Raw genomic sequence first — 115,343 nt, forward strand, 5'->3', positions numbered from 1 at the left:
CAACATGTTTGTGATTATTTTTATGCCGCAAAGTTATTCCGCCGCCTGCCCCCAACAGGTACGACAAACGGATAAACATATACGAAAAACGGATTTACGACATGACCCCAAAAACAACTACGCATGCGATGCAGGCCATCGCCAACCACGCATTTTTTGCAGACAATGCCAGCTTTTACGATGCTGCGTACCAGGAGGAAACCGACTGCTGGGACCCGCTGCAGGCGCTGATGCACTTCCAGGTACAGGCCGTACCGGCACAACACATTCCCGCCGCTGACCTGCAACGGCTGCAACAGGTGAAGGATTACCTGCGGGAATCTTTCCTGAGCCCGGAGCTCAGCCTGTACGGGCTTTGCAGGAAATTTGGGCTGAACGAGTTCAAGCTGAAAAAAGGCTTCAAGCAACTGTTTGGCAACACGGTATTTGGTTACGTGCAGGAAATGAAAATGAAAACGGCCCGGCAGTTTTTAGCCGAGAGGAAAATGAATGTGAATGAGGTGGCAGATTACCTGGGCTACAGCACGCCTAATCATTTTTCTGCCGCTTTCAAAAAAATGTACGGTCACAAGCCTTCTCAGCTCATGGAGTTTGGGGGAGGTACCCAAAACTAAAACCGCCCCGAATGAGGCGGCTTTACTTTGGAGTAGAAATTTTCTCGATCTTTCTGTTTTGTGTTTAAGGTTGATAAATTGGTAAGGAAAGTAATTAACCCAAATTTAACTTTCTGTTTACAATTTTCCATCACACTTATGTGTATTTATAAAAAAAAATTGAGAAAATGAAACGCTGGCCTGCTAAGTTTTAGCAGGCCAGCGCATTTACAATTGGTTAAAAAATATACTTTGTTGAAAGAAAGTTGGAAGTCTGCTCGCTGACAATCTGGTTAATGAGCGCTTTGTTCTCGTCCGTTTGTTTGGTAGCCACGAGTGAGCGGATGGAGAAGGCCCGCAGCGCGTCAAAAACGGAAAGGGTGGCTTCTGCGGAATCTTTTCTGCCGGTAAAGGGGAAGATATCCGGGCCGCGTTGGCATTGGCAGTTGATGTTCACCCGGCTTACCTGGTTCACCAGCGGGTCTATGAGAGAAGCCAGCTCCGCCGCATCGTTGGTGAAAAGGCTTACCTGCTGGCCGTGGTCAGACGCGATCAGGTAGTCAATGGGCGTTTCCACGCTGTCATACGGCAACACGGGTATTACCGGCCCAAATTGTTCCTCCCGGTACAATTTCATCTTTTCATTTACAGGATACACCAGTGCAGGATACACAAAAGACGCATTTGCAGCCCCGCCATTCGCGTTAATCACCTTTGCCCCATGAGCAACCGCGTCCGCCACGCAGCTCTGCAAATAGCCCGGTTTCTGAGGCTCCGGCAGCGGGGTGAGGAATACGTCTTTTTCCCAGGGCATTCCGAATTTCAGGCGGCCCACCGCTTCTGCGAACTTGCTGAGGAAAGCGTCCGCAACGCTGCGGTGCACAAAAATTATCTTGATGGCCGTGCATCGCTGCCCGTTGAAAGAAAGCGAGCCCAGCACACATTCTTTTACCGCCAGGTCTATATCCGCCTTGTCTGTCACAATGGCCGCGTTCTTGGCATCCAGGCCCAGTATGGCGCGGAGGCGGTTTACTTTCGGATGCATTTTTTTCAGCTGGTTGGCCACCTTGCTGGAGCCTATCAGGGTGAGCACATTGATCTTGCCTGACTCCATCAGCGGCCCGATGATGACGTTGCCGCGGCCGTAAATGGTGTTGACCACGCCCGGAGGGAAACATTCCCTGAATGCTTCCAGCAGCGGGTAATGCAACAACGTGCCGTGCTTGGGCGGTTTGAACAGCAGGGTATTACCCATGATCAGTGCCGGTATGAGCGTGGTGAACGTTTCATTGAGGGGATAGTTGAAAGGCCCCATACACAGCACCACGCCCAGCGGCGAGCGGCGTATCTGGCCTATGATGCCCTGCTCAATGGCAAAGCCGGAAGACTTGCGGTCAAGGTCTTTCAGCGCGTCAATAGTGGCGTGAATATATTCTACCGTGCGGTCAAATTCCTTCACGGAATCAGCCCATGATTTGCCAATTTCCCACATGATCAGTTGCACCACCTCCTGCTTTTTCGCGATCATTTTGCCCGTAAACTTTTCTACGCAGGCAATGCGCTCCGCTACAGACATGGTGGGCCATTCCCCGCGCCCGTTGCGGTAAGCGCGGATGGCGGCATCCAGGGAGGCCATGGCCTCTTCTTCACCGCACAGGGGGTAGGAGCCTATTACCTTTCGCTCCAGGCCGTTTTCAGTTTTAATACAGATGGGAGACAATACGGTGTGTACATCTCCGCTCCAGCTTTTCATAACACCGTCGGAAAGGTATTCCCGCTGATGAACTTCGGCCGGCAGGGCATACTCCGCGGGGATGGCGGAGGCTGCCGGGAAAAGATTGCTTAATTGTTCTTCGAAAGTGGTCATATGTAGTGGAAGTGTTAAGCGTATTGCTGATGATTAATAAGTAAGGAATTGATTGAAATCCAGGCTGCCACCTAAAATTGCAATCGTTTGCAAAAATACACCGGATTATTCAAGCAGCAGATACTATTTTAACCTGTCATGCACCCGGTTTTCCTTCGCTTCTCCTTCGCTTCACCTTCGCTTCTCGTTCGCTTGAGGTTCGCCCAAAGCCTTATGTGAAAATAGTATCACCAGAGCATACAAAGGGCCGGCATAAAAGTAAAGTCTACTTTTTAGCCGGCCCTGTTTTATTGACCACATTTTATTTCTTCAGCGCTTCACGCGCAATCACTATTTTCTGAATTTCGGAAGTGCCTTCGCCTATTGTACAAAGTTTGGCGTCACGATAGTATTTTTCCACGGGGAAGTCTTTCGTATATCCATAACCTCCGAAAATCTGCACCGCGTCATCCGCTGTTCTGACCGCTACCTCTGATGCGTAATATTTGGCCATAGCGGCTTGCTGCGTCATGGGCAAATGTTTGTTCTTCATGTCTGCGGCCTGCATGGTAAGCAGCTCCGCCGCGGTAATGTTGGTGTGCATATCCGCCAGCTTGAAGGAAACGCCCTGGAAACTGGCAATGGGCTTGTCAAACTGATGGCGTTCCTGCGAGTATTTCAATGCCGCATCGTAAGCGCCTTTGGCAATGCCCAGGGAGAGCGCGGCAATGGAAATACGCCCGCCGTCCAGCACTTTCATAGACTGGATGAAACCTTCCCCTTCTTCCCCGATGAGGTTTTCTGCGGGTATGCGGCAGTTGTCAAAGATCATTTCCGCGGTTTCCGAGGCCCGCATGCCCAGTTTATTCTCTTTTTTGCCCCCGCTGAAACCGGGCGTGCCCCTTTCTACAATAAACGCGCTCATGCCACGGCTGTCCCGCAGCTCCCCGGTGCGGGCAATTACCACGGCCACGTCTCCGCTTTTGCCGTGGGTGATCCAGCATTTGGTACCGTTGATCACCCATTCATTGCCTTCCTTTCGGGCGGTGCATTTCATGTTCATGGCGTCGGAGCCGGTATTGGGCTCCGTAAGGCCCCAGGCCCCTATCCATTCTGCAGTGGCCAGTTTGGGCAAATATTTCTGTTTTTGTGCTTCATTACCGAATTGGAGAATGTGCCCCGTGCAGAGGGAGTTATGGGCGGCCAGGCTAAGGCCGATGGCGCCGCAAAAGCGCGCTACCTCGCTGATCACCGTCACGTATTCCAGGTAACCCAGGCCTGAGCCCCCGTAGTTTTCCGGCACCAGTACGCCCATTAGCCCCAGCTCTCCCATTTTTTTGAATAGTTCCAAAGGAAAGGTCTGCGTTTCATCCCACTCCAGCACGTGGGGCTGGATGTGCGTTTTGCCAAAATCCCTGATAACCTGCGCTATTTGCAATTGCATATCCGTTGGCTGAAAGTTCATAACCGGAAATTTTGATTTAATTGGCCACTAAGTATTTTTCAAGTTTACGATAAATGGAGTCATTCACCAAAGCAATGCCTTTCAGCTCTTCAGGGTGCCTGAAAGGCCCGTGGTTACTGCGATACCGTACTATTAACCGGGCCAGTTTCGTGTTGATGTATGGATGTTGGGCCAAAGATTTTTCATCTGTCTGGTTCAGGTCGGTCTTTCTTAGAGAAACCGCACCCATCACCAGCATCCCTTGAATTTTTTTAAATACGCTGTCTGCCAGCCCCCATGTTTCACCCACCTGCGCCATCTCATAAAAGCCGCCCAGCCGCTCCCTGAACCGCATGATGCGCCCTGCCAGCACCGGCCCAATACCAGGCAGGCTTTCCCAGGCGGCGCTGTCTGCCTGGTTGATGTCAATCACGCGGCCGGGCATATTTCTTTTGTAAGCGGTATAACCCTTGTCTCTACTGAATGGTGATGCCCGGTAATTACCGCCGGTGGGCTGCCTGCTCCAATCTGCGCCTGTCCGGCGCTGCCCGTTAAACACATAGGCGCGGCCTGCGCTATCGCCTCCATAAGCCACCCTTCGTCCGCTGCCGCCATCGCGCCCCAACCTTCCATTCCTCCCCTCCAACCAGTTCGCGCCGGGCCTTCCACCGCGCTCAAGGCCCTGCTGCCGGCCATACACAAAAGTCTTCCGCGCAGCACTGTCTGCCATCAACGCCTCCACGGCCAGTACCGCCGCCCGGAAACCGGCCGTATCACTCATCATCTTGTTTGTTTGAAAAAAAGCCCAGCCGGCGGGGAAACATTCCGCCATCACTATCAGGGCCAACAGGAAAGCAATACCCATGCGCTCCTTTCGGGAAAAATCAAAGTAGTCCTTTACGATCTTATGCGGCACAAACAATGGTTTTGGTCTACGCCAAATTTCGTCAAAGTTCCGCTATGCCTGTAAAAAAGAGGTGACTAAATAGAGTACTGCGGGTGCTATATTTTTTCAGGGTGTTTATGCGCCTATACTTCCACCACCAGCCCGTCATACGCCAGCGCCGTGCCTGACGGCAAACCGGGCTCCACCTCCGCATGCAAGCCCAGCTGGTGACTGATATGCGTAAAGTACACCTGTGGCACTTCCAGCTCCTGGCCCAGTTCCAGCGCTTCATCCAGCGTGAAGTGGGAAATGTGCTTCTCCCGGCGCAGGGCGTTCAGCACCAGTACCTTTGAGCCCCTGATCTTTTCTTTCTCTTCGGGGGCAATATAGTTAGCGTCTGTGATGTAGGTGAAGTCGTTAAAACGGAAACCCAGCACCGGCATTTTGTGATGCAAAACGTTGATGGGCGTAAATTTCAGGCCATTGATCAAAAACGGGTCATCCATAATAGTGCGCAGGTTCAGCTCCGGAATGCCGGGGTATTTGAAATCCGCAAAAGCATAGGAAAACTCGCGCATGATCACGTTCTGGGAATAGTCTGACGCGTAAATATCAATGGGGCGCTGCTGAAAATAATTAAAGGCCCTGATATCGTCCATACCGGCTATATGGTCTTTATGGGAATGCGTGATCACCACGGCTTCCAGCGTTTTTACACCGGCCCGCAGCATCTGGTACCGGAAGTCAGGCGTAGTGTCTACCACAATGTTGCCGGCGTCTGAACTGATGAGAATGCTGCTCCGCAGCCGCTTGTCACGCGGGTCTGCAGAGGCGCATACTTTGCAGGGGCAAGCTATAACGGGTACGCCCTGTGAAGTGCCTGTTCCAAGGAATGTTACTTTCAAAGCGTGTGGTTAAGCAGGTGTTTCTGTTGACGGATTTTCTTCTTCGCCCCCCGGGGTCTTTTCAGCGGTATCCCGGCTGTCTATCACCTGGCGGTAAAGCTTCTGGGATTCCGGTGTCAGGAAACCCTCTTCCAGCGCAATAGACGGCAGTATGTCCATCAGGGTATTGATCCGCCCCTCCACGTTCAGGAACTTGTTGATCACCACTACTTTCTTGTGCTCCAGCACACAGTAGCCGGAGTTGAAGGTGCCTTTTTCGTACCGCAGAATATACTTCGCCTCTTCAAAGATCTTTTCCAGCTTCGCCAGGTTGGCGGGGGTACTTTTCAGGTTCATGATGTCTTCTTTTAAAATCCGCTATTTGCTCACCATCCGGGCCACCGGAACAATCATTTCCTCCATGGAAATGCCGCCGTGCTGGAAGGTATTGCGGTAATAGTTCACGAAATAATTATAATTGTTGGGATAGCAAAGATACCCGTCTTCGCGGGCAAAGATATAAGAAGAATTGACATTTGGCTTGGGCAGCCCTGCTTCCCGGGGATCCCGGAAGGCCAGCACCTCTTTGGGGTCATAGTTGAGATTGCGCCCGTGCTTGTACCGCAGGTTGGTGGTGGTCTGCTTGTCACCTATCACTTTCACAGGTGTTTTTACCCGTACGCTCCCATGGTCCGTGGCCACTATCAGGTTGATCTTTTTGTCTGCCACCTTCCGCAGGGCCTGGTGCAGGTGGGAGTGCTCAAACCAGCTGGCCGTAATGGAGCGGTAGGAAATTTCATCGCCCGCCAGCTCTTTCAGCACCTCCATTTCCGTGCGGGCATGGCTCAGCATGTCCACAAAATTATAAACGATCACGTTCAGCGGGTAATCCAGCATATTATGCATGTTGTTCACCAGGTGCTGCCCGTCTGCATGGTTGATCACTTTTGTATAGGAAAAGCGCGTATCCATTTTCAGCCGCTGCAGCTGGGCCGCAAAAAAATGCTCCTCGTAGAGGTTTTTGCCGCCCTGCTCATCGTCATTCTTCCACTCTTCCGGGAACTTTGCCTCGATCTCCGCGGGCAGCATGCCTGCGAAGATAGCGTTGCGGCTGTATTGCGTAGAGGTAGGCAGAATGCTGTAAAAGGTATCTTCCTCCACCATCCGGAAAGATTCCCCGAATATGGGCTGTATGGTCTTCCACTGATCGTACCGGAGGTTATCTATCAGGATGAAGAAATTGGGCAGAGAGGGGTCCATCAGCGGCACCACCTTGTCCCGGAAGAGCGTGTGGCTCATGATGGGTGCGTCATCGTTCCGCGGCTGCATCCAGCTGCCGTAGTGGCGGCTGATGAACTTGGCAAACTCCGTATTGGCCTCTGCCTTCTGGGAATGCAGCACCTCCAGCATCTCCGGGCTGTCGCTCTTGCTCATTTCCATTTCCCAGTACACGAGCTTTTTATAGATATCCGCCCATTCCGCATGGTTGGGGTTGTCATTCAGCGCCATGAAGAGGGAGCGGAACTGCTGCTGGTAGGCCGTGGTGGTCTTTTCCGCCACCAGCCGCTTGTTGTCTATGATCTTTTTGAGGGAAAGCAGCACCTGGTTGGGGTTTACCGGCTTGATCAGGTAATCCGTGATCTGCGAGCCGATGGCTTCGTCCATCACGTTTTCCGCCTCGTTTTTGGTGATCATCACCACCGGCACCTGCTGGTTGGTTTCCCGGATGCGGGTCAGCGTTTCCAGGCCGGTTATGCCAGGCATGGACTCGTCCAGCAGCACTACGTCTACAATATTATCTTTCAGAAATTCCAGCGCATCATACCCGTTGGTGAGCGCTGATACTTTATAGCCTTTATTTTCAAGAAAAATGATCTGCGATTTAAGGGAGTCGATCTCGTCATCTACCCAAAGTATGTTGATTTGCGTCATGAATTTTTTTTGGACTGCTTTAAAATTACCTAAATCCGGCAAAAATCGTTCCTCCAAAATATATGAAACTCTAATAATTCGTTAAATTATGGGGGTTTGCCGCTCACGGCGCGTCATTACACCGGCTTACCGGGTAAAAGTTAGGGGCAAAGCCGTAGATTTGTAGAGACAGATATTAAAAAATCCGAATGACTGACCGCAAACGAAAGATTGTAAATGACCCCGTTCACGGGTTTATTACTATCGATCATCCATTGATTTTCAATCTCATATCACATCCGTACTACCAGCGGCTGCGCCGTATTCACCAGATGGCGCTGGCGCACACGGTGTACCCCGGGGCCATGCACACCCGTTTCCACCACAGCATGGGCGCTTACCATTTGATGAGCTGCGCCCTGCAGGAGCTGCGGGGCAAAGGGGTGGTGATCACGGAGGAGGAGGATGTGGCGGCAAGAATGGCCATATTATTGCATGACATAGGGCACGGGCCTTACTCCCACGCGCTGGAGCATAGCCTGGTGGAGGGGGTTTCCCACGAAGAGATCTCGCAGCTGCTGATGCAGACCCTTAACCGGGAAATGAACGGCATGCTGGACCTGACGCTGGAAATTTTCAACGGCCGGTACCATAAACAGTTCCTTCACCAGCTGGTTTCCAGCCAGCTGGACGTAGACAGGATGGATTACCTCAGCCGTGACAGCTTTTACACCGGGGTGTCTGAAGGTGTGATCAGCTATGACCGCATCATCAAAATGCTCACGGTACACGAAGGAGAGCTGATGGTGGAGGAAAAAGGGATCTATTCCATTGAGAAGTTCATTGTAGCCCGCAGGCTGATGTACTGGCAGGTTTACCTGCATAAAACGGTGCTGGCCGCGGAAAACATGCTGGTAAAAGTGCTGCACCGGGCCAAACACCTGGCTTTGGGAGGTGCGGAGCTGTTTGCCTCGCCCGCCCTGCAGTATTTTTTATATAACCGCATCGGAAGGGGGGAATTTGAGGAAGACGAAGAATGCCTTTTCCAATTTTGCCAACTGGACGATTATGACGTAATGGGGGCCATCAAGGTATGGACGCAGCACCCTGACAAGGTGCTGAGCCTGCTTTGCCAATGGCTCGTAAACCGCCGGCTTTTCAAGGTCACCCTCGGCAATGAGCCGTCTGACCCGGAGCTGGTGGCCAACCTGAAAGAAAAAGTGAAAAAAAGATGGGAGCTGACAGACGGGGAGGCGGATTATTTCGTATTTACGGATACCGCCAGCCTCAGGGCATATGACGCCAGCGACGAAAAGATCAATATTTTATTCAAGGATGGCACCGTGAGGGATATTTCTTCTATCGACAATGCCCTTGTATCGCATACTTTGGCAAGACCGATAAAAAAATTCTACATTTGTCATCCAAAAATCTAGGCTAACAACGTTTTATACGGGCGCAACATGTTAGAGAATACATTCATATTATCCGGAGTGGGCCTGGAGGGTAACATTTCAATTATTAATTATGCAATTTAGCGCATTACAGCTGGCTACCATATTGAACGGGAAGCTGGAGGGGGACCCGGAAGTGAAAGTGCACAATATCGCCAAGATTGAGGAAGCGGGAGACGGCATGTTGAGCTTCATAGCCAATCCCAAATACGAAGAGTTCCTGTATTCCACGCAGGCCTCCATCCTGATCGTGAATGATTCGCTGGTGATAGAGCGGCCCATCAAGCCTACCCTCATCCGTGTAAAAGACGCCTATAGCGCTTTTGCCCAGTTATTGGAGCAATACCAGAAAATGGTGGGCGCAGGGGCCAAAACAGGCATCCAGCAGCCCTCCCACGTGCCCGCCTCCGTTAAAATGGGCAAAGGCGCGTTTATTGGCGCATTTGCGTACCTGGGAGAGAACGTGGTGCTGGGAGATAATGTAAAGATATACCCCGGCGTATACCTGGGAGATAATGTGAAAATAGGCGATGGTACCGTGCTTTACCCCGGCGTGAAGCTGTATGATAACAGCGTGGTGGGCAAACGCGTCATACTCCATGCCGGTTGTGTAATTGGCGGAGACGGCTTCGGCTTTGCCCCCCAGGCAGACGGCACGTATAAAAAGGTACCGCAGGTGGGCAACGTAGTGATACATGATGATGTGGAAATTGGCGCCAACACCACTATAGACAGGGCTACTATGGGCTCTACCGTGATCCATGCCGGCGTGAAGCTGGATAACCTGATACAGATCGCCCATAACGTGGAAATAGGCAACAACACCGTCATTGCCGCCCAGTCAGGCGTTTCCGGCAGCACCAAGATCGGGAAAAACTGCGTGATAGGCGGGCAGGTAGGCATTGTAGGCCACATCCAGATTGCCGACGGCACCAAGATCAACGCCCAGAGCGGCTTGTCCAAATCTATCACCACGCCCAATACCGCTTTAACCGGTTCTCCCGCCTATGATTATAAAAGTTCCTTAAAAAGTCAGGCAATTTTTAGAAATTTGCCGGACTTGGAAAAAAGGGTGAAAGAACTGGAAGAGATGGTGAAACAGCTGTTGGCCGAAAAAGCCCTTCTCCGCTGAGGTATAACTGGAGGAAAGATCAAGAAGGATTTTAAACGCAATTGAATACGAAGCTATAATGATGGAAAATCAGCAGTCGAACCAGCAGACCTTACAGGGTCCCGTGACCATTTCAGGAGTTGGTTTACACACAGGAGCACAGGTGAATATGACTCTCAAGCCGGCCATGCCCGGCTTTGGTATTAAATTCCAGCGCATAGACCTGCCGGATCAGCCAATTGTTAAAGCAGACGTGGATTATGTGGTAGATACCGCCCGCGGCACCACCCTGGAGCACAACGGCGCCCGCGTGAGCACCGTAGAGCACATCCTGGCCGCACTGGTGGGCATGGGCGTAGATAATGTGCTGATTGAGCTGAACGGCCCGGAAATTCCCATCATGGACGGCAGCTCCATTCCTTTCATAGAAATTATTGAAGAAGCCGGTATACAGGTGCAGGATGCCAAAAAGGTATATTATACCATAGATACCAACATTAATTACTACGATGAGGTGAAAAAGGTGGAAATGGTGGCTTTGCCCGCTGTAGACTACCGCATTACCGCCCTCATCGACTTCAACTCCCAGGTACTGGGCACCCAGCATGCCAACCTGAAGAGCATGAGCGATTTCAAGAAAGAAATTGCCCCCTGCCGCACCTTTGTGTTCCTGCATGAGCTGGAATACCTGCTGGCCAACAATCTTATCAAAGGCGGAGACATCAACAACGCCATTGTGGTGGTAGACCGCCCGGTAACAGACGAAGAGTTGAGCCGCCTGGCCAAGGCTTTTGACCGCGAAGAAATGAGCGTGCAGCAGCGGGAAGGCATCCTCAACAATGCCCAGCTCCATTTCCCCAACGAACCGGCCCGCCACAAGCTGCTGGACGTAGTGGGAGACCTGGCCCTCATTGGCGTGCCCATCAAGGCGCACATTATTGCCAACCGGCCCGGCCACGCCTCCAACGTGGAGTTTGCCCGCAAGATCAAACAGTACATCAAGAAGAACAAACATAACAGGGACGTACCCATTTACGATCCCACCCAACCGCCGGTATACGATATCAATCACATTGTACGCACCATGCCGCACCGTTACCCGATGCTGCTGGTAGACAAGATCATTGAGCTGAGCGATACCAGGGTGGTGGGCGTGAAGAACGTAACTTTCAATGAACAGATCTTCCAGGGCCACTTTCCCGGTAACCCGGTAATGCCCGGCGTGCTGATCTGTGAGGCGCTGGCCCAGGTGGGCGGCATTCTTGCGCTGAACCCTATGCCGGACCCTGAAAACTATGACACCTACTTCCTGAAGATCGATAATTGTAAATTCAAACAGAAAGTAATGCCCGGTGATACCATGATCTTGAAGATGGAGCTGTTGAGCCCCATCCGCCGGGGCCTGGTGGAGATGAGAGGTACAGCTTTCGTTGGCAACAAGGTGTGCGCTGAGGCCGACATGGTTGCCCAAATTGTAAAACGCGAAGGAAAATAACAGCATGATTCATCCGCTCACATACATCCACCCGGACGCTAAAGTTGCGCCCAATGTAAAAATCGATCCGTTCACCGTTATCCATAAAAATGTTGAGATCGGGGAAGGCACCTGGATTGGTTCTAACGTAACCATCATGGAAGGCGCCCGCATCGGCAAAAACTGCCGCATCTTTCCCGGCGCCGTTATTTCCGCTATTCCGCAAGACCTCAAGTTTGAAGGCGAGGATACCATTGTGGAAATCGGCAACAACACCACCGTTCGCGAATACGTGACCATCAACCGCGGTACCAAAGACCGGCTGAAGACCTCCATCGGCAACAACTGCCTGATCATGGCCTACAGCCACATTGCGCATGACTGTATTGTGGGCAACAACTGCGTGTTTTCCAACAACACCACCCTGGCGGGGCATATTACCGTGGGAGATCACGTTGTGCTGGCCGGCATGGTGGCCGTGCAGCAGTTCTGCAAAATAGGCAACCACGCCTTTGTGACCGGCGGCTCGCTGGTGCGGAAAGACGTGCCTCCCTATGTGAAAGCGGCGCGCGAACCCCTCTCCTACGTGGGCGTAAACTCCGTGGGCCTCAAACGCCGCGGCTTCACCCTGGAAAAGATCAACCACATCCTGGACATTTACCGCATCATTTTCGTTAAAGGCAACAATATTTCCAAAGCCATCCGTATCATAGAAGCCGAATTCCCGGCCACGGACGAAAGAGACGAGATCCTCTCCTTCATCCGCGATTCCGGCCGCGGCATCATGAGAGGATACAGCACCAGGGCGAATGACGATCTCGCTTAACCAGGTAGGCAAGCGGTTCAACTACGACTGGATATTCCGTCGTTTTTCCTATACGTTCAGCGGTACAGGCCACTACGCCATACTGGGGCCCAATGGTTCCGGCAAGTCCACCCTGCTGCAGATCATCAGTGGCCATCACCACCACAGTGAAGGCGACGTACAGTACCTTTTCAACGAACAGACACTCCCGGCAGACCATTTCTTCCAGCATTGCGCCATTGTAGCCCCTTACCTGGAGCTGGTGGAAGAATTCAGCCTGCAGGAGTGTTTCGAATTTCACCTCCATTTCAAATCTTTCCTCCCCGGCTACCAGCCACGCGAAATAGCCGCCCTGGTGGGCCTTGAAAAGGCCTGGAAAAAACAGGTGCGCAACTTCTCCTCCGGAATGAAACAGCGGGCAAGACTGGCGCTCGCCATTTTTTCAGACGTGCCCGTGCTGCTGCTGGACGAGCCCTGCACCAATCTTGACGCGGCAGGCATTGCCCTTTACCAGCAGCTGGTAAAAGAGCACTGCAATAACCGCCTGGTGATTGTCAGCTCTAACGATGAGGCTGAATACGGCTTTTGCCGGGAGCATATCCGCATCAGTGATTATAAACAGTAATTATTGTTACTTTTAGTGATTCATGTGAATATCAAAAATTCCCTATGAGCATACCAAACAGGAAAGTTGTCAATGGCTGGGCCATGTATGACTGGGCCAACTCCGTTTACAACCTTGTTATCACCACCACGTTTTTCCCCATCTATTACCTGGGCGTTACCAAAGCCCGCACCGGTACGGATGAGGTGGCCTTTATGGGAAAAACGCTGCTCGCCTCCGTGCTGTATGACTATACGCTTTCGTTTGCATACCTGCTGATAGCCCTCAGCCTGCCCATCCTGTCTTCTATTGCAGACACCCGCGGCAATAAAAAGAACTTCCTGCGTTTTTTCTGTTACCTGGGTTCACTGGCCTGTGCTTCCCTCTTCACCTTTACCAGTACCAGCAGCCTTGAGCTGGGCATGCTTTCCGTGATGCTGGCGGCCATCGGCTTCTGGGGCGGGCTGGTGTTCTATAACTCCTACCTGCCTGAAATAGCGGCGCCGGAGTACCAGGACAGGGTGAGCGCCCGCGGTTTTTCTTTCGGCTACATTGGCAGCGTGCTCATGCAGCTGGTGGGTTTTGCGCTCGTAACCATCAAACCTTTCGGCATAACTGACGCCATGGCCGTACGCATCACCTTCTTGCTGGTAGGCGTATGGTGGTTCGGTTTTGCGCAGATCACCTTCAAACGCCTGCCTGCCTCCAAGCCGGCCATCAGCAACGGTTCCGGCAAGGTGTTTCAAGACGGGTTCATTGAGCTGAAAAAAGTATACGCCCAGGTAAGGGTGATGCCGGTGCTGAAACGCTTCCTGCGCGCGTTCTTCTTTTACAGCATGGGCGTGCAGACGGTGATGATGGTCGCGGTTATTTTTGCCTCCAAGGAACTGAAGCTGGAAGCCACCAAACTGATCATTTGCGTGGTGCTCATACAGCTGGTGGCCATCCTGGGCGCCTGGGGCATGGCGCGGCTCTCCGGCCGCTTCGGCAACTTTAAAGTGCTGATAGCCACGGTGCTGCTGTGGATAGGGGTTTGTCTCTGCGCCTATTTCACTACCACCGAAATGCAGTTTTACCTGCTGGCGCTGGCCGTAGGCCTGGTAATGGGCGGCATCCAGTCCCTCAGCCGCTCCACCTATGCCAAGCTCATTCCGGAAACACGGGATACCGCGTCTTTCTTCAGCTACTACGACGTAACGGAAAAGCTGGCCATTGCCATCGGCGTGTTCAGCTTCGGTTACATAGAACATATCACCAACAATATGCGCACGTCTGTGCTGGTGCTCATGGGCTTTTTCTGCATCGGGCTCATCTGGCTGTTTTCTGCCTTGCAGAAACAACGTAGATTAGCAGACAGGAAAAAACAGGCGGAGGTGGTGGAAGCCGGCGCCTGAAGGATGTGAACAATCCATCCGTTTTTCCTCCATAACCGGACAAACTTTTACGGATGAAGCTACATACGATCAATACAGGACTTTTCAAGCTGGACGGCGGCGCCATGTTTGGCGTAGTACCCAAAACCATCTGGCAGAAACTGAACCCGCCAGACGCCAACAATATGTGTACCTGGGCCATGCGCTGCCTGCTGGTGGAAGAAGGCAACCGCCTCATCCTGATAGACAACGGCATCGGCAACAAACAGGATGAGAAATTCTTCAGCCACTATTACCTGCATGGAGACGATACGCTCGATACATCACTGGCCGCCCTGGGCTATCACCGCAATGATATCACAGACGTATTCCTCACCCATCTTCATTTTGACCACTGCGGCGGCAGCATAGAGCGGGACGGCAGCAGGCTGGTGCCGGCCTTCCGCAATGCTACCTACTGGAGCAATGAGGCGCACTGGAAGTGGGCTACCGAACCTAACGACCGGGAAAAGGCCTCCTTCCTCAAAGAGAACATACTGCCCATTCAGCAAAGCGGGCAGCTGAAATTCATAGAGCAGCGCGATGGCGTAACTTTTACAGACCACATCCGTGTAAGGTTCGCCTTTGGGCATACAGACGCCATGATGCTGCCGGAGATCCGCTACAACGGCCATACCATTGCGTATATGGCAGACCTGCTGCCCTCCGCGGGGCACATCCCCATTCCTTACGTAATGGCATATGACATGTTCCCCCTCACCACGCTGGAAGAGAAAAAACGTTTCCTGGCGGAAGCCAACGAGCGGCAGTATGTACTGTATTTTGAGCATGACCCTGTTAACGAATGCGGTTTGCTGCACAGTACGGAAAAAGGCATCCGGCTGAAAAGCGCATTCCCCCTCACCGATCTTTGATAAAAACAAAAGCTATGTATAAACACATTTTCCGCATGCTGCCCCTGGCAGCCATTTTAGCCCTCGCAGCGTGCCAGGGCGGCGCTCCCGCCGGCAACAGCGCGGCCGTGGCAGACTCCCTGCAGGTAGACTCATTAGCCCGGCAGGTAATGGACGTGCATGATGAGGGCATGGCCAAAATGATGGTGATACGCCGGCTCAAGACCCGCGTTACGGAAATGGCAGACAGTATTGGCGCCAGCAAAGAAGCCGCCGCCCCCTACACGCAGGCCGGCGCCTTGCTGGACAGCGCCAACAATGCCATGAACACCTGGATGCATGCCTATGATATGCAGATGGAAGGCAAAACCACAGAAGAGAAAAAAGCGTACCTGCAGGATGAAATGAAAAAGATCAGCGACGTAAGGGACCTGATGCTCAAAAGCATTGCAGATACCAAACAATTGCTGAAAGAAGAATAACCCTATCAAACACATACTATGGCAAATCAGGAAGCATTTCTCGAATACATCAAAAACGGCTATACGTTCAAAGGAGAGCATTTCAAACTGGGTTGCGCCATGCTCAATGGCGAAGTGGTAACCGGCGCAGACGTGATGCTGCCGCTCAAAACCCTCAACCGCCACGGCCTCATTGCAGGCGCTACCGGTACCGGTAAAACCAAAACCCTGCAGGTAATTGCCGAAGGCCTCAGTGATGCCAGCGTGCCGGTATTGCTGATGGACATCAAGGGAGACCTCAGCGGTATAGCCGCCGCAGGCACCTCCAACGCCAAAATAGAAGAACGTTACGCCAAAATAGGCGGCACCTGGGCGCCGGCGGCCTACCCGGTAGAACTGCTCAGCCTCAGCCATGAAAAAGGCGCCCGCCTGCGCGCCACGGTCAGCGAGTTTGGCCCCGTGCTGCTCTCCAAGATACTGGAGCTGAATGATACCCAGGCCGGCCTGGTAGCCATGATCTTCAAGTATTGTGACGATCAGCAGCTGCCCCTGCTTGACCTGAAAGATTTCAAAAAGGTGCTGCAGTACGTAAGTGATGAAGGCAAAAAAGAACTGGAAAAAGATTACGGCAAGATATCCACTACCAGCACCGGCACCATTCTGCGCAAAGTGATAGAGCTGGAACAGCAGGGCGCCACGGTGTTCTTTGGAGAAAAGTCTTTTGAAGTAGAAGACCTCATGCACATCGGGGACGACGGGCGCGGCAAAATATCCATTGTGCGTGTGGCGGATATACAAGACCGGCCCAAGCTCTTTTCCACCTTCATGCTCAGCCTGCTGGCGGAGCTGTATGCCACCCTGCCCGAAGAAGGAGACATGGACAAACCCAAGCTGGTGATGTTCATAGACGAAGCGCACCTCATTTTCCAGGAGGCCAGTGACGCGCTGCTGCAGCAGATAGAAACCATCATCAAACTCATCCGCTCTAAAGGCGTGGGCATTTTCTTCTGCACACAGAACCCTATGGACGTGCCGGCCTCCGTGCTGGGGCAGCTGGGCCTGAAGGTGCAGCACGCCCTGCGCGCCTTCACTGCAAATGACCGCAAAGCCATCAAACAAACGGCAGAAAACTACCCGCTGTCTGACTTTTATAAAACAGACGAGCTGCTGACGCAGATAGGCATTGGTGAGGCGCTCGTAACCTGCCTGAGCGAAAAAGGCACCCCCACCCCGCTGGCCGCAACCATGCTGGTATCTCCCCATTCCCGCATGGACGTGCTAACAGACACGGAAATAGACCAATTGGTGGCCGGCAGCAAGCTCGTAAAAAAATACAACCAGGAAATAGACAGTGAGAGCGCCTACGAAATGCTGACGGCGAAGCTCGAAGAAGCGGCTGAAAAAAGCAAGGAAGAAGCACCGGCAAAAAAAGGCAGGCAGAAGGAAGAAAAAGGTTTGCTGGAAAGTATTGTAACCAGCTCCGCCGCGCGCCAGGCAGGCAGAACGGCCGCCAGCATCATTACCCGCAGCCTGTTGGGCGCGTTGGGTTTGGGCGGGCGCAGCAAGAAGAAGGGGACCAGCTGGTTTTAAAAAACAAGGCTTATGGCAATTGCATTTCTCTATGGTTTATGGCTCATTATCACCGGCCTGAGACGCTGGCGATGGAAAAAACCCTTATGGGAAAACCGGGAAACCTCCTATCAGGGATACCGCTCCGCAAGAGCCATGAAAAGCAAGGCAGCATGGGATGCCGCACAGGTCTGCTCCGGTAAATGGTCTTTCCGGGGCGGCCTCTTCCTTTGTGTGATTGTTGCGCCGTTGCTGGCACTCACCGAAGAACCATTGCTGGACGGCAACATCGTCTTGGCCATCATTGTTCCGGTGGCGCTGATAGTAACAGGCTTTCTGCCCGCTTTGCTCATTACTGAAACCATGCTGAAACGGGATTTTGATGAAACCGGCAACCCCGTGAAATAATTTCGCCAATATCTTTTAAACCGCTGGCCATGATAAACTTCTCGTTACTGGCCGCCCTTTCGGCCATCTTTGGCGGAGTAGGCTGGTGGAGCTGGAAAAGGCCCCGCCGCCACATCAACCCGCTGGTGGGCTACAGGACCCGGCGCTCCATGAAAAGTCAGGCTGCTTGGAACTTTGCCCAGGTCTACTCCGGCAAAATAATGGTATACGCCGCCGCCGGCATGCTGGTATTGGCGTTGCTGCTCCTGCCTTTGGACAGGTGGGTAGCGCACATTCCGGCCCTCTCCATCGGGCTATTGATGGGGCCCGTGGTTGCAGCTTCAGTTTTGCCGCTGTATCTTACAGAAAGAAAGCTGAAACAGCTTTTTGATGAAGACGGTAATCCGATAAAATAGTTTTTCAATATGTCAACACCCATTAAAACAGGCCTTTGCTCTTACGGCCACAGCGGCTACGCCTTTCATGCGCCTTTTATTCATGTGCATCCGGGCTTTGAGCTGACGGCCGTGGTAGAACGCAGCAAGCATCTCACGCAACAGCGTTACCCTTACGTGAAGATCTACAACAGCATTGACGCCCTCATGGCCGATGCTTCTCTTGAACTGATAGTGGTGAACACGCCCAACTATACCCACTACGAATACACGAAAGCCGCTCTCAACGCCGGCAAGCATGTAATTGTAGAAAAGCCCTTCACGGTAACCGTGGCGCAGGGCGAAGAGCTGCTGAAGCTGGCAGCCTCCAAAAAATTGCTGCTGAGCGTGTATCAGAACCGCCGCTACGACAGTGATTACAAAATTGTGCGCAAGGTGGTGGAAGACGGCCTGCTCGGAGACGTGCTGGAAGTGGAATTTCATTATGACCGCTTCAAGGAAGAGCTGAGCTATAAAAAGCATAAGGAAGTGGCGGAGCCCGGCACCGGTGTGCTGTACGACCTCGGCTCCCACCTCATAGACCAGGCGCTGACCATCTTTGGCATGCCCAAAGCGGCGTGGGCGGATGTGCGCATCATTCGCAAAGATTCTGTAGTAGACGATTATTTTGAATTGCTGCTGTATTACGACCAGCTGCGTGTACGCCTCAAATCCAGCTACCTGGTGCGCGAAGCGCTGCCGGCCTACATTCTGCATGGCCGGAAAGGCTCTTTTATCAAATCCAAATCAGATATACAGGAAGCCCTGCTGATGAAGGGTGTATTGCCAGACACGCCAGACTGGGGCGCGGAAGCGCCGCATGAATGGGGGCTGCTGCACACGGAAATAAACGGTAAGGTGGTGAAGGAGTTTTTGCCCGGCGGCAACGGCAACTACCTGGACTATTACCAGGGCATTTACAGCGCCATCCGCGAAGGCAAGCCCAACCCGGTAACGGCAGAAGAAGGGCTGGCCGTGGTGAAGATCATTGAGGCGGCTTTCCAGAGCAGTAAGGAAGGTAGGCTGGTTACGCTGTAAGAAGGCGTTTCCCTGCATTCATGAAGTAAAATCGCGGACTGTATGCAACCAGGAGGTCAATGAGCGTCTACGCTGTAGCAGACAGCATCCCGTCTTCATCCCGCAACACAAAACCTTCCGCAACCAGGAACTGCAGGGTTTCCAATACCCTGCTTTCCTCTGCGTCAACTTTTTCCATGAGGGCCTGCAGGCTGGTTTTCCCGTTCAGCGCCGCTATAATAGCGGTGGTGAGCCGGCCGAACTCCTTAGACTGCAGGTCCCCTTTTTCTTTCTTCACGCATACATCACAAACGCCGCAGGGCCGGGCGTCTTTTTCACCGAAATAGGCCACCAGCTGCTGCGTACGGCATTGATTGTTATTGCGGGCATACGCGGTGATGGCCGCTATGCGCTCCTCCATGGCTTTCCGCCGCTGCTCCAGCAGGGCCATGTTGACCCGCAGGTGCTGTGCCGGCAGCCGCTCCTCCAGGAAGCAGAGCTGCGGCTGGTCTTTTTTAGGATAATACCTGATGAGGGCTTGCTTGTGCAACAGGTGAAGGTCATGCACCACGTCTGCTTCATCTACGCGCATGATGCGCGCTACCTGTTTTTCAAACACGGGTACCGGGTTGTCAAATATGCCCTGGTAAGTACGCAGCAAGGTCTGTATCAGCGGCGAAAGGGCAGGTTGCCTGTCTTCATACTCAAACAGCATATCCCTGCTGGTCACAAACTCCACTTTAGACGGTATGTACACGCTCTCGCTCAGCTGCCAAACGCCCTCCTGCTCAAGGATACGGAGCGCGCTGAAGGCTACGGTGATGTTAACGCCGAAACGTTTTACAAAATCGTTGATGTCAAAATCATAATACACCCCTTCCGCTCCTACCGGTACCTGCAGGTAGTTCACAACCGCCTGGTATACCGCCCTTATTTCTTCCATGGTGGGGAACTGCAGCGGAATGCGGGCTTTCAGCTCTTCGAGGTTACGGTCATTATATAACATGACGGCGTAGGCCTTCTCCTCATCACGGCCCGCGCGGCCGGCCTCCTGGTAATAAGCCTCCAGGCTGTCAGGCACGTCCGCATGGATCACCATTCTCACATCAGGCTTGTCTATGCCCATACCAAAGGCGTTGGTACATACCATTACACGTGTTTCATTATTGATCCAGGCCTCTTGCCGGGCCGTACGTTCTGCGGAGCTGAGACCGGCATGATAGTAGCTGGCGGAAATGCCCTGAGCACTGAGCAGGGCCGCAATTTCTTTGGTTTGCCGCCGGTTGCGGCAGTAGATCACGGCGCTGCCCGGCACCCTGTCCAGTATCTGCTTCATGCGGCCGGGCTTGCCTTCTTCCTCTACCACGCTGTAAGAGAGATTGGCGCGGGCAAAACTTTTGACGAATATGGCCGGGTTGCGCAATTGCAATTGCCCGCAAATATCTTCGCGCACCTTTGGTGTAGCCGTTGCCGTTAGCGCCAGTATAGGCGCGTTGGGAAAATGCTCTCGGATGCTGGCAATCTGCAGGTAAGCGGGCCTGAAATCATATCCCCACTGTGAGATACAATGCGCTTCATCTACGGCAATGAGGCGCACGGGCAACACTTCGCAATACCATTGAAAGCGCTTGCTCTGCAGGCGTTCCGGAGATACATATAGGAATTTGATCTCTCCCTCCCGCGCCAATGCCAGCACCTTTTCCACATCACGGGTTTGCATGCCCGCGTAAATAGCGAAGGCCGGAATACCGCGCCTGTTCAGGTTCTCTACCTGATCTTTCATCAGCGCAATAAGCGGCGTTACCACCAGGCAGAGCCCTTCCTGCATCATGGCGGGCACCTGGAAGCAGACAGACTTGCCGCCGCCGGTTGGCAGCAGCGCCAGCGTATCACGCCCGGCTGCAATGGAAGCAATAATTTCTTCCTGCAGCGGCCTGAATTGCTGATAGCCCCAGAATTTGTGCAGTATGGAATGTGCGGTCACCAAGCAGGCAAATTTAGCGCTAATCTTTGGGTCATGTCACTTTTTTAAACCGCAGCCGCACGGAGTTGATGGCCAGCACCACATCTGAAAGACCCATTACCAGCGCCGCTATGATAGGGTTGAGAAAACCCAGGGCGGCTACGGGAATAGCTACAATGTTGTAGATAAAAGCCCAGAAAAGGTTCTGTTTGATGGTGAGGTAAGTATGTTTGCCCAGGCCCATGGCCAGCGGCAGGGCTCCCAGGTGGTTGTTGAGCAATATCACATTGGCGCTTTGCATGGCCACCTGCGTTGAATCGCTGAGGGAAATGCCAATGCTGGCCTTTGCGAGCGCAGGCGCATCGTTGATGCCGTCTCCTACCATAGCGGTGGGGGCGCTTTGCATCAGCACGTCTATTTTCTCCAGCTTCTGTGCGGGAGACTGTTCGGCAAATACTTCGTCTATGCCCAGTTGCTGTGCCAACTGGGCACATTTCCGCTGCATGTCGCCGCTCAGCAATATGGTGCGGATGCCGCTTTGTTTCAGCTCCGCTATCACGCGGGGCGCTTCAGGGCGCAACTCGTCCACAAAGTCCATCCAGCCCACCAGCTCACCGTTTTTGAGCAGGTAAATGTTGTGCGTATCATCTTTTGTGGCATGGCGCGCCATCAGGTAAGAGCCCAGCTGCCATTCGTTGCCGGCCTTGTCTTTGGCCTGCATGCCCATGCCTTTTTGCTCGCGCACCTGCTGCAGCGCCGTTTCCGGAACGCCTTTCCACAGCGCTGTAATAGAACGCGCAATAGGATGGGACGAATATTTTTCCAGGCTGAACACAATGGAACGGAAGGCCTCCGCTTCCAGCGTGGTTTCCCACTGGCCAATCTGCAGGCGCCCGGTAGTAAGGGTGCCGGTTTTATCAAACACCATCTGGCGGATGTTGCGGAATGCCTCCAGCGTATGGGCGCCCTTGATGAGAATGCCGTTGCGCGCGGCGCGGCCCAGCCCCACCATCACGGCGGCCGGGGTAGCCAGTCCCATAGCGCAGGGGCAGGCAATCACCAGCACCGCTACGCTCCGCATCATGGCTACCGCCAGCGTGGTTTGGCCTATGAAATACCAGCCCAGGAAGGTTACCAGCGCAATGCCCAGCACCACCGGTACAAATATGGCGCTGATCTTGTCTGCCAGCTTCTGCATGGGCGGCTTATTGCTCTGTGCCTGCTTTACGAGGTTGATGATGTAGGAAAGCACCGTGTCCTTACCGGTTGCGGTAATGAACATTTTGATATTGCCTTCTTCCAGTATGGTGCCGCCAATCACTTTATCTTTCTCCTGCCGGCTTACGGGCTCGCTTTCCCCGGTGATCATGGACTCGTTCACGTGCCCGCCGCCCCAGTAAATGGTACCGTCCATCGGTATTTTGTCACCCGCGTTCACCAGCACCCGGTCTCCCGTACGCAATTCGCTGTTGTCTATCTCTTCCACCTCACCGGCCTCATTCAGCCGTTTGGCATGCGTATGCTGCATGCGCGCCAGCTCTGCTATGGCGGTGGTGGTAGACTTGACAGACCTTTCTTCCAGCAGGTTGCCCAAAAAAACCAGGGTGAGGATGGCGGCGGTGGTTTCGTAGAAAAGATAATCAGGGCCCAGCTGCTGCAGGGTGCCGGCCAGGCTGTATACGAAGGCCGCCGTAGCGCCAAGGGTAATAAGCACGTCCATATTGGCAATGCCGTTGCGCAGGGAGCGGAAAGCGCTACGGCCGAAGTGCAGCATGCCCACCACATATACCGGCGTGGTGAGCGCCAGCTGCACCCAGGGGTTGTGCAGCCAGTGCCAGTTCACCCACATATGCAGCAGCAGGGGCGCTGTAAACACCATGCAAAACACAAACTTGAAGCTGAGCGTATTGTAAAAAACGCTGCCTTTATTACCCTGGTTGGGCAGCACCACCTCATAACCCAGGTTATTGATGCCGTCAATCACTTCTCCGGCATCGGCGCCCTCCGGCAGGTTAAAACGCAGCTCTTCCGTGGCTACGCTGATAGCCACCTCTTCCATGCCTTTTTTTTCGAGGTACTTAGAGATGGTCAGCGCGCAACTGGAGCAATTCATCCCTTTTACCTTGCAACTGATCGTTTCCATAGCTTAAATCCTGTATCATAAAATTACCACAAACACACTTTCGGAAGGGGAATATTAATGCAACGGGGGTGCTATTTTACCCCTCCAATGCCTTTAAATGGCCCGGAATTGCTAATTTTAAGCCTTGTTAAGGCTTAAAGCGTATGAGATTGACATTTGCACACGCAGACCTTCCCGAGGTGGCCCGCCAGGTCTGGGAAGCCTACCCCCGGCAACGGCTATTTGCCTTGAGCGGAGAAATGGGGGCTGGAAAAACCACACTGATAAAGGAACTATGCGCAGCCAAGGGTGTGGAAGACGCCACGGCCAGCCCCACCTTTTCCATCATTAACGAATACCGGTATGCAGACGGGAACGGGGGTGAAAAGATCATTTACCACCTGGACCTTTACCGGCTCAAAAGCCTGGAAGAAGCCGTGGAAGCGGGCGTGGAGGATTGCCTCTACCACCCCAGCGCCATCTGCTTTGTAGAATGGCCTGAACTGGTGGCCCCCCTGCTGCCGGAAGAAACGCTGCATATCTTCCTCAGCGTTACGCCAGACCATAAGCGGAAGCTGCTGGCGGGCCATGTGGACCCCGGGCATTTTAGGGCCCCTTCCCTGCAATAATAAGTGTATCTTTGAACAGAGACCTAACATACAATTGTCTACGATTATGGAGCAAAGGCAAAAACCTGTTGTGAGCGCCGGATTTACGTATTCTCCTCTGGAAGAAACGCTGGATATTCCACAAAAAAATTCCCGTTTGTTCATAGGCATCCCCAAGGAAACCTCCTTCCAGGAAAGCCGCATCGCGCTAACCCCGGATGCCGTGAGCATTCTCAGCAACAACGGCCACCACATAGTGGTAGAGCACAAGGCAGGAGACGGCTCTCATTTCTATGATACTGACTATTCAGAGGCCGGCGCCGAAATTGTATATGAAAAGAAAGAAGTGTTCAAGGCAGACATCATCGTAAAATCCGCCCCGCTCAACGATGAGGAAATTGAATTGCTGCACCCCCACCAGATAGTTATCTCCCCCATTCACCTGTCTGTACTGAAAGCAGAGCAGCTGCAGAAGATGATGGACAAACGTATTACCCTGCTTTCTTTCGAGAACCTGAAAGACGATGCGGGCACCTACCCCATTGTACGCGCCATGAGCGAAATTGCAGGCGGGGCCGTAATGCTCATTGCCGGCCAGTACCTGAGCAACAGCAACCGCGGCAAAGGCATTCTGCTGGGCGGCGTTACCGGTATTCCGCCTACCAAGGTGGTGATCATAGGCGCCGGCATTGTAGGTGAATTTGCGGCCCGCACGGCGCTGGCCCTGGGCTCTTCGGTAAAGGTGTTCGACAACAATATTTACAAGCTGAAAAGGCTGCAGAACAACATCGGCGTGCGTGTGTTCACCTCCGTTATCCAGCCCCGCGTGCTGGCGGAGCAACTGCGCAATGCAGACGTGGCCGTAGGCGCCCTCTCTTCCCAGAGCGGCCGTACGCCCATTGTGGTAACAGAATCCATGGTCAGCCATATGAAAGCCGGCTCCGTGATAGTAGATGTAAGCATAGACCGCGGCGGCTGCTTTGAAACTTCGGAGATCACCTCACATGAAAACCCCGTGTTCAAAAAATACGACGTGATCCACTACTGCGTGCCCAACATTCCCTCCGGGTTTGCCGGCACCGCCTCACAGGCCATCAGCAACGTACTGATGCCGCTACTGCTGGAAGCCGCTGATGACGGCGGTTTTGAAAACCTGGTATGGATCAAGCGGGGCGTGCGCAACGGCATCTACCTTTACAAAGGCGCCCTCACCAATTATCACCTCAGTGAAAAGTTCAAGCTGAAATACACAGACCTGGAGCTGCTGCTGGCGGTAAAAGGTTGATGCGGCTTACTGCGCCTCCAGCATTACGGCCACCGGCTTTTTCTTCCTGGCCGGTTTTTTCCGCAGCTTGTTGATCCAGATCAGCGTACCCGTTACCGGCAGGCTGGTAGCAAAGAGGCAGGCAATAAAATACAATATCTTCGAAAAGGTACCGTACACGTTCCCTACGTGCAGGGCTTTGAAAGAGGCTGCAATACGCTCGTTCAGCGGCTTGTCCCTGAAAATTTCCTTTTGCAGCACCGCTCCGCTGTATTGGTCCAGCTGCAGGCGGTCTCCGGCGGCCGGTGCAAAAAAGCCTGTCCGCGCTTTGGAGAGCTGCACAGTAGCCGTTGATTTGGCAGGGAGCATTATGCGGTATTCCCCCGTGTAAGGAAGCTGCTGATCTGCTACGGCCAGCAGTGCTGCAATGGGCAGTGGTACGGCCGCACTGTCTTTAGGCGGGGCTGATAGCAATGGCCGTTCTTTGGCCGCGCCTTCCGGTTTATGCACGCCAAGCATTTTATTCAAACCCGTGCGGTACCAGGTGAAAGACCAGGTGAGGCCTGTTAGCGCCATGATCAGCAGAAGAATGGATGAGTAGAACCCAAGGGTGTTATGCAGATCATGATTGATACGCTTCCAGTTGCCGCTGAAACGGATACGCAGGCCCTGTTTCCAGGCTTTGAGGTGCTGCGGGAACCAGATCACAAGACCGGTGATGACCAGCAGCGCAAAAACCACGGTAGCCCATCCCACAATGGGGCGGCCTATCTCCGTGTCCAGCAGCAACCACCGGTGAAGCCTGAACATCACCATAAAAAAGTCGGAACCGGCGCCTTTAGGCGTTCCTTTGATCTCTGCCGTGTAGGGGTCTACCAGGTAAGTGGTGCCACGGTCTCCGCGGCCCTGGGCTTGCTGGCCCTCCGTTTTCTCCGCCTTCTTTACGTTCACCTGGTACACCCTGCCGGCTTCCGCGGGAATGGTAATGCTGTTCACCGTTACCTTGCCCAGGCTGTCCTGCACGCGGGCTATCAATGTTTCCGCAGGGAGGCGCTCCGCGCCCGCCGGTACATGTACCTTATATTTGGCAGGCTCCAGCATTTCCTGTATCTCCGTACTGAAGGTGTAGATGGTGCCGCTCAGGCAAACCACAAAGAGGATGAGGCCGCTGGCAATGCCCATCCAGAGATGAATATCATTGAATATCTGTCTTACTTTCCGCCATGCCGGATTTTTTTGTATGGATGCCATCCTTACCAGTTTGATATGAAACAAACGAAGGAAACAGGTTGGCCTGTTGCCCCGTATTAATGTTATGATATAGCCGTTACTTGTCCCACCATACGGGCGCTGTTGTAATGTTATCGCTTCCCTGTTTGGCGGCCTCTTCCCCGTTACTCTGCCTTTCCGTTTCGGGGTACATGAGGCGCAGCGGCCTTGCATCGGGCGCAGGCGCATCCAGCGAATTGGGTATGGCGGGTACGCCCAGGCGGCGGTACTCGGCCCAAGCCTCAATGCCGCTGATGCTGTTCAGCGCCAGCCATTTCTGCTCCGCAATACGGGCAATCTTGTTAGCCGCCTGCGCAAAATCTACCGCAGGCTGGCTGTTATAGGCAGAGAAAAGAGATCCGTTCACGCCCATGTATTTGAAAGATTCACGGATGGCCTCTTCGTACAACAGTTGTGCGCTGGCGCCTTGCAGCCACCCGCGCTGCGCCGCCTCCGCCTGCAGGAAAAGGCTTTCGAAAGAACCCATCAGCATGGCGGCCTGCACCTGTGATTTGAACACGGCGCCAGGCTGGTTGCCATTTTCCACCGGCCCTTTGAACGCTGATGTATTGGCGCGGTTATATTGCTCTTCCGCGTTCGGGTTGCCGAACAACACCCCTTTATAGCCTCCGCCCAAGGCCACATACAATTGCGGCAGGCGCGGGTCGTTACGGCTGGCGTACTGATCTACCGCATACTGCGTAGGCCGCAGGTCAAGCAGGTTGCCGGTAGCGGCGCCCTGTACATTGCGGTAATAGGTCTCCCAAAAGGGGTTCATTTTACCGGCAGACACCAGGTATCCGGGGTTTACGTCAGCATGCTCACCTGCTCCCAGGAAGCCGCTGCCTTCCGCGGCAATTTTAGCCATTTCAGCCGTAATATAGGCCGCATCTCCTGCTTCGCTCTGCCTGACCAGTGCCCGCAGCTTGATGGTATTCCCAAACCTGGCCCAGCTGACCCGGCTGCCGTTAAAAAGAACATCGTCCGTTTTTGCCTCCGTTCCGGGCAATGCGTTTTTGACGTCGTTAATACCGGCCGTGATCAGGTCTACAGACTTGGCATACACCGCTTTCCCGTCTTCATACCGCGGCCTGGGGTGTACGGTGCCCTGCAGCGCATCATCAAAAGGCAGGTTGTTGTATACGTCTACCAGGCGCAGAAAGTGCCAGCCCTGCATGATTTTGGCAACTCCGGCGTAAAATAACGCATTTTCCTTTACTGCCTGCTCCCTGATCAGCTGATAGTACAGCAGCGTGGCGTAAGCGTTCTCCCAAACCGGTATCCCGTCACGTTGGTGGCGTATGGCCGGGCCGTCGTAATTCTTTTCTTTGAAAAAGAGGTTCACCCCTTCGCTGGTGGTGCCCCAGTAACCGGCCCAGAAAGCGCCTAGCTGGTTGAGCTGGCCCGCTTCCTGGTTTACGGAACTGACCAGCGCAGCAGGCAGCTTTGCGCTCAGGGGCAGGTTCTCGTTCACAGGAGCATTCGGGTTCTTGTTCACGTCCAGGAACTTGCTGCAGGATGAAATGGTCATAACTGCACAAAGCCCGGTCAATATTTTAAACACACTATTCATGGCGTGATCTGTTTAGAAAGTTACGTTGATGTTAAAGCCGTATGTTCTGTAAGGCGGCACCTGGCGGAAGCTCAGGTACCCGTCTGTATTGTTGTACAGGTACTCAGGGTCTCCGTAAATATTATCCTTGTGGCGGATAATAAAGAGATTGGTGCCCACCACGCCAATGTTCACATCTTTTACCAGTTGCTGCCTGCGGAGCAGGGAAACGGGCAGGCTGTAATTGACGGCCAGCTCGCGCAGCTTGAAGAAGTCAGATTTTGCGGCGGTGTTGTATTGCACGCTGCCCTGCTGCTGCCAGAAAGACTTGCCGCCGCCGGAGGTGAGCTTGCTGGTATTGGGCTCATATTTTCCTTCGCTCACTTCTATCACGGAGTTGGGGAACACAAAAGGCTTGCGGTCATAGTCGTCCGTCCACGGGTGGGTGCCGGCGGTAAACATCCTGGGCGCTATTTCTGAGTATAACCAGCCACCCAGGCGACTGTCAAACTGCGCGCGGAGGCTGATGCCTTTATAGCTGAACATCGTATGCAAGCCCATCTGGTAGGGCGGCACCATGGTGCCCAGGTGGCTTTGCGCAGTGGCCTGGATGGGGTCTCCCGTGGTGGCGTTCACTACTACGCGGCCCTGCGGGTCACGTTTGTAATCACTTACCAGCAGGGCCGGGTAGGCGCTGCCTTTTACGGCGTAAGATTGCCTGAATATGGGAAATTGCTCCAGCCCCTCATACAGCTCACGCACACGGTTATTGATATGCGTAAAGGTACCGCCAATGTTCCAGCGTATATCACGCCCGCGATCCCTGATCACATCTGCGTTCAGGCTCAGTTCTATCACGTTGTTGGTGAGGCGGCCGGCGTTCACCACGGCTGTGTTGTAGCCAATGGCACGGGAAGTATTGGCCTTGAATATCTGGCCCTTGGAGTCGGAGTAAGCGTAGCTGCCTTCGAAGTGCAGGCGGTTGTCCAGGAAGCTCAGTTGCACCCCCGCTTCATAAGATGTTACAAACTCCGGCTCAATATTGGGATTGGGGTATTCCGAGCTGGGCGTAAAGCCCACCATATTGCCAAAGGGGAAACCGTTTATCTGGCTGTAGGCATTGTTGAGGTTATAGGGGTCAAGCGTAACGTTGCCTGTTTTGTTCCATGAAGCGAACACCTTTCCGAAGGAGAGCGCCCTGCTGTGCTTCAAAGCCGGAATCACGTTGTGGAACACAAACGAAGCGCTTACGCCGGGGTAAAAGTAAGAGCGGTTTTCCGGGCTGAGCACAGACACTACATCGTTACGGCCGGTAAGCGTGAGAAAGAGGAAATTGTTGTACCCGGCCGTTAACTCGCCATAACCCGCTACGGAACGGTATTCCGTAATGCCGGAATTGCCGTTCAGCTCTCCTACGCGGCTACCTGGGTTAAAGAGGCCGGGCAGCGTAAGGTTGCCGGCTCCTACTGCGTTCACCTTCGTGTAATCTGCACGGAAGTTCTGCCCCAGCAAGAGACGCGTGCTGAACTTGCCAAAATCTTTATTAAAGCTCAGTATCAGGTCGCCGTTCACACGGCGGAAGTTACGGCTGCCATCGTCTACAGACCCTACCACATTCCTTCTGCCTGGCGCCTCAAACTTGCCAGCCGTGCTCCTTGTTTCTTCAGAAATGCTATAGAGGCCCAGGCGGTAAATAGCCTTGAACCAATCTGTTACCTGGTAGTCCAGCTCCACCTTGCCGTTCAGCGTTTGCTGCGCCAGCCGGTCTCGGGTGTTACCTATCTGGAAGTAGGGGTTCTTCATCTGGTCTGTAAAGAAATACAGGGGGTTGGCGGCCGAATTGGCGGTTTGCCAGTCTTTCATGCCCGTGTAGTCAAAGTTGGCAGGCAACTGGTAAGCGGTGATCCAGGGCCCGTCTGGCGTTGTATTCCGGTTAAAGTAGATGTAATTGATGTTGTAGGAAGTATTGAGCTTGCCAAACCGGCGGGAGCCATTGAAACGGGCGCCCGTTCTGCGGCTTGCGTCTTCCGGTATGATGCCTTTGATAGCGGCATGCTGCAGGGAGAGGAAGTAGGTGCTTTTATCATCACCGCCTGAAAAAGAAAGATCGTTTTGCTGGGTGATGCCCGTCTGGAACAGGTCCAGCCGGTTGTCTTTCGAAGGCGCCGCATATGTTTGGGTGGGCTGCGTACCATCAGGCAATACGCCACCCAGGTCACGGGTGCTGCCATCAAACAGCGGGCCCCAGGATTCGTACATGGTGGGTGAATACACCCCTTCCGTACCCTGGCCGTACCGGGTTTGCGCCGGCGGCAGCAGGTATACCTGCGAAAAGGTAGTGGTGTTACTGAACTTTACAACGGCGCGGCCTTTCTGCCCGCTGCGCGTGGTGATCATCAGTGCCCCGTTCACTCCTTCAGAGCCATACAATGCCGCAGCGTTAGCGCCTTTCAATACCGTAATGCTTTCAATGTCGTTTGGGTTCAGGCGGCTGATATCAGGCACGGGCACACCGTCTACCACATAAATGGGGTCATTTTTCCCGCGGTTGAGCGAGCGGCTGCCCCGCATTACGATTTTTACCTGCGGGTCTACCTTGCTGTCGTACATGTTGATACGAAGCCCCGCCACCTTGCTGGCAAGGCCGAAAACAGGGTTTACCACCTTTCCCTGGTTCAGCTCTTCATTGCTCACCAGCTGTGCAGCCGCACCCAGTTCCCGGGCGGAACGCTTGATGCCCAGCGCGCCCGTTACCACCACTTCGTTCAGGTTGCGTATGGAAGACAGCGTGTCTGTATTATTTGAAGGGCCTTGCTGCGCCTGCGCTGCCTCTACTATCAAAAGCAGCAGGCATATACTGTGTAGCCTTTTTATCATTCGCAATATTTTTGGCAAAGTTCCCCCAAAGCAGCGGTGAATAAGGGAGAAACCAGAACGCGAAAAGGAAAAATAATTGCGCTTTTTCCCGATTTGATCAATCTTTTTCCCGATCCGACGTTCACCTCTACTGCCAATCCTATATAATTGTTTGTATGAGCAACACCTTACCTGTTTCTATCCCTGACTATTTCTACTATTATCCCAAAAGCAACGAGCTGGGCACCGTTGTAGAGAACAGGAGCAGCGCGGTCCATGAAGGCAAACAGGAAGTGGTGCATGAGCTGCATTCTTCAGACGGCATTTACATGTGGTACAGCCGTGTGCACCTCCGGTCTGCCAAAAAGATGGTAGTGGAATACCCTGCGCCTTTTGTGCATATCAGCTACGTGCTGCAGGGGAGCAGTGTTTACCGCAATGGAGATGAAAAAACGCCTTTTACCGCCTTTCATTCCCTACAATACAATGTGCTGCTGCTCCCGGCCGGCAAGGTCCATGTAGAATGGATGCCGGGGAAGGAAGTGGAGAATTTCGAGATCAATATCAGCAGGGAGTTTTTTGAGAAACACCTGCCTGCGGGCCATCCTTTTCTGGCACAGGCGCGGCAAACAGGCACCCATGCGCTGGCCAGCGCCCTTCACCTGCCGGTTACCCCCCAGATCCGTTCCATTATTTACGACATCGTGAATTGCAATATGGACCCCGCGCACAAAAGGTTGTATATGAAAGCCAAAACGCTGGAGCTGATGGCCCTTCAGATGCAGCAGCAAAAGAACTTACCGGAGGAAACCTTCCTGCAGCCCGGCGATATAAAAATGTCTGACGCCCAGAAAATGCATGCGGCCAGGGAAATCATCCTGCAGCGGCTGGATAACCCATATACCATTCCCGCTTTGGCGCATTTGGTAGGCACCAACGAAAATTATCTCAAGAAGAATTTCAAGAAAGTGTTCGGCACCACGGTATTCGGCTTCATCCAGCAATTGCGGATGGAACGGGCCAGGGACATCCTGATCAACGAAAAAAAGAAAATAGGCGAAGTAGCCCGGCTAACCGGCTACAGCCACATCAGTCATTTCAGCAAAGCTTTCAAGAAACAGTTCGGTTTCTCTCCGAAAAACATCAGGGTAGGTGTATGCCTGTGGCTTGCAGACCTGCAGGCGGCGTTCTTCTCCGAGCTGTCTTTGCTGCCTGCGGTGTAAAGCGGTTTGCGGCAGCGGTTTTTATTACGCTTCAAGTTTATACCCCATGAAAAAGGCGGCAAGAATAATGATGCCCACAATGATCCTGTAATAGCCCCACATTTTAAAACCGTATTTCTGCAGCGCGCCAATAAAGAACTTGATGGCCAGCATGGCCACTATAAAGGCCACTACATTCCCTATCAGCAGCAACTTGATGTTTTCCGCGGAGCTGGTAAGCAGCTCGTGGTGCTTCAGCAGCTTGTACCCCGTAGCGGCGGCCATGGTGGGCACGGCCAGGAAGAAGGAGAATTCGGCGGCCGCATGGCGCGTCAGCTTTTGCTGCATACCGCCAATAATGGTGGCTGCGCTGCGGCTTACGCCCGGTATGAGGGCCAGGCACTGGAAAAAGCCGATGCGGATGGCCCTGAAATAGTCCATCTTCTCATCCGTATCTATAGCGGGATTTTTAAACCATTTGTCTACGAACAACAGCACAATACCGCCCAGGAACAGGGTAAGGCCCACCACTTCCGGCTTTTCGAGAAGCGCGTCTATATAGTCCCCCAAAAGATAACCCAGTATCAGGGCCGGCAGCACGCCCAGCAGCAGCTTGAAGTAAAAGGCCGGCTGGCTGAAATTGAAGAACTTTTTCCAGTAAAGCACCACCACGGCCAATATGGCGCCCAGTTGTATACATACCTCAAAGAGTTTGGTGAATTCATCTTTGTTGATCCCCATCAGGCTGCTGGCAATGATCATGTGGCCGGTGGAGGATACGGGTATAAATTCTGTCAGCCCTTCTACAATAGCAATGATGATAGCTTCAATAATGCTCATGAGTCATTCAAATAAGAAAAGCGATGATGTGTGGTCATCGCCGTGGTTAATATCTCTTGTTCGGTGTTGTTATTGTTTGGGCTTGCGCATAATGGCATATGCTTCTACCGCCAGCCCTATCAGTATTACGATGGGGGCCAGGGTAATACGGCGGAAGCTGTAGACCTCTTCAGGCGCAAAACGGGCAGCATCGGTGCCGCCACCGCCCATCATGAGCAAAAATCCGATCACGATCAGCACTACGCCTGCCAGCATCAACTGGTAGTTGCCTTTGCCGAAAAGGCTGCGGCTTTCTGTTTCTTTAATTTCTTTAGACATATTGTTCATGAACTTTTAATCAATACAAATCATCCAGCTTCAGCTTCAGGTATTTCATCACGGAGCGGTGGGTGCTCACCAGGGAAATACCGATGCCTATTACGATCAGCCCCAGGAACAGCAGGCCGGTCATCACATAGTCCCGCATGCTTTTTATTTCCGGCATGGCAGACTCTGCAAAGTAGATCAGCACAATGAGGCCTGCAATGGCCAGCAGGGCGCTGATGCCCCCGTTGATGATGCTGCGCACGTCAAACGGCTTGGCAATGAACCCGCGGGTGGCGCCTACCATCTGCATGGTTTTGATCAGGAAGCGGTTGCTGAACATGGCCAGGCGAATGGTGTTGTCTATCAGGAAGAGCACCACAATGGCCATGATAGCGCTGATGACCAGTATCACCATGCCTATCTGCTTCGCCTTGTCAAGCACCTCGCTCACCAGGGTACGCTGGTAATACAGCTCCCGCACGGTGCTGCGGCCGGCAATGTTCTGCTCAATGGCCTTCAGGCTGTCAGGGTGCACATACCGGGCATAAAGGCTGATGTCTATGCTGGCGTACAGGGGGTTGAAGCCCAGTACGGCAAAATTTTCTTCCGGGTTCTCCTTTTTGAACCGCTCCGCCGCCATATCTTTAGACACATACTGGATCTTCCGCACAAAAGGCATAACGGCCAGCGAGTCTTTCAGTAATAAAGCCTGTTGTTCCTTCACATTGTCCCGCAAGATCACCTGTAATTCTATACTCTCCTTGTAATAGTCACTCAGTTTTTTGGCATTGATCATGAAGAGGCCGAGCACTCCGAGCAACAGGAGCACGAGAGTGATCCCTATGATCGAATAAATATAAGAAGGCTTTGATTTCTTTGCTGACGATTTCCCTGATAGAGCCATTCATCTATAGTTTAGAGGCGAAAATAATAAAAATTGGCAGTTATGTTTACTTTTGCCATCCCAAACGGTATTTTAACAATTTTTATTATATGCAACGGAAACCGGTTGGAAATTGATGCATAAATAATTAATTTACTATAAACGCCCCCTGCAAGGGGCCATTCTGGTATGGAGTACAATTTCAGGCAAATTGAGCGAAAATGGCAGCAGCACTGGGTTAACACCGGCGCCTACAAGATAAGCAACAACAGTACGAAGCCCAAGTGCTATGTGCTGGACATGTTCCCCTACCCCTCCGGGGCGGGCCTGCATGTTGGCCACCCGCTGGGTTACATAGCGTCAGACATCTACGCCCGTTTCAAACGCCTTCAGGGCTTTAACGTGCTGCACCCCATGGGGTACGATGCCTTCGGGCTGCCGGCGGAGCAGTATGCGCTGGAAACAGGGCAGCACCCCGCCGTTACCACGGAACAGAACATCAAAGCTTTCAGGAGCCAGCTGGACAATATCGGGTTTTCTTACGACTGGAGCCGGGAGATCCGCACCAGCGACCCTTCGTATTACAAATGGACGCAGCACATCTTCCTGCAGCTTTTCGGCAGCTGGTACAACCGCCAGGCCGGCAAAGCCGAAAGCATAGAAACCCTGGTGCGCATTTTTGAGCAGGAAGGCAACCTTCACCACGAGTGCCCCGGCAACCGCGGCATCCGTTTCAGCGCAGACAGCTGGAATGATTACAGCTATGAAGAGCAGCAGGAAATACTGATGGAATACCGCCTGGGCTACCTGGCCTACGCGGAAGTGAACTGGTGCCCCGCGCTGGGTACTGTATTGGCCAATGATGAGGTGGTGAACGGCGTTAGTGAGCGCGGCGGCCACCCCGTGATCAAGAAAAAAATGCGGCAGTGGTTCCTGCGTATTACGGAATATGCGGACAGGCTGCTGGAAGGGCTGGAAAAGGTACAGTTCAGCGAGGCCATGAAAGACATGCAGCGCAACTGGATAGGCAAAAGCCAGGGCGCGGAGATCAAGTTCAACATAGCCGGCAGCATGGAAAGTCTGGTGGTGTACACCACCCGCCCCGACACTATTTTCGGGGTAGATTTTATGGTGGTGGCGCCGGAGCACGAGCTGGTAGATGCCATCACCACAGATGCGCAAATGCAGGCCGTGAACGAGTATAAAGATTACGTGCAGAGCCGTTCCGAGCGTGAGCGCATGGCAGATGTGAAGCTCATCACCGGCTGCTTCACCGGCGCCTACGCCATCAACCCGTTTGACGGCCGCCAGATACCCATCTGGATCTCCGAATACGTACTGGCGGGCTACGGCACGGGCGCCATTATGGCCGTTCCCTGCGGGGACCAGCGTGACTTCAACTTTGCCCAACACTTCAACATCCCCATCACCAACATACTGGGAGACGCCTTTAACGGCCAGGAAGCCAACCCCACCAAAGAAGGCAAACTCTTCAACAGCAACTTCATTACCGGTATGGAAATGAAGCCGGCCATGGAAGCGGTGATAGAAAAAATAGAAACGCTGGGCATCGGCAAAAGGCAGATCAACTACAAAATGCGCGATGCCGGCTTCAGCCGTCAGCGTTACTGGGGAGAGCCATTCCCCATTGTGTACCGCAACGGCATACCGGAGGCTATGGCCCCCGCAGACCTGCCGCTGGAGTTGCCTCACGTAGACCACTATACGCCGGGAGAAGACGGGGAAGGCCCGCTGGCCAACATCACCCAATGGGTGAACCTGCCCGCTGAGCCCGGTACGGCCCTGCGCAGGGAAACCAGCACCATGCCCGGTTACGCCGGCAGCAGCTGGTACTTTCTCCGGTATATGGACCCGCATAACAGTGAAACCTTCTGTGACCGGAAGGTATCTGACTACTGGGGCCAGGTAGACCTCTACATTGGCGGTACCGAACACGCAGTGGGCCACCTGCTGTACTCCCGCCTGTGGACGAAGGTGCTCTTTGACCTGGGCCACATCGGTTTTGACGAACCATACAAAAAGCTGGTGAACCAGGGCATGATCACCGGCAGCTCAAGGCTGGTGTACCGCGTAAGAGGCAGCAACCAGTTTGTATCAGCCGGCCTGAGAAGCCAGTATGAAACAGACGAGCTGCATGTAGACGTGAACATGGTAGACGGCCTGGAGCTGGACCTGGACGCTTTCAGGAACTGGCGGCCGGACTATGCCACCGCACAATTTATACTGGAAGACGGCAAATACATCTGCGGCACCCTCTCCGAAAAAATGAGCAAAAGCAAGTTCAACACCGTGAACCCGGACTTGCTGGTAGAAAAATTCGGGGCAGACACCTTCCGCATGTACGAAATGTTCCTGGGCCCGGTAGAGCAGAGCAAACCCTGGGAAACCAAGGGCATAGAGGGCGTACACCGTTTCCTCAAGAAATTCTGGCGCCTGTATATGGACGAGCAGAAGGGCCTCATCGTAAAAGACGTTGCCCCCACAGCAGACGAACTGAAAGTGCTCCATAAAACCATCCGCAGAATTGAGGAAGATACGGAGCGCCTTTCTTTCAACACGGCCGTGAGCGGCTTTATGATGTGCATCAACGACCTCACAGACCTGAAATGCCACAAAAAGGCCATCCTGGAGCCTTTAGTGATACTGCTCACGCCTTACGCCCCGCATATCTGCGAAGAGTTGTGGGAAGCGCTGGGCAACAGCGGCTCCGTGCTGGACGCGGCTTTCCCCGCCTTCAATGCAGCATATGTTGCTGAAAGCGTCAAGGAATACCCGGTGTCTGTAAACGGCAAGCTGCGCACCACCATCAACATTTCCCTGGACGCCACCGAAGCGGAAGCCACCGCTATAGCGCTGGCCAATGATGTGGTATTGAAATGGACGGAAGGGAAAGACCCGAAGAAAGTAATATTTGTGAAAGGGAGGATGATCAATGTAGTGATATAAAAAGACCACGAAAAATAAGCGGCGGGGCGTATCAGGTTGATGCGCCCCGTTTTATTTGCGCCATACCCCTCCCGGCCGCGGCTGGTACTCCGCCCAATATCGTCGCCATCCCGCTGCCCGCCCGTTTCACCCCGCCAGGCAATAAATTCGTGACAAACGGTTTCCTTATCCCCCTTTTCCTTCTTAATTTCCGTCTGAAAAACAAAATCATCCCCCTTATGAGACCATTCATGCTGGGCTTGCTGTGCGCATTGCTGTCCCTGCCCGCCGCGGCCCAAACCACAGAAGCCTATTTCACCACCTACCCCACCCTGAGCCCCGACGGTAAAACCGTGGTTTTCAGCTTTGAGGGAGACCTCTGGAAAGCAGATGTGCAAAACCCGCACGCTGTGCGCCTTACCGCCATGCAGGGCAATGAAATACTGCCAAAGATATCGCCAGACGGCAAGTGGCTGGCATTTACCGCCTACCAGTTCGGCAATGCGGATATTTTCCTGATGCCCCTGCAGGGTGGCGAAGTGAAGCAGCTTACCATGCATGAGGCCAGTGACCAGCTGGATTCCTGGAGCTGGGATTCCAAAAGCATCTATTTCACCTCTTCCCGCGGCGGCAACGGCACCAGCTATAAGCTGGACATTGAAGGCGGCACGCCGGTGAGAGTGTTCAATCACTATTTCAATCTCACCCATAACCTGGTAGAGCACCCCACCAGCGGCGAGCTGTTTTTCAACGATACCTGGGAGAGCAGCTTCCAGGCTAACCGCAAGCGCTATAAGGGAGATTTCAACCCTGACATACAATCTTACATTCCCGCCACCAAAGCCTACAAGCGCTATACAGACTACCGCGGTAAAGACTTCTGGACTACCATAGACCGCCGGGGCAACATCTATTTTGCCTCCGATGAGGCCAACGGGGAATACAACCTCTATACCTTCAGCAACGGCCAGAAGAAGGCGCTCACCAGCTTCCCCACCTCCATCAAACGCCCCTTTGCCAATGCAGACGGCGGCAAGGTGGTGTTTGAAAAAGACTACCAGGTATGGCTGTACGATGTGGCTTCCGGCAAGCCTGAAAAGCTGGCCATTAAAATATTCCGCAATCCTGTATTGCCCAAGGAGCAAGGGTTTGATGTGAAAGATAAAATTTCCGCATTTGATGTTTCGCCAGACGGCAAAAAGCTGGCCTTTATTTCCCGCGGGGAAATTTTTGTGTCTGACATAGAAGGCAAATTCGTACGCCAGATACCCCGTCCCGCAGAGCGCGCACTGGAAGTATTGTGGATGCCAGACAACCGCACCCTGCTCTTTAACCAGACGCTCAACGGCTACCAGAACCTCTACACCGTGGCCGCGGACGGAAAAGGCACTCCCCGCCAGCTCACCAAAGACAAAAGGAGCAACCGGGATATCAGCTTCAATAAGACCCGTACCATGGGCGTTTACCTCAGCGGCCGTGATGAGGTGCGCGTAATAGACCTGAAAACGCTGGAATCCCGCACCGTTGCCAAAGATGAGCTGTGGGCGTTCGGGAACGCCAAACCGCGTTTCTCGCCGGATGGGGATTATGTGGCATTTACCGCCATCCGCAACTTTGAGCAGGACATTATGGTGCACAACCTGAAAAAGAACACCACCATCAACCTCACCAACACGGGTGTTACAGAAACAAACCCGTACTGGTCGCCAGACGGGAAGTACATCTACTTCAATTCATCCCGCACCAAACCCTCCTACCCCACCGGCATGAGCAACGCCAAGCTGTACCGCGTAGCGTTAGACAAGTTTGACGATCCCTTCCGGGCAGATAAATTTGACGAGCTGTTCAAACAGGAGGGAAAGAAAGATGACAAGAAGAAAGACACCGGCAAAACCACACCGGCGCCCGCACCTGTAAACATTAACACCGCCGGCCTCATGAAGAGGATAGAACAGGTAGGCCCCGATTTTGGTGCGCAATACGGCCCCGCCTACATTTCCAAAAAGGGGGAAAAGACCACTGTATTCTATTACTCCAACCATGCAGACGGCAAAACGGCCGTCTGGAAAACGGTAACGGAGCCCTTTGAGGAAGCCAAAACAGACAAGATAGCCGGCACGGAAAGGGGCGGCTCCGGCATTGTGGAAGTGGATGGCAAGTTCTATATCAACACCGGCGGCAACATCCAGAAACTGAACCCCGACGCCAACAAGATAGATGCCATCAACATCAGCCTGCCTTTTTACCGCAACCTGCGCCAGGAGTTTGAGCAGATATTTTACGAAACATGGGCCAACGTGGAAGAGAACTTCTACAACACGGAGTTCCATGGTACTAACTGGAACAAGGTTCGGGACGATTACGCCCGTTACCTGCCCTACATTAACAACCGCGGGGACCTGCGCGTACTGCTAAATGACATGCTGGGCGAGCTGAACTCTTCCCACCTTGGTTTCAATACCTCCGGGGAAGATGAAAAGATCAGCCTCAGCTACAATACCATGGAAACGGGTATTCTCTTTGAGCAGCAGAAGCCTTACACCGTTGAACGCATCGTAACCGGCAGTAATGCAGACAAACAGGGTGTAGACGTACGCCCCGGTGATGTGCTGACCAAAGTGAACGGCGTAGCGGTAGACCCTTCCGCCTGCCGCGACCAGTATTTCACACGCCCCAAGGCAGAAAAGGAAATCACGCTGACGTTTGAGCGCGGCGGCAAACCATTTGACGTCCGCCTGCACCCGCAAAACGTGTACGAGCTGGGAGACCAGTTGTACAACGAGTGGATCAGCAATAACGAGCAGAAGGTAGACAAGCTGGGCAACAACCGCATTGCCTACACCTGCATGAAAAACATGGGCAGCGGCGAGCTGGAGAAATTCCTGATAGACATGGCCGCCAAAATAGGCAGTAAAGACGGGCTTATACTTGACCTCCGTTACAACACCGGCGGCAATGTGCATGACGAGGTGCTGCGTTTCCTCTCCCAGCGCCCCTACCTGCAATGGCAATACCGCGGCGGCAAACTGTCTCCCCAGCCCAACTTTGCCCCTGCCGGCAAACCCATTGTGCTGCTCATCAATGAACAGTCTCTCAGCGATGCCGAAATGACCACCGCCGGCTTCAAGGCCCTGAAACTGGGCAAGGTCATAGGTACGGAAACCTACCGCTGGATCATTTTCACCTCCGGCAAGGGGCTGGTAGACGGCTCTTTCTACCGCCTGCCCTCCTGGGGCTGCTACACGCTTGACGGCAAAAACCTCGAAAAAGAAGGCGTGGCGCCGGATATTTACGTGAAAACCACGTTCACAGACCGGCTGGAAGATAAAGACCCCCAGCTGGAAAGAGCTGTGCAGGAGATCATGAAATCCTTGTAACAAAAAGATAACATGAACGGGGCTGCGCTGTCAGCCCCGTTCATGCGTTCAGGCCATCTATATTACCGCACCGCCGCTATGAGCAAACAGGAAAATATTCTAACTTGCCCGTTATGAAAAACATCACATTTGCACTACTGCTCTTCTTTCTTGGCTCCGTTACCGCCCTTGCGCAAGACAACAGCCTGAAGGTGATGACCTTCAATATCCGCTACAACACCCCGCGAGACAGCGCCAATGCCTGGCCTCACCGCATAGAGAAAGTAGCGTCCCAGATACTGTTTTACCACCCGCAGGTAGTGGGTGTACAGGAGGCGCTTTCCGGCCAGATGGACGACCTGGCGCAGCGCCTGGCCGGGTATAAATTCATTGGCGCAGGCCGGGACGACGGCGCTAAAAAAGGTGAATTCTCCGCCATTTTCTACGATGCCGAACGGCTTACACTGCTTGACCAGCGTACCTTCTGGCTGAGTGAAACGCCGGAAACGGTAGGCAGCAAAGGTTGGGATGCCAACCTGCCCCGTATTGTGACTTATGGCCGCTTCCGGGACAAAAAAACGAAGAAGGAATTTTATCACTTCAATACGCATTTTGACCACATCGGAAAAGTGGCCCGCCGCGAAAGCGCAAAGCTGCTGCTGAAAAAGGTGAGTGAAATAGCCGGCAAAGTTCCCGCTGTGATCACCGGAGATTTTAACGCTACGCCCGGAGACGAGCCCATACAGGTGATCGTTAACCCGCAAGATGCGCAACGCCTCACAGATGCCAAAAGCATCAGCAAAACACCGCATTATGGGCCTACCGGCACCTTTAACGGCTTCAGGGCGCATGAAACAGGCACCGAGCCCATTGACTATATTTTCCTGAAAGGCAAATGGGGCGTAACCAAACATGCCACCATTTCGGAATCCTGGAAAGGATTGTTTGCCTCAGACCACTTTGCGGTACTGGCGGAGCTGACTTATCCCTGAGCAAAGAAATTGTTATAAAAAACAGGGGGGCGCCGGTAAAAGCGCCCCCTGTTTTTTTGTGGAATGAACGTACTGCCAAAAGCTACCGCTTCTCTTCCATAGCAATGCGTGCAGGCGCATCTTCCCCGCCCACAATGCTTTTGGCGCTCAGGGCAATGGCCTCAATAATGTCGGCAATATTTTTCATGTCAAGGCTTTCCACCTCATCATTCACACTATGGTAGAGCGTGTCTTTATCTATCTGCGTAGTGGAAATGGTATGCGCCGGTACGCCCAATCGGGCCAGGGTGGCGTTGTCTGAACGGTAGAACAGCTTCTGCTCCGGGTAAGGGTCCGGATGGAAACGGAAGGTGCTGCTTTCCAGGTTCTTTTGCAGAATGGCGCCAAAGTCTGACCGTTCATAACCGGTAATGAAAGCGCTGTTGCGGCCAAACTTCGATTCCTTGCCTATCATTTCAATGTTGAACATGGCAATGATCTTTTCCGGGGCCAGCTGCTGCGAAAAGTAGCGGGAGCCGAAACCGCCTATTTCCTCTGCCGTGAATGCGGCGAAAATAACGCTCCGCGCTGGGGGATGCTGTTTAAAATAATTGGCCAGCAATATCACCGCGGTGATGCCGGAAGCATCATCGTCCGCGCCGTTGGCAATGCTGTCTTCCGCCTCCGGTTGCTGAATGCCGATGTGGTCATAGTGCCCCGAGAAGATCACGTACTCCTCCGGCCGGCTGCTGCCCCGTATCATGCCCACCACATTATGCAGGAATTTCGGGTTCTCCTCCTGGGAAACCGAATCCAGCGGGCGTACCCGGCGGCCTACCGTGGCAAAGGCCTGCCGGTAATCTTTCAGGCCGGGCAAAGGTTCCAGGCCGGCTTTTTTAAACTCGTTCTCAATAAAAAGCGACGCCTTTTCAATACCGGCCGAGTAAGTAGCACGGCCCTCCATACTGTCTGCCGCCAGCACATGAATAATGCGGCTCACCTCCTGCTCGCTGATGGCCTGGGCCTTTACGGGTTGCCAGGCGGCCAGCAGCAGGCAGCACGCGCCCAATGCGTATAATTTCATATTCACAACAATTTGGTTAAAAATAATACATTTGAAGTTGAAAGGAGCGCCCATGTCTAATTCACACATAAGACCAGATGAGAACCGGCTGAGTGCCGCGGAGAAGGAGTTTGAGAACAGCATCCGGCCGAAGGAGATCATGGACTTCTCCGGCCAGGAGCAGATCATCGAGAACCTGAAGATCTTTATACAGGCGGCCAAGCTGCGCGGTGAAGCGCTTGACCACATTCTTTTTCACGGCCCTCCCGGCCTTGGCAAAACCACACTTTCCCGCATTGTGGCCAATGAGCTGGGCGTGAACATCCGCGAAACCTCCGGTCCGGTTATTGAAAAACCCGGAGACCTGGCCGGCCTGCTCACCAACCTGGAAGAAAAAGACGTGCTGTTCGTAGATGAAATTCACCGGTTGAGCACCGTGGTGGAAGAATACCTGTATTCCGCCATGGAAGACTACCGTATAGACATTATGATAGACTCCGGCCCCAGCGCTCGCTCCGTGCAGATCAACCTGCACCCTTTTACGCTGATAGGGGCTACCACCCGCTCAGGCCTGCTCACAGCCCCCTTGCTCAGCCGCTTCGGCATCAAGTCAAGGCTGGAATACTATAGTGCAACCACCCTGCAGAAAATTCTCTGGCGGGCAGCAGGTTTGCTGGGCACCAAGATCACCTCAGATGCTGCCATGGAAATTGCCCGCCGCTCCCGCGGCACCCCGCGTATTGCCAACGGCCTGCTGCGCCGGGTGCGTGACTTTGCGCAGGTAATAGGCAACGGCGTAATAGACATGGGCATTGCGCAACACAGCCTGCGTGCCCTGAGCGTAGACGAGTACGGCCTTGATGAAATGGATAACCGCATTCTCAACGTGATCATAGAAAACTTTAAAGGCGGCCCCGTAGGCATTACCACTATTGCCACCGCCGTAGGCGAAGAGCCGGGCACCCTGGAAGAAGTATATGAGCCGTTCCTGATACAGGAAGGTTTTATCAAACGTACCCCCCGCGGGCGGGAGGTAACGGAAAAAGCCTACACCCACCTGGGTAAAACGCCGAATAAAGGAGGCGGGCAGCTACTGTTCTAAAGCAAAGCGGGCGCAATCATGGTTGCGCCCGCTTTTTTATGATAATTGCCCTTTCAGGCCGTTTCGTCTATTCCTTCACCACCAGTCTGAACCCGTTGCCGTGAATGTTCACGATCTCTATGTTCGGGTCATCTTTCAGGTATTTGCGCAATTTGGCGATATATACGTCCATGCTGCGGCCGTTAAAATAGGTATCGCTGCCCCAGATCTTTTTCAGCGCCACTTCCCTGGGCAGCAGGTCGTTTTTATGCTCGCAGAGCATATGCAGCAACTCGTTCTCTTTCGGGGAAAGCGTGTGCGTGGCCTCACCGCCCTTGGTAAGCGTGCGCAGGCGGGAGTTGAAGGCGTATTGCCCTACCTTGAACTCGAACTGCTCTTCTTCCTTGCTGTTCAACTCCTGGTTGCGTTTCAGGATGGCCTTTATTTTCAGCAGCAGCAGCTCGCTGTCAAACGGTTTGGAAATATAATCGTCCGCACCCAGCTTATACCCCTGGATGATGTCTTCCTTCATGGTTTTGGCGGAGAGGAAAAACAGCGGGATGTCAGGGTCTACGTCCCGGATCTCTTCGGCCAGCTTAAAACCGTCCATATTGGGCATCATGATGTCCAGCAGGCAGATGTCGAATTTGTCACGGCGGAAGGCGGCCAGCGCCAGAATGCCGTCCCGGCAGAGTTCTACGTCATAGTCATTCAGCTCCAGGTAATTCTTCAGCACCATGCCGAGGTTGGTATCATCTTCCGCCAGCAATATTTTAGGTTTGCGTTCTTCCATATCCAGTTAGTTTTAGGCTGTAACAAATATACTCATCTTTTTTTCACCAGCGAGGCGAGGGGGTGCCGGAGGTTGGCATAGTTGATCATATCTACCTTGATGCTGCCAACAGAAATGGGGCTGTCTATCCGCAGGGGTATCTTGTTCCCGTCATCGCTCACCCATACGGTCATCTGCTCCCCGCCCTGGAAAATAGTGCCCTTGATGAGCAGGGGCTTGAACTTGATGGCGCGGAACGTGCCGTAGCGGGTATCTACGTTTTCCTTGCCTATATAGCGGATGTAGATCTCGTATACCTCATCGTCAAGGAACATGCTGAAGGGTATCTTGTCTCCCGGTTTGTACTTGGAAAAATCTATGTTGCGGGCGTAATAAATGGAGCTGATCACGTCCTGCACGCAGCCGGGCACCTTGAAAGTACCGTTGGTGCTGGTGGCCTGGTCCGTTTCCCGGTTGAAGCCCACGTTGTTGTAGATCTTGTAGCCGCCTTCGCTCACATTGCGGATAAAGCGGATGGGCAGCATGGTGGCGGTATCTATATAGCTTTCGTATTTGTCGCGCACTTTGAAGAACCAGTCGTACGTACGGTAAGTACGCCCTTCCCCCACTACATGATAAGCATCTTTACCGCTGTATTTTTCCAGCTTGCAGGTAAAGGTGGCCTCACCGGCGCCTACATACATACTGCCAAGGTTATAGAACACTTTCAGGGTGAGGGACTCGCCGGCCCTGAAACTTGTATTGGAGATACCACAGAACTCGTCCTGGGCGAAAGACCGTCCGGCTATGGTTAACCCGCAAAGTAACAGTAAAAAATACTTCATCTGATCTGTCGCTATTTATCCTTGAATATTTTTACGCCCAGCAGCAGCAGCGCTCCCATTACGGCCGGCAACACCAGGTTGATCAGCCATATGGCCACTGTGGCCGCCAGTATACCTGCTGCGTTTGTGCTCAGCAGGCCCAGGAAATGCATGCTGACACTCCCGCGGAGCCCGATTTCCGCAATAGCGATGGTGGGCAGCACGGCCATTACGAGGTAAATCACATTGATCATAAAGAACCCCTGCCACCATACAAAAGACACGCCCAACGCATATAATAAAATCAAATACTGTGCCGAGAACACCACGTACCTGACGGCGCTGAGCAGCAGCAGCTTCTCCAGTTCGCGGGGAGAGTAGCGGGCTATGATCTGGATGAATACTTTCGCTTTCCGCAGCCAGGGTATCCGCTCAAACAGGTCTACAATGATCTTTAGCCGAAAATAAAGTATAAACCCCAGGGTACAAACCACCAGCAAAAAACCTAACAATAATTTTTCCCTGACGGCCGGCTCAAAGTAGCCGCCCCTCGTCATTTCGTACTGATTAATATAGTAAATAAAGCCAATCATACCAAAAACGATGGTAATAATGAGCTGGGAGAAGCTGCCTACAATAGTGGCTGCAATGGCTTTGAGCTTGTTTTTGTTACGCAGGTAGAGAATGCGGCCACCATATTCGCCTATGCGGTTGGGGGTATTGACAGAGAGAGACACGCCGCTGAGTATGGCCCCGAAGGCCCGCCTGAAGGGCACTTCTTCCAGCGGCCGCACGAGCAGCTGCCATTTCCGGGCTTCCAGGCCCCAGTTGAGGAACATCATGGCCACTACAACCATCATCAGCACCCATCCTCTCTCCATTACCATCGTTTTCATGTGCTCCCAGGCGGCAGGCAGGTTTTGCTGATGTTGTATCTGCCGGTAGATCATGAAGGTTAACCACACACTCAGGGCGCCGCCCAGCACATAATTGAGGATTATTTTGGTACTTTTGTTCAGTTGTTCAGATTTTGGCAAAAATAGTCTCCGCTTGGCAAACAATGCAAAAATAATTCTTGGCATAGACCCCGGTACCATCATTATGGGGTACGGGTTGATTGCGGTGAGCGGCCGGCAGGCCACCATTATAGAAATGGACGTGCTCAAAATGAACCCTAAAAAAGACCATTACGAGCGGCTGCAGATGATCCACCACCGCATGAACGAGCTGATCATGCAGCACAAACCGGTATGTTGCGCCATTGAGGCGCCTTTCTTCGGCAAAAACGTGCAGAGCATGCTGAAGCTGGGGCGGGCACAGGGCGTGGCCATTGCCACCGCCATGCAGGCGGGGGTAACCGTGGCAGAGTATTCGCCCAAAAAGGTAAAACAGGCCATTACCGGCAATGGCAACGCCAACAAGGAGCAGGTTTGGCAAATGCTGCAGCGTATTCTCAGCTTTACGGAGCAACCCGAGTACCTTGACGCCACGGATGCCCTGGCCGTAGCCGTCTGCCACCACTTCCAGGCAAACAACCCGCTTGCGGCTGCCGGCAAATCAAAAGGCTGGGAAAAATTTCTTCAGCAACACCCCGAACGGGTTTGCAAGCCATAAACTCATTTGAACAAATAGGACCTTGCGGCTGTTTGTTAATTGAGAAAATGTACTTATTTTGAACTAAAATATGGCTGAGCCGCTTACTTGAACCGAAAAAGCGCAAATACAATTGTTACTTTAATGGACTTTTATACCTTTTATCACCCCTAATTTTTTCGTAGATGGATACGAAGGCTAGAATATTACTAGTGGAGGATGATTATAACCTGGGTGCTATAACCAAAAAGCGTTTGGAAGAATCCGGATACGAGGTGACGCATTGCTCCGATGGGGACATTGCCTGGAAAACCTTTCAAAAAAGCCTGTATGATATTTGCCTGTTGGACGTGGTGATGCCAAAGAAGAACGGCTTTGAGCTGGCCAAACAGATCCGGCAGCGAAATGACCTGATCCCTATATTGTTCCTTACTTCCAAATCCCAGGACGAAGACAAGATCAGCGGGTTTAAACACGGCGCGGACGATTATGTGACCAAACCTTTCAGCATGCAGGAACTGCTGCTGCGCATAGAGGTTTTCCTGAAACGCACCCGCCCCCTGAATGCGGACAAACGCACCACGTTTACCGTTGGGAAAACCACTTTTGACTACGGGGAACTGAAGCTGCTGGACAAAGCCGGCAAGGTAAAGGCCAGCCTCACCCAAAAAGAGGCAGACCTGCTGAAGTTCTTTTGTGAAAATGCCAACAAAACCCTGAAGCGGGAAGAGATCCTGTACCACGTCTGGGGGAAGGACGATTATTTCCTGGGCCGCAGCATGGACGTTTTCATCACCAAGATCCGTAAACACTTCCTGGACGATAAAGACGTGAAGCTGGAAACCCTCCACGGCATAGGCTTCAAATTTTATGTTCCAACCTTATAAACCGGCTGTGATCTTTTCCTGTACCGCTTTGAACTCCTCCGGAGACAGCTTGAGCTTCTGACGTGTAAAATTCAGGTCATCCGCAGAATTGATAGGAATGAGGTGCATATGCGCATGCGGCACTTCCAGCCCAACCACGCTTATACCTACGCGGTTGCAGGGCACTGCCTGCTCTATGGCGCGGGCTATTGGTTTGGCAAACAGCAGCCACTCCGCCAGCAGCTGGTCATCCACATCAAAAAACTTGTCTGTCTCCACCTTGGGCACAATGAGCGTATGCCCTTCTACCAGCGGAAAAATGTCAAGGAAAGCATAAAAATGCTCATTCTCTGCTATTTTATAGCTGGGTATCTCTCCTTTGATGATTTTTGAGAAAATGGTCATAGCGCGAAATAATTAAGCCTTTGCTAAGCTACGGCAAAGGGATGGAAAGAAAAAGGTCTTGCCGGAGCAAAGACCTTTTGTGATCACTATTACAACTATTTAAGACCGCTTACACGGTAATGCTTTCAATTTTGAATTTCAGGCTGCCGTTGGGCGCGTTCACCAGCGCTTCCTCCCCTACTTTTTTGCCGAGAAGGCCTTTGCCTATGGGAGAGGTAACGGAAATTTTGCCCTGCTTCAGGTCTGCTTCCTTTTCGGACACCAGCTGATAGGTCATGGTCTTCTTATTGGCCAGGTTGGTGATGGTCACCTTGCACAAAACAGATACTTTAGAAGTGTCTATGGAATCCGCCTCTACTACCCTGGCATTGGCAATCACGTTTTCCAGCGCGGCAATCTTGGCCTCATGCAGGCCCTGCGCTTCCTTTGCGGCATCGTACTCCGCATTCTCCTTCAAATCTCCTTTCTCACGGGCTTCCGAAATGGCTCTGGCTATTTCGGCCCTGCCCTTTGTTTTGAGTTGCGTAAGCTCTTCCCTCATTTGATCAAGGGTCTCCTTGGTTACATAATTTACGCCAGACATAACCTTATTGATTTAGTATAAAGAAAAAAAAATTAACGCCTCCGCTTTCGCAGAGACGTCATTAAGTGTGATGATTGCAAATATAACAAAAATAAAATGCGGAGGGTACACCCAGTCACATATAAAAAACGCTAATATAGCAGCATTTTCACCTGTTTAAATTCCCAACTTCTTCAATACCACCTGGGCCATTTTGATGCTGGCCTCATGAGAATAACCGGCTATATGCGGCGTGAGCACCACCCTGGGGTGCTGCAGCAAAAACTGCAGTTGATCTTTTTCCTGTTGGCTGAACGTGTCCAGCTTTTCATTCTCCAGCACGTCCAGGCAGGCGCCGGCAAGGGTGCCGGCTTCCAGGGCGCTGATCACGTCTGCCGTGCTCACCACTTTGCCGCGGGAAGTATTAATGAGGATAGCGGGCTTGGAGAAACGGCCAAAAAACGCAGCATTGCCCAGGTGGCGGGTTTCTTCGGTAAGGGGCAGGTGCAGGCTTACCACGTCCGCCTCACGGTAAATGGTGTCCATATCCGTTTCCTGCACGTAATCATTGCTGAAACCGGTCTTGTACTTGTCATACGCCAGCATACGCACGTCAAAGCCCCTCAGCTTGCGGGCAAAACTGCTGCCGGTGTGGCCGTAGCCTATGATGGCAATAGTTTTGCCTCCCAGCTCCCAGGCCCGGTTGCCATCCCGCTCCCAGATGAACTGCCGCAGCTCCAGATTGCTCTTCAGCAGGTTGTGCATCAGCATGATGAGCATGCCTGTGGCCTGCTCGCCCACCGTATCCATATTGCCCTCCGGGCTGCTGGCGCACTGAATCCCCTTGCTTTGGGCATAGGCCACGTCTATCAGCTCCATGCCGGAGCCCAGGCGCCCTATCCATTCCAGCTGGGGGGCCGCATCAATGATAGCCTTGTCTACTTTTATGCGGGTGGTGACGATCAGCCCCCTGCAGTCATGAATAGCCTGCAGCACGCCGTTGTAGGTAATAGAAGGTTCGTATTGTACGGTGTATCCTTTTGCTTCCAGTTGATTGATCAGGTATTCGTGTACTTTGGCAGTAATTAAAACTTTCTGGCTCATAACATATGTTCGGAAAGGGTAACAAAGTCTGCCACAGTAAGCTCCTCTGCCCTTTTGGTAAATATTGGTCCCTGTAAAAATGTTTTGTCAAAAAAACCCTTCAGCGGGTTGCGCAGCTGTTTCCTGCGCTGGCCAAAGGCCGTTTTCACCAGCAGGGTGAACTTTTTCTCGCTTTTCACGGCCAGCGGGGCCTCCAGGCGGGTAAGCCTGATAACGGCAGATTTTACCTTGGGCGGCGGGTTGAAGCTCTGCTCATCCACTTCAAACAGGTATTCCACCTTGTAGAACCGCTGCAGCAGCACGCTCAGAATGCCGTAGTCTTTATTGCCATGCCCCGCGGCTATACGTTGCGCCACCTCTTTCTGGAACATGCCTACCACTACGGGCACCTGCTCCCGCCAGTCCAGCACGCGGAACATGATCTGCGTGGAGATATTGTAGGGGAAGTTGCCGATAATGGAAAACTGGCCGCTGAAAGGCGGCTGCATATCCAGGAAGCTTTCGTTGATCAGCTTTCCGCGAATGGCAGGCCAGGTTTTCTGCAAATATTCCACCTTTTCCGCGTCCAGCTCAACGGCCCTGAACGTAACACCCGGCAGCTCCAGCAGGTATTTGGTGATGGCGCCGCCACCGGGGCCTACTTCCAGCAGTTGCAGGCCTTCGTGTACGGGCATGGCCTCCACTATTTGCCGGCACATGTTCTCATCCTTGAGGAAATGCTGACCCAGTGACTTTTTAAGCGTATACATGGAATAGTTTGAAGGGCAAAATTAAGGAATAGTCTCCAGTTTGCCCCGCGCGGCCCGCAATCTGTCAACAATTACACGTATATTTGTCAGGTCATTTTTTATCCACAAAACGCATGAGTACAGCCACTGCACATACACACCGCCCCGTGATAGGGATTTCGGTGGGAGACCTCAACAGCATCGGAACGGAAGTTATTATCAAGACTTTTGCTGACAACCGCATGCTGGAACTCTGTACCCCGGTTATTTTCGCGTCTAACAAAACCGTTAATTTCTACCGGAAACTGCTCAGTGAAAACAACTTCAACTACCAGAGCATAAAAGATTTTGGCCGGCTCAACCCCAAACAGGTAAGCGTTTTCAACTGCTGGGAAGAAGAAGTGCAGATCACCCCCGGCATCCTGAACGATACCGGCGGCAAGTACGCCGCCCGCTCGCTGGCTGTAGCTATTGAATGCCTGAAAGACAAACAGATAGACGGCCTGGTGACCGCGCCCATCCACAAAAAGAACATACAAAGCGCAGACTTCAACTTTACCGGCCACACGCCCTACCTGCAAAACGCCTTCCAGAGCAAAGACGTGCTGATGTTCATGACGGCAGACAATATGCGGGTAGGCCTGCTCACTGAACATGTGCCCGTAGCGGAAGTAGCCAAATACGTAACAAAAGAGAACATCCTCAGCAAGCTGTTCCTGATGAGAGACAGCCTGGTGAAAGACTTTGGTATAGACAAGCCGCGTATTGCCGTGCTGGGGCTCAACCCCCATGCGGGAGACGAAGGGCTGATAGGAGATGAGGAGATCAAACATATTTCCCCGGCCATTAAAGAGGCCAAGCACAGGAACATGCTGGTTTTCGGGCCGTACAGCGCAGACGCGTTCTTTGCACGGGAAATGCACCTGAAGTTTGACGGGGTGCTGGCCATGTATCACGACCAGGGGCTGATCCCCTTCAAATCACTGGCGCAGGGCGAAGGCGTGAACTTCACGGCCGGCCTGCCCATTGTACGCACTTCTCCAGACCATGGCACCGCTTTTGACATTGCCGGCAAAAATATAGCAGACGAGTCTTCTTTCCGGCAAGCCGTATTTACCTGCATAGATATTATTGCAAAACGCAAAACATACGCTGAAAACACACAGAACCCTCTTAAGAAAACGGAGATCGCTTCCGAAAGAGGGGCCGTGTAGGCAGTTCGAAAGGAAATGGATGGCAGCCCTCATACCCGCAGGCTGCCATTTTTTATTGCCCAGATGTAGCAGCAAATCATTTCAGCGGAAGATGAAGTTAGCACAAAGCGCTGCATCGGGTTGACAGTAGCGTGGCATCACTTTTTTTTGCCGGCGTGCAGGTAAGATTCGATAGACTTCACGTAGTTCCCGAACGCGCGCCTGCCAGTATCTGTAATTCTGCAGATGGTTTGCGGATAGTTGTCTTTGAATTGTTTGGCAACATCTATGTAAGCTGCTTCTTTCAGCTTGTTGATCTGCACGCTGAGGTTGCCCGCCGTAGCGCTGGTTTTTTCTTTCAGCAAGGTAAATTCCGCTTCCTGCTCGCTGATCAGCACGGCCATAATAGCCAGCCTTAACTGCGAATGTAATACCGGGTCCAGCTCTTTAAAATCCATCTCATGTATTTAAACAGAAAAAATAGTTTACGGACAGCAATGCCGCCCGTAAACTAATCATTTTTTTTATTTAATGCCGGCCAGCAATTGCTTCACATACGCTTCTCCCCAGTTGGGCGCAATGGCGCTTTCCGGCTTGAAAGCGGCATATTTCTGCAATGACAGTTCCAATGCTTCTTTCGCTTTGGTTTTGCTGCCGCCGAAGGCCTCCGGGGTGTACAGCAGAGATTGCCCCTGCAGCATGTACACACGCGGGTTTTCCGGGTCCAGCTGTTTGGCTTCTTCCAGGAAAGCGCCAGATTCAGGGCCATACTTCGGGCCGCGCGTCATAGGGTCTACCGCTATGCGGGCTGAGGAGATCATGGACTGGATGCAGGATATTTCGGAGTTCTTTCCCTTCAGCGCCAGCGCCTTTTCAATGTTCAGCAACGCCTTGTCAGCCAGCCCGTCTACCTTACCCTTGTCTTTGGCCATGTAGGCTTCGTTCACGCGGCAATAAGCGGCATAGTAGTAGGGCAGCCACTGGGTCTTTTCCGCCTCGGCAATGCGCTCAAAAGTATTGGCCAGCTGCTGCATGCCGCCGGCGCTGTAGGTGCTGCTGCTGTCCAGCATGCCCACCTGCTGTTTCATGGCATCGTTGTATTGTTCGCTTTGCGCGTTAGCGGCAATGGTAATGCCGGTGAATAAAAGGGAGAAAAGCATTCTTTTCATATGATGTCTGGTTTTAGGTTTTTATTGTCTGTCTATTACTTCCTGCCGGCGGTCTATGCCGAAACTCATAAACATACCCAGGTAAAAGAAGCGCGGCGCCATGGGGCCTACCATTCTTCTGCGGAGCTTATCTGAAGAATAACGGAAACCGTATTCCTGGTCGTTGCCCAATACGTTAGACATGGTGAACACAAATACCGTAAAGGCTTTGCCAACGGTGGTAAGATAGTTCAGGTTCAGGCTCAGCGTGTTCAGGTTGCGGGTACGGTCTTTCATGAACTCGCTTTCCGGGCGGTTAGGATCGTAGTAGGGCCTGCCTGTGGCAAATGAATAGGTGGCGCCCACGTTCAGCTGCACGGCAGGTATATAATGCTTGTACACCAGCGTGGCGGTATGCCGGGCCGCAAAGTCAGGCTGCACCTCAAAAGGATAATTGAGGTAGTCCCGTTTGGTATCCAGGTAAGAATAGGATAACCAGTAATCCACGTTTTTGATCGACTTGCGGTCACGCCAGAACAGCTCTGCTCCTTTCGCGTAGCCGGTACCGTTATTATTGAGGCCGGGCACTGTTTTCACGAGGTCGTGATACTTTTTGTAAAACACTTCGCCGCGCAGTGTATAAAACTCTGAAATGCGCTGGTAACTGGCAATATAGTGCGTGGCGCGCATAAAGGCCAGATCGTGCTGCATGCGGAGATACTGCTGCTCGGGCTTCTGGTAAAATTCACCGTAGGCAAAGGCCACCTGGCTTTTATCGTCCAGCTTGTAGGCCAGTGAGGCGCGGGGCGCTATGTTGGAAGCCCTGAGCAACGACGTGTACTCATACCTGGCGCCCAGCCGGCCCACAAAGCGGGGCGTAAAATAAACGTCTGCTTCCGCAAAGGTGGCGGAGTAACTGTCTACATAGTCAATATCATACTGGTTAAAGCGGCTGCGTTCATCTGCGTACTGGTACTCGCTGCCGATGCGCAGCATGGAGAAGCGGCCCAGCATCCGCGTTACCATGAGGCGGAACTGGCTGAGGTCTTGCCGGGCGTTGATGCGGGTGGGCGCGGGAGATTTGCCTATGGTATCCATATAAATACGGTCCTGGTTGGTGCTGAAGGAGGTACCCAGGTTAAGTTTCCAGCCTTTGCCCAGGTTTTCCCTGTAGCTCACGTTGGTATAGAGATACTTGTTCTCCAGTTCAAAATCTTCATTAAAACCGGGGTACTCCAGGCTTTCACCCTGGAAGCCGAAGCGGTTCCAGGTGGCGTTCACAAATATTTTAAGCATGCCGGTTTTGGAGGTTTTGAGGCGGTAATTGCCGGAGCTGTTAAAGCCTTGCGGCGCTATGGTAGGTTTTTGCTGCTGTTTTACCAGCGCAAAGTAGGGTGAAAGGTTGAAGTAGTCCATTTCAAAGCCGTATGCCTGTTTTTTGTTTTTGGAGAGGATGTCTACTCCCACGCTGGGCCCCACTGAACCAATGCCCAGGCTGTAGGAAGAGCGGTCTGGCAGGTCCGTAGATTCCAGCACCAGTGCGGAGGAAAGCCCCTGCCCGTACTGTGCGGAATAGCCGCCGCTGCTGAAGGTAGTGCCTTTGAAGAGAAAGGGAGAGAACCGGCCGCGGGCCGCAAAGTCAGGCATGCCGCTGGTAAAAGGGTTGCGCACCAGCATGCCGTCTATAAAAGTTTGCGTTTCGTACCCTGTGCCCCCTCTTACAAAGAGGCCTTCCTTCTCCCCTACCTGCTGCGCACCGGGCAGGGTTTTCAGGGCGGAAACAATGTCTGCGTTGGCGCCTGCGGTGGTGACAATGTCCAGCGGTTTCAGTACGGTGTTCTTTTTTTCATCACTGGCTTCAAAGCTGCCGGCAGAGATGGTCACCATTTTCAGCTCGTTCACGCTTTCTTTCAGTATGAGGTTCAGCTGCGTAGCAGTTGCCAGGTCTGTTTTGATTTCCAGGGTCTGGTAGCCCATGAGCGAGGCGGTGAGCAGGCGTTCTCCCTTTACTGTGGTGGTAAAGGAGAAACTGCCATCTGCCGCGGTGGTAGCGCCGTCATATGTGCCGGCTATGGCAATGTTCACTCCGGCCAACGGCTTCTTTTTGGCGCTGGTAACACGGCCGCTCACCGTAGTTTGGGCCTGCGTCAGCAGGGGTATGAAAGCGAGGAAGATCAGGGTTGCAAATGGTTTAAACATATAGTTAGGTTAGAAGGTTGAGGCAAATTTAAACTGGTTTATAATGTAAACCAAAGTCCGGGCCGGGGAGATCGGTGAAACCGGGGGTGGGGCCGGTGAAAATAGGAATTCAGGCGGTCAGGCCGGGGCGCCGGGGGGTGAATATCCCCAAAAGAAAAGAGCGCCTCCGGATGGAAACGCTCTTCTCAATGATTATCGTTAGAAAATACTATGCAAACCTGGGCTTCAGTTCATCGGCCAGGGCTACCATTTTCTTGATGCCATCTTCAGGCAGGTTGCCTTTTTTGAATTCGCCCAGCACTTCAGGCAGCCTTACTTCCATTTCGTGCAGGAAGGCGTCTTCGAAGGCCCTGATGTTTTTCACGGGCACTTCGCGCAGCAGGCCATTGGTACCGAGGTAGATAATGGCTACCTGCTTTTCTACGGAGAAGGGGCTGAATTGCGGTTGTTTCAGAATTTCCACGTTACGCGCACCTTTGTCCAGTACGGATTTGGTAGCAGCGTCCAGGTCACCGCCGAATTTGGCGAAGGCCTCCATTTCGCGGTACATGGCCTGGTCAAGCTTCAGGGTACCGGATACTTTCTTCATGGATTTGATCTGCGCGTTACCGCCTACGCGGCTTACGGAGATACCCACGTTGATAGCGGGACGGATACCGGCGTTGAACAGGTTGTTCTCGAGGAATATCTGTCCGTCAGTGATGGAGATCACGTTGGTGGGGATGTACGCAGATACGTCACCCGCCTGGGTTTCGATGATGGGCAATGCCGTGAGGGAACCACCGCCTTTTACAAGGTGTTTGATGGAGTCAGGGCAGTCATTCATCTGCTGTGCAATTTCATCTTTGGCAATGATCTTTGCAGCGCGTTCCAGCAGGCGGCTGTGGAGGTAGAATACGTCACCGGGGTAAGCTTCACGGCCCGGGGGGCGGCGCAGCAGCAGGGACACCTCACGGTAAGCTACGGCCTGTTTGGACAGGTCATCGTAGATGATCAGCGCGGGGCGGCCCGTGTCACGGAAAAACTCGCCAATGGCAGCACCGGCAAAAGGAGCGTAGAACTGCAGCGGAGCGGGGTCAGAAGCAGAAGCGGCTACGATGGTGGTGTAAGCCAGGGCGCCGTTATCTGCCAGGGTTTTCATCACACCGGCAATGGTGGATGCTTTCTGGCCGATAGCTACGTATATGCAATATACCGGTTTGCCGGCATCGTAAAATTCTTTCTGGTTGATGATGGTATCCACGCAGATGGCGGTTTTACCGGTCTGGCGGTCACCGATCACCAGCTCACGCTGGCCGCGGCCAATGGGGATCATGGCGTCAATAGCCTTGATGCCGGTTTGCAGCGGTTCTTTTACCGGTTCGCGGTAGATAACGCCGGGGGCTTTACGCTCCAGGGGCATTTCATACAGTTCACCGGTGATGGGGCCTTTACCGTCAATAGGGTTGCCCAGTGTGTTCACCACGCGGCCTACCAGGCCTTCGCCCACTTTAATGGAAGCGATCTGGCCGGTGCGGCGTACGGTATCGCCCTCTTTAATTTCGGAATAATCACCCATCAATACCACACCCACGTTATCTTCTTCCAGGTTCAATACGATGGCCTTTACGCCGTTCTCGAATTCAACCAGCTCACCGGAGCGCACGTTGTTCAGGCCGTACACGCGGGCAATACCGTCACCTACGGAGAGTACGGTGCCTACTTCTTCCAGCTCAGCGGAGGCATTGAAGTTGCTCAGTTGCTGGCGCAAGATCGCCGAAATTTCATCTGGTTTAATGTCAACCATGTTGTTATGCTTTTTTAAAAGAGTCGTTAAAGTTAAAAATTATAACGACAACAGCTTTGCGGTTACGCAGCGGCTGCTGTTAAATACTTATCTGATCTCAGACACGTAAATGTTCTGAAGAAACTGTTTCTTGATGTCTTTCAGGTCACGCAGTACGGAGGCGTCAAACAGCTCGTTGCCGGTTTCCAGCACAAAGCCGCCAATCAGCGCTTCGTTCACCGCGGTTTCCAGTTCTATTTTGCGGCCGGCGGAAGCTTCCACCTTTTCGCGGATGGTGTTGAGCAGCCCCGGCTCCAGGGGAGCGGCGGAGGTCAGCTTCACATGGGTAATGCCTTTGAGGGCATTGTATTGTTGTTCGAACGCCGCGGCAATTTCCGTCAGCACGCTTTCACGGCCTTTTACGGCCAGCAGGCGGATGAAGCCGGAGGTGATGGCGTTGATCTTGCCGTCCAGTATGGCGCCCAGTATCTTGATCTTCTTATCGGCCTTGATAACCGGGCTCTTCAGCAGCACGCCCACGTCAGGATTGCTGCGCAGGATGGACTGCAGCAGCAGTACGTCTCCGTGCACGGCCTCCAGCTCGTTCTTTTCCACCGCCAGGTCTATCAATGATTTAGCATATCTGCTTGCTAAACGGGGATTTTGCATAATCTTTAATTCAGCCGGTTAATTAGTTCATTTTGATTTCAGAAGCCAGCTGGCGGATGTAAGCCTCCTGGTTCTGTTTGTCTGACAGCTCTTTGCGCAGTACTTTCTCTGCTACTTCAATTACCAGCGTGCCCACCTGGTTCTTCACATCGGTGAGCGCGGCCATTTTCTGGTTCTCGATGGCAATGGAAGCATCGTGGATGATCTTTTTGGCTTCAGCCTGGGCCTGCGCCTTGGCTTCGTTGATGATCTGCTCTTTGGCGTCTTTCGCTTCTTTCAGAATTTTGCTGCGCTCGGCTTTTGCCTCTGCCAGCACATGCTCGTGCTCTGCCTTCATCTGGGCCATTTCCTCTTTTACCCTTTCAGCAGTAGCAATAGAATCGGAGATGGAGTCTTCCCTTTCTTTCAATGTGGCAAGAATGGGCTTCCAGGCAAATTTCTTCAGGATCAGGAATACGATCACGAAGATCACCAGTGAAATAACGAATAAGCCTAATGCAGGATTTAACAAATCCATATATCTGTATTTAAGTAGTTGTTATTCTTTTCGAAAGTTGAATTACTGCATCCATTGCCCTGTGCGCCGGATGCAGTAATAAGTTTGTTCTTACAGAACTACGGCCAGCAGACCGGCAATAACGCCGAACAGGGCAACACCCTCTACCAGCGCCGCAGCCAGGATCATGTTAGCACGGATGTCGTTAGCAGCTTCGGGCTGACGGGCGATGGATTCCAGCGCGCTTTTACCGATGTTACCTACACCGATACCAGCTGCGATAGCAGCGATACCAGCGCCGATTGCGCCACCGGCTTGAGCCAGACCTGAGGAAGCAGCTTCAGTAGCCTGCATTAAAACAGTTAAAAGTGCCATGTTGAAATGTGTATTTGAAATTAAAGATTAAACGTTTTCCAATTAATGATGTGCATCATGATGCCCTTCATGCTCCATAGCCTGCCCGATGAACACTGCCGTCAGGTTGGCGAAAATGAAGGCCTGGATGAAGGCAACCAGCAGCTCCAGCAGCATCATCACAATATTGAACACAATGGTGATGGGCAGGAAGCCGTAACCGGCCACCTGGTTCAGGGAACCGAAAATGAATACCAGTGAAATGATGCTCAGGATGATGATGTGGCCCGCCAGGATGTTGGCGAACAGACGTATCATCAGGGACACCGGCTTGGTGAACACGCCGATCAGCTCCACCGGGGCCAGGATCAGCTTTACACCGCCCGGTACGGGAGGGTTAAAGATATGCCCCCAGAAATGCCGGTTGGTAGCCGCCATCATCACCACAAAGCTGATCAGGGCCAGGGCGGCGGTAACGGCAATGTTGCCGGTTACGTTGGCGGAACCGGGCAGCAGGCCCAGCAGGTTGTTGATCAGGATGAAAAAGAAAATGGTGAGTATCAGCGGTACGTACTTGTCTGCTTTTTTACCGGGAATGTTGGGTTTCACCACCTCGTCACGCATGAAAATGATCACCGGCTCAATGAGGCTCTGCAGCCCTTTGGGCGCCTGGCGGTGACCACGGATGCGGTAGGCCTTGGCCACGTTCAGCATGATGATCACCAGCAGCACGGCGGCCAGTAGCATGGAGGTGATATTCTTGGTCATGGACAGATCGTAGATCTTTTCACCGGTAGGCTGGTCATTGGCGTCTACCGCAATGATGGAGCCTTCGGTATGTTCCTTGGCGCTCAGGTGATGATGCTCCAGGTAATGCGCGTCTACCAGGCGGTAGCCGTCATACGCATCGTGCCCGTGATGGAATTTGGAAGAGGAAAAAACAGACAAACCGCGGTCAGGGTTGTAAATAATTACCGGCAGCGGCAAGGTAACATGGGTATCTCCAAAGCTGAACAAATGCCAGTCATGCGCGTCTTTTACGTGGCCAAGAATTACTTCCTTGGCGTTAAAACCTTTCTTTTGACCTTCTGCTTCCGGGGCGTGAGGGTCTTCATTACCCAATGCAAATGCAGCGGAAACGGCCATGGAAAACACCGTTATCAGGGCTACCAGCTTGTATTTGAACCGATTCAAGGAAATCACAGTTTTCTGAAATTTTGTGCAAAGGTAGGCGATTTTATATTAAATAGTAGTAGCCTGTAAAAAAACTGACGAGGATCATGTGGGCAGCCGCACCAACCATTAATCCGCTACAGATCAACCGGTTATAACCGGAAGGCCTCCCTTTGCAGAGAGGCCTTCCGGCAAGCGCATAAATCATATTACTTAAAAGAAATATACTTCTGCTCGCTCTCGATTATCTTATTAAAAAATTCCTTCATGTCCGGAAAGGTCTCCGCGGGCACCTCCTTGTTGGTATCTGTTGTAAACCTCCGGGTGATCTTCAGCTTCCCGGCAGCAAGCTGCTCGTAGGTGAGGGAATAATTCATTTTATCGAAGCTGGTTTTCAGCCCGGAAGGCACCTGGTTGAAGGCCTTGCCCTCCGGCAGCTCGATCACCACTTCCGTAACGTATTTCTCCGCGTTCTCGTAAGCCCAGTATTTGAAGGGGTACTTCCGCGCGTCCGCGGTAAAGATGTTCTGCGTGGCTACGGGCTCGTGGAAAGAGGGCCGCAGCATGCTGAAATCTCCCACGTTCACCACTTCGTTCTTTACGGTATAGCTCACCTCCTGCCCCACTGAATCCGTCAGCTCACCCAGGGAGCTGAAACTGTAAGGGCCCAGCTCCACATGGTTCTTGTAAAACGCCCCGATCTCTTCTTTTACGGCGTCCGTACTTTCATCTTTGGTGGCATTGCCGTACTTGTTGCGCACAATGGAGGTGAGCAGGCCCGTTACCACCAGGTTGGTTTTCACTTCCACGTCAGACTGGTTGACCTTGATGTTGACCCGCCGGGTGAGGGTGGCGCCGCCATTGTTGGCCGGCGGCGTAACCTGCTGCAGCTGCACCCCGCCGCCGGTATACTGGTAAGGGATGTGCAGCATCTGGGCGTACTGCACGCTCTGCGGCAACGCCCCAAAGGGCAGGTAACGGTCTGTCAGCTCCAGGTAATGGCTTTTGCCGGCTGCCCTGAACTGTACAATGCAGTGGTTGAATTCCATGGAGGGCAGGCGGATGCCCTTCACCCCGTTATCCCGCGTGCTGACCAGCACCAGCGTGGCCTCCAGGCCTGCCTTGTGGGCAAAGGCCAGGAAGAGGGCAGACATATCTTTACAATCTCCCAATTTGGTATTCAGGGTTTTGGCGGCCCTTTGCGGCACATAAGCCCCCTGCCGGAAAGACACGGAGCTGTAGGCGATGTTCTTTTCTATGTACTGGTAAATGCGCCGGGCCTTTTCCATGTCTGACAGGCCGGCAACGCCTTTCGGGAAAATTTCGGTGAAGGCCATGTTCACGTCATAGTCTTCGCGGGACTGCATGCGGGTAATATCGCTATACCATTCGCTGATCACGTCCCATGATTTGACGGTGCTCAGGTGCAGCACGTCCCCGAAATCGTCCAGCGAAGGCATGTAGGGCTCCGGTTTATAGGCCGGCACGTCTTTCATTTCCCAGGTGTAGAGCTTGAAATCTTCCTGCTTGCTGATGACGGGCTGCAGTTTGCTGTTGCCTGCCACGGTGTATTGCAGGGGAATATGCTCACCGGCCAGTATGCTGTACCGCGTCTGGATGGTAGGCACGCGGGCAGAGAAGTAGAACTTGTCCCAGAATTCCTTGCCCAGGCGGCCCAGCCCGTAGCCGCTCATCTTGTAATGGTAAAAAATGGCATCCCCCGGCTCCAGCCTGGTAAACACCACCTCATTGTTGTAGATCTCACCGGGCACCTTGTTGCCATTGGCCTTGATCACCTCCGCCTTTATGATGTTCATAGACTCGTAGGTGCTGTTATAAGGCAGGCTCAGTTCTTTCCAGCTTTCTATACCGCTGTTGTTACGCAGGTATACGGCCGTCATCACTTCCCGTTCATTGGCGCCGTCTGCGTACAGCACCACGTTCTTCTCGTCAAAAATGTAATAGAAGGCGTGCGTAGTGTCATGCGGGGCTTTCAGGGCGGCGCTGATGCGGGCGTAATTATCTGTGGCGGGGAAGTAGCTGAAAATGTCTTTTTTGCCTTCCAGCATGCGCACCTGGTTGCGGTAAGCGCTCATACCTGAATGCAGGGCCAGGCCCTTTCCGAAATACTCCAGCGCTTTGGGCTTGTTATTTTGCTGCAGATAGCTGTAACCGATATCTCCCAGGGCTTTATGGTAGTAGGGCGTTATGGCGTGCAGCCGGCTGAGGTAGTGAATGGCGGAATCATACTGCTGCCGCCCGAAAAAGTAGTTGGCCAGCTCTTCGTAGGGGCTTGACTCATAGTTGAGGTACTCCAGGGTGGTATGGTACACTTGTTCCCCTTTCTGCTGCATGCCCTGCTGCAGGTACTCCGCGGCCAGGCGTTTCATCAGCTCAAAGTTCAGCTTGCTGCTGCAGAATTTTTCCAGCACGGCAATGCCTTTGGCGGGCGAACGGTTGAGCGTGCTTTCCACGTAATGCATCATGCCTACGAACGGATCGTTTTCCGGGTAGCGGGCGTAAGCGTCTTTCAGCAGTATCAGCATACTGTCCAGCTTCTCCAGCCGGCCCATATTGTTGATGCGCTGCAGCATGGTGGCCAGCGTGGGACCTGCCTGGGCATCCATTTTGTCTACCACGTCAAGCGCCTCCCGGTATTTCTTTTCTTCTTCCAGCCGCGCTACTTCCAGGTTCAGCATCCAATAGTTCTCCTTGTCCATGGCCTTGAGTGTTTCCAGCCGCTCGTTCATTTCAGTATGGTGGAGGCGGGAGGACAACGCGCGGTAGTATTGAGACAGCAGGAAGGCGTTTTGCGGGTACTTCTGGATAACGGGCGCCAGCAGCGTTCTGGCCTTGTCATTTTCCCGGTTGCGCACGTATACCTGCGCCAGCAGCAGGGCGTTGGCCAGGTCTGCCGGTTTTTTCTCCAGCTGCTTTTTGAAATATGCTTCTGCAAAGTGGGGAATGGCCACCGGCGCGGCGGCGGTAATATCCGGCCGGTATGGCTGCACTTCACTGGTGGAGGTAATGCCCGGCAGGTTGCGGTTCTGTTCATCGGTTAGCCTTACAATGAAGTTGGGGGAGCCGATGTCTGTAGTATACCCTATCTGCACCAGCACGCGGTTATAGCCTTTGTTCAGGCGGCATTTTACGCTGTAGTAGTCCAGCTCGGTTTCCTTTTCTTCCGGTTCGGAGATCAGCTCCTTGTCATTCACCCACACCTTGAAGGCCCCGGCCCCGCCCAGGCGGAGCACAGCTTCTTTTTCCACATCGCTTTGCACAAAGGTCTGCATGTACCCTACGGCCGTGGAAGCGGGAAACAGCGTACCTACAAATACCCAGGCCTGGCGGTTGGTTACCGGCGGGGTAAACCAGTCTATAGCCGTGTTGTTGTAAGAGAGGAAGCCCTTGCCTTTGTTCACTTCCGTAACAGGGCCGTAGGCCTTGTTGAAGCCGCTGCCGTTAATGTTGTCAAACGGGCCGGCAAACTGCCAGTTTTCCAGCGCGCCTATTTCAGGGTATAGCTGCATGGCCTTGTTCCGCTGCATGGACACATAATGGTGGTTGGCCTTGAAATACCTGGCGGCCGCTTTCATGGAACCGTTGAAGGCCGTGCCGTTCACAATGTATTCTATGTTGGAAAGGTGGGTATCATCTTTTTTGCCGTAATCTCCCAGGAGAGCGTCGTTGAACCAGAGCGCATACCAGTAGGCATCCGGCTCGGTAAACTGGCGGGCGGGGTTGCCGTATTTTTTGATGATCTGCTCATGCTGGCCTTCGTTAGACTCGAAGAGGATGAGGGTGGCAATGGCGCTGTTGCGGCTGTCGTTGCTGCGGATGGCCTTCTGCAGGAGCTCCCGGGCCTTGGCCTTGTCGTTACGGAGAATGGCTTCCCATGCTTTTTCATAATCTCCGGCACGGGTTGCTTTGGGGCTGAAAAAAACGAGTGCATAAAGAACGCCCGCTGTAATGATCGATTTCATGTTGGTATAGGTTACAGGTGTATGTTTCATTCAAATATAACCAACCGCCCTTAAATATCAAATAACACGGACTTACACGCTGCTGCCGGTTTTCTGGAACTGCATGGTGTACAGTTTATGGTAATACCCTTCCTGCTTCATCAGCTCCTCGTGGTTGCCCATCTCCCGTATCTCTCCTTTGTCAAGCACAATGATCTGGTCTGCCTTGCTGATGGTGCTCAGGCGGTGGGCTATCACAATGGCCGTGCGCCCTGCTATCAGCTTGTCTATGGCATGTTGTATCAGCAATTCGGATTCCGTGTCTACAGAAGAGGTGGCCTCGTCCAGGATGAGAATGGCGGGGTTGTAGAGCAGCGCGCGGATGAAGGAGATGAGCTGCCGCTGGCCCAGGGAAAGGGTGCTGCCGCGCTCCATCACCGGGAAGTCATACCCGCCGGGCAGCTGCAATATAAAGTCATGCATGCCGATCAGTTTGGCGGCGTGCTCTACCTGCTCGCGACTGATATCCGGATTGCGGAGGGTGATGTTTTCGTACACGGAGCCGGAAAAGAGGAACACATCCTGCAGCACCACGCCTACCCTGCTGCGCAGCTCTTTCAGCTGGTAGTCCTGCAGCGGTATGCCGTCTATGGTGATGCGGCCTTTCTGTATTTCGTAGAGGCGGTTGAGGATGCTGATGATGGTGGTTTTACCGGAGCCGGTATGCCCCACCAGCGCTACGGTTTGGCCAGGTTTGGCCTGGAAGGTGATGTCTTTCAGCACGTACCGCTCATCCTTGTAGGCAAACCATACGTGCTCAAAGCTGATCTCCCCGCGCATGGTTGCGGCGGTATGGGCGCCGTTGTCTGCCATATAATCCTGGCTGTCCAGCACCTTGAACACACGTTCGCTGGCCACCATGCCCATTTGCAGGGTATTGAACTTGTCTGCCAGGATGCGCAGCGGGCGGAACAGCATGTTGAGGTACATAATGAAAGCGATCATCACGCCTTGCGTTACCTCGTAGTTGAGCACCTTGTTGGCGCCCCACCACACCATGAGCCCCAGGGATATGGCCAGGATGATCTCTACCACGGGGAAAAACACGGAGTAGGCAAAAATGGCGTCTATATTGGCTTTGCGGTGGTCTTTATTGATAGTCCGGAACTTGCCGAACTCCCGGTTTTCCGCGGAAAAGGCCTGTACCACCAGCATGCCGGTAATGTGCTCCTGCACAAAGGCATTGAGAGCGGCCACGGCGTTACGCACGCGGTGGAAAGATTTGTTCACGCTTTCCTTGAACCAGTAGGTGGCCAGTATCAGCACGGGGAAAGGGGAAAGGCTGATGAGCGTGAGCCGCCAGTCTTCATAGAACATCACGCCCAGTATGGCCAGTATCATCAGCAGGTCTGCCACAATGGAAATGATGCCTTCGGAAAAAATATCGTTGATGGCCTCAATATCGTTAATGGTGCGGGTGGTGAGGGTACCTATGGGCGTTCTGTCAAAAAAGGCCAGGTTGAGCCCCACTACTTTTTTGTATACGGCCACCCGCAGGTCTTTGATCACAGACTGGCCCAGCCAGTTGGTGATGTAGGAAAAGAAAAAACGGACAACAGTTTCCAGCACCACCAGCGCCACCTGGATGATGGTAACGATCATGAGCATTTGCGCCCACTGGTTGGTGATATACTTGTCTACAGACAGCTGGATGAGCCAGGGCCTCACCGGGGAGAGCACTGCCAGCAGCACGGTGAGAAACATGGATAAATAAAAGTAGCGCCGGTACGGTGCCGCAAAGGAAAATACCCGTTTCAGCAAACTAACGTCAAAAAGCTTCTTCTTTTGAACCTGGTCCATTCCTGTAAATGTAAATGCTTAATTGGAAAACGCAAAAGGGAGAATGCCGGCCGGCTTTTTCTCCCTTTTGCTGGTATATTGTTCAGTACTATTAATTAGTGTCTTTCATCACCTGGCGGTAGGCCTTGATGAAAATGGCGCCCAGGTTTTTATGGGGGGGCACGTAGTCATCAAACAGGGTCTTGCTGCCGGCATCACCCGCAAAACGTTTGGAGAGGCCTACCCACATCTGCACCCAGTCTACATCCTTGCCTGCGCGTATCACCTCTTCCAGGCTGCGTATAATAGGCTCGTTCACGCGGTAGGTACCTACCTGCTTGGAGGAAATGATGTGCGCGTCCGGCGCTTTTTCCAGTACGGTGGCCAGGTTGTGGTAACCGCCGCAGGAGCCCAGTATCACAATGCGGGCGGTGCTCTGCAGGTTATCCAGCGTGGTGTTCACGTGGTAGCTGTGGCCGCGGTGAACGAATACCGTGGGGTGAATGTCTTTTTCCTCCAGGTACTCGGCCAGCTTCTCAATGGCCGTTTTATCTTCCGGCTCGGGCAGCGGGTTGTTGGCGAAAATAGTGGTAGGCTTGCCTTTGGTGGAGGTAATGGTAGTCCAGTACGTGTTCTTCGTAACATGCCACTCGCTGCCGGGGAAGTTACCCATAAAGCTGCGGTAGGAGATCAGGCCGTCCTCGTCCCCGTAGAAGAACACCTGCTGATAAATGCGGCCGCTGTCGTTAGGCAGGGTATTGAACTCTACGAAGTTGATGGGCGGCAACTGCAGTTTGGCCGCCATGTCTGACGCGCGCGAAGAGTCCGTGCCGCCTGCCTGTTCAGAGAAAATGCTGTTGAGCAGGCCATAGATGGTGGTTCCGCGTTTGTCTTTTTTGCCGGTCACGAACACCAGGTTTTTCCGCACCTCATCCCGCAGGAAGTCCAGCAGCTTGGGGTCCCGGATGCTGCCGAAGGAGTTGGCCACGTCTACGGCATCTTCCAGGTCTTCCGTTTTTTCCAGGCTGCGCACAAATTTCACCATCAGGTAGTTGGCGTTTTCCGGGTCCATGGATTTGAGGAAGTGGTCCAGCGTATTGAAGCCGGCGGCCATGGCAATAAATTTCTTGAAGCGGTCAAAGCTCACCAGCATGAGCAGGCTGTCTCCGCGGGGCGGTTTCATGCGCAGCATCATCTGGTCATATAGGCCGGCTTTGGCGGCGTTGGTATAGCTGGAGGTATATAACTCCTCCTGCCCGTTCACTATGAGGTAATACAGCTCTTCCGGCGTAAAGTCTTTCACAATGCGGAAGCGCACGGCCGGCCCTTCTTCGTGGAGGTCATTCACCTCGCGGATATACCGCAGTGATTTGGCATGCATGTTTTCCTGCATGGCTTTCAGGCCCAGGGGCTCCTGCCCGTTGGCTTTCCTCTTCTGCAGGGCAATGGCCGCCTGCACCATTTTGCGGAAGTAGCTATAGTCATCTGCCACCGCTTTTTCCAGCTCGGGGATGGTGGTGGTGCCGTCCAGCAGCTGGTCAATGAAAGGCATCAGCCTGGTGCTCTGGGAGGAGCGGCCTATCTGCACTATCTGCTGCACGAGGGGGTCCTGGTTGCGGCGGATGGCGCTGGCCGTGGGGGTATAGGAAGTGGCGTAGGTCAGCACCTTGTTGGGGTACTTGCGCGCCACGGCGGCTATTACGGAGTCTGTTACGGGGTAGTCCAGGTAAGGGCCCAGCTTGGGCATAATATCTTCCAGGTTCTTGAAGGCGTATTTGGCAAACATTTCGCCGCGTGATTCCTTGAAGCCGGGATTGTCTTTATACACTTCCACCAGGCGCTCCCCTGCTTCAAAGCTGAGGGTGCGGGCAATAGGGTAGATGCTTTTGCCCTGGATGTCTGCATGCATCATGTTGCGGTAGGCCGTTATAATGGCCGGGGCCTCATCAGGCTCAATACGGCGGAATGAGCGTTTGGTATTGTAATCTTTCAGCACCTGCTGCAGGCCGGTGAGGTATTTTACCTTCAGGCGCTGGTCAAGCGCCGTATCCTGCTCAATTTCCACCTGTATGGCGTCTACCTGCTTCATCAGGGCGTTGGTTACCTGCAGGTTGATGGTCTCATCTTCGGTGGCCTTTACGAAATTGTCCGTTTTACCGTCAAATTTATCGGCCGCCACCTGTTCCTTGTCAATATTGTCATGAAATATCTGCCGCTGAATAGGTATCTTGATCTGCTGCGCAAAGGTCCCGCCGCTGTAAATCAAGCCCATCGCTATAACTAGTAATATTTTCTTCATATAAATGAGTTACGCCGTTGCTACACTGCAAATTTACTACCAATTATTACGAATTAGCAATCCGGCCCATATTATTACACTTTCTTCTCATTTAAAAAATACGTCATAACAGTGTACTGCGGGCGTTTTACAGGCATCAGCCGTGAAAAGTGTATCTTTGCTGCCGGGAGAAGGCCTGAATTAACAATTAGATAATGTTATCATTCCATTAAACGGGAAAGCGCTGTTTAATTTTGTGCCATCTTAAAACCCAAGTTTATGTTGATGGAACCAGCAGTTGCAGTAGGTAAAATTCTTGTTGTAGATGATGAGGCAGACATACTGGAGATAATCAGTTACAACCTCAGGAGCGCGGGTTATGAAACGGTAACGGCCAAAGACGGCAGCGAGGCCATCCAGAAGGCAAAAATTTTCCGGCCGGACCTTATTATGCTGGATATTATGATGCCCAACAAAAACGGCATAGATACCTGCAAGGAGATCCGCAAACTGCCGGAGTTCAAGGAAACCATGGTACTTTTCCTCACGGCCCTCAACGATGAAAAGAGCGAAATTGAAGGACTGAACATGGGGGCTGACGATTACATTGCCAAACCCATCAAACCCAAACTGCTGGTGAGCCGCATCAACGCCCTTTTCCGCCGCCTCAACAAGGTGGAAGAGCAGCAGCTGCACCTGGGAGACCTGGTGATAGACCGCGAAAAATTCACGGTTACCTACAAGGGGGTGGAGATCATACTGGCCAAAAAGGAATTTGAGCTGTTGCAGTTACTGGCCTCCAAGCCGGGCCGGGTATTTCTCCGCAACGAGATACTCAACCAGGTATGGGGCACGGAGGTGATAGTTGGAGACCGTACTATAGACGTGCACATCCGCAAAATACGCCAGAAGCTGGGGGTAGACCTCATTACTACCGTTAAAGGCGTTGGCTACAAGTTCGAAATGTAATTCCCTCATTCTTCCCTGAATTTCAATATTCTTCCCCTTTTCGGGCAACGGGGCCCCCGCGGCTATGTGGTATGGCAAGTAAAAAAATTGACTTAATTTCCCGGTATTACAATCATTACTCACTCTGGAGTATGTTCAAAGCAAAAAATCTATCACCGCAAAAGCTGGCCGGATTTACGGCGCTGGTGCTGTCTGTTATTATGGCGCTGGGCTGCCTGCTGCTGGATGTGGGGCTGAAAGAGACCGGTATTGCGTTTGTGCTCACCTTCCTGGTGGCGTATTACCTTTACCTGTACACGCTGCAGAACTTCATTTACCGGAAAATAAAGCTCATTTACAAGTTCATATACCAGACCAAGGCCTCCAAGCGGGAAGACTTTTTCAACAAGAACATCCTCCCTCTTAAAACCATAGATGAGGTGAGCGAAGATGTGGAGAAATGGGCCTCCCAGAAAAAGGAAGAGCTGGAGAACCTGCGCCGCAACGAGGCTTTCCGCAAGGAGTTCCTGCTCAACCTCTCCCACGAGCTGAAAACCCCCATTTTTGCCGTGCAGGGCTACATTCACACCCTGCTTGACGGGGCCATTGACGACCCTTCTGTGAACAAGATGTTCCTGAAAAACGCCACCAAGAACATTGACCGCCTTTGCAGGCTGATAGATGACCTGGACGAGATCTCCAAGCTGGAGAGCGGGGAAATGACCATCAACAAGGAACAGTTTGTGATACAGGACCTGGTGAAAGACGTGTTTGACACCCTTTCCCTGAAGGCCCGGCAGAAAGAGATCAAATTCAGCATTAAAAAAGGCTGCGAAGCGCCTATTAATGTGTATGCAGACAAGGAGAAGATACGGCAGGTGCTGATCAACCTCATAGAAAACTCCGTAAAATACGGCAAGCAGGAAGGCCAGACCATTGCCAGCTTTTATAATATGGACGGCAAACGGGTGCTGATAGAGATCTCGGATACAGGCATCGGCATGGCCGAAGAGCACCTGCCGCGCGTGTTTGAGCGTTTTTACCGTACAGACAGGGCGCGCAGCAGGGATATTGGCGGTACCGGCCTCGGGCTGGCCATTGTCAAACACATTGTGGAAGCGCATGATCAGACCATTAACGTGCGCAGCAAGGTGGAGGTAGGCTCTACTTTCGGGTTTACGCTGGAGCTGGGGAGGGAGAACTAGGGCACCCCTAGAACCGGTACTGCAGCCGGCAGGTGAAAACGTTATCGTCAACATCGCCCGTAAACCCGTCAAGGGAGGTAGACTCATTCCATATCCGGTCAAACCACAGGGTGGCTTTCATGTGCTCATTGAAGTAATAAACATATCCCGCACCGAAGGTATCAAACCTGATATCGGCAGCTGTGAGGTTCAATCCGTCCTTCCCGATCTGTTTCCCTTTCACCCGCGTATTGGGGTCGTACCAATCGTATTTCAATACCAGCTGGTGTTTTTCGCTGCCGAGATGCTGCAGGAAATTAAGATAAGCCCCGTCGAAATTGCGGATGGCCAGCGGCGCAAAGACATCATCGATCATGGGTATCTCGCCGGGCGTTTCAGTGCTGTTCCTTGTAGAGCTCTGTGTTCCGCGGATGTATTCTGCACGGAACTGGGTGGAACCTTTGGCGTTAGGGATAACAAACTGCGCGTCCCCGCCGTAGTAATGACGCGGCGCTATCAAACCGATATTTGCGTCCGAGGAGTCTTTATAAAACTGCCCCGTCTTTTGCATGCGGTAAACAACAGGGGTGAACTGCTCCAGCCCTCCGTACAATATGGAAGCGCCTACTGAAAGCAGCCATTTCTGCCGGTTGAGCGCCGTAGGTTTCATGGCCACTCTTGCAATAAGGTCTTTATGGCTGTCATAATCTTCCGGCCCTGCCAGCCCCTGGCCGTTGAAAAGCCCAACGTCTACTTTCAGGAAGGAAAGCGGGTGCGACTTTTTCCTCGGCGCCCAGCTGACCATGGCCCCCAGGTCACGTTCCGTTTTCATGAGTATCTGCGACATGCGGCCGCGCTCGGGCGCTTCGCGGTCACCGCTGGAATAGTTGACCTCAAAACCGAAGGGCCTGGCAAACATCCCCATGGTCAGTGACATCACGTCCCACTTGCCATCGAAGAGGCGGCCCCAGAAGTCCCGGATATTCACGCCCCGTTCCGTTCCGTCAAACTGGAACACGAACTGCAGGGTGGGCAGGTTTTGTTTGTTGTAATGCTCATAATCGAAACGGATGCGGCCGCGGCGGAACATAAAACGGTTGTCTGACTGTTTGGGGAAATCTCCACCCTGGTAAACCCCTACCCCTTTTCCCGTAGCCCACTGGAACTGCGGCTGCATATACCCGCTGATGCGGAGATGATCGTAGTTCTTGTAGATGGAGATCATTCCTTTACCCAGGGAGGTGCTGGTATCTATCATATCCATCAGGAACTGAGCCCTTGCTGTAGTAATTGTCAATAATACACCCAGACCTGTCAACAGAGCAATGCGCGTTAGTATCATTATGATGCTGGAAATTTTGCAGCAAAAATAAAGCTTCTCTCATAGAAATGTCTGCAAAAAGAAAAAGCCGCTCCGGAAACACCGGAGCGGCTGTAATTTATAATATGTACGACAAACGCGGGTACTTCTTAGTACGTTTCGTTCTGAGGGTCAAATGTGGTCCAGCCCTGCATCCAGTTACCGGTGGCGGCAAACGCACCACGGTAAGTAACAGCTTCAAGGCCCGGCTGGCTTACAAAAGTGCCTTCCAGTGCTTTGGAACCGGTTTTGGGCAGGAAGTTGGGGGCGGTCAGGTTAAATGGTGATGTAAGGCCTACTTCATCTGCTGAAGCCAGGGTAACACAGCCGTTAGCTTCTGCTTTGGCTTTCAGCCATGCGCTGCCCTGGCTGATCAGGTCTGCTCTTTGCTCAGCCGTGAGGGGGTCTGCGGGGAAACCGGCCACCACTGCGCGGGAAGCTGCAGAATCCAGCACGTAAGGTTTGGCGAGGGCGTGAACGATATTATTTTTGAAGATAGACTTGTCATCTTTCATATCCTGGCCTGACGCGTTAGATTCAATGGAGAAGCCGCCTTTTTGCGCGCCCATGATGATAGAGTTTACCAGCACAAAGTTGGTTGCTCTTCTCCACCTGTTGCCATAGTTGTGGCTGGCGTGGGTGTTGGCAGCGTTGTTGGGCCCAATCAGCGTGAAGTTAGACAGTACCGGCCTGGTGCGGGGGTTAGCGGTGGTGCCGCTGCCGTCGTTATCGCACTCAATCAGGTTGCTGGCATCTCCGGGGTCAGCTATCTGCGGGTAGCGCATGGCCACTGCATACTGGATGGTACCGGAAAAACCGTTGTCAAAGTCAAAATCATCATCTGCGGTGCCAATGGCCACCAGGTATTTGGCATTTACAGTGCCTCCAAAGAACTCGAAAGCATCATCATTACCATACAGTACCTGTACGTGGTCTATCTGGGTTTTGCGGCCTACGCCACCCAGGGTAAGACCGTTGATCTCACTGTTGGGCTGTGCTGCTACGCCAGCATATTCAATACGTACATAGCTGAACACACCGGAGTTATCTTCGGGGTCCGTACCGCCGTAAGGACGGCCTACGCCACCTTCAATATTCGGATTATCTGTACGGTTAATAGGCGCTTTGCCAAGAATGATCACACCACCCCAGTCACCGGGAGAGCGCTGTCCTTTTTCCTTTCCGGAAGTGAAAACAATGGGGCTGTTAGCGGTGCCGGCAGCGTTGATCTTGGCACCACGCTCAATGATCAGCGCACCTTTGTTGATGTCTGCCACTTCGCTTTTGATGATGGTACCTGCGTCAATGCTAAGGGTGGCGCCTTCTGTTACGTATACATACCCTTTCAGTATCCATACCCTGTCGTTGGTCAGCCGCTTGTCTTGTGATATGGTGCCGCTCAGCACTTCAGGCTGGTTACCCGGGTCCGTATCATCGTCATCTTCATTTTTCCGGCAGGCAGAAAACAATACTGCTGCACCGAACAAAAAGGCCAGGAATTTGGTAAGTTTCATCAGAGTTCTTTTTTAGTGTTTTGATTGATTAAGCTGTTGCTTTTTTCAAAAGTTCCACAAATGTGGCAGTTCTATGTTAACGCCGTTTTAAGCGTGTATTAAGGAATTATTTCTTTTTACCGGTGTTGAACTGGTAAGAAAATGTGAGTGATACGTTAGTGCCGAACTTCACGGAGTTGATCACCTGGTCCGCGCCTTCGGTGTAACGTTTCCTGTCATCCCCGTTCTGGTAAAACACAACAGCCTGGTTCAGCAGGTCGCTCACGTTGAGGCGCAGCTCTCCTTTGCTTTTGATCACTTTTTTGCTGATCTGGAAATCCAGTATGTCCCGTCCGTTCTCATAGATGTCAGCATATCCGGGGAAACCCAGCAGGGAGATGCGGTGGCCCACCCTGTTGTACAGCACGCTCAGCCCCCAGTCACTCTCAGGCATCAGCCATTGCAAGCCTGCGTTCACCAGGTAAGGAGACTGTCCCTGCAGTGCCCGGTTGGTAACATCTGAAGTAACGCCGGTGAGGTTTACGGCTGATTGTATGAGAGAGAAATTGGTAAAGAAAGTGGTATTGCTGAAAATGGGATCGCTGCTGATGAAATCCAGCTTTTTGCGCAGCTCCACCTCAAACCCGTATGATTCTGCGCTGGGCGCATTCTGGAAGGTAGTTTCCCGCCTGTTAGGCGTGGAGCCCGGATCTACTTTCTGCTCAATCGGGTCTTTGAAGCGTTTATAGAACAGGGAAGCGGTAATTGCCTCTCCTACGCCGGGATAAATTTCATAGCGCAGGTCAAGATTGGTGATCTTGGCCCTCTTCAGGTAAGGATTGCCCAGCAGGGAGCTGTAGGTCACAAAGTCATAGAAAGCAAAGCCGGCCAATTCTCTCAGTTCCGGGCGGGATACCGTTTGCGAACCGGAGAGGCGCAGGTTGGATTTTGCATTCAGGGAATAAGTGATATTGGCAGAAGGCAATACATCAAACCAGGTAGTGGTTTGCCTGATACGTTTGCCGGAAGGGTCTGAGGTTTTGATGTACTGGTAGTAGGACTCGCCTCTTGCACCCCATACTATCCTGAGCTTGTCAGCGATCTTGTTGTCAAACATGATGAAACCGGCCATCAGGTCAGAAGTGGCATCATACTTATCGGTACTGTTGGTGATCTCGTCTATCATGAACCCGTTCTCTCTCATATTCTCGGGAGCGAATATCTTGTCAGGAGGAAGGCTCAGTAAAGATTCATCCGTAGAGGAAAAATCTTCTTTGATGTAACCCAGCGCACGGGCACTGAACATCCTGGTCTTATACAGCTTCTGCCCGCCAAACTTCAGTATCTGCTTGTTGTTGGCAATGGTGATGGGGATGCTTAACTGGGCAGAACCGCCAAAACTGTTGTCCTGCAGTACGGAATAGAAGCGGAACACGTTCCGGTTGGCCGTACCCACGGGCACTTGTGCCTTGTAAGGGATGGAAGGATCGTCCAGCTCAGACAGCGCTTTACTGTAGGTAAGCACTTTCAGGTCAGGCTGGTTGCGGTCACTGAGGGAGTAGTTCAGGTTCCAGTCCAGCTTCCAGTCTTTTTTGTTCAGCTTGTGAGAGCCTTCCAGCTGGGAGTTCACCAGTGATTTTTCCGTAAGGTCTTGCCCGTGGCCAATAATGGCCTGGCTTGCATCTACGTTGGTGCCTTCGCGATAGATATATACGTTGTCGAAAATGCGGTTAACGATATTCTTGAAAGATATCTTGTTGTTGCCCTTGATGTAGGTAAAGTTGGCAATGGCGCCCAGGCTGGTGTTGTACTTGTAGATATTGTCGGAGAAGTTATAGCTTCTCACCTTCTCGTTGTCAAAGTCTGTACGGGTGGACGGGTTGATGTTCTCGGCATTGCGGTAGGTCAGTGAAATAATGCTGCCAAAAGACCCGCCGTTCTTCAGGCGGCTGCGGCTGCCCCAGGTAAGCTGATAGTTCTGGTTAGGCAGGGCATTGCCGAAAGAAGACACGCCGTAGTTATTCTTGAAATCTTTGGAGAGCGCTATTTTTTCCGCATTGGGACGGGCCACGTATTTGCTGCGGGAAGAGGGGAAAGACGAAGGCAGCTTACGCGTGCCGTCATCAAATCCCAGCCAGTCCGTACCGCCGCGCTTCATGCCCTGGATGTCCTTGAAGGTAGACTGGGAGTTATAGCCCAGGCCAACGCTGAAAGCCAGGAAACTTTCCGCCGGAATATCTTTGGTCACCACTTGTATGAAACCGCCGGAAAAGTCTGCCGGCATATCAGGAGAAGCGGTTTTATTGATGGTGATATTGTCAATCAGGTTGGAAGGAATGATGTCAAACGAGAAAGCCTTCCTGTCAGGCTCCGTGCTGGGCAATACCGCGTTATTGATGGTGGCCGTGTTGTAACGGTCATTCAGGCCGCGTACAATAATATATTTATTATCCTGTATGCTGGCGCCGCTCACGCGTTTGAGCACTTCACCGGTGCTGCGGTCAGGAGAGCGTTTGATGCTTTCCGCAGAGATACCGCTGGAAATACTGGGGTTGTTCTTTTGCGCGGCATACAGCGCGTTGATGGATTCCTGTTTGTAGGAGCCCCTGATCACCACTTCCTGCAGCTCTTTTGACTTGGGCTCGTCCAGCGCAATATCCAGGTTGGTTACCTGGCCGGGTTTTACCACCACCTCCGAAATGGATTTGGTCTGGTAGCCCATGTATTTGAAATCGAGGGTATAGGTACCGGGGTCCAGTTGTAGCAAGAAGCGGCCTTCCACATCTGTTACGGCGCCTTTACTGGTGTTTTGCACCAGTACTGTCACACCTATCAAAATCTCGCCCGTCTTCTTGTCTGTGAGTTTACCGGTCACTTTGCCGGCGTTTCCCTGTGCAAAGACGTTTGAAATACCTAACAACAAACATCCGATTAATTGTACAACGATAATACTGCGTTTCACGTTTTGTTTCATTTATGCCGCAAAACTACCGTGGCCCTATTACGCCATTGTTAAGCCAATATTACCAGAATGTTAATTGTTAAGAAATCATTAAAGAATTATTAACGGCGAAAGGGCAGCTATACCGCCCGGTCTTGCCGGTTGCCGCCCTGCCTGGCCAGCAGCTCCAGCGAGATGTCCAGCTGGCGGCCGTCTTCGTCTTCGCTGCAGGGAGTGATCTGGAACAGGCGAAGGCTTTTGTTGGTGAAGGGTTTGGAATCCTTGTTACACAGCTCCAGCGAAAAATTGAACTTTTCTTCCAGCTCTTCTTCAAATTCACGAAGACTGAGGGTTTCATCAATGGGGTGCTCGATCATGGCGTTTTCTTCCAGGCCGGCGTCCCGCAGGGTGTGAAACGCGCCGGCAAGGGAGTGGCGGATGTACACCGTGGCATTACAATGGAGCAAGCGCTGAATCTGCATCTGTAATAAGGAAATGGTCATCAAAGGGTGTAGCTTGAGCGTCTTCATCTAAATTCATGCTGGTTTAGCAAACTTACCAGTGGAGCGTTAATTAAATATTAATGGCAGATTATGTAATTATGAAGATATGATCAGAAATTGATGACCTTGGCGGCAACGGCCCATTCTGCCACCACCGCCGGTTCTTCTTCCTCTTCGGCCGCCGCTTCTTTTTTACCGGCGTGCTGGTACAGTTGCCAATTGCCCTGGCTGTATTCCAGGGCGGTGAGGCTTTCCACCCAGTCTCCTGAATTGAGGTAGGTAACCGTTTTGCCGTTGTATTGCATGTTTTTGATCACCGGCTGGTGAATATGTCCGCAGCACACCACATCAAAATCCTTGTCTACCGCTATTTCCACTACGGTTTGCTCAAAATCGGAGATGAACTTCACGGCCTGTTTCACGCTTTCCTTTACTTTTTTGGAGAAAGACATCTTTTCGCGGCCCATTTTTTCCAGCAGGTGGTTCACGAGGCGATTGAGGATGATCAGGATATCATACCCCTTCCCGCCCAGTTTGGCCAGCCATTTGGAATTTTTCATGGTGATGTCATACACGTCCCCGTGAAAGAACCAGTGGCGTTTACCGTCTACCTCCAGGATCAGCTTGTTGTCTATCACAAAATTGCTGAGCCCGAAACCGGCGTATTTGCGCAGGGCCTCATCGTGGTTGCCGGTAAGGTAATATACTTCGGTACCCTTCCCTATCATTTTGAGGATGCGGCGTATCACTTTGGTATGGGATTTCGGGAAGTACCGCTTGCTGAACTGCCAGATGTCAATAATGTCTCCGTTGAGGACCAGCACCCGGGGGTCTATCGAGTCCAGGTAATTTGCCAGTTCCTTTGCGTGGCAGCCGTATATGCCGAGGTGAACATCGGAAATTACAACTATGTCCAGTGGTCGTTTACCGCTCATTTTTTAAATTGAATTAAGCCAATCTGCACCCGTTACAGAACTTTTTTAAATACAAATTGTTAATTATATGATACGCACTATTTTAGGGTACAGGGACAACACAAAGGAAAAATTGCTATATTACTTTTATATTAATCCAGTGTTACCAAATTATTAATTCTGACTTTTTATTGGCTCCTATACCATCTGAAAAGTAATTTTGCGGCAAATTTTTATACTAATAACAATCTATATGGGAGGCTTTAATTCTATTGTAAAACTGTTCATGCCGAAAGACCGGGTGTTTTATTCACTGTTTGAGGATGTAGCGGCCAACCTGATGGAGATGGGCAAAGTGCTCACAGAACTGGTGGAAACCACCGATCCGCAGGTCCGTAAAGACAAAGTGCACCTCATTGAGCGGCTGGAGCACAAGAACGATGACTATACCCACCGTATTTTCGTAGAATTAGGCCAGAACTTCATTACTCCTTTTGACCGGGAAGACATTCACTACCTGGCCGCCACCCTGGATGACGTGGCGGATTACATCCATGGCTCCGCCAAGAGGATCGACCTTTACAAGGTAACCACAATGACAGACAGCGTACGGAAGCTGGCAGACCTTATTTACCAGGGTACTGTAGAGCTGGCACGCGCCATCCCTGAACTGCGCAATATGAGCAACATGCGGGCAATAACGGATGCCTGCGTGAAGATCAACAGCCTTGAAAACCATGCTGACGACATTTATGACAGGGCTATTGCAGACCTGTTTGAGCTGGAGAGCAACGCAGTGGAGCTTATCAAAATGCGTGAAATCTACCAGGCGCTGGAAATTGCCACAGACAAATGTGAAGATTCCGCGAATGTGATAGAAACCATTATTATCAAATACGCATAGTTGAGCGAAATATATTCCTGTCATGGTCTTTCTTGTTATTATCATCATACTGGCATTCATTTTTGATTATATCAACGGTTTTCACGATGCGGCCAACTCCATTGCCACCATTGTGTCTACCAAGGTGCTGACGCCTTTTCAGGCGGTGCTGTGGGCGGCATTGTTCAATTTTGCGGCTTTTTTTGTGTCCAAGTACATTTACGGGGAGTTCAAGGTGGGTAATACCATTGCCAAATCTGTATTTGAGCAGTTCATTACCCTGAAGGTGATCTTCTCCGGGCTGATCGCGGCCATTACCTGGAACCTGCTGACCTGGTGGTACGGCATCCCTTCCAGCTCCTCCCACACCCTGATAGGCGGCTTCATAGGCGCTGCAGTAGCCAATGCGGGCGGGTCTTTTGACGTGATCAACTATGCCAAGGTATTGCCTACCGTATATTTCATTGTGCTGGCGCCCTTCATAGGCATGGTGGTGGCCTTTATTATCACCGTATTGATCGTGAACATCTGTAAAAAGGCCAACCCCTACCGGGCAGACAACTGGTTCAAACGCCTGCAGCTGGTATCTTCAGCGGCCTTTAGCCTTGGCCACGGCGGTAATGACGCCCAGAAAGTAATGGGTATTATTGCAGCGGCCATGGTGGCTCACGGCAGCATAGGCAATCTGAAAGACGTGCCGGACTGGGTGCCCTTTGCCTGCTTCACCGCTATAGGCCTGGGTACGCTCAGCGGCGGCTGGAAAATTGTGAAAACGATGGGTACCCGCATTACCAAGGTAACACCGCTGGAAGGCGTGAGCGCGGAAACCGCCGGCGCCATTACCCTTTATATGACGGAAAGCTTCGGCATACCGGTGAGCACTACGCATACCATTACCGGCTCCATCATTGGCGTGGGCGCTACCAAAAGGCTGTCTGCCGTTCGCTGGGGGGTTACCGTTAACCTGCTCTGGGCCTGGATACTCACCATTCCCATCAGTGCATTGCTGGCAGCGGCAGTGTTCTTTATTGTAAACTTATTTGTTTAATTTTTTTCATACTATTGTAAAGGCGGCCTAATATGGGCCGCCTTTTTTGCGCGAGGCTATTACATAAGCAAAACTTATAATACCATACGGTCAATACCCTGTTTACACCCTGCCTTGACCCTGTCTTGCCCCTGCTTACAACATTAACCCAGGGTGTAAACAGGGTCAAGACAGGGTGTAAGCAGGGTAGCACGGGGCAATGATGTATTTTTATATTTTTAAACCAAATATCTAGGGCAAATAGGAAAGACCTCCTATTTTTGTGCCTCCAAACCTAATCTATAGTATTCATGAAGGGAATTATCCTTGCAGGCGGGTCTGGTACCAGGCTGCACCCCATCACCTACGCCATCAGCAAACAGATTATGCCTGTTTATGACAAGCCGATGATCTATTACCCTCTTTCCACGCTCATGCTGGCGGGTATCAAGGAAATCCTTATTATCAGCACCCCGCACGATCTGCCGGCCTTCCGGCGGCTGTTCGGAGACGGCAGCCAGTACGGCCTGAAGCTCTCCTATGCAGAGCAGGCGGTGCCTAACGGGCTGGCACAGGCCTTTGTGATAGGAAAAGAATTTATAGGGAAAGACAATGTGGCCCTGGTGCTGGGAGACAATATATTTTACGGCGCCGGCCTGGGCACCCAGCTGGCTAACAATGTAAACCCGGAGGGGGGCATTGTGTACGCCTACCAGGTGTCTGACCCTGAGCGGTACGGCGTGGTCGAGTTCGATGCCGATATGCACGCCGTTTCCATAGAGGAAAAACCGCTGCAGCCCAAATCCAACTATGCGGTGCCCGGCCTGTATTTTTACGATAATGAGGTAGTTTCTATCGCTGAACACTTGCAGCCCAGCCCCCGCGGGGAATACGAGATCACAGACGTAAACCGGGAATACCTGAAAAGAGGCAAGCTGAAAGTATCCATATTGCCGCGCGGCACCGCCTGGCTGGATACCGGCACGTTCGATTCGCTGATGCAGGCCTCCCAGTTTGTGCAGGTCATAGAGCAACGGCAGGGCATCAAAATAGCCTGCATTGAAGAAATTGCCTACAGGAAAGGTTTTATTGGCCGGGAGCAGCTGGAAAAGCTGGCCGCCCCACTGGTAAAAAGCGGCTACGGCGCGTACCTCATGAACCTGATTTAATCAACAAAAAATATTAACTACTCAGTATGCAAAAAGTTCTTGTAACGGGAGGATGCGGATACATAGGGGCCCATACCATCGTAGACCTGATCAACAACGGTTTTGACGTGGTGAATGTGGACAACAACATACGTAGCACTACCAGGCTGCTGGAGGGCGTGGAACAGATCACCGGCAAAAAGGTGCGCAATTACAAGGTAGACCTTTGCAACCTGGAAGACACGCATGCCGTGTTTCACGAAAACCGGGATATTGTGGGCGTTATCCATTTTGCGGCGCTCAAAAGCGTGGGAGAGTCTGTACATGAGCCCCTGATGTACTTCCAGAACAACCTCACTTCCCTGGTGAACGTGCTGAAATGCGTAAAGGAATTTAACATCCCCAACTTCGTGTTCTCTTCCTCCTGCTCCGTGTACGGCAATACCACCGCCCTGCCCGTAGTGGAGGAAACGCCGCTGGGTGAGGCCCAGTCTCCCTACGCCCGTACCAAACAGATGGGCGAGCAGATCATAGAAGATTTCAGCCGGGTAAACACTACGCAATCCATCCTGCTCCGTTACTTCAACCCTGTAGGCGCACATCCCTCCGCCCTTATAGGAGAGCTGCCCCTGGGCAAGCCGGACAACCTGGTGCCGGTTATTACACAAACCGCTATCGGCAAGCTGCCGAAAGTGACGGTATTCGGCACCAACTACGATACGCGGGACGGTTCCTGCATACGTGACTACATTCATGTAACAGACATTGCCAACGCCCATACCAAGGCGCTGCAATACCTGCTGGAAAAACGCAACGAGAGCAACCTCGAAGTGTTCAACCTGGGCACCGGTACAGGCGTTACCGTGCTGGAGGCCATCAAGGCGTTTGAAAAAATATCCGGCATGAAGCTGAACTACGAACTGGGAGAGCCGCGCCCGGGCGATGTGATAGCCATCTATGCCAACAACACCAAAGCCCGCGCAAAACTGGGCTGGGAGCCCAAGTCTGGTATTGAAGACATGATGCGTACGGCCTGGCAGTGGGAAGTAGCGCTGCGGGACAGGGTTTTAAACAATTAAAATTTTTATTTTACTAGCTTTGCGGCACAAATATCAGGCACTATGGTAAAAGACATACAGATACTGAACGAAAAGGAAACCCGCGGCGGTTTTGGCGAAGGCATACTGGAAGCCGGCCGGAGAAACCCCAATGTGGTGGCCCTCACGGCAGACCTGCTGGGCTCCCTCAAATTGCAGGCTTTCATCAAGGAATTTCCTGACCGCTTTGTACAGTGCGGCATAGCCGAAGCCAACATGATAGGTGTGGCGGCAGGCATGACCATTGGCGGTAAGATCCCTTACACCACCACTTTTGCCAACTTCTCCACCGGCCGCGTGTATGACCAGATCCGCCAGTCTGTTGCCTACTCCGGCAAAAACGTGAAGATCTGCGCCTCCCATGCCGGCCTCACCCTGGGTGAAGACGGCGCCACTCACCAGATACTGGAAGATATTGGCATGATGAAGATGCTGCCCGGCATGACGGTGATCGTTCCGTGTGACTTCAACCAGACCAAAGCCGCTACCATAGCTATTGCCGACCATGAAGGCCCGGTTTACCTGCGCTTCGGCCGCCCCAAATGGCCCAATTTCACCCCTGAAAACCAGGAGTTCCAGATTGGCAAAGCCCAGGTGCTCAATGAGGGTACAGACATTACCCTGTTTGCCTGCGGCCACCTGGTGTGGAAATGCGTGGAAGCCGGCCGCATACTGGAAGAGAAAGGCTACAGCGTAGAGCTGATCAATATACATACCATCAAGCCGCTGGATGAGGAAGCTGTGCTGAAATCCATCACCAAAACCCGCTGCGCCGTTACCGCTGAAGAGCATAACGTGCTGGGCGGCCTGGGAGACAGCATTGCACAGGTTGCGGCCCGCCACCTGCCCATTCCCATTGAATACATCGGCACCAAAGATACTTTTGGCGAAAGCGGCAAACCTACTGACCTGCTCACCAAATACGGGCTGGATACGCCTGATATTGTGGCGGCGGCAGAAAAGGTGCTGGCCAGGAAAAAAGGTTAAAATTTACAGACGGATTAAACTTTCCGGCACAAAAACCATCCTAGTGATGGTTTTTGTTGTTTTGGGGGATGCTGGTGGCGGTATTGGGCCGGTTGCACAATAATTCATATATTTATTCTATGCATCCGTCCATTACGGTCATTTCATACAATACTGTTTAACCGCCTATGGCTGTAACGCAAGAAGATAAAGAACTACTGGCACTTTATGGGCATCCGGATACAAAAGAAAGGGGGTTTACGCTAATTGTACGGAAATACCAGGAAAGGCTCTACTGGCACGTTCGCCGGCTGGTGATAGACCATGAAGATGCCAATGACGTGCTGCAGAATGTGTTCATAAAAATGTGGAAAGGCCTGGAAGGTTTCCGGGAAGATGCACGCCTGTATACCTGGCTGTATAAAATTGCTACCAACGAAAGTCTCAGCTTCCTGGAGCAGCAAAAAAGAAAATCCGCCATCTCGCTGTCTGACGTAGAAACCGGACTTAGCAACAAACTGCAGGCAGATAGTCACTATGACGCCAATAAGATAGAATGGAAATTACAGAAAGCCATCCTGGGCCTGCCTGAAAAACAACGCGCGGTATTCAGCCTGCGGTATTACGAAGAAATGCCATATGACGAAATGAGCCGGGTGCTTGACACTTCGGAGGGCGCGTTGAAGGCGTCTTACCACCATGCAGTGAAAAAGGTGGAGGAATTTTTGAAAAATAACTGACATTAAACCATCCCCGGCAATACGGGTCTTACTATCATGATGCACGAAGAGAATGACATAGCGAAAGAACTGCGGGACATAGCTCCCGCGCTGGAGCACCTGGGCGGGCATCCGCACTTTGACGTGCCGGTAAGATATTTTGACGCCTTCCCGGTACAACTGATGGAGCGCATCAGGGCCATGGAAAACAGCAGCGCGGTAACGGAAGAACTGGAACAGCTCTCTCCCCTGCTGGCCGGCGTTTCCCGGGAAACGCCCTTTACCGTGCCGGAAAAGTACTTTAAAGGGCTCACGGAACAGGTGGTAAAAGAAAAGAACGCGGCCGGAGAAGGCCGCGTGGTAAAAATGGGGCGCCGCCTCAAACTGTTCAAACAATGCCTGGCCGCCGCCAGCATTGCGGGCCTCATAGCGGTGAGCGCCGTGCTCATCTCCCGCTCGCTCAGCGGCTCTTCGATGGACAGGATGATGGCCAAAATCAGCGACCAGGAAATTGAAGAATACCTGACCTACCATACCGATGCATTTGATAATGAACATATCTTTACCAATGTATCCCTGGAGGGGGAAATGCCTTCGGTGCTGCCGGAGGACCTGTCTTCCAAAGAAATAGACAATTTATTGGAAGATAATCTGTTACAAGACGACTCTGTTAATTGAAACTCATGATGAAGCGAAGTAGCAAGCTGATACGGGCAGTGATAGTTTTTTTATGCATGGCGGTATCTTCCACCGGCAGCCTGCTGGCGCAGGATGCGGACCAGAGTGACGCTGCCTCCAAGCAGGACAAGATCAAAGCCCTGGAAATAGCCTATATCTCCAAAGAGCTGGACCTTACGCCGGAAGAAGCCCAAAAATTCTGGCCCGTATATAACAAATACTCCAGGGAAGTGAACACCCTGATAGCGGAACGCAAAAAGAAGAACCAGGAGCTGAAAGGCAAACCCCGCACAGATGCTGCAGCCACTGCTACGCTTGACAAGGAGCTGGATTATGAAAAGAAAATGCTGGAGATCAAGACGCGTTACCGCCAGGAGTTCAGCAAAGTGCTCCCGGCCCGCAAGGTGGGCAACCTCTACCGCGCGGAAAGAGAGTTCCGGGGCATGATGATCCGCCAGCTAAAAGAACGGAAAGATAACCGCATGATGCGCGGCCGCGGCCGCCAGCAATAGCCGCCTACTCAAACTTCGTGGTGGGCAGCCTGGTATCGTGATAGAACAAAAACGTCCATCCTGCTGCTTTTCCCCTTTCCATATACTGCTGCCGCAACTCCATGGTACGTTTGCCGTCATAATCATACTTGGCCACAAAGCGGCTCTTCATCATAGAGATCTGCGGCGCCTCATCTCCCCCGAAAAACACCTTGTCTTTCCCGTCATCTATCAAAAACACCTGGTGGTAAGGGCAATGCCCCCCGCTGAACTCGTAATGGATATACCCGTCTATAGTGCCGCTGCCTTCCAGGAACACCACATTGTCACGTTTAGCCAGCAGGTCTACTTCTTTGGCCAGGTATGATTTGCCGTCTTGCTCAAAAGCATAGTCAAGCTCCTTGCGGCTTACATAATAGGTAGCATGCGGGAAGGAAAGGCTGCGCTCCCCGGTTACCACATCCTCCACACTGACACCGCCGGCGTGGTCTTTATGCAGGTGGCTCATCAGCACTTTGGTTACTTCCATAGGGTTGATGCCCTGGTCTATCAGGTTCTGGTGCAGCTGCAGCACCCCGTCCGGGTTGCGGAAGCCCAGGCCGGTATCAAGCAGCAATATGTCTTTGTCTGTGATGACGAGGAAGGGTTGTATCTCCACCAGCAGGGAGCCGGCGGGCCTGTCTTTGAGTACGTCTTTGCGCTCGTCAAAAGGAACAAAACGTTTGGTTCCGTCTACTGTGAAACTGCCTTCAGACAGCGGGATGATTCTTGCCATCCTGCAAAAGTAGGGCTTATCTCAATACCATTTGCCTGTCTGCGTCCAGCCGGAGCATAATGAAAATAAGCATGGTAAAGGTCATCAGCGAAGAACCGCCGTAGCTCACCAGTGGCAGGGGAATGCCTATTACCGGCGCCAGGCCTATGGTCATGGCGATGTTGATGAAGAGATGGAAAAAGATGATGCTGGCCACCCCGTAGGCGTATACGCGGCTGAAGGTAGAGCGTTGCCGCTCCGCAATAAAAATGATCCGGAAAAGCAGGGCCACATAAAGGCCAATGAAGATGATGCTGCCCATAAAGCCGAAATCTTCCCCGATGGTGCAGAAAATGAAGTCTGTACTTTGCTCCGGCACAAAGTCGAAGCGGGTTTGCGTGCCCTTGAGGTACCCTTTGCCCCAAAAGCCCCCGGAGCCAATGGCAATCATGCTCTGGCGGGTATTGTAGGTGGCCTTGGGGTCGTTCTCCTTGCCCAGCATTACTTCAATACGGCGTACCTGGTAGTCTTTCAGCACTTTGGTAAAAACAAAGGGCACCACAGCCATCACAAAGGCGGAGCAGAAAGCCCAGATAGACAGTATGAGCACCAGCCGGGAGCGCTTGCGCCTGATCTCCCGCCGGCTGAAATAGATCACCAGCGCCGTGATGCCGGTAAAGATGTAAAAGAGGATGTATTTATCTACCAGCAATGCGGACAGTACGAGTATGATGCCGGAGAAGGCTATCACCAGAATGATGCCGGGCAGGCCTTCGCGGAACATGACCAGGAAGAACGCAAAGTACACCAATGCCAGGCCGGTTTCATCCTGCAGAATGATAATGGCGCAGGGAGCCAGTACCATGGCCGATGCAATGAGCCGGGAACGCATCTTGGTAAAGTCCGTTTCCATGGAAGACAGGTACTTGGCCAGCGCCAGGTTGGTACACAGCTTGGTAAATTCCGCGGGCTGAAAACGGAAGCCGCCCAGCTCCAGCCAGGAGTTGGAGCCCTTTACACCGGTACCGATGGCCAGTACCAGCAGCAGCAGCAATATACCGAAGGCGTAAAGGAGATTGGCCGTGGCGGTGAAGAACTTGCTGTCTGTTAACCATATGCCCGTAGCCAGCACTATAGACACGCCAAACCACAGCACCTGCCTTGCCCAGTTTTTGTTCTGAGACAGCAGGTTCTGCACAATATTATCTCCCTCCCGGTACTCAGCCGCAAAAATGGCCAGGAAGCCGATGAATACCAGCGCCAGGTAGAGCCCGAAAATGGGCCAGTCAATGCCTGCTGTGAGTTTCGCTTGTGGGCGGTTCATTGTATGGTTTAGTTAGCTATTATTTTCCTTAATAAATCGTCTCCCTGGGCGGCGGAATAATTCACCTTGTTCAATGAGTCCAGTTTTGATTTGGCGCGCATTTCGGAAGACATGGTCACGGTTTCCATCATTCTTTGCAGGATGGGCCGGCGCTTGGCGGAAATGGTATCCGTGAGGTACTTTTCCATCAGGATGCTGGCAATGGGTACGGCGTAAGTGCTGCCGAAGCCGGCATTCTCCACCACTACCGCTATAGCGATCTTGGGATCGTCTTTCGGCGCAAAGCCTACAAACAGGGAGTGGTCTTTCAGCTGCACAATTTTCCCGTTGATCCTGGCCTTGTTTTCAGCCGTGCCGGTCTTGCCGCATACGGCAACACCTTCAATCTGCGCTCCGCGGGCGGTGCCGTGCGTCACCACATCTTCCATACCCAATACCACGGAGCTGAACGCTTCGTCAGATATATGCGCTACGGAGTGTTTCTCCTTGTATTTCTTCAGGATGTCTGAGTTATCTCCATCTATGCTCTCCACAAAATGCGGCAGGTAATAGTGCCCCCTGTTGGCGAGAATGCACATGGCGTTGGCCAGCTGCAGCGGCGTAACGCCCAGCAGGCCCTGGCCCATGCCTACGTATACTTCAGAGCAGGAGTTCCACTGGCCGCGGTAGCGGTAATTCATCCGGCTTGTATCCGGTACAATGCCTCTTGCTTCACTGGGAATATCTACGCCCAGGCGCACCCCGAACCCCATGGCATTCAGGTACTCCGTCCATTTGGCCTGCCCCTTCATCGTGCCGCCCCATTTGGCATTGTCTACAGACAGGCGGTACAGGTGCATAAAATAAGCGTTGCAGGAGTTGGCCATAGCCGTCCGCATATTGGCGGCGTGGCCCGGGTTGCTGTGCGTGCACCTGATAAAGCGGCCGCACTGCGCGTAGCCGCCATGGCATGGGTACCCGAAGCTGGGGGTGATCACCCCTTCGTCCAGCGCAATCAGGCCGGTGATGGGCTTGAAGGTTGAACCAGGCGGGTACATGGCTTGTATGGCCCTGTTATACAACGGACTGGTGGTGTCCTGATAGAGCTTGTTGAAGTTCTGCCCGCGGTACGAACCTGAAAGGAGGTTCGGGTCAAAGGTGGGGCCGCTCACCATGGTAAGGATGCCGCCCGTTTTAGGGTCTATGGCCACTATGCTGCCCACCTTGCCCTGCATCATTCTTTCACCCAATACCTGCAGCTCAATATCCAGCGCCAGGCGGAGATTTTTACCGGCAATGGCGGCGGTATCGAACTCGCCGTTTTCCAGCGAGCCCTGGGGGCGGTTCAGGTTGTCTTTTACCAGGTATTGTATACCGCGCTGGCCCATCAGGATGCTCTCATAGGTATTTTCCAGCCCGGTGCGGCCCAGGTAGTCTCCCTGCTGGTAAGCGCTCCACCGGCCCAGGCTGTCTGCCAGCAGGGAGGGCGGAATTTCGCTGATGTAGCCCAGGAAGCTGGCCCCCACCCCGTAGGTGTAGGAACGTACCGGCCGCAATACCAGCTCAAAACCTGGCTGGAACATATACATGCTTTCCTGCAGCTTGCCGTACATATCCTGCGGCAGCAGGCTGGCAAATACGGAGGGGCGCACCCGGCCTTCCTTGTTGATGGCGCGGGCAATCCGTTTCCGGAACTCCTCCATGTCTATCTGCAGAATTTCGCAGAGGTAGGCCGTATCTATTTTTTTAACGTTGGCAGGCGTCACCATCAGGTCATACAACGCTTCGTTGCGCAGCACGGCCCTCCCGTGGCGGTCATAAATAATGCCGCGGCTGGGGTAGATCACTTTGCGCAGGTGCGCGTTGGCGTCTGCCAGCTTGGAATATTTGGTTTCCACTACCTGCAGAAAAAACAGCCTCATCACGATGAGAGACACCATGCCAAGGAAGATCAGTTGGATTACTCTTTTTCTGGGCTGATTATAAACAGACATGCAGGTATCGAAATTAAATAATTATACGCTCATTTCCTGCTGAAGAACAGCAACTCATAAATCAGTACCAGCACAAGGCTGGCGGCTGTAGACAGCAATATTTTCATCAACAGGTACAGGGGGTCTGCAAAGCTGAAAACAGACAGGCAAAAATAGGCAATGTTGTGCAGCAGTACGAGCACTGATACATAAATGGCAAACTGAGACAGGCCCATGCTGGTAACGGAAGGCGTGCGCTGGGTTACCTCAAAGCCGCCCTGGGGCGAGAGGATGTTGAGCACAAACGGGCGCAGGTAGGCAATGAATACGCAGGCCGCCGCATGGATGCCCATGGTATCAGAAAACATATCCAGCGTGATGCCCAGTAAAAAACCCAGCAGCTGCAAGGCAGGGCGGGGCAGGTTAAAGGGCAGCAGCAGAATGAAGAGCATGTACAGGTAAGGGTTTACCAGCTGGTGTATGAGTATCTGGTCCAGCACTAACACCTGGAACAGTATCAGCAATACAAAACGGATGATATTTTTTAACAGTACGCTCATTTCAGCAGGTTGCGTGTAGAGTCTTCCAGCCTGGTCTGCTCGTCTCGCAGCAGGTTTTCGATCACGTACACATATTGCAGGTTGTAAAAGTTAGTGGCAAATTTCAGGCGGATGTCGTACGAAGTGCTGGACTTGTCAGACAGGTAAAAAGTATCGATGTACCCGATGGCCAGGTTTTCCGGGAACACGGCGGAGAAGCCGCTGGTGATCACGGTGTCTCCCTTGTGCAGTTTGGCGCTCCGGGGTACGTCTCTCATCTGGCCAATGGCGGCATTGCGCCCGTTCCAGTACACGGTGCCTATTTCGCCGCTGCTTCTCAGCTTGGCGCTGAACCCGAAGTTGCTGCCGGCGGAGGCGCCGCTTGACTTGTACAGCATGGAAATAACCACCGCATAGTTCTCGCTCACGCTGCGCACCACGCCCACAACGCCGTTTGGCCCTATTACGCCCATGTTGGGGCGGATGCCGTCTTTGCTGCCCCGGCGGATGGTGATGGTATTGATTTCCCGGTTTACGGAATTGTTGATCACTTTGGCCTCCCGGTAGAGGAACTTGCGCACTTCGGTGCTCAACAGCTTGCGGGTGGTGTCATTACTGTATTTCCGGAGCGTGTCGAACTTCACGAAAGAGGTAGTGTCCCGTACGTCAAAGCTGGTGGCCAGCTCGCTGTGCAGGCGCAGGTTCTCTTTCACCAGGCTGTCGTTCGTAGCTTTAAGATGGAAATAGTATTGTACATCGTTATACCGGGAGTATAACTTGCCGCTCAGGCCGTTGGAGGAGTTGAGGTATACGGTACGCTGGAAATTGTTGTTGCGGAACACGAATACAAAGCAAATCACTTCCAGCAGCAGAAACAGAAAGAAGTTGAAATACCGCCTTAAGAAAATGATCAGATTTCGCACTTGATTCGAGTCTTGGATTCCGGTTTCAGTCCCCTGCAGCCGGGGCGGCAGGGGACTGTACTAAGTTTTATTGCATCAGGAAAGGATATTTGCCGATGTGTTTCAGGGCAATGCCGGTGCCTCTTACCACGGCACGCAGCGGGTCATCTGCTACGTGAACGGGGAGTTTGATCTTCTGGGACAGGCGTTTGTCAAGCCCGCGCAGCAGGGCGCCGCCACCGGTGAGGTAGAGGCCGCGGCGGTAAATATCGGAAGCCAGCTCGGGGGGCGTTGTTTCCAGCGCTTTCAGGATGGCTTCCTCTATTTTGAAGATGGATTTGTCCAGCGCTTCGGCAATTTCCTGGTAAGATACCATGATCTGTTTCGGGATACCTGTTACCAGGTCACGGCCGTTCACGGGAATATCGTCCGGCGGATTGTCAAGCTCCTTCAGGGCTGAACCGATCTGTATCTTGATCTGTTCTGCCGTTCTTTCACCGATCAGCAGGCTGTGGTAGCGGCGCAGGGCTTCCATGATGTCTGCCGTGAACTCGTCACCGGCAATACGGATGCTCTGGTCACACACAATACCGGCCAGGGCTATCACCGAAATACCGGTGGTGCCACCGCCTATGTCAATGATCATGTTACCCACCGGTTCTTCCACGTCTATGCCAATACCCAGGGCAGCGGCCATGGGCTCATGGATCAGGTATACTTCCTTGGCTCCCGCCTGCTCCGCAGAGTCACGCACGGCGCGTTTTTCCACTTCCGTAATGCTGGAAGGGATGCAGATCACCATTTTCCAGCTGGGGGCAAATAACGGCTTCTTGGGGTACACCATCTTGATCAGCTCCCGAAGCATGCCTTCAGCGGCGTTGAAATCGGCTATCACGCCGTCTTTCAGGGGACGGATGGTACGCAGGTACTCATGCGTTTTCTCGTGCATCATCATCGCCTTTTTACCAACCGCCACTATCTTCCCGCTGGCCCTTTCTATGGCCACAATGGAAGGTTCGTCTACCACCACCTGGTCATTGTGAATGATCAGCGTATTGGCTGTTCCAAGGTCTATTGCAATCTCCTGCGTTAAAAAGTTAAAGAAGCCCATTGTTTGATACGGTCAAAAATATTTGAATGCAAAAATGAATAATTCTAACGAATATACGATGCAATTATTGGATTATTCAAGCGGACCGCGGAATAAAATGCAGACAGTTACATTTTGCATATTTTCTCTATCCGTGAACCCTGAACGAAGTTGTCAGCTAACAAATTCATATCCAATATCTCTGCGGTAATACTTGCCCCCGAACTGTATCTGCTCTGCCGTTTGTTTGGAATGGGCAAGCGCCAGCTGCAAATCGCTTGCCAAAGATGTTACCGTGAGCACCCGCCCGCCATTGGTCAGCACTTTGCCGCCTTCTGCTTTGGTGCCCGCGTGAAACACCAGCTGGTCACGCGCAGGGGCGGGAATGGCCGTGATCTCCCTGCCTTTCTCATACGCTTCAGGGTAACCCTCGCTTACCAGCATAACCGTAGCCGCGGCGCGCGGGTCTTCAAACACCTTCACCGTATCCAGCGCCTGCTGCTGCACCGCTTCAAACAGCTCTACCAGGTCATTCTGCAGGCGGGGCATCACCACTTCCGTTTCGGGATCTCCCATGCGGCAGTTGTACTCAATTACAAAAGGCTCCCCTTCTACCTTGATGAGGCCGAAGAAGATGAAACCCTGGTAAACGATCTGCTCTTTGGCCAAACCTTCTACGGTTGGGCGTATAATGCGGTCTTCCACCAGTTGCATAAAGGCATCCGTAGCAAATGGCACGGGGGAAATGGCGCCCATGCCGCCCGTATTGAGGCCGGTATCTCCTTCACCAATTCGTTTGTAATCTTTGGCGGTGGGCAGTACCTGGTAGTTTTTACCGTCTGTGAGCACAAACACAGACAGTTCTATACCGGTCAGGAATTGTTCCACTACCACCTTCTTGCTGGCGTCACCAAACTTGGCGGCCTTGATCATTTCTTCAAACTCGGCCACCGCTTCATCATGTGAGCTGGTGATCACCACCCCTTTGCCGGCGGCCAGCCCGTCTGCCTTCAGTACAATAGGCAGGCTGTGCTGCCGCAGGTAGGCTACGCCTTCGTCAAAATTCTCTTCGCTGAACTCCCGGTATGCCGCCGTGGGAATGTTGTGCCGCTGCATGAACTGCTTGGCAAAGGCCTTGCTGCCTTCCAGCTGGGCGCCGGTTTGTGAGGGGCCCATCACCGGTATATGGCGCAGGGCTTCGTCTGCCTTGAAAAAATCGTACACGCCCTTTACCAGCGGCTCTTCAGAGCCCGGTATCAGCAGGTCTATCTTGTTCTCTATGCAGAAGGCCCTGATCTGTTCAAAATCACTTACGCCCATGTTCACGTTAGTGCCATGAGCTGATGTACCGGCATTGCCGGGGGCAATGAATAAGTTTGAACATGCTGCGCTCTGTGCCAATTTCCACGCCAGGGCATGTTCCCGGCCGCCGCTACCTAAGAGTAAAATGTTCATAATGGATTGAAACGTAATATTATGAGGGGAATCCGGCACATACAACGGGTAAGTGGCATGCCCGAAAATTTTTGCAAAGAAAGGCCAAAAAAGCCAGTTTTTTGATGCGGGATGCTGATTTTCTTTATCTTTCCGCCCTAATTTTTTGTTGAGCACTGCTTATTGTGAGAAAAACAGCTAATCTAAACTAACCATTTATGAATGCGAAGTCAACCTCGCCAGGCCATCCGAAGGGCTTGTACGTGTTGTTTGCCACGGAAATGTGGGAACGGTTCAACTATTATGGCATGCGTGCCATTCTGGTATTATTCCTTACCAAAGCGCTGGCTTTTGACAAGGCCTTTGCGTCCAGCCTGTATGGCAGCTATACCGGCCTTTCCTACCTGACGCCGCTGATCGGCGGTTTTGTGGCAGACCGTTACTGGGGCAACCGCCGCTCCATCATCATCGGCGGCCTGCTGATGGCCATCGGGGAGTTCATCCTGTTCGGCTGCGCATCGGTGTACAATACTTCGCAAGATCTTTCCACTTTCCTTTTCTTTTCCGGCCTGGGCTTTATGATTGCGGGCAACGGCTTCTTCAAGCCCAACATCTCTTCCATGGTAGGGCAGCTGTACCCTGAGGGAGACCGGCGGATAGATGCGGCCTACACCATTTTTTACATGGGCATCAACGTGGGCGGCGCCCTGGGGCCCGCTATCTGCGGCGCCGTAGGCGATACCGGCAACCCGGCAGACTTCAAATGGTCTTTTCTGGCCGCCGGCATAGCCATGACGCTGAGCGTGATCACCTTCCGCTGGCTGAAAGACCACTACATCCGCCGGCCAGACGGCAGCCCGCTGGGCATGCCCCCGGCCGAGGCCAAACAGGGGAAAGCGGGGCTGGTATACCTGGGCCTTTTCATTATGGCCTGCGCCATGATTGGCATGCTGTACATTGACGCCAAGGTAGCCCCATTCCTCACCTGGCTGCTGCTGCTATCTGTGATCGTTATTGCCGTCATGGTGTTCACAGACAAGAAGCTGACAACGGCCGAGAAGAAAAAGGTGCTGGTGGTGTTTATCGTGGCCTTTTTCGTGATCTTCTTCTGGACGGCCTTTGAGCAAGCCGGCGCTTCTCTCACCTTCTTCGCAGACGAACAAACCAACCGGGAATTGAACTGGAACATTCCGGTATGGCTCATCTCCGTAGTGTCTGCCGGTCTTCTTTACCTGATCTATAAAGCTTTTGTGGCCGCACGGAAGAACCTGCAAGGAGACCCTGCCGGCGTACGGGCCATTATTTATACATTGCTGGGCGCAGGCGCAGCTTACCTGCTTTACCTCAATGCCTCCCTTTACGCGGGAGGAGAAAGCGGTATTCCGCTGAAAGAACTGCCTGCCAGCACCTTCCAGTCTCTCAACTCCATTTTTGTGGTCACTTTCGCGCCTTTCTTTGCGTGGCTGTGGCTGAAACTGGGCAAATATGAACCCGCCCCTCCTACCAAAATGGCCTGGGGGCTGATGCTGCTGGCTATCGGATACCTGGTGATCGCCTTCGGCGTGAAAGATGTGCAGCCTGGGGTAAAAGTGACCATGATGTACCTGATAGGCATGTATGCCTTGCATACGTGGGGCGAACTTTGTCTCTCTCCCATTGGCCTGGCACTGGTAAACAAACTGGCGCCCGCTAAATTTGCCTCCCTGCTGATGGCGGTATGGTTCCTGGCCAATGCCATTTCTAACAAGCTGGCGGGCGAGCTGAGCGCCCTTTATCCGGACGGCACCAAGACTACTGTCTTCCTTGGCTACCATATGAGCACGCCTTACGAGTTCTTTATGCTTTTTGTGGTGATGGCAGGCGTAGCCTCCCTCATCCTGTTCGGGCTCACCAGATGGCTGCAGAAAATGATGAACGCACAATAAAAAACAAATGCGGGGCACCACAGCCCCGCATTTTTATTTATTTACGCACCACGAAAAAATACTATATTTAGGTATCGTGCTCCGGCCGGGGTCACCCGCCGCACCGTTATTTCAAAACAACAGAATTGCTGACAACCTCCCTCTTATGGCAGAAACCAAATTCAAACCTTTTGTTGCGCCTGAAGTAAAAATGAAAGAATTAACGCTGAAGTCCATCCTGCTGGGATGTATTGCCGGCGTGATCTTTGGCGCGGCCACCGTATACCTGGCCCTGAAGGCGGGCCTCACCGTATCCGCCTCTATCCCTATTGCCGTAATAGCTATTACGCTGGGACGGAAGTTCTTCAAAACCACCATTCTCGAAAACAACATCATTCAAACCACCGGTTCCGCCGGGGAGTCTATTGCCGCCGGGGTGGTGTTCACCCTGCCGGGCTTCCTCTTCCTCTCTGCCGGCAGCGGGGGAGATAGTTATTTTGACTACATCACCATATTGATACTGGCCATTTTCGGAGGCATACTGGGCACCCTGATGATGATACCGCTGCGGCGCTCCCTGATCGTAAAGGAGCATGATACGTTGCCCTACCCGGAAGGCACCGCCTGCGGCTCCGTGCTGAAAGCGGGCGAAAAAGGCGGGGAGTTTGCCAAAACGGCCTTCCTGGGGCTGGGTTTTGCACTGGTATATGCCATGCTGCAAAAGGTGCTGCACATTATTGCTGAAGTGCCGACGTTTATGACGAAGCAGGCTAACAAGATCTTTCCCTCCGCCAAAATCAGCGGGGAAATTACGCCTGAATACCTGGGCGTGGGTTACATCATAGGCCCCAAAATAGCCGGGGTGCTGGTAGCCGGCGGGGTGCTGGCATGGCTTTGCCTGATCCCGCTGCTGGCTTCGCTCATACCCGGCGAGATCATTGCGGCGCAGCTGGTGAAGCTGGGCCTGCTGGCCAACCTGGATACGGCAGGGGGCAGTGGCTCCTGGGACCCTGCAACCCGCACGTTCAGCGACTATTCCGCCGCCATCTACCAGGCCTACGTGAAACAAATAGGCGCGGGCGCAGTGGCGGCGGGCGGCTTCATCACCCTGCTCAAAACCATCCCCACCATTATCTCCTCTTTCCGGGACAGCCTCGGCTCTCTCAAGGAAAAAGGCGAAGAAGGCCAGGTGCCCAGAACGGAAAGAGACATTTCCTTCAAATTCGTGATCATTGGCAGCGTGGCGCTCATCCTGCTGATGGCCCTGCTGCCGCAGCTCCCCGGCGACTCCATCTGGAACAAGCTGCTGATAGGCCTGCTGGTGGTGGTCTTCGGCGCTTTCTTCGTAACCGTGAGCAGCCGCATCGTAGGCCTGATAGGCAGCAGCAACAACCCTATTTCCGGGATGACCATTGCTACCATCATGGGCACCTGCCTTATTTTCATTGCGGTGGGCTGGACGGGGAAAGTATTTGAGCCTATGGCACTGGTAGTAGGCGGCATGATCTGCATTGCGGCGGCCAACGCGGGCGCTACCTCGCAGGACCTGAAATCAGGCTACATTGTAGGCGCCACGCCGCGCAACCAGCAGATAGCCCTTTTCATCGGCGCCATTGTATCTTCTCTCGTCATCGGCTGGACGGTGCATATACTCGATACCCCCACCGCGGAAATGGCGGCGCAGGGAATCAAACATGCCATTGGCACGGAAAAATACGCCGCCCCGCAGGCCACGCTGATGGCCACCCTCGTTAAAGGCATCCTGTCATTCAACCTCGACTGGCAGTTTGTGCTCGTGGGCGTATTTATTGCCATCACCCTTGAACTCTGTGGCGTAAAATCACTATCTTTCGCCGTGGGCGCTTACCTGCCGTTATCTACCACCCTGCCTATATTTATTGGCGGTCTGATACGCGGCATAGTAGAGTGGAAGCAAAAACGCTCCGGCGTGAAGCTGACCGCCGAAGAGGAAGAGCTGGGCAAAGGCAACCTCTTTGCTACCGGCCTGGTGGCAGGCGGCGCAGTAGCCGGCGTAATTGTGGCTATTTTGTCTGTCAACGAAAGTGTTTCCAGCGGCCTTGCCAAAGTAAATGCAGAAGCGGGGCTGGCCGAAGCGCTGGGCCACGGCGGTTACCAGGTGCTGGGCGTACTGTTCTTTGCGGTGATGGGGTACACGCTCTACCGCATTGGCAGGCAGAAACAAACATCAATAGACAAGTTGTAAACGGATAAAAACTTATTTCCTATGCCAGGAAAATTATCCCTGATGGGGGTTTTGTGCGGCCTGATGCTGCTGGCCGCCTGCTCAGATGAAGCGGTGGAACCAAAACGGAAATTCATTTCTTTCAAGCTGGACAACGGCGTGCTGCTGTCCGAGCAGCGTAACAGCGCGTATTACATGCCCGGAGACCTGACGGACGCAGACCCGGCCAACGATTATTCACAACTGCTGGTGGCCGGCTACAGCTACGGGCAAGATGTGATCAACATCCGCGTGTTCAGTGACCAGCCGCAGATCACGCCCGGTGTGTACTCCAACATGATGGGCGGCACGGCCATGTTCCTGGAGGAAAAAGCTACTGGAGACCGGCTGGTAGCGGATGACAATTACGGCAGCATTACCGTGGTGATTCACCAGGTGCAGGATTCCCTGGCTATCGGTGAGTTTTCCGGCAACCTCGTCAATATGACGGACGGTTCCATCAAAGCCGTGAACGACGGGTATTTCAAGATGATCTACAAGAAGTTTCCGTAAGGCGGACTTTAAAAAGACGCTAATAAAAACGAGAAAGGCGCCTTCCCGGCGCCTTTCTCGTTTTGTGCTCACGCGTGGTTGCAACATTGCCAATCCATGCAGCGATGGCCGGATGAAGCGCATTATACGTTGCGGCCAGCCGCATTAGCGGCGTAACACCAGGCGCCTACGCCGCCTTCCGCGCCACCGGCGTTACCCTCAATTCTACCAGCCGGCTCTGCCTGATCACGCGGATGAACTGGAACTGGCCAATCTTTTCCCTGTCCAGCAGGCGGAACAATGCGTCTGAAGTTTCTACCGGCACATCGTTAAAAGACACCACAATGTCTCCGTCCGCAATGCCCGCCTTGCTGGCGGGACTGCCCGGTTCTACGCCGGTAACGAACAGCGCCGTTTTGTTCTTCAGCTCCAGGCCGCTGCGCAGCTTGGGCACCAGGTTGACCTGCTGCAGCAAAAGGCCCAGGTGTGCGCGGGTGACCCTGCCTGTTTGCATCAGCTCCGCCGCTATCAGCCGGGCCGTATCAATGCTGATCGCAAAACACAGCCCCTGCGCCCCGCGTATCATGGCGGTGTTCACGCCTACTACTTCTCCCTTGAAGTTGATCAGCGGGCCGCCGGAGTTGCCGGGGTTGAGGGCGGCATCCGTCTGTATCAGCCCCTCCATGGTACGGCCGGTTTCACTGCGCAGCGAGCGGCCCAGGGCGCTCACCACACCGGCGGTAACGGTATGCTGAAAACCCAGCGGGTTGCCAATGGCAATCACCAGCTGGCCTATCTGCAAAGCCGCCGCATGCCCAAGCTGGGCTACCTGGAAGTCGAACGCGGTAGATTTTAAAATGGCAATGTCCGTGTCAGGATCTTCCCCTGTCAGCGTAGCGGGGTACACGCTGCCGTCATGCAGCATTACATTGAAAGCGCTGCCGTTGTGCACTACGTGCGAGTTGGTGAAAAGATAACCGTCTGAAGAAAAAAAGAAGCCAGACCCGGTACCGGTTATCTTTCCATGGGCATCCAGCCGTTCTATTTTAACAACTGACCTGCCTGCGGCCTCTACCGCATGATGGATGATCTCGGAATAAGCATCCATGTTACCTCCTTCTTTAGTAAGGTACCTGATGCACAAAACAAGCCATTCCTGAAAATTGTCAATTTGACAGCGTGGTGTTGGCCGCCCTTCCGTAAATTGAGGTATGAAATATACATTGATATCGGCGGTAGTGGTGTGCATGATGGCCACCGCGGCCTGCCAGCAGGCGGCCACAGGCAGTGGTTACACAGAAGACTCCCTCTACCGGCAAATTGCCGGTATTGCCGAAGCGGCCGGCGGAGAGGTGGGCGTGGCAGCCCGCAACCTCAACGGCGGGCCCCTGCTCCAGTACCGTGACAGTGTGCGTTACCCGATGCACAGCGTATTCAAGTTTCCCATTGCCATGGCCATTCTGCACCAGGTAGACGAAGGCAAGCTGCAATTGCACCAGCCCATTTACATTCCCCGGAAATGGATGGTGCCCGACACTTGGAGCCCGCTGCGGGACTCATTCCCCAAAGGCAATGTAGACAGGCCGCTGTCTGAACTGCTGGCGCTGATGGTATCCCAAAGCGATAATATTGCCTGTGACATATTGATAGACCTGGCCGGCGGCGAAGCGGCCATTAATGATTATGTGCACAGCCTTGGCATAACAAACATCAATATTGCCGCCAGCGAAGCCAAGATGGCCTCCGCCTGGGACGTGCAGTTCACCAACTGGGCATACCCCTCCGCCATAGTGGAGCTGCTGGACGTGCTCAACAAAGGCACCGTGCTTACCAAAACCAGCAATGATTTTCTCTGGAAGATCATGACGGCCACCACCACCGGCCCCAAACGCATCAAAGGGCTATTGCCGCCGGATGTGGTAGTGGCGCATAAAACGGGCACTTCCGGCACACGTGACGGTGTAAGCAGCGCCACCAACGATGCCGGGATTATTTTTATGCCTGACGGGCAAAAACTCGCCATTACGGTGTTTGTAACCAATTCGCGGGCAGATGAGGCCACCAGGGAAGGAGTGATAGCAAAGATCACGAAGCTGATCTATGATTATGAGCTGCAGCGGCCCAAAGTGAAATAACTGCTTCAAACAAAACGGGCTGGTCTTGTATGGCCAGCCCGTTTCGATCTAAATAAAATTCAGGTACTCGTACTGTTGCTTCAAAATAGCCTGATCATCCGCCCCCAGCCATTTCTTCAGCAGGGTGGCATACACGTTCTTGAAATCTACCTTGTACTGCAGGTCGCCGTCCTTGAGATCTTGCAGGTCTGGCCCCTCATTGAGCACGCCTTGCTGCTTCAGGCCACCGCCTATCAGGAACATGTTGTTGGCCGTACCATGGTCTGTACCGCCGCTGGCATTTTGCCCCACACGGCGCCCGAATTCGGAGAAGGTCATCACCAGTACGTCCTGGAAGCGGTTATTCTTTTTCAGGTCTGTGGTGAAAGCCTGCAATGAATCGCTCAGCTGCTCAAACAGGCGCTGCTGCTGGTTCTGCTGGCCTACGTGGGTATCAAAGCTGCCGTGAGATACGTAGTATACGGAAGTATTGATGTCTGTCATGATCAGCTCTGCAATGGTTTTCATGTTTTTGCCCAGCTCCGTCTGAGGGTAGCGTTCCTTGCTCTTGTAGGTCTTGAACTGCTGCTGGATGTAGGCGGCAGACGAAATGGTTTCCGCCATGGTTTTGTAGAGGTAGTCTACATTCTGGTGCTCTTCATCGTGCTTTTTCTTTGCCAGCAGTTCTTTGAAGTACCGGTCATTGCTGGCGCCGAACAAACGCTGCGGGTCTGTAAGCGCAAGGCCTTTCACCGCGTCTCCTTTCAGGGCAAGACTTAATGTATCGTCTATTTCCAGCGCCTGCGTGGGTTTGTCGCAGCCCTTGCATTGTGCGTCCAGGTAACGGCCCAGCCAGCCGGTGTTCCAGTAATCTTTAGACTCGCTGGCGCTTTGCCAGATGTCCATGGAGCGGAAGTGAGAACGGTCGGGGTTGGGATATCCCACGCTGTTGAGCACGCCCAGTGAGCCATCGTCATACAGCGCTTTGAAGCTCTTCAGCGCGGGGTGAATGCCCAGCTCGTCATTGAGGGAGAGGGCGGCTTCGCGTTTGATGCCCAGGGTGGGGCGCATCTTGTAATAAATATCGTTCCGGTAAGGGATCACGGTATTCAAACCATCGTTACCGCCAGACAATTGCACTACCACCAGCACTTTGTTGCCGGGAGGAACCAATTCGCCCTTTTCCATGGCTTTCAGGAATTTCGGCAGCATCAGGCTGGCTGAAGCGAGGGTGCCTACTTGTAAAAAACGGCGTCTGTGAATCAGCATTGTAATAAAATTTCGTTTAACACAATTGGTATTCCGGCGTGCTCATTACGTCAATGGTCACGGTTTTGATATAGTTTTCACGGGTGGAGCTGTCTGAATATTTTTCCAGCAGTTCCTTGTTAACCGATGTATTTTTCAGCAGGAGAGACTGAACTATCTGCTCTGCCAGCTGCTCACGCGGTACGTCCTTGAAAGCGGCCAGGTAAGGCGCCCAGTCTACGTTCGCATTCACCCGGCGGGCGTATTGTTTTTTCAGGAACTCGTTTACCTGCATGGTCATTTTATAGTTCTGCCCTTCACCCATTTCAGGCGTGATCTCTTTGGGGCGGATGTTGAACTCCTGGGAGTATAAAATGATCTGGGGTACTCGCATGCGGAACATCAGGCTGGAGCTGTCTATCCAGGAGCGGCCGCCTGCCCAGCCGGCTACGTTGGGCGGGTAAAACAGCACCTGCCCCATCACCCGCTGAAACACCAGCATGGCCTCTTCCTGCTCAAACTGCATGGGCACTGTTTTGCGCAGGCCCACCAGCAGCTCTACCGGAGATTTGATGCGGTTGCCGACGTTGCGTTCGTCATAAAACCAGTCGGAAAGGAAAATTTCCTGCATCAGCGCGCGCAGGTCGTACCCGGAACCATAGAACTTGTCTGCCAGCTTGCTGATGATTGCTTCATCCGGCTCCTCGTTCACGAAATACTTGTAGATCTTGGTGGTGATGTATTTGGCGGTCTGCTTTTGCTCCAATAATATCTTGATCACATCGTCTCCCTGGAAATTACCTGTTTTGCCCAGGATGGTTTTGCTGCCTTCATCATGCAGGTTCTTGCGGAACCTGAACTGGCCCATTTCATCATACCCCCAGCCTGTAAAGGCACGCGCAGCCTCCTTGATATCCTTTTCCGTATAGTTGCCGCGGCCCATGGTAAACAGCTCCATCACCTCCCGTGCAAAGTTCTCATTGGGGCGCTGCTTGCGGTTCTGCTGGTTGTTGAGAAAGGCCAGCATGGCGGGGGTTTTGGATACCTCGGTGAGCAGGGTGCCGAAGTTGCCCAGCCCGTGTTCCCTCACTACCTGCAGCAATTGCTGGTTGAACAGCACATTCTGCGTACGGCAGGCAAAATGCCCGTGCCAGAACAGCGCCATTTTTTCCCGTAGCGGGTGCTGGCTGTTGATCATGGCGTGAGACCATAAAACGTTCAGGTCTTTGATGCCGTCAGTATTCATTTTTTGCACCATCCTTCGTTCTTCCGCGCCCATTTGGCGGATGCGGCGGTAGTCAGGCAGGTCTGTTTCATCCACTACTTTCACAGCTTCGGGCCCGGCTTGCGGCCCCATGATAATTTTGCGCACTACCTCTTTGCGCCTTTTTTTTGACCATGCGTGAATAACCAGCGGGTTTTCCCCGAAACCGGCTCTCCACCCCAGGTGTTGTAGTTGTTTGTGCTCGGGAACAGCAGCCATAAAAGAAAAATTTAAGGTAAGACGGTCATATAAAAGGAAAGTTTAAATGGTATGATGACCGTTCATCACAAAAGGTACAAAATTCATTCCATTGCACGAAGCGGGGCATACGGGAACGGCAAACAGCTAGTACGTTTCCATGCTGTCGTCTATCTCTACCGCCCAGGCGTGTATGCCGCCGGTAACATTGTACACATTGGAGAACCCGTTCTGCAACAGCAGTTCCGCTATGGTGCGGCTGCGCATTCCATGGTGGCAGATTATAGCAAGGGGTTTCTGGCGGGGCAGGCCGGTCATAGCGGCTTCCACCCGGCGCATGGGAATGTGCAGGGAACCTTCAATATGGCAAACATCCCATTCCTCTTTTTCCCGCACGTCCAGCAATTGAAAATCCTGGCCTTCCTGCAGCCATTGCTGCAGTTCCTGCACGCTGAGAGACTCCACCTGCCGGGCTTCGCAGGCCGTATCTTCATAACTCTCCTGCAGCTTGCTGATGCGGAGGTTTTCCGCCACCGGCTGGAAGGTGAACACCTGGTGGGTATTATCAAGAATATTGATGGCCAGCAGCTGGTTGGCCAAAGGCTCCCCTATGCCGCAGATCACTTTCACCACTTCATTGGCCTGGTAGCAGCCTATGATGCCGGGCAGCACGCCCAGCACACCTACCGTATTACAATCAGGCGCAACGCCCGGCTCCGGGAAGAGGCAGCGGTAAGAGGCGCTGCCCTTATAATTGAATACGCTCACCTGGCCCTCAAAGCCGTAAATGGCGCCATATACCAGGGGCTTGCCCAGTATCACGCAGGCATCACTTACCAGGTAGCGGGTGGCAAAGTTATCTGAACAGTCTGCCACCACATCATAACCGGCCATCATGTCCAGCGCATTGGCGGGTGTGATGAAGGTAGGGTGCGGTACAAAAGAAACTTCAGGGTTCTGCAGGGCCAGCCGCTCAATGGCTACGTCCAGTTTGGGTTTGCCGGCGTCTTGCGTTTGGTAGAGCACCTGGCGGTGCAGGTTGGTAACGGATATTTTATCTGCTTCGGCAATGCCCAGCTTGCCCACGCCCATGGCCGCCAGGTATTGCAGCACGGGTACGCCCAGGCCGCCCGCGCCAATTACCAGCACGGCGGCCTTTTTCAACTGCTCTTGTTTTGCAGGGCCAAAACCATTGAGGCGTATTTGCCTGTCATATCTGTTCATACTGCACGGTTTAATTTGTTTTTATCTGTTTCCAGAGGCTTTCCAGCGCAGCCGGTGTGGCAAGGGTGGTGTCTCCTTTCAGCGCTTCCTGTACATATCGGATGCGGTTGTCGAGATCAGGATGGCTGCTGAGCCATTCTGAAGGCGCGGCGCCGCTTTCTTTCTTGAGGGTGCCGAACAGCCAGATGTAACCTTGGCCGTTGATCCGGCGGGCATGCAGCAATTGCAGGCCGTTGAGGTCGGCTTCTTTTTCCAGCCGGCGGGAGTATTCCAGCCCTTTCAGTTCATGCGCATTTTGCACCAGCACGGCCTCTACACCGGTAAGGTCTCCAAACAGCATGCTGGCCAGCGCATAGGTGCCCAGGCTTTGCAGCAGCGAGCGCGTAGTATGCCGTAACTCCACGTGAGAGTACTCATGCGCCAGCAATGCGGCCAGCTCTTCCGGGTGCTGCATTTGCCGCAGCAGCCCGCTGAACACTACAATGTGGCCGCCGGGTACGGCAAAAGCGTTGGTTTGCGCTTCGTTTACCACCGTAATGGAGACCGGGTATTTCGACGGGATACGGAGCGTTCTGAAAAAACTGTCTACCAGCGCCGTTTCCCCGGGCATTACCTTGAACTCCCCTATCATGGCCTGGTAGGCCTTTTCTCCAAACTTCACCTCATACTCCACCGGCAGGGATTTGGCCATGCGCCCTGCCAGGTACGGTACCAGCCAGAAATAGGCCAGGGCCAGCAGAGCCAGTACTGCCACCATGGCGCCTCCCACCGCTATTGCCACCGCCGGCACACCGCGGCGCCGTGGCTTTTTCATTTGCCGCGCCACTGTTTCCCGGAACTCAAAAGAAGGCACTTTCAGGGTTTGCAGGGGTTGGCCGGTATGGTGCAGCGCATGGTCTCCCTGCACTACATTGTACCAATACCAGTACACTGCCCGCGGGTTGCCGTGCTGGTCCCGCAGGTGTATCTCTATTCGTTTATCCGTAACTGTTACCAGGCATTTCTGTGCATTATCAGGCTGGCCGTAGCTGTATGTTCCCTCATAAGTTTTCATTAGTGTACAGGTTTGATCTGTTTGCTCATGGCCACCAGGTCTACCAGCCGGCCGTCTGGCTGGCGGATGCCGTTGGGTATGCGGCCGTGCTCGGTAAAGTTAAAGTTACGGTAGAGCTGAATGGCCCTTTCGTTGGTGGCCAGCACTTCAAAATGTATGATCGCAATTTTGGGATGGGCCTCCGCCCAGCGGATGGCGGCTGTAAGCAGCCGGCGGCCGATGCCCATGTTCCAGTAGCTGTGCAGCACGCCAATGCCCAGCATGGCGCGGTGATGCTGCTTTACAAAATTGCCCTGGTTGAGGCTTACGCTGCCTACCACTTCGCCCTCCACATCTGCTACCAGGAAGAGATGATCAGGGTGCTGCAGGTAAGATTGTATGAAACTTTCTTCCTTCTTCAGGTCAAATGTTTGAGCTTCCTGCGGGGTATAAAGGAGAAAATCCGTTTCCCGGGTCAGCTGCTGGAAACATTTCAGGCAGGCCGCCGCGTCAGCTACCTGCGGGCGGCGGATCACCAGTTGTTTGCCATTTGGAAGGAAGTGAAGCATTGTTACAAATATAAAAAAAGGCGGCCGAAGAAGCCGCCTGTACAATTTTGTCAAGACATGCTCAGGACGCTTTGGCGTGTTTGGTCACAAAAGCCAGCACCGCGGCTTTCTGATCTTCCGTGAGCTTTGCCTTGGGGGCCATTTTGTCTATCGTTTTCGGCCACTTCTCTGCCGTGCGGGTTTCCGGCAGGCGGTAACCATGGCACTTGGCACATTTGTCCCGGAAAACAGTTTTACCTTCAGAATCCTCATATTTTGCGAAGGCTTCCTCCACCTTTGCCGTATTGTTGGGGTTCAGCCCCGGAGAACAGGCCCACAGCAAGATGGCCATCAGAAAAACAGAAACGAGTGTTTTCATAATTTGCATATTTAAGACCTTAACAACAATAATAGTGCAAAAAATCAAAAAGCGTACAAGATTGCCTTGTACGCTTTAATATTTAATACGCCCTATTTCGTTTAGGCGTTGCTTATGCGGTCTTTTCCAAAGTACCGGTGCAGCACCTCCGGCAGCATAATGCCTTCGGCAGACTGGTTATTTTCCAGCAGGCAGGCCATGATACGCGGCAAGGCCAGGGAGCTGCCGTTCAGGGAGTGCAGCAGCTGGTTTTTGCCGTTGCTGTCTTTATACCTCGCCTTCATGCGGTTGGTCTGGTAGCTCTCAAAGTTGGATACGGAGCTTACCTCCAGCCATTTGTCCTGCGCGGCGGAGTATACCTCAAAATCATAGGTCTGGGCGGAAGCAAAGCCCATATCGCCGCCGCAGAGCAGCAAAATGCGGTAGGGCAGGCCCAGTGACTGGATGAGCTTTTCCACATGCGCCACCATTTCTTCCAGCACTGCGTAAGACTGCTCCGGTTTTACCAGCTGCACCAGCTCCACTTTCTCAAACTGGTGCAGGCGGTTGAGGCCCCTCACATCTTTACCGTAAGAACCGGCTTCGCGGCGGAAGCAGGGCGTGTAGGCCGTCATTTTCACCGGCAGGTCTGCTTCTTTCAGTATCTCGTCACGGTAAATATTGGTAACCGGCACTTCTGCCGTGGGTATGAGGTAAAAATTGTCTTCCGTCACAAAATACATCTGCCCTTCCTTGTCTGGCAACTGGCCGGTGCCGTAGGCGGAGGCTTCGTTCACGAGGTAGGGCGGCAGCATTTCGTCATAGCCGGCTGCTGTGTTAAAGTCCAGGAAGTAGCTGATCAGCGCGCGCTGCAAACGGGCGCCCTGTTTTTTGTACACGGGGAAGCCGCTGCCGGTGATCTTGTTGCCCAGCTCAAAGTCTATCAGGTCATATTGTTTGGCCAGGTCCCAGTGGGGCACGGCATTGCCGGGCAGCACCGGCTTCTGGCCGCCGCCTCTTACCTCCAGGTTGTCTTCCGGCGTTTTGCCTGCCGGCACCCGGGGGCCGGGCAGGTTGGGCAGCTTCACCAGGGTATCGTGCAGTGACTTTTCGGTGGCTATCAAAGATTCGTTAATAGGGCCCAGCGCCTGTTTGAGGGCGGCCACTTCCTGCTTGCGGGTCTCGGCGTCTGCCTTGCTGCCCGAAGCCATCAGCTTGCCTATCTCTTTGGAGGCGGTATTTATTTTTGCCTGTGTTTCGTCATAATCAAGTGTCAGTTTCCTGCGCTGATCGTCCAGCGCCAGCACTTCATCTACTACGGCTGCAGCATCCCTGAAATTTTTGATGCCGAGCCTTTCCAGTACCAGCTCTTTGTTCTGCCGGATAAATTGTACCTGTAACATGTAATTCCTGTTGAATTTGGACAAAGATAACGGGCTTATTCCCTTAACTCAAATATTTCCCTACAATAGGCACGCGGCGGCCTACGCCAAAAGCCTTTGACGATACGCGGATGATGGGGCAGAACTGGTTACGTTTGTACTCGTTGGTGTTCACCATTTTGAGGGTACGGGCCACCAGCGCGGCGTCAAAGCCCTGCGCCACAATTTCACGGGGGCCCTGGCGGCGCTCTATGTACTGGTACAGTATTCTGTCCAGCACGGCATAATCAGGCAGGCTGTCACTATCTTTCTGGTTGGGCCGCAGCTCCGCGGAGGGGGCCTTGTCTATAATATTCTGCGGGATGATGATTTTATGGCGGTTGATGTGCCGCGCCAGGGCGTATACCTGCATTTTATACAGGTCTCCCAGCACTGCCAGCCCGCCGGCCATATCTCCGTATAACGTGCCGTAGCCGGTAGACAGTTCACTTTTATTGGAGGTGTTCAGCAGGATGTACCCGAACTTGTTGGCCAGGCCCATGAGCAGGTTGCCCCTGATGCGAGACTGGGTGTTCTCCTCCGCTACATTGAACGGCAGGCCATGGAAGAACGGGTCGAGCGTATCCAGGAAACACTCGTAAATTTTGTTGATACGGATAATATCGAAGGGGTTTTCCAGGTTGCGGGAAAGCGCCACCGCGTCATCTACGGAGTGTTCTGTAGAATACGGGGAAGGCATGGCCACTGCGCGCACGTTGTCTTTTCCCAGCGCTTCCACGGCAAGGGCCAGGGTTACGGCGCTGTCTATGCCCCCGGAAGAGCCCAGGATGGCCTGTTTGAAGCCCATCTTGCCAAAGTAGTCACGGATGCCCAGGATGAGGGCTTCGTGTATGCGGTGGATGTTATGTTCAAATTCAAGCGCAACAATATCTGACGTGCCGGAAAACGGCACCACAGGGCCTTCTCCCGCCTTGGGGAGCGCATCCAGGTCTGCGCCGCCCATCGCCTCTTCAAAGAAGGGCAGTTGCTGCACAATGTTGCCCTGCGCGTCAAATATCATGGAGCCCCCGTCAAACACGATCTCCGTTTGTGAGCCTACCGTGTTGCAGTAATACATGGGCAGGCGGTATTTGCGCACGTTGGCGCGGATGATCTCTTTCCGGCTTTCGTCGTGATCATAGTCAAACGGGGAGGCAGACAGGTTGATCATCACATCCGGCTGCTGCTCCATCAGCTGGTCCATGGGGCATACACGGTAAAGGGGGTTGTCTCCCAGGTTCCAGATATCTTCACACACGGTTACCGCCAGCTTCCTGCCTTTAAAAGGCACTACTTTCCACTCATAGCCCGGCTCAAAATAACGGTGCTCGTCAAACACATCGTAGGTGGGCAGCAGGGTTTTGTGCACTACCTGCTGCACCTGGCCTTCATAGAGGAACCAGGCGGCGTTAAAAAGGTCTTTACCTTCCCGGAGGGGATTGCGGTGGGGGGCGCCCACCAGCACGGCGGTTTTATGGGTATAAGCCTTTATTTCATCTATAGCCGCGTAGCTTTTCGCAATAAAATCATCAAACTCCAGGAAGTCCCTGGGCGGGTACCCGCAGATGCATAGTTCAGAGAACACCACCAGCTCGGCGCCCTGCTGCTCCGCCTGCTGGATGGCGGCTATTATTTTGGCCGTATTCGCTTCAAAGTTGCCGATGTGGTAGTTCTGTTGGGCTAGGAAGATGTTCATCCGTCTGTTTTTATAATTGGCCGGTAGCCGGCCCTGCAAAGGTACGGGAGTTAAAAATAAACCCCCAGCCGCAGAATGAAATTGTTCATGTTCACCCGCCCGTCGTCCCACTTGCTGTTGCGCGTTACGTCTATAAAGCCGTTCTGGTAGTTGAAGCCTACCACGCCCACCAGCGTTTCCGTGAGGGGGTACTCTATGCCGCCGCCAATGATCATGCCGGCGCTGAGAGGGTTCACGTCTCGCAGCACGTCCTGTTTGTTAAAGGGCGTAAGGCCGCTGATCACATTGGCCCTGGCCCTCACCGGGAAGCCGGCAAAACCGCCGAACTGGCCCCATACGCCCAGGCCGTTTTGCGTGTCTGCCTTGAGGCGGAGGGTGAAAGGTATTTCGATGTAGGTGAGCCGGAGATCGTATTCGCTGGGGGCGTTTTTGAAAGCGGAAAGGCCTTTACCCGTTTCGTATTTCAGCACGCTGCCCATGGCGCTTACCTGCAGGCCGGAAGCCAGCGCGTAGTTGCCCTGGTCATCCAGGAAAAAATCGGCCATCACGCCGTAGCTGAAGTAGAACCGGCCGCTGTTGCGCTCTACGCCTTCTTCCTGCGGCCGCATCATGGAAGCGCCGGGGTCCAGCTTGAAACCGAAACGCATTTTACGCCCCGCCCTGTCAGACACACGCTCGCTGAGCGTTTGCGCCCGGGCGCTGATGGCTGTGGCGGTTAACAGGAACAGGAGGATGAAAGATTTCGATAATAAGCGGTGATGCAATATTTTTACCATTTCTAAAGTTTTAATAGGCGATGCAAAATTACCTGAAAAAATATATCCTGTACTGCATTTTATTCGCGGGCTGGCTGGCCGCCGGTTGCAACGCCGGGCCCAAAGTGCCGGATGTAAGCCATATTCCCATACAGGTAAAGATCGAACGGTTTGACGAACAACTTTTCCGGATAGACACTAATAACGTCATACAGGGCATTCAATTGTTGAATGACAGTTTCCCCGCTTTTACTCCCACTTATTTTTCACAGATACTGGGCCTGGGGCCGTTTTCGGATACCAGCGCGGCCATGGCCGAAGCAGTGCGCCGCTTTGTGGGCAATAAAGATTTCCGCGCGCTGCAAGACTCCGTGGAAGCGCATTTTGCCAACACCGCCCCGCTTGAGAAAGAGCTTACACAGGCGTTCCGCCTTGCCAAATATTACCTGCCGCAGTTTGAAGCGCCCAAGGTGGTCAGCTTCATTTCCGCCATCGGCAACTACGGCGCCGTAACGGTAGACTCCCTGGTGGGCATCGGGCTGGATATGCATATGGGCGCGGATTTCTCCATTTACCGCATGGTGCCAGACTACCCGGATTACATTGTAAGAAAATTCACCCCGGAGTACATTCCTGTAAATGTGATGAAGGTGCTGGAGCAGCATTATGCGCCGGAAGAAAAAGAAAGCGCCAAGCTGATGGAGCGCTTTGTCAGCCTGGGCAAACAGCAATATTTCCTGCAAATGACGTTGCCGGAAACGCCGGAACATATCAGGCTGGGCTATACGAAAGCACAGCTGGATTTTTGTGATGAGAACGAGCAGATGATCTGGCAATATTTTGTGCAGAACAAATTGTTATATACGGCAGACTGGCAGGAAGTAATGCGTTATACCGGAGAGGGCCCCAGTACCCAGGGGCTGCCAGGAGAGGCGCCGGGTCAGATAGGCGCCTATGTAGGTTACCGCATTGTGCAAACCTTCATGAAAAAACATCCTGACTATACACTGGAAAAGTTGATGAATATGCATGATGCCACCGCTATATTCAACGGCGCGAAGTACAGGCCCTAGCGGGTTGCTCTTTTGTAAGGAGCCGGTAAAATGTGGGAATGTTTCGTAATGGCCGGAATCAGTTCATTTTAAAGGGAACTACCATCTGGAACTCCGGGATCTTCACGTCGAACAGTTTTTTGTTCAACTGGTTCTCCATCTGGTAGGTGCCGTACATTTTGCCTATTTCCGTACGGAGGTTGGAACCGGAAACGTACTGATAACTTTCGTTGGGGGCCAGCAGCGGTTGTACGCCCACCACGCCCTCTCCCTCCACTTCACGGTGGGAGCCGTTAGAATCGATGATATACCAGTGGCGCCTTAGCAGCTTGATAGGAAACGTGTTGTTATTCTCAATGGTGATGCGGTAGGCAAACATGAACTCGCTGCCTATCGGATTGGAATAATCTGGCTGGTAGAATGTTTCCACGCTAATGGTGATGCCCTCAGTGACCTTCTTAACCATAGTGATCCGCCTTTAACGTAAAAATAAGGAAAATAACCGCGTTGTAACTTTTTTTTACAGGGCCGGTGCCGTTTTAACGATTCTTTAGGGTATCGGCCATGGGAGCGGCCCGGCGGGTATAGCAGGGAAAAACTGCCGGTATTGGCATGCCCCGGGCTCAGCTGATCTCCACCCCGTCCAGCTCCCCGGCGTTATGCTCCGCCAGCCGGGCGTCTTTTTCAAAGCGGTTGTTATAGTACCCTACCCGCATCCAGTCCGTCACGTACAGCCATAAAAAGCCCCAGAAGCCGTGCTGCTGATACTGCCTCACATGCCGCACTTCGTGCCGCACCCAGGCCTTGTTGGCCAGGAACTGCGCGCGGCTGGCGCCGTACAAATGGATCACCCGCCCGAAAACGATGGCTATATTGTCGCTTTTCATTTTCCAGGCGGCCAGCCGGGCAACGGCGGAATTTTCCTTGATTCGGCAGCGGATGGTGCTCATCCCTGCAATTTACTAATGCCCCAGTGAAAACCGGCGGGAAATGTTGAACCCCCAGCGGAACTGGCCCTGCAGCCAGGAGGTGGTGGTTTCCGGGATGAACTGGTTCTCCAGCGTGGCGGTAGAATTGGTGAAATTCAGGTGAAACACGTGGCCGCCGGTCTCTATTTCGAACCCTACGCCCAGCGGGTTGAAAAACTCGATGCCCTGCGTTTTGTAATAGTCTTTGCTGGCCTGGTCACGGAAGGGCACAAAATAGTCTACCACCAGGGCCACCCGCTTGCTGAACCGCAGGCGGCCGCCCACGCCCAGGGCAAACATGTTGTTCATGTCCATATACCCTACCCGGTTGCGGTGTACGTAAGAGGGCAGCAGCGCCAGGGAAACACGGTCTCCAAACTTTCGGGCCACCACCACCTGGGCGGTGTAGCTCATGCGGGAGCTGAACTTGTCGAAATAGCTGACGGCTTCCTTATCAGGACTGCTTTTCATGGAGGTGACCACCGCGTTGCCAAAGAGGGTAACGGCCAGGGGCACCCGGTTGTCCATTGTTTGCTGCAGCAGCTTGAATTTGCCCAGCACTTCATACAGCTGGGTAAAATGGCCGCTGCCCTTGGCGCGGCTCACGCCCGCGGTGAGACGGTCTGTAATGCCGTATTCAAACGCAATGCGGATGTCTGTTGAATTGTCTATACCAAAAAAAGTGGAGCTGCCGCCGTCTGCCCCGCCAATGTCTCCAAAGCGGTGCGCCACCCGGAAATCCAGGTCTCCGCGGGCCAGGGTCTCATTGCTTTGGGCATTGATGATGCGGGTGCTTTTAAAAGTTGCTATCACGGGGTCCCTCCGCACGGAATCTTTCCCGAAAATAGCGCCCAGGTCTTCCTGCGCCATGGCCGCGGGAGCTATGAGCAGGAGGGCTGACAGGATGCGCATCTGCATATGTTTCATGTAAGTTTATTTGACAGGTTGATAGTCTGCGTTCACGCTTACCTCCACTACTTCCGCAATGTTCTTCACCACCAGCGTGGGTATTTTGATCTTGTGGTCTGCCACGCTGACATTGAATTTGGCCGTGGCGTTTATTTTCCCGTTCTGTACGGTAACGGTGCCTTTTTCCCGGTAATTTTTCGTCACGCCGTGAATGTTCAGCGCGCCTTCTACCGTAACAGGATAAGTACCATTCCTGGTAAGGTCCACCTCTTCCAGTATTTTCCCCTTGAACTCTGCATACGGGTACTTGTCGCTTTCCAGGTAATTTTCATTAAAGTGCTCCTGCATCAGTTTCTTTTTGAACTGGAAGGTGTTGATGGGCACTTTAAAGTAGACGGCCTTTGTTTTTATATTGATGGCTGACGCGCCCTGGCTGGTTTTGGCCTCAATATCTTCCAGCGGTGCGGAAGAGAAGAAGCTCAGCGTGGCATTGCGGCAGGAGTATACATCCTGGGCGGCCAGGCGGCCAAAAACAAGAAGGGCAACGGCCAGGCTAAACAATTGTTTCATCTGCAAGTGATTTGAGTGGTCTGGATGTTTTGCGTTCTTTTCCCGTCAGTCCGGCATTCCCTTGTCTACCCAGCAGGCAATAGAATCCCGCGTGGCGGGAGACAGCGGGGGATAGCCCGTGAACTGCGGCATATCTGCCGTAGGGCCGGTTACCCGCAGGCGCCAGTTGGAGCCGTTGGCATGGATGTAAGTTTTCAGTTTGGCCAGGGTAGAAAAATCTGCCACCAGCGGAGAGCTGCCGCCGGGGTGGCAACTGCGGTTGGTGCAGTTTTGCTGAATGATAGCATAGATCCGCGCACTGGTGACCACCGTGCTTTCACAACTGACGCTGGTGCCCGGCTTTGGCGCCTGCTCCGAAGTACAGGCCACATAGCCGGCGCAGCACATCAGCACGCCCATGCCGGTCAGAAATGATTTCATACATTGAGTTTTCATAGGGTTGTATACGCACCTGCAAAATAAACAGTTGCCTGTTTCGAAAGATAATAAAGAAAATGAGGGATTCCATTCCTTATTTTTGCATGCAAACATTTTCTGCCGTGAATATTGAACAGCTATATCAACACTACCTGGCCCATCCTTCCGTGCAAACGGATACCCGCAAACTGCAGCCCGGCGATGTTTTTTTTGCATTGCGCGGGCCCAACTTCAATGGTAACCAGTACGCCGCGGCCGCGCTGGAAGCCGGCGCCTCCCTGGCCGTGATAGATGACCCGGCGTTCCATACCGTACCGGAAAAAATGATGCTCGTCACCGACGTGCTGCACACCCTGCAGCAACTGGCGCGGCGCCACCGGCAGCAATTTGATATTCCTTTCATAGCCATCACCGGCACTAACGGTAAAACCACTACGAAAGAAATGGTGCGTACCGTACTGGGCTCACAGTACCGTACCTACGCCACGGCAGGCAATCTCAATAACCACATTGGCGTACCGCTTACCCTGCTGGGCATACCCGCCAACGCGGAAATGGCGGTGATAGAAATGGGCGCCAACCACCAGCGGGAAATTGCCGGGTATTGTACTGTGGCCCTGCCTACCCACGGCCTTATCACCAACATCGGCAAGGCCCACCTGGAAGGCTTTGGCGGCGAAGAGGGCGTGCGCAAAGCGAAGGGCGAACTGTACGATTACCTCCGGGATAACGGGGGCACCGCTTTTGTTTGTGCAGACTATCCCTACCTGCTTGACATGAGCAAGGGCATTCCCCAGGTAGTGACTTACGGCAGTGAAGCGGCTGATTATACCGGCAAGCCGGCGGCAGGCAGCGCCCTGCTGGAACTGGGCACAGAGCAGACCGGCCCTGTACATACCCGGCTGGTTGGAGGCTATAACTTCCCCAATGTGATGGCCGCCATTGCCATAGGCCTGCATTTTGGCGTACCGGCCGCAAAAATAAAAACGGCCATTGAAGCCTATGTGCCCTCCAATAACCGCTCACAGATAGAAAAAAGGGGCAGCAATACGTTCATTATGGACGCCTACAATGCCAATCCCTCCAGCATGAAGGCCGCTGTGGAAAACTTTGCGGCAATAAATGCCCCCCAAAAGGTGTTATTATTAGGAGCTATGAAAGAACTGGGGGAAGACAGCGAAAAAGAGCACCAGGCATTGGCAGACCTGCTGCAAAAACAGCACTGGAAGGCCGTAGTGCTGGTAGGCCCTGAGTTTGAGAAGGTCAGCCACCCGTACATCTTTATGAAAACAGCCGATGACGCCAAAAAATGGCTGGAGCAGCAGGGGTTTGAAAACACACATATCCTGGTAAAAGGTTCCCGCAGCGTAGGCATGGAAAAAGTACTGCCATAAAAAAATAAACCTGCGAGTTAAAAAACTCACAGGTTTTCATAACCTATGCCAACTTTAGAGTATCTTAAAAGCCACAGGCTTGCATTTTCTGATGATAGTAAGGCATCCTTACTGGCCCTTACTCCTATATCAACGCGCAACTAAATAAAAGGTTTAACCCGTTGAATATTTTTTTCAGGATTATTTCGGGGCCTTATAATTTTTATTGTTTTTGAACGCGGGAGCTTCAGGCCGAAGGCGCAAACGAACAATCTTCCAGCCGCTACAGTGGTGTTTCAAGTAGTTGATTTACAGTCTCTATCCCGGTATTGCTGTGGGCGGCAACATCACTGGCCTGGCCTTTCCTGGGTAAGCTCTACCAGTATGCCGTTGGTGCCTTTGGGGTGCAGGAAACAAACAAGCTTGTTATCCGCTCCGGGTTTCGGCGCCGCATTGATCAGTTCAAACCCCTCTTCCTTCAGCCGCTCCATTTCCGCAAAAATATCTGTTACCTCAAAGGCTATATGATGCATGCCTTCCCCTTTTTTCTCAATAAACCGGGCAATAGCGCTGCTCTCCGTACTGGCTTCCAGCAGTTCTATTTTAGATTCTCCCTGCCTGAAAAACGCCGTGGTAACGCCCTCAGATGCCACTTCCTCCGTTTTGTAACAAGGGGTGTTGAGCAGTTTTTCAAAAAGGGGGATGGCGGTGGCCAGTGATTTTACGGCAATGCCGATATGTTCCACTTTCAACATAGATCTGACAATTGGGTTATAGATGCAATTGATGGCCCCATCAACGGTTCCAATCGGCTGCACGGGTAAAAATAGAACATATATCGTAATTTTGTGGGATGCTGCAGTTGCCTGTTTACCTGGATAATAATGCCACCACCCGCTGCGATCCGCGCGTAGTGGAGGCCATGTTGCCCTTTTTTACGGAGCACTACGGCAATGCCGCCTCCCGCACCCACCGTTACGGCTGGGCGGCAGAAGAAGCGGTAGACCTGGCGCGGGAGCAGGCGGCCCACCTGGCCGGCGCCGTTAAACAGGAGATCGTTTTCACTTCAGGCGCCACAGAAGCCATCAACCTGGCCATCAAGGGGGTGTTTGAAGCATATGCGGCAAAAGGCCGCCATATCATTACGGTTGAAACGGAACATAAAGCGGTGCTGGACACCTGCCGGCATCTTGAAAAACTGGGCGCGTCCGTCACTTTGCTCAAAGTGGACGGGCGGGGCCTGATAGACCTCGCCGCGCTGGAAGCGGCTATCACCCCGCAAACCATACTGGTATGCGTGATGTATGCCAACAATGAAACCGGGGTGATACAGCCCATCCGCGCCATCAGTGACATTACCCGGCGCCATGGCGTATTGCTGATGACAGACGCCACCCAGGCCATGGGCAAAATTCCCGTGAACGTGGAGTCAGACGGTATAGACCTGATGGCCTTCAGCGCACATAAAATGCACGGCCCTAAAGGCGCAGGCGCGCTGTATGTACGCCGCAGGCAGCCGCGGGTAAGGCTGGCGGCCCAGATAGACGGGGGCGGGCATGAAAGGGGCATGCGCTCCGGCACGCTGAACGTACCGGGTATTGCCGGCCTGGGAAAAGCCTGCGAGCTGGCGGGTGCCGAAATGGCAGTTAACAGCCCGCGCATGGCCGCCCTGCGGGACCGCCTCGAAAAAGGCCTGCTGGCCCTGGAAGCCACCTCAGTAAACGGCTCCACCGGATACCGGCTGCCCAATGTGACCAATATTGCCTTTGGTTACACGGAGGGAAATGCCCTGCTGACCGCGCTAAACCGGGATATTGCCGTATCTTCGGGATCAGCCTGCACCTCCGCCCTG

The 115,343-nt window shown here is 52.9% G+C and carries 102 protein-coding genes (2 of these 102 only partly in view); 40 read left to right on the forward strand and 62 right to left on the reverse strand.

Going from position 1 to position 115,343, the window contains the following annotated elements:
* Positions 1 to 6: the beginning of a c-type cytochrome gene (locus ABDW36_RS01070; protein ID WP_343700032.1), read on the reverse strand. 870 nt of this gene lie to the left of the window's left edge; the window shows 6 of its 876 coding nt (coding positions 1–6); the start codon lies at positions 4 to 6; the stop codon falls past the left edge of the window.
* A gap of 95 nt (positions 7 to 101) precedes the next feature.
* On the opposite strand from ABDW36_RS01070, the gene ABDW36_RS01075 reads away from it, so the two are divergent.
* Positions 102 to 614 carry an AraC family transcriptional regulator gene (locus ABDW36_RS01075; RefSeq protein WP_343700033.1) on the forward strand — a complete coding sequence of 171 codons (513 nt, stop codon included), beginning with the start codon at positions 102 to 104 and terminating at the stop codon, positions 612 to 614.
* Between the two features lie 217 nt (positions 615 to 831).
* On the opposite strand, the gene ABDW36_RS01080 is transcribed toward ABDW36_RS01075, so the two are convergent.
* The 6 genes from ABDW36_RS01080 to ABDW36_RS01105 form a co-directional block, all read right to left on the reverse strand.
* Entirely contained in the window at positions 832 to 2,460 is a 1,629-nt protein-coding gene (locus tag ABDW36_RS01080) for an NADP-dependent glyceraldehyde-3-phosphate dehydrogenase (RefSeq protein WP_343700034.1), read from the reverse strand.
* A gap of 301 nt (positions 2,461 to 2,761) precedes the next feature.
* Positions 2,762 to 3,904 (reverse strand): acyl-CoA dehydrogenase family protein, encoded by a 1,143-nt coding sequence (locus tag ABDW36_RS01085; RefSeq protein WP_343700035.1) that lies wholly within the window; start codon positions 3,902 to 3,904, stop codon positions 2,762 to 2,764.
* 16 nt (positions 3,905 to 3,920) lie between these two features.
* Positions 3,921 to 4,799: a helix-hairpin-helix domain-containing protein gene (locus tag ABDW36_RS01090; protein WP_343700036.1), complete on the reverse strand. Its 879-nt coding sequence runs from the start codon at positions 4,797 to 4,799 to the stop codon at positions 3,921 to 3,923.
* 113 nt (positions 4,800 to 4,912) lie between these two features.
* Entirely contained in the window at positions 4,913 to 5,674 is a 762-nt protein-coding gene (locus ABDW36_RS01095) for an MBL fold metallo-hydrolase (protein WP_343700037.1), read from the reverse strand.
* 9 nt (positions 5,675 to 5,683) lie between these two features.
* Positions 5,684 to 6,010, reverse strand: coding sequence for a hypothetical protein (locus ABDW36_RS01100; RefSeq protein WP_343700038.1), 327 nt, complete (start codon positions 6,008 to 6,010; stop codon positions 5,684 to 5,686).
* 21 nt (positions 6,011 to 6,031) lie between these two features.
* Positions 6,032 to 7,585, reverse strand: coding sequence for a response regulator (locus ABDW36_RS01105; protein ID WP_343700039.1), 1,554 nt, complete (start codon positions 7,583 to 7,585; stop codon positions 6,032 to 6,034).
* Between the two features lie 188 nt (positions 7,586 to 7,773).
* On the opposite strand from ABDW36_RS01105, the gene ABDW36_RS01110 reads away from it, so the two are divergent.
* The 12 genes from ABDW36_RS01110 to ABDW36_RS01165 all read left to right on the forward strand — a co-directional run bounded on the left by ABDW36_RS01110 (position 7,774) and on the right by ABDW36_RS01165 (position 19,167).
* Positions 7,774 to 9,000, forward strand: coding sequence for an HD domain-containing protein (locus ABDW36_RS01110; protein WP_343700040.1), 1,227 nt, complete (start codon positions 7,774 to 7,776; stop codon positions 8,998 to 9,000).
* Positions 9,001 to 9,091: 91 nt separating this feature from the next.
* On the forward strand, positions 9,092 to 10,150 hold the full coding sequence (gene lpxD / locus ABDW36_RS01115; protein ID WP_343700041.1) for a UDP-3-O-(3-hydroxymyristoyl)glucosamine N-acyltransferase: 1,059 nt from the start codon (positions 9,092 to 9,094) through the stop codon (positions 10,148 to 10,150).
* 61 nt (positions 10,151 to 10,211) lie between these two features.
* Positions 10,212 to 11,624 (forward strand): bifunctional UDP-3-O-[3-hydroxymyristoyl] N-acetylglucosamine deacetylase/3-hydroxyacyl-ACP dehydratase, encoded by a 1,413-nt coding sequence (locus tag ABDW36_RS01120; protein WP_343701694.1) that lies wholly within the window; start codon positions 10,212 to 10,214, stop codon positions 11,622 to 11,624.
* Positions 11,625 to 11,628: 4 nt separating this feature from the next.
* Positions 11,629 to 12,429: an acyl-ACP--UDP-N-acetylglucosamine O-acyltransferase gene (lpxA, locus tag ABDW36_RS01125; protein ID WP_119078163.1), complete on the forward strand. Its 801-nt coding sequence runs from the start codon at positions 11,629 to 11,631 to the stop codon at positions 12,427 to 12,429.
* A complete protein-coding gene (locus tag ABDW36_RS01130) occupies positions 12,413 to 13,033 on the forward strand; it encodes an ATP-binding cassette domain-containing protein (protein WP_343700042.1) in 621 nt (206 codons plus the stop codon). Before lpxA ends, ABDW36_RS01130 begins: the two co-directional genes overlap by 17 nt.
* Positions 13,034 to 13,077: 44 nt before the next feature.
* Positions 13,078 to 14,406, forward strand: coding sequence for an MFS transporter (locus ABDW36_RS01135; RefSeq protein WP_343700043.1), 1,329 nt, complete (start codon positions 13,078 to 13,080; stop codon positions 14,404 to 14,406).
* A 53-nt stretch (positions 14,407 to 14,459) separates the two neighbouring features.
* A complete protein-coding gene (locus tag ABDW36_RS01140) occupies positions 14,460 to 15,299 on the forward strand; it encodes an MBL fold metallo-hydrolase (RefSeq protein ID WP_343700044.1) in 840 nt (279 codons plus the stop codon).
* Positions 15,300 to 15,313: 14 nt separating this feature from the next.
* Positions 15,314 to 15,760, forward strand: a complete 447-nt coding sequence (locus ABDW36_RS01145; RefSeq protein WP_343700045.1) for a hypothetical protein — start codon at positions 15,314 to 15,316, stop codon at positions 15,758 to 15,760.
* 18 nt (positions 15,761 to 15,778) lie between these two features.
* Positions 15,779 to 17,329: a helicase HerA-like domain-containing protein gene (locus ABDW36_RS01150; protein WP_343700046.1), complete on the forward strand. Its 1,551-nt coding sequence runs from the start codon at positions 15,779 to 15,781 to the stop codon at positions 17,327 to 17,329.
* A 12-nt stretch (positions 17,330 to 17,341) separates the two neighbouring features.
* Complete coding sequence (locus ABDW36_RS01155; protein ID WP_343700047.1) at positions 17,342 to 17,716, forward strand: SdpI family protein; 375 nt, start codon at positions 17,342 to 17,344, stop codon at positions 17,714 to 17,716.
* 29 nt (positions 17,717 to 17,745) lie between these two features.
* Positions 17,746 to 18,111 (forward strand): SdpI family protein, encoded by a 366-nt coding sequence (locus tag ABDW36_RS01160; protein WP_343700048.1) that lies wholly within the window; start codon positions 17,746 to 17,748, stop codon positions 18,109 to 18,111.
* Between the two features lie 9 nt (positions 18,112 to 18,120).
* Entirely contained in the window at positions 18,121 to 19,167 is a 1,047-nt protein-coding gene (locus ABDW36_RS01165) for a Gfo/Idh/MocA family oxidoreductase (RefSeq protein ID WP_343700049.1), read from the forward strand.
* A 67-nt stretch (positions 19,168 to 19,234) separates the two neighbouring features.
* Here ABDW36_RS01165 and ABDW36_RS01170 read toward each other — a convergent pair whose 3' ends face one another.
* Complete coding sequence (locus tag ABDW36_RS01170; RefSeq protein ID WP_343701695.1) at positions 19,235 to 21,130, reverse strand: ATP-dependent DNA helicase RecQ; 1,896 nt, start codon at positions 21,128 to 21,130, stop codon at positions 19,235 to 19,237.
* A 31-nt stretch (positions 21,131 to 21,161) separates the two neighbouring features.
* Complete coding sequence (locus tag ABDW36_RS01175) at positions 21,162 to 23,252, reverse strand: cation-translocating P-type ATPase (RefSeq protein WP_343700050.1); 2,091 nt, start codon at positions 23,250 to 23,252, stop codon at positions 21,162 to 21,164.
* 143 nt (positions 23,253 to 23,395) lie between these two features.
* Here ABDW36_RS01175 and tsaE point away from each other — a divergent pair, with 143 nt between their 5' ends.
* Both tsaE and ABDW36_RS01185 read left to right on the forward strand, forming a co-directional pair.
* Positions 23,396 to 23,860: a tRNA (adenosine(37)-N6)-threonylcarbamoyltransferase complex ATPase subunit type 1 TsaE gene (tsaE, locus tag ABDW36_RS01180; RefSeq protein ID WP_343700051.1), complete on the forward strand. Its 465-nt coding sequence runs from the start codon at positions 23,396 to 23,398 to the stop codon at positions 23,858 to 23,860.
* Positions 23,861 to 23,906: 46 nt separating this feature from the next.
* On the forward strand, positions 23,907 to 25,124 hold the full coding sequence (locus ABDW36_RS01185; protein ID WP_343700052.1) for an alanine dehydrogenase: 1,218 nt from the start codon (positions 23,907 to 23,909) through the stop codon (positions 25,122 to 25,124).
* Between the two features lie 6 nt (positions 25,125 to 25,130).
* Here the strand turns inward: ABDW36_RS01185 and ABDW36_RS01190 are convergent, their stop codons facing one another.
* From ABDW36_RS01190 to ABDW36_RS01200, 3 genes are all read right to left on the reverse strand, one after another.
* A complete protein-coding gene (locus ABDW36_RS01190; RefSeq protein ID WP_343700053.1) occupies positions 25,131 to 26,354 on the reverse strand; it encodes a PepSY-associated TM helix domain-containing protein in 1,224 nt (407 codons plus the stop codon).
* Between the two features lie 76 nt (positions 26,355 to 26,430).
* Positions 26,431 to 27,945 carry a SusD/RagB family nutrient-binding outer membrane lipoprotein gene (locus ABDW36_RS01195; protein ID WP_343700054.1) on the reverse strand — a complete coding sequence of 505 codons (1,515 nt, stop codon included), beginning with the start codon at positions 27,943 to 27,945 and terminating at the stop codon, positions 26,431 to 26,433.
* Positions 27,946 to 27,957: 12 nt separating this feature from the next.
* Positions 27,958 to 30,801, reverse strand: a complete 2,844-nt coding sequence (locus ABDW36_RS01200; protein ID WP_343700055.1) for a SusC/RagA family TonB-linked outer membrane protein — start codon at positions 30,799 to 30,801, stop codon at positions 27,958 to 27,960.
* Positions 30,802 to 30,956: 155 nt separating this feature from the next.
* On the opposite strand from ABDW36_RS01200, the gene ABDW36_RS01205 reads away from it, so the two are divergent.
* Complete coding sequence (locus ABDW36_RS01205; RefSeq protein WP_343700056.1) at positions 30,957 to 32,003, forward strand: AraC family transcriptional regulator; 1,047 nt, start codon at positions 30,957 to 30,959, stop codon at positions 32,001 to 32,003.
* Positions 32,004 to 32,027: 24 nt separating this feature from the next.
* On the opposite strand, the gene ABDW36_RS01210 is transcribed toward ABDW36_RS01205, so the two are convergent.
* From ABDW36_RS01210 to ABDW36_RS01220, 3 genes are all read right to left on the reverse strand, one after another.
* A complete protein-coding gene (locus tag ABDW36_RS01210) occupies positions 32,028 to 32,822 on the reverse strand; it encodes an undecaprenyl-diphosphate phosphatase (protein ID WP_343700057.1) in 795 nt (264 codons plus the stop codon).
* A 69-nt stretch (positions 32,823 to 32,891) separates the two neighbouring features.
* Positions 32,892 to 33,140 carry a DUF3098 domain-containing protein gene (locus ABDW36_RS01215; protein ID WP_343700058.1) on the reverse strand — a complete coding sequence of 83 codons (249 nt, stop codon included), beginning with the start codon at positions 33,138 to 33,140 and terminating at the stop codon, positions 32,892 to 32,894.
* A 19-nt stretch (positions 33,141 to 33,159) separates the two neighbouring features.
* Positions 33,160 to 33,957 (reverse strand): permease-like cell division protein FtsX, encoded by a 798-nt coding sequence (locus ABDW36_RS01220; protein WP_343700059.1) that lies wholly within the window; start codon positions 33,955 to 33,957, stop codon positions 33,160 to 33,162.
* Positions 33,958 to 34,200: 243 nt separating this feature from the next.
* On the opposite strand from ABDW36_RS01220, the gene leuS reads away from it, so the two are divergent.
* The 3 genes from leuS (at position 34,201) to ABDW36_RS01235 (ending at position 41,305) form a co-directional block, all read left to right on the forward strand.
* Positions 34,201 to 36,978, forward strand: a complete 2,778-nt coding sequence (gene leuS, locus ABDW36_RS01225; protein WP_343700060.1) for a leucine--tRNA ligase — start codon at positions 34,201 to 34,203, stop codon at positions 36,976 to 36,978.
* Positions 36,979 to 37,196: 218 nt separating this feature from the next.
* Entirely contained in the window at positions 37,197 to 40,334 is a 3,138-nt protein-coding gene (locus tag ABDW36_RS01230) for a S41 family peptidase (RefSeq protein WP_343700061.1), read from the forward strand.
* 113 nt (positions 40,335 to 40,447) lie between these two features.
* The gene (locus ABDW36_RS01235; RefSeq protein WP_343700062.1) at positions 40,448 to 41,305 is read left to right on the forward strand and encodes an endonuclease/exonuclease/phosphatase family protein; all 858 of its coding nucleotides are present in this window, start codon (positions 40,448 to 40,450) and stop codon (positions 41,303 to 41,305) included.
* A gap of 82 nt (positions 41,306 to 41,387) precedes the next feature.
* Here the strand turns inward: ABDW36_RS01235 and ABDW36_RS01240 are convergent, their stop codons facing one another.
* On the reverse strand, positions 41,388 to 42,368 hold the full coding sequence (locus ABDW36_RS01240) for a M20/M25/M40 family metallo-hydrolase (RefSeq protein ID WP_343700063.1): 981 nt from the start codon (positions 42,366 to 42,368) through the stop codon (positions 41,388 to 41,390).
* Positions 42,369 to 42,420: 52 nt separating this feature from the next.
* On the opposite strand from ABDW36_RS01240, the gene ruvB reads away from it, so the two are divergent.
* Positions 42,421 to 43,449: a Holliday junction branch migration DNA helicase RuvB gene (ruvB, locus tag ABDW36_RS01245; protein WP_343701696.1), complete on the forward strand. Its 1,029-nt coding sequence runs from the start codon at positions 42,421 to 42,423 to the stop codon at positions 43,447 to 43,449.
* 67 nt (positions 43,450 to 43,516) lie between these two features.
* Here the strand turns inward: ruvB and ABDW36_RS01250 are convergent, their stop codons facing one another.
* Genes ABDW36_RS01250 through ABDW36_RS01260 form a run of 3 tightly spaced genes read right to left on the reverse strand, consistent with a single transcriptional unit; the run spans position 43,517 to position 46,061 of the window.
* Complete coding sequence (locus ABDW36_RS01250) at positions 43,517 to 44,221, reverse strand: response regulator transcription factor (protein WP_343700064.1); 705 nt, start codon at positions 44,219 to 44,221, stop codon at positions 43,517 to 43,519.
* A gap of 32 nt (positions 44,222 to 44,253) precedes the next feature.
* The gene (locus ABDW36_RS01255) at positions 44,254 to 45,045 is read right to left on the reverse strand and encodes a DUF3108 domain-containing protein (protein WP_343700065.1); all 792 of its coding nucleotides are present in this window, start codon (positions 45,043 to 45,045) and stop codon (positions 44,254 to 44,256) included.
* Between the two features lie 11 nt (positions 45,046 to 45,056).
* The gene (locus ABDW36_RS01260) at positions 45,057 to 46,061 is read right to left on the reverse strand and encodes a lysylphosphatidylglycerol synthase transmembrane domain-containing protein (RefSeq protein ID WP_343700066.1); all 1,005 of its coding nucleotides are present in this window, start codon (positions 46,059 to 46,061) and stop codon (positions 45,057 to 45,059) included.
* A 13-nt stretch (positions 46,062 to 46,074) separates the two neighbouring features.
* On the opposite strand from ABDW36_RS01260, the gene ruvC reads away from it, so the two are divergent.
* Together ruvC and ABDW36_RS01270 are read left to right on the forward strand one after the other, a co-directional pair.
* Complete coding sequence (gene ruvC, locus ABDW36_RS01265; protein WP_343700067.1) at positions 46,075 to 46,638, forward strand: crossover junction endodeoxyribonuclease RuvC; 564 nt, start codon at positions 46,075 to 46,077, stop codon at positions 46,636 to 46,638.
* Between the two features lie 164 nt (positions 46,639 to 46,802).
* Complete coding sequence (locus tag ABDW36_RS01270; protein ID WP_343700068.1) at positions 46,803 to 47,504, forward strand: response regulator transcription factor; 702 nt, start codon at positions 46,803 to 46,805, stop codon at positions 47,502 to 47,504.
* Here ABDW36_RS01270 and ABDW36_RS01275 read toward each other — a convergent pair.
* The 4 genes from ABDW36_RS01275 to rsmA all read right to left on the reverse strand — a co-directional run bounded on the left by ABDW36_RS01275 (position 47,499) and on the right by rsmA (position 50,303).
* Positions 47,499 to 47,888, reverse strand: a complete 390-nt coding sequence (locus tag ABDW36_RS01275) for an HIT family protein (RefSeq protein WP_343700069.1) — start codon at positions 47,886 to 47,888, stop codon at positions 47,499 to 47,501. The genes ABDW36_RS01270 and ABDW36_RS01275 overlap by 6 nt on opposite strands.
* Positions 47,889 to 47,997: 109 nt before the next feature.
* Complete coding sequence (gene greA / locus ABDW36_RS01280; protein ID WP_343700070.1) at positions 47,998 to 48,471, reverse strand: transcription elongation factor GreA; 474 nt, start codon at positions 48,469 to 48,471, stop codon at positions 47,998 to 48,000.
* Between the two features lie 156 nt (positions 48,472 to 48,627).
* Positions 48,628 to 49,554: an NAD(P)-dependent oxidoreductase gene (locus ABDW36_RS01285; protein ID WP_343700071.1), complete on the reverse strand. Its 927-nt coding sequence runs from the start codon at positions 49,552 to 49,554 to the stop codon at positions 48,628 to 48,630.
* The gene (gene rsmA / locus ABDW36_RS01290; RefSeq protein WP_343700072.1) at positions 49,551 to 50,303 is read right to left on the reverse strand and encodes a 16S rRNA (adenine(1518)-N(6)/adenine(1519)-N(6))-dimethyltransferase RsmA; all 753 of its coding nucleotides are present in this window, start codon (positions 50,301 to 50,303) and stop codon (positions 49,551 to 49,553) included. Before rsmA ends, ABDW36_RS01285 begins: the two co-directional genes overlap by 4 nt.
* A 113-nt stretch (positions 50,304 to 50,416) precedes the next feature.
* Between rsmA and pdxA the strand changes: the two genes are divergently transcribed.
* Positions 50,417 to 51,496: a 4-hydroxythreonine-4-phosphate dehydrogenase PdxA gene (gene pdxA / locus ABDW36_RS01295; RefSeq protein WP_343700073.1), complete on the forward strand. Its 1,080-nt coding sequence runs from the start codon at positions 50,417 to 50,419 to the stop codon at positions 51,494 to 51,496.
* A gap of 137 nt (positions 51,497 to 51,633) precedes the next feature.
* Here the strand turns inward: pdxA and ABDW36_RS01300 are convergent, their stop codons facing one another.
* The 11 genes from ABDW36_RS01300 to ABDW36_RS01350 form a co-directional block, all read right to left on the reverse strand.
* Positions 51,634 to 51,933: a transcriptional regulator gene (locus ABDW36_RS01300; protein WP_343700074.1), complete on the reverse strand. Its 300-nt coding sequence runs from the start codon at positions 51,931 to 51,933 to the stop codon at positions 51,634 to 51,636.
* Between the two features lie 66 nt (positions 51,934 to 51,999).
* Positions 52,000 to 52,644 (reverse strand): hypothetical protein, encoded by a 645-nt coding sequence (locus ABDW36_RS01305; protein ID WP_343700075.1) that lies wholly within the window; start codon positions 52,642 to 52,644, stop codon positions 52,000 to 52,002.
* 21 nt (positions 52,645 to 52,665) lie between these two features.
* Positions 52,666 to 54,822, reverse strand: coding sequence for a TonB-dependent receptor (locus ABDW36_RS01310; RefSeq protein ID WP_343700076.1), 2,157 nt, complete (start codon positions 54,820 to 54,822; stop codon positions 52,666 to 52,668).
* A 208-nt stretch (positions 54,823 to 55,030) separates the two neighbouring features.
* Complete coding sequence (gene atpA / locus ABDW36_RS01315; RefSeq protein ID WP_343700077.1) at positions 55,031 to 56,608, reverse strand: F0F1 ATP synthase subunit alpha; 1,578 nt, start codon at positions 56,606 to 56,608, stop codon at positions 55,031 to 55,033.
* Between the two features lie 87 nt (positions 56,609 to 56,695).
* Positions 56,696 to 57,256, reverse strand: a complete 561-nt coding sequence (gene atpH / locus ABDW36_RS01320) for an ATP synthase F1 subunit delta (protein ID WP_343700078.1) — start codon at positions 57,254 to 57,256, stop codon at positions 56,696 to 56,698.
* Between the two features lie 22 nt (positions 57,257 to 57,278).
* Positions 57,279 to 57,773: a F0F1 ATP synthase subunit B gene (gene atpF / locus ABDW36_RS01325; RefSeq protein ID WP_343700079.1), complete on the reverse strand. Its 495-nt coding sequence runs from the start codon at positions 57,771 to 57,773 to the stop codon at positions 57,279 to 57,281.
* A gap of 90 nt (positions 57,774 to 57,863) precedes the next feature.
* Positions 57,864 to 58,127, reverse strand: a complete 264-nt coding sequence (gene atpE, locus ABDW36_RS01330) for an ATP synthase F0 subunit C (protein ID WP_119078125.1) — start codon at positions 58,125 to 58,127, stop codon at positions 57,864 to 57,866.
* Between the two features lie 42 nt (positions 58,128 to 58,169).
* Positions 58,170 to 59,300, reverse strand: a complete 1,131-nt coding sequence (gene atpB / locus ABDW36_RS01335; RefSeq protein WP_343700080.1) for a F0F1 ATP synthase subunit A — start codon at positions 59,298 to 59,300, stop codon at positions 58,170 to 58,172.
* Positions 59,301 to 59,488: 188 nt separating this feature from the next.
* The gene (locus ABDW36_RS01340; protein WP_343700081.1) at positions 59,489 to 63,262 is read right to left on the reverse strand and encodes a DUF3857 domain-containing protein; all 3,774 of its coding nucleotides are present in this window, start codon (positions 63,260 to 63,262) and stop codon (positions 59,489 to 59,491) included.
* Between the two features lie 72 nt (positions 63,263 to 63,334).
* Positions 63,335 to 65,101, reverse strand: coding sequence for an ABC transporter ATP-binding protein (locus tag ABDW36_RS01345; RefSeq protein WP_343700082.1), 1,767 nt, complete (start codon positions 65,099 to 65,101; stop codon positions 63,335 to 63,337).
* A 91-nt stretch (positions 65,102 to 65,192) separates the two neighbouring features.
* Positions 65,193 to 67,352: a hypothetical protein gene (locus ABDW36_RS01350; protein ID WP_343700083.1), complete on the reverse strand. Its 2,160-nt coding sequence runs from the start codon at positions 67,350 to 67,352 to the stop codon at positions 65,193 to 65,195.
* A 291-nt stretch (positions 67,353 to 67,643) separates the two neighbouring features.
* Between ABDW36_RS01350 and ABDW36_RS01355 the strand changes: the two genes are divergently transcribed.
* Both ABDW36_RS01355 and ABDW36_RS01360 read left to right on the forward strand, forming a co-directional pair.
* Entirely contained in the window at positions 67,644 to 68,327 is a 684-nt protein-coding gene (locus tag ABDW36_RS01355; RefSeq protein ID WP_181954746.1) for a response regulator transcription factor, read from the forward strand.
* A gap of 131 nt (positions 68,328 to 68,458) precedes the next feature.
* On the forward strand, positions 68,459 to 69,511 hold the full coding sequence (locus ABDW36_RS01360; protein WP_343700084.1) for an ATP-binding protein: 1,053 nt from the start codon (positions 68,459 to 68,461) through the stop codon (positions 69,509 to 69,511).
* A 7-nt stretch (positions 69,512 to 69,518) separates the two neighbouring features.
* Here ABDW36_RS01360 and ABDW36_RS01365 read toward each other — a convergent pair whose 3' ends face one another.
* From ABDW36_RS01365 to ABDW36_RS01385, 5 genes are all read right to left on the reverse strand, one after another.
* On the reverse strand, positions 69,519 to 70,748 hold the full coding sequence (locus ABDW36_RS01365) for a porin (protein WP_343700085.1): 1,230 nt from the start codon (positions 70,746 to 70,748) through the stop codon (positions 69,519 to 69,521).
* A 212-nt stretch (positions 70,749 to 70,960) separates the two neighbouring features.
* Positions 70,961 to 72,364: a hypothetical protein gene (locus tag ABDW36_RS01370; protein WP_343700086.1), complete on the reverse strand. Its 1,404-nt coding sequence runs from the start codon at positions 72,362 to 72,364 to the stop codon at positions 70,961 to 70,963.
* A 106-nt stretch (positions 72,365 to 72,470) separates the two neighbouring features.
* Positions 72,471 to 75,263 carry an outer membrane beta-barrel protein gene (locus ABDW36_RS01375; protein ID WP_343700087.1) on the reverse strand — a complete coding sequence of 931 codons (2,793 nt, stop codon included), beginning with the start codon at positions 75,261 to 75,263 and terminating at the stop codon, positions 72,471 to 72,473.
* A gap of 161 nt (positions 75,264 to 75,424) precedes the next feature.
* Positions 75,425 to 75,814, reverse strand: coding sequence for a hypothetical protein (locus ABDW36_RS01380; protein WP_343700088.1), 390 nt, complete (start codon positions 75,812 to 75,814; stop codon positions 75,425 to 75,427).
* An 83-nt stretch (positions 75,815 to 75,897) separates the two neighbouring features.
* The gene (locus ABDW36_RS01385) at positions 75,898 to 76,722 is read right to left on the reverse strand and encodes a UDP-2,3-diacylglucosamine diphosphatase (RefSeq protein WP_343700089.1); all 825 of its coding nucleotides are present in this window, start codon (positions 76,720 to 76,722) and stop codon (positions 75,898 to 75,900) included.
* 232 nt (positions 76,723 to 76,954) lie between these two features.
* Here ABDW36_RS01385 and ABDW36_RS01390 point away from each other — a divergent pair, with 232 nt between their 5' ends.
* From ABDW36_RS01390 to ABDW36_RS01425, 8 genes are all read left to right on the forward strand, one after another.
* On the forward strand, positions 76,955 to 77,605 hold the full coding sequence (locus ABDW36_RS01390) for a DUF47 family protein (protein ID WP_343700090.1): 651 nt from the start codon (positions 76,955 to 76,957) through the stop codon (positions 77,603 to 77,605).
* 22 nt (positions 77,606 to 77,627) lie between these two features.
* Positions 77,628 to 78,632, forward strand: coding sequence for an inorganic phosphate transporter (locus ABDW36_RS01395; protein WP_343700091.1), 1,005 nt, complete (start codon positions 77,628 to 77,630; stop codon positions 78,630 to 78,632).
* 290 nt (positions 78,633 to 78,922) lie between these two features.
* Complete coding sequence (rfbA, locus tag ABDW36_RS01400) at positions 78,923 to 79,780, forward strand: glucose-1-phosphate thymidylyltransferase RfbA (protein ID WP_343700092.1); 858 nt, start codon at positions 78,923 to 78,925, stop codon at positions 79,778 to 79,780.
* A 26-nt stretch (positions 79,781 to 79,806) separates the two neighbouring features.
* Entirely contained in the window at positions 79,807 to 80,838 is a 1,032-nt protein-coding gene (galE, locus tag ABDW36_RS01405) for a UDP-glucose 4-epimerase GalE (protein WP_343700093.1), read from the forward strand.
* Positions 80,839 to 80,880: 42 nt separating this feature from the next.
* Positions 80,881 to 81,843, forward strand: coding sequence for a transketolase C-terminal domain-containing protein (locus ABDW36_RS01410; RefSeq protein WP_343700094.1), 963 nt, complete (start codon positions 80,881 to 80,883; stop codon positions 81,841 to 81,843).
* 167 nt (positions 81,844 to 82,010) lie between these two features.
* Positions 82,011 to 82,562 (forward strand): sigma-70 family RNA polymerase sigma factor, encoded by a 552-nt coding sequence (locus ABDW36_RS01415; protein ID WP_343700095.1) that lies wholly within the window; start codon positions 82,011 to 82,013, stop codon positions 82,560 to 82,562.
* A 36-nt stretch (positions 82,563 to 82,598) separates the two neighbouring features.
* Positions 82,599 to 83,219, forward strand: coding sequence for a hypothetical protein (locus ABDW36_RS01420; protein WP_343700096.1), 621 nt, complete (start codon positions 82,599 to 82,601; stop codon positions 83,217 to 83,219).
* A gap of 5 nt (positions 83,220 to 83,224) precedes the next feature.
* Positions 83,225 to 83,731 carry a hypothetical protein gene (locus ABDW36_RS01425; RefSeq protein ID WP_343700097.1) on the forward strand — a complete coding sequence of 169 codons (507 nt, stop codon included), beginning with the start codon at positions 83,225 to 83,227 and terminating at the stop codon, positions 83,729 to 83,731.
* Positions 83,732 to 83,735: 4 nt separating this feature from the next.
* Here the strand turns inward: ABDW36_RS01425 and ABDW36_RS01430 are convergent, their stop codons facing one another.
* From ABDW36_RS01430 to purD, 7 genes are all read right to left on the reverse strand, one after another.
* The gene (locus ABDW36_RS01430) at positions 83,736 to 84,485 is read right to left on the reverse strand and encodes an MBL fold metallo-hydrolase (protein ID WP_343700098.1); all 750 of its coding nucleotides are present in this window, start codon (positions 84,483 to 84,485) and stop codon (positions 83,736 to 83,738) included.
* A 16-nt stretch (positions 84,486 to 84,501) separates the two neighbouring features.
* Positions 84,502 to 85,788: a rod shape-determining protein RodA gene (rodA, locus tag ABDW36_RS01435; RefSeq protein WP_343700099.1), complete on the reverse strand. Its 1,287-nt coding sequence runs from the start codon at positions 85,786 to 85,788 to the stop codon at positions 84,502 to 84,504.
* Positions 85,789 to 85,796: 8 nt separating this feature from the next.
* The gene (gene mrdA, locus ABDW36_RS01440; protein ID WP_343700100.1) at positions 85,797 to 87,761 is read right to left on the reverse strand and encodes a penicillin-binding protein 2; all 1,965 of its coding nucleotides are present in this window, start codon (positions 87,759 to 87,761) and stop codon (positions 85,797 to 85,799) included.
* A gap of 29 nt (positions 87,762 to 87,790) precedes the next feature.
* Positions 87,791 to 88,300 (reverse strand): rod shape-determining protein MreD, encoded by a 510-nt coding sequence (locus ABDW36_RS01445; protein ID WP_119078105.1) that lies wholly within the window; start codon positions 88,298 to 88,300, stop codon positions 87,791 to 87,793.
* Positions 88,297 to 89,202 carry a rod shape-determining protein MreC gene (gene mreC / locus ABDW36_RS01450; RefSeq protein ID WP_343700101.1) on the reverse strand — a complete coding sequence of 302 codons (906 nt, stop codon included), beginning with the start codon at positions 89,200 to 89,202 and terminating at the stop codon, positions 88,297 to 88,299. Before mreC ends, ABDW36_RS01445 begins: the two co-directional genes overlap by 4 nt.
* 67 nt (positions 89,203 to 89,269) lie before the next feature.
* A complete protein-coding gene (locus ABDW36_RS01455) occupies positions 89,270 to 90,292 on the reverse strand; it encodes a rod shape-determining protein (RefSeq protein ID WP_119078103.1) in 1,023 nt (340 codons plus the stop codon).
* 153 nt (positions 90,293 to 90,445) lie between these two features.
* Entirely contained in the window at positions 90,446 to 91,726 is a 1,281-nt protein-coding gene (gene purD, locus ABDW36_RS01460) for a phosphoribosylamine--glycine ligase (protein WP_343700102.1), read from the reverse strand.
* 197 nt (positions 91,727 to 91,923) lie between these two features.
* Between purD and ABDW36_RS01465 the strand changes: the two genes are divergently transcribed.
* The 3 genes from ABDW36_RS01465 to ABDW36_RS01475 all read left to right on the forward strand — a co-directional run bounded on the left by ABDW36_RS01465 (position 91,924) and on the right by ABDW36_RS01475 (position 96,364).
* Positions 91,924 to 93,630, forward strand: a complete 1,707-nt coding sequence (locus tag ABDW36_RS01465) for a peptide MFS transporter (RefSeq protein WP_343700103.1) — start codon at positions 91,924 to 91,926, stop codon at positions 93,628 to 93,630.
* 145 nt (positions 93,631 to 93,775) lie between these two features.
* Positions 93,776 to 95,833, forward strand: coding sequence for an OPT/YSL family transporter (locus tag ABDW36_RS01470; protein WP_343700104.1), 2,058 nt, complete (start codon positions 93,776 to 93,778; stop codon positions 95,831 to 95,833).
* Positions 95,834 to 95,854: 21 nt separating this feature from the next.
* Complete coding sequence (locus tag ABDW36_RS01475) at positions 95,855 to 96,364, forward strand: hypothetical protein (protein ID WP_343700105.1); 510 nt, start codon at positions 95,855 to 95,857, stop codon at positions 96,362 to 96,364.
* Positions 96,365 to 96,530: 166 nt separating this feature from the next.
* Here the strand turns inward: ABDW36_RS01475 and ABDW36_RS01480 are convergent, their stop codons facing one another.
* Entirely contained in the window at positions 96,531 to 97,451 is a 921-nt protein-coding gene (locus tag ABDW36_RS01480; RefSeq protein ID WP_343700106.1) for a trypsin-like peptidase domain-containing protein, read from the reverse strand.
* A gap of 103 nt (positions 97,452 to 97,554) precedes the next feature.
* On the opposite strand from ABDW36_RS01480, the gene bla reads away from it, so the two are divergent.
* The gene (gene bla, locus ABDW36_RS01485) at positions 97,555 to 98,478 is read left to right on the forward strand and encodes a class A beta-lactamase, subclass A2 (RefSeq protein ID WP_343700107.1); all 924 of its coding nucleotides are present in this window, start codon (positions 97,555 to 97,557) and stop codon (positions 98,476 to 98,478) included.
* Positions 98,479 to 98,526: 48 nt separating this feature from the next.
* On the opposite strand, the gene ABDW36_RS01490 is transcribed toward bla, so the two are convergent.
* The 9 genes from ABDW36_RS01490 to ABDW36_RS01530 form a co-directional block, all read right to left on the reverse strand.
* Positions 98,527 to 99,726 (reverse strand): DUF1501 domain-containing protein, encoded by a 1,200-nt coding sequence (locus tag ABDW36_RS01490; protein ID WP_343700108.1) that lies wholly within the window; start codon positions 99,724 to 99,726, stop codon positions 98,527 to 98,529.
* A 16-nt stretch (positions 99,727 to 99,742) separates the two neighbouring features.
* Positions 99,743 to 101,188: a DUF1800 domain-containing protein gene (locus ABDW36_RS01495; protein WP_343700109.1), complete on the reverse strand. Its 1,446-nt coding sequence runs from the start codon at positions 101,186 to 101,188 to the stop codon at positions 99,743 to 99,745.
* A gap of 126 nt (positions 101,189 to 101,314) precedes the next feature.
* Positions 101,315 to 102,391: a HesA/MoeB/ThiF family protein gene (locus ABDW36_RS01500; RefSeq protein ID WP_343700110.1), complete on the reverse strand. Its 1,077-nt coding sequence runs from the start codon at positions 102,389 to 102,391 to the stop codon at positions 101,315 to 101,317.
* A gap of 10 nt (positions 102,392 to 102,401) precedes the next feature.
* Positions 102,402 to 103,445 (reverse strand): M48 family metallopeptidase, encoded by a 1,044-nt coding sequence (locus ABDW36_RS01505; RefSeq protein WP_343700111.1) that lies wholly within the window; start codon positions 103,443 to 103,445, stop codon positions 102,402 to 102,404.
* Entirely contained in the window at positions 103,445 to 103,993 is a 549-nt protein-coding gene (locus ABDW36_RS01510; RefSeq protein ID WP_343700112.1) for a GNAT family N-acetyltransferase, read from the reverse strand. The genes ABDW36_RS01505 and ABDW36_RS01510 overlap by 1 nt, the downstream gene beginning before the upstream one ends.
* A 61-nt stretch (positions 103,994 to 104,054) precedes the next feature.
* The gene (locus tag ABDW36_RS01515; protein WP_343700113.1) at positions 104,055 to 104,351 is read right to left on the reverse strand and encodes a cytochrome c; all 297 of its coding nucleotides are present in this window, start codon (positions 104,349 to 104,351) and stop codon (positions 104,055 to 104,057) included.
* A gap of 101 nt (positions 104,352 to 104,452) precedes the next feature.
* Complete coding sequence (gene serS, locus ABDW36_RS01520) at positions 104,453 to 105,733, reverse strand: serine--tRNA ligase (RefSeq protein WP_343700114.1); 1,281 nt, start codon at positions 105,731 to 105,733, stop codon at positions 104,453 to 104,455.
* A 43-nt stretch (positions 105,734 to 105,776) separates the two neighbouring features.
* Complete coding sequence (locus tag ABDW36_RS01525) at positions 105,777 to 107,447, reverse strand: NAD+ synthase (RefSeq protein ID WP_343700115.1); 1,671 nt, start codon at positions 107,445 to 107,447, stop codon at positions 105,777 to 105,779.
* A 50-nt stretch (positions 107,448 to 107,497) separates the two neighbouring features.
* Positions 107,498 to 108,223, reverse strand: coding sequence for a porin family protein (locus tag ABDW36_RS01530; protein ID WP_343700116.1), 726 nt, complete (start codon positions 108,221 to 108,223; stop codon positions 107,498 to 107,500).
* 20 nt (positions 108,224 to 108,243) lie between these two features.
* On the opposite strand from ABDW36_RS01530, the gene ABDW36_RS01535 reads away from it, so the two are divergent.
* The gene (locus ABDW36_RS01535; protein ID WP_343700117.1) at positions 108,244 to 109,275 is read left to right on the forward strand and encodes a hypothetical protein; all 1,032 of its coding nucleotides are present in this window, start codon (positions 108,244 to 108,246) and stop codon (positions 109,273 to 109,275) included.
* A 58-nt stretch (positions 109,276 to 109,333) separates the two neighbouring features.
* On the opposite strand, the gene apaG is transcribed toward ABDW36_RS01535, so the two are convergent.
* The 5 genes from apaG to ABDW36_RS01560 form a co-directional block, all read right to left on the reverse strand.
* The gene (gene apaG / locus ABDW36_RS01540; protein ID WP_120517400.1) at positions 109,334 to 109,720 is read right to left on the reverse strand and encodes a Co2+/Mg2+ efflux protein ApaG; all 387 of its coding nucleotides are present in this window, start codon (positions 109,718 to 109,720) and stop codon (positions 109,334 to 109,336) included.
* A gap of 157 nt (positions 109,721 to 109,877) precedes the next feature.
* Entirely contained in the window at positions 109,878 to 110,204 is a 327-nt protein-coding gene (locus ABDW36_RS01545) for a DUF4157 domain-containing protein (RefSeq protein WP_343700118.1), read from the reverse strand.
* 12 nt (positions 110,205 to 110,216) lie between these two features.
* On the reverse strand, positions 110,217 to 111,149 hold the full coding sequence (locus tag ABDW36_RS01550) for a DUF5777 family beta-barrel protein (RefSeq protein WP_343700119.1): 933 nt from the start codon (positions 111,147 to 111,149) through the stop codon (positions 110,217 to 110,219).
* A 6-nt stretch (positions 111,150 to 111,155) separates the two neighbouring features.
* Positions 111,156 to 111,701: a YceI family protein gene (locus ABDW36_RS01555; RefSeq protein ID WP_343700120.1), complete on the reverse strand. Its 546-nt coding sequence runs from the start codon at positions 111,699 to 111,701 to the stop codon at positions 111,156 to 111,158.
* A 45-nt stretch (positions 111,702 to 111,746) separates the two neighbouring features.
* Positions 111,747 to 112,121 (reverse strand): hypothetical protein, encoded by a 375-nt coding sequence (locus ABDW36_RS01560; protein ID WP_343700121.1) that lies wholly within the window; start codon positions 112,119 to 112,121, stop codon positions 111,747 to 111,749.
* Positions 112,122 to 112,222: 101 nt separating this feature from the next.
* Between ABDW36_RS01560 and murF the strand changes: the two genes are divergently transcribed.
* Positions 112,223 to 113,512 (forward strand): UDP-N-acetylmuramoyl-tripeptide--D-alanyl-D-alanine ligase, encoded by a 1,290-nt coding sequence (gene murF, locus ABDW36_RS01565; RefSeq protein WP_343700122.1) that lies wholly within the window; start codon positions 112,223 to 112,225, stop codon positions 113,510 to 113,512.
* A gap of 326 nt (positions 113,513 to 113,838) precedes the next feature.
* Here murF and mce read toward each other — a convergent pair whose 3' ends face one another.
* Entirely contained in the window at positions 113,839 to 114,246 is a 408-nt protein-coding gene (gene mce, locus ABDW36_RS01570) for a methylmalonyl-CoA epimerase (protein WP_343700123.1), read from the reverse strand.
* Between the two features lie 98 nt (positions 114,247 to 114,344).
* Between mce and ABDW36_RS01575 the strand changes: the two genes are divergently transcribed.
* Positions 114,345 to 115,343, forward strand: partial view of an aminotransferase class V-fold PLP-dependent enzyme gene (locus tag ABDW36_RS01575; protein WP_343700124.1) — the 5' portion only. It continues 198 nt past the right edge of the window; the window shows 999 of its 1,197 coding nt (coding positions 1–999); its start codon is at positions 114,345 to 114,347; its stop codon lies off the right edge, out of view.

This window comes from Chitinophaga sp. (genome assembly GCF_039596455.1).
GTDB lineage: Bacteria > Bacteroidota > Bacteroidia > Chitinophagales > Chitinophagaceae > Chitinophaga.

Coding starts and splice junctions, on each gene's coding strand:
- ABDW36_RS01395 (WP_343700091.1), top strand. CDS start 77,628: ATGGTCTTTCTTGTTATTATCATCATACTGGCATTCATTTTTGATTAT.
- ABDW36_RS01430 (WP_343700098.1), bottom strand. CDS start 84,485: ATGGCAAGAATCATCCCGCTGTCTGAAGGCAGTTTCACAGTAGACGGA.
- ABDW36_RS01080 (WP_343700034.1), bottom strand. CDS start 2,460: ATGACCACTTTCGAAGAACAATTAAGCAATCTTTTCCCGGCAGCCTCC.
- galE (WP_343700093.1), top strand. CDS start 79,807: ATGCAAAAAGTTCTTGTAACGGGAGGATGCGGATACATAGGGGCCCAT.
- lpxA (WP_119078163.1), top strand. CDS start 11,629: ATGATTCATCCGCTCACATACATCCACCCGGACGCTAAAGTTGCGCCC.
- atpE (WP_119078125.1), bottom strand. CDS start 58,127: ATGGCACTTTTAACTGTTTTAATGCAGGCTACTGAAGCTGCTTCCTCA.
- ABDW36_RS01250 (WP_343700064.1), bottom strand. CDS start 44,221: ATGGAAGAACGCAAACCTAAAATATTGCTGGCGGAAGATGATACCAAC.
- apaG (WP_120517400.1), bottom strand. CDS start 109,720: ATGGTTAAGAAGGTCACTGAGGGCATCACCATTAGCGTGGAAACATTC.
- ABDW36_RS01415 (WP_343700095.1), top strand. CDS start 82,011: ATGGCTGTAACGCAAGAAGATAAAGAACTACTGGCACTTTATGGGCAT.
- ABDW36_RS01470 (WP_343700104.1), top strand. CDS start 93,776: ATGGCAGAAACCAAATTCAAACCTTTTGTTGCGCCTGAAGTAAAAATG.
- ABDW36_RS01475 (WP_343700105.1), top strand. CDS start 95,855: ATGCCAGGAAAATTATCCCTGATGGGGGTTTTGTGCGGCCTGATGCTG.
- ABDW36_RS01360 (WP_343700084.1), top strand. CDS start 68,459: ATGTTCAAAGCAAAAAATCTATCACCGCAAAAGCTGGCCGGATTTACG.
- ABDW36_RS01310 (WP_343700076.1), bottom strand. CDS start 54,822: ATGTTTAAACCATTTGCAACCCTGATCTTCCTCGCTTTCATACCCCTG.
- ABDW36_RS01495 (WP_343700109.1), bottom strand. CDS start 101,188: ATGGCTGCTGTTCCCGAGCACAAACAACTACAACACCTGGGGTGGAGA.
- serS (WP_343700114.1), bottom strand. CDS start 105,733: ATGTTACAGGTACAATTTATCCGGCAGAACAAAGAGCTGGTACTGGAA.
- ABDW36_RS01140 (WP_343700044.1), top strand. CDS start 14,460: ATGAAGCTACATACGATCAATACAGGACTTTTCAAGCTGGACGGCGGC.
- ABDW36_RS01145 (WP_343700045.1), top strand. CDS start 15,314: ATGTATAAACACATTTTCCGCATGCTGCCCCTGGCAGCCATTTTAGCC.
- ABDW36_RS01075 (WP_343700033.1), top strand. CDS start 102: ATGACCCCAAAAACAACTACGCATGCGATGCAGGCCATCGCCAACCAC.
- ABDW36_RS01195 (WP_343700054.1), bottom strand. CDS start 27,945: ATGAATAGTGTGTTTAAAATATTGACCGGGCTTTGTGCAGTTATGACC.
- atpA (WP_343700077.1), bottom strand. CDS start 56,608: ATGGTTGACATTAAACCAGATGAAATTTCGGCGATCTTGCGCCAGCAA.
- atpH (WP_343700078.1), bottom strand. CDS start 57,256: ATGCAAAATCCCCGTTTAGCAAGCAGATATGCTAAATCATTGATAGAC.
- ABDW36_RS01100 (WP_343700038.1), bottom strand. CDS start 6,010: ATGAACCTGAAAAGTACCCCCGCCAACCTGGCGAAGCTGGAAAAGATC.
- ABDW36_RS01365 (WP_343700085.1), bottom strand. CDS start 70,748: ATGATAGATACCAGCACCTCCCTGGGTAAAGGAATGATCTCCATCTAC.
- ABDW36_RS01230 (WP_343700061.1), top strand. CDS start 37,197: ATGAGACCATTCATGCTGGGCTTGCTGTGCGCATTGCTGTCCCTGCCC.
- ABDW36_RS01525 (WP_343700115.1), bottom strand. CDS start 107,447: ATGAACATCTTCCTAGCCCAACAGAACTACCACATCGGCAACTTTGAA.
- ABDW36_RS01425 (WP_343700097.1), top strand. CDS start 83,225: ATGATGAAGCGAAGTAGCAAGCTGATACGGGCAGTGATAGTTTTTTTA.
- ABDW36_RS01120 (WP_343701694.1), top strand. CDS start 10,212: ATGGAAAATCAGCAGTCGAACCAGCAGACCTTACAGGGTCCCGTGACC.
- ABDW36_RS01445 (WP_119078105.1), bottom strand. CDS start 88,300: ATGAGCGTACTGTTAAAAAATATCATCCGTTTTGTATTGCTGATACTG.
- ABDW36_RS01350 (WP_343700083.1), bottom strand. CDS start 67,352: ATGGGCTTGATTTACAGCGGCGGGACCTTTGCGCAGCAGATCAAGATA.
- ABDW36_RS01355 (WP_181954746.1), top strand. CDS start 67,644: ATGGAACCAGCAGTTGCAGTAGGTAAAATTCTTGTTGTAGATGATGAG.
- ABDW36_RS01420 (WP_343700096.1), top strand. CDS start 82,599: ATGATGCACGAAGAGAATGACATAGCGAAAGAACTGCGGGACATAGCT.
- ABDW36_RS01255 (WP_343700065.1), bottom strand. CDS start 45,045: ATGAAGTATTTTTTACTGTTACTTTGCGGGTTAACCATAGCCGGACGG.
- ABDW36_RS01340 (WP_343700081.1), bottom strand. CDS start 63,262: ATGAAATCGATCATTACAGCGGGCGTTCTTTATGCACTCGTTTTTTTC.
- ABDW36_RS01185 (WP_343700052.1), top strand. CDS start 23,907: ATGGAGCAAAGGCAAAAACCTGTTGTGAGCGCCGGATTTACGTATTCT.
- ABDW36_RS01135 (WP_343700043.1), top strand. CDS start 13,078: ATGAGCATACCAAACAGGAAAGTTGTCAATGGCTGGGCCATGTATGAC.
- ABDW36_RS01105 (WP_343700039.1), bottom strand. CDS start 7,585: ATGACGCAAATCAACATACTTTGGGTAGATGACGAGATCGACTCCCTT.
- ABDW36_RS01235 (WP_343700062.1), top strand. CDS start 40,448: ATGAAAAACATCACATTTGCACTACTGCTCTTCTTTCTTGGCTCCGTT.
- ABDW36_RS01510 (WP_343700112.1), bottom strand. CDS start 103,993: ATGCTTCACTTCCTTCCAAATGGCAAACAACTGGTGATCCGCCGCCCG.
- mce (WP_343700123.1), bottom strand. CDS start 114,246: ATGTTGAAAGTGGAACATATCGGCATTGCCGTAAAATCACTGGCCACC.
- ABDW36_RS01515 (WP_343700113.1), bottom strand. CDS start 104,351: ATGAAAACACTCGTTTCTGTTTTTCTGATGGCCATCTTGCTGTGGGCC.
- purD (WP_343700102.1), bottom strand. CDS start 91,726: ATGAACATTTTACTCTTAGGTAGCGGCGGCCGGGAACATGCCCTGGCG.
- tsaE (WP_343700051.1), top strand. CDS start 23,396: ATGAGATTGACATTTGCACACGCAGACCTTCCCGAGGTGGCCCGCCAG.
- ABDW36_RS01410 (WP_343700094.1), top strand. CDS start 80,881: ATGGTAAAAGACATACAGATACTGAACGAAAAGGAAACCCGCGGCGGT.
- ABDW36_RS01210 (WP_343700057.1), bottom strand. CDS start 32,822: ATGAGCATTATTGAAGCTATCATCATTGCTATTGTAGAAGGGCTGACA.
- pdxA (WP_343700073.1), top strand. CDS start 50,417: ATGAGTACAGCCACTGCACATACACACCGCCCCGTGATAGGGATTTCG.
- ABDW36_RS01490 (WP_343700108.1), bottom strand. CDS start 99,726: ATGCTGATTCACAGACGCCGTTTTTTACAAGTAGGCACCCTCGCTTCA.
- ABDW36_RS01455 (WP_119078103.1), bottom strand. CDS start 90,292: ATGGGCTTCTTTAACTTTTTAACGCAGGAGATTGCAATAGACCTTGGA.
- ABDW36_RS01560 (WP_343700121.1), bottom strand. CDS start 112,121: ATGAAATCATTTCTGACCGGCATGGGCGTGCTGATGTGCTGCGCCGGC.
- ABDW36_RS01155 (WP_343700047.1), top strand. CDS start 17,342: ATGGCAATTGCATTTCTCTATGGTTTATGGCTCATTATCACCGGCCTG.
- ABDW36_RS01270 (WP_343700068.1), top strand. CDS start 46,803: ATGGATACGAAGGCTAGAATATTACTAGTGGAGGATGATTATAACCTG.
- ABDW36_RS01275 (WP_343700069.1), bottom strand. CDS start 47,888: ATGACCATTTTCTCAAAAATCATCAAAGGAGAGATACCCAGCTATAAA.
- ABDW36_RS01175 (WP_343700050.1), bottom strand. CDS start 23,252: ATGGAAACGATCAGTTGCAAGGTAAAAGGGATGAATTGCTCCAGTTGC.
- ABDW36_RS01150 (WP_343700046.1), top strand. CDS start 15,779: ATGGCAAATCAGGAAGCATTTCTCGAATACATCAAAAACGGCTATACG.
- ABDW36_RS01200 (WP_343700055.1), bottom strand. CDS start 30,801: ATGATAAAAAGGCTACACAGTATATGCCTGCTGCTTTTGATAGTAGAG.
- murF (WP_343700122.1), top strand. CDS start 112,223: ATGCAAACATTTTCTGCCGTGAATATTGAACAGCTATATCAACACTAC.
- ABDW36_RS01480 (WP_343700106.1), bottom strand. CDS start 97,451: ATGGATGCTTATTCCGAGATCATCCATCATGCGGTAGAGGCCGCAGGC.
- ABDW36_RS01500 (WP_343700110.1), bottom strand. CDS start 102,391: ATGAACAGATATGACAGGCAAATACGCCTCAATGGTTTTGGCCCTGCA.
- atpF (WP_343700079.1), bottom strand. CDS start 57,773: ATGGATTTGTTAAATCCTGCATTAGGCTTATTCGTTATTTCACTGGTG.
- ABDW36_RS01205 (WP_343700056.1), top strand. CDS start 30,957: ATGAGCAACACCTTACCTGTTTCTATCCCTGACTATTTCTACTATTAT.
- ABDW36_RS01390 (WP_343700090.1), top strand. CDS start 76,955: ATGGGAGGCTTTAATTCTATTGTAAAACTGTTCATGCCGAAAGACCGG.
- ABDW36_RS01530 (WP_343700116.1), bottom strand. CDS start 108,223: ATGGTAAAAATATTGCATCACCGCTTATTATCGAAATCTTTCATCCTC.
- ABDW36_RS01385 (WP_343700089.1), bottom strand. CDS start 76,722: ATGAGCGGTAAACGACCACTGGACATAGTTGTAATTTCCGATGTTCAC.
- ABDW36_RS01305 (WP_343700075.1), bottom strand. CDS start 52,644: ATGAAAAGAATGCTTTTCTCCCTTTTATTCACCGGCATTACCATTGCC.
- ABDW36_RS01345 (WP_343700082.1), bottom strand. CDS start 65,101: ATGGACCAGGTTCAAAAGAAGAAGCTTTTTGACGTTAGTTTGCTGAAA.
- rsmA (WP_343700072.1), bottom strand. CDS start 50,303: ATGTATACGCTTAAAAAGTCACTGGGTCAGCATTTCCTCAAGGATGAG.
- lpxD (WP_343700041.1), top strand. CDS start 9,092: ATGCAATTTAGCGCATTACAGCTGGCTACCATATTGAACGGGAAGCTG.
- ABDW36_RS01545 (WP_343700118.1), bottom strand. CDS start 110,204: ATGAGCACCATCCGCTGCCGAATCAAGGAAAATTCCGCCGTTGCCCGG.
- rodA (WP_343700099.1), bottom strand. CDS start 85,788: ATGAACCGCCCACAAGCGAAACTCACAGCAGGCATTGACTGGCCCATT.
- ABDW36_RS01285 (WP_343700071.1), bottom strand. CDS start 49,554: ATGAGCCAGAAAGTTTTAATTACTGCCAAAGTACACGAATACCTGATC.
- ABDW36_RS01190 (WP_343700053.1), bottom strand. CDS start 26,354: ATGGCATCCATACAAAAAAATCCGGCATGGCGGAAAGTAAGACAGATA.
- greA (WP_343700070.1), bottom strand. CDS start 48,471: ATGTCTGGCGTAAATTATGTAACCAAGGAGACCCTTGATCAAATGAGG.
- ABDW36_RS01165 (WP_343700049.1), top strand. CDS start 18,121: ATGTCAACACCCATTAAAACAGGCCTTTGCTCTTACGGCCACAGCGGC.
- ABDW36_RS01380 (WP_343700088.1), bottom strand. CDS start 75,814: ATGAAGACGCTCAAGCTACACCCTTTGATGACCATTTCCTTATTACAG.
- ABDW36_RS01215 (WP_343700058.1), bottom strand. CDS start 33,140: ATGTCTAAAGAAATTAAAGAAACAGAAAGCCGCAGCCTTTTCGGCAAA.
- ruvB (WP_343701696.1), top strand. CDS start 42,421: ATGTCTAATTCACACATAAGACCAGATGAGAACCGGCTGAGTGCCGCG.
- ABDW36_RS01555 (WP_343700120.1), bottom strand. CDS start 111,701: ATGAAACAATTGTTTAGCCTGGCCGTTGCCCTTCTTGTTTTTGGCCGC.
- ABDW36_RS01085 (WP_343700035.1), bottom strand. CDS start 3,904: ATGAACTTTCAGCCAACGGATATGCAATTGCAAATAGCGCAGGTTATC.
- ABDW36_RS01535 (WP_343700117.1), top strand. CDS start 108,244: ATGCAAAATTACCTGAAAAAATATATCCTGTACTGCATTTTATTCGCG.
- rfbA (WP_343700092.1), top strand. CDS start 78,923: ATGAAGGGAATTATCCTTGCAGGCGGGTCTGGTACCAGGCTGCACCCC.
- ABDW36_RS01505 (WP_343700111.1), bottom strand. CDS start 103,445: ATGAAAACTTATGAGGGAACATACAGCTACGGCCAGCCTGATAATGCA.
- mrdA (WP_343700100.1), bottom strand. CDS start 87,761: ATGTCTGTTTATAATCAGCCCAGAAAAAGAGTAATCCAACTGATCTTC.
- bla (WP_343700107.1), top strand. CDS start 97,555: ATGAAATATACATTGATATCGGCGGTAGTGGTGTGCATGATGGCCACC.
- ABDW36_RS01300 (WP_343700074.1), bottom strand. CDS start 51,933: ATGGATTTTAAAGAGCTGGACCCGGTATTACATTCGCAGTTAAGGCTG.
- leuS (WP_343700060.1), top strand. CDS start 34,201: ATGGAGTACAATTTCAGGCAAATTGAGCGAAAATGGCAGCAGCACTGG.
- ABDW36_RS01110 (WP_343700040.1), top strand. CDS start 7,774: ATGACTGACCGCAAACGAAAGATTGTAAATGACCCCGTTCACGGGTTT.
- ABDW36_RS01370 (WP_343700086.1), bottom strand. CDS start 72,364: ATGAAACTTACCAAATTCCTGGCCTTTTTGTTCGGTGCAGCAGTATTG.
- ABDW36_RS01130 (WP_343700042.1), top strand. CDS start 12,413: ATGACGATCTCGCTTAACCAGGTAGGCAAGCGGTTCAACTACGACTGG.
- ABDW36_RS01160 (WP_343700048.1), top strand. CDS start 17,746: ATGATAAACTTCTCGTTACTGGCCGCCCTTTCGGCCATCTTTGGCGGA.
- ABDW36_RS01465 (WP_343700103.1), top strand. CDS start 91,924: ATGAATGCGAAGTCAACCTCGCCAGGCCATCCGAAGGGCTTGTACGTG.
- ABDW36_RS01240 (WP_343700063.1), bottom strand. CDS start 42,368: ATGAAATTATACGCATTGGGCGCGTGCTGCCTGCTGCTGGCCGCCTGG.
- ABDW36_RS01550 (WP_343700119.1), bottom strand. CDS start 111,149: ATGAAACATATGCAGATGCGCATCCTGTCAGCCCTCCTGCTCATAGCT.